This window comes from Streptomyces sp. NPDC030798, from assembly GCF_055572275.1.
Map to the genome: position 1 here is coordinate 57,672 of NZ_JBVIDR010000020.1, position 81,597 is coordinate 139,268.

Genomic DNA, 81,597 nt, shown 5'->3' on the forward strand with positions numbered 1-81,597 from the left:
GCGGCCCATTGCGGCGAGTTGATCCTCGTCGAAGCACCGCACGTGTCCGTATGCGGCGGTCGGCTCGTCCTCGTACGGCACCGCCGCCACCACCCGTTTCCGGGCCAGCCGCAGCGCCTCCCGTACGACGGCCTCGCCGTGACCGGGGTCCAGGTGCTCCAGCACGTGGATGACCGTGACGGTGTCCACCGAGCGGTCCGGCAGCGGCACCCGCGCGGCATCGCAGACCAGCGTCTCCAGCCGCAGACCGCGCACCCGGGCCACGGCGTCCAGCAGCCGCATGGTGCCCCCCGCGAGATCCGAGGCGATCACCGTGTACCCCGGCTTCTCCGCGAACAGCAGGGGCAGGAAGCCGAAGCAGGAGCCCAGGTCCAGTACCGTGCCCGCGCCGACCAGGTCCATGGCGTGGTGGTACACGGGGGCGAAGCCGGCGATCGACGAGTGGTCGGCCGGTTGCGGGGCCTGCCGGGCCGCCCGGATGCGGGCCAGCGTGTTGCCGTAGAACGTGGTCCAGGCGGGCAGCGGCTCGTCCACACACGAGCGCACCACCCCCGTGAAGACGCGCTCGAAGACGTCACTCCCGGACAGCCAGCCGGGGGCGAACAACTCCTCGGCCAGCAGCCCCGCCAGATCGTTGTCCAGGTGCTCGGGGCGCAGCGAGTGGCTCAGCTCGACGCGTCGGCCGCGGCGGCGCAGGGCGAAGTGCTCGGTGCGGACGACCGGCCGGGGCGCCGCGCCGTCGCCGCACGCGCTGCCGCGCACCACCCGAACCAGGTGATCGGCGTACACGCCCGGCGGGTTCGGCGCCAGAGGATCGATACGGCGCGCCGCGACGGCGGTGCGGAGGCTGGGGACGCTCATGACGGCGACTCCTCCTGGCGGCAGGTGGATGCGCTCATCGCCCGGTCGCCTCCGCCGCCATCCGGTGGCTCGTGCGCTGCAGTCCCGTGAGGTCGGCGACCACCCGGACGCGGTCGCAGTACTCCGCGTAGCCGGGCAGGTCGCAGGCGCCGAGGCCCCAGGAGTAGCGGGGTTCCGGGGTCAGCCAGACGGTGTGCCGCACCCGGCGCGTGATCTCGGCGAACGTCTCGGTCCGCGGATCGTTGCCGTTGCCGCGGCCGTCGCCCAGCACCAGGAGGGTCGTACGCCGCCCCAGCGCGGCGGAGTGCTCGCCCAGCAGCAGCTCGAACGTCCTGCCGTAGTCGGAGCGGGCGTCCACGTCGAGGAGTCCGCCGGCCGGCAGTCCGTCGAAGACCAGGCCGAGCGCCCGCTCCAGCGGGTGCTCGGCGAACAGCTCGGTGATCTCGGTGGGCTCGTCGACGAAGGCGTAACTGCGGACCTGGCCGAACAGCGACTGCAGACCGTGCACCAGGTGCAGGGTGAAGCGCGCCGTGGCCCGTACCGACAGCGAGACATCCGCGAGGATCACCAGGCGGGGTCGGTCCTCGGCGCGGGTGACGGTGACGGGCCGGAAGGGTACGCCGTCGTACCGCATGTTGCGGCGCATGGTGCGGCCCGGGTGCACCCGACCGCGCGGGGTGGCGCGCTTGCGGCTGGTCAGGGCGCCGTGCAGGGAGCGGCCGATGCGGCGCAGCGCCTCCTCCAGTTGGGCGCGCTCGTCCTCGTCGACCGTCTCGATCCGGGCGCGTTCGGCGATCCGGGCGGACTCCACGGCCACCGAGCGGAGTTCGGCCAGCCGGTCCAGATGGCGCTTCAGCAGTTCCGGCAGGTTCTCGATCACGCCCGCCAGTTCGGCGCGCCGGAAGCCGGGTCGCTCCTCGGCTTCGTCCTCGGGATCGTCCGTGAGGCGGCCGAGCAGGGCGTCCTGCCGGGCGACGGTCAGTGCCGTGTCGACCGGCTGACCGGTCGCCGCCGCGAGCCGGCCGGGAACGCCCGCGCCGTGCAGCCGCAGGGTCTCCAGCTGGACGGCGGCCCCCGTGTCCCGGCCGCCGGTGCCGCCGTCCTCGGAGAGGACGATCTCGTCGGTCAGCGAGGCCAGGTCGATCTTGTTGGCCTCCTGGTGGAGGTTGTATTGCTGGGCCAGGTCCTGCTGGTCGAAGAAGTCCCGGATGTCGGACGGTTTGCCGTGGCTGTGCCCCTGCTCCGGGGTCTTCGAGGGCTCGTCGGAGACGGTGAACGACTCGAGTTCGCCGGTGTCGGTCAGGTCGTCGTGCTCGTGGCCGTGGCCGTGCCCGTCGGGTTCCCCGGCCACCGGGAGGAGTGAGAAGAACGCGGTGAACAGGTCGTCGAACAGGGCGTGGTCGCGCCGGTCCTTCACCAGCGTCATGCGCAGCGCCTCCCGCAGCCCCTCCCGCTCGCCGAGGAGGCCGGGCTGGGCCGCCCCGCGCATGGCGTCCACGGCCTCCGACACGGAGATCCGCAGCCCGAACAGCCGCAGCACGCGCACGAACCGGTGCACACCCGCTTCCATGTGCGCCTCCCCCGTCAGTCGGCGCGGCGCCGCGCGACGGCGGCGAAGGCGCGGGCGCCCTGGCCGCCACCGGCCGCGGGGCGATGGGTCGGTCCGGCTCCGGGGGCGCCGTAGTAGGCCTCGTCGTGTCGGCCCTGCCGGTCCATGGCGGCCCGGACGGCGCGGCCGTCCACCTCGTCGGGCTCCTCGTGTCCCGGCCCGTGGTGGTGGTGCCCGTGGTGGTGCCCGTGGTGGTGATCGTCGCCGTCGTGCCGGTGCCCCGGCTCGGGCAGGACCCGGTTCGGGTCGATCAAGCGTGGCAGCACGTCCAGAGCACGGTGCAGGTCGCGCTCGTACTTGAGCACGACGTTGGCCGTGTCGGCGAGCACCGCCGGATCGAGTTCGTCGACGCCCAGCACGGCGAGAGTGCGGGCCCAGTCGACGGTCTCGGAGATGCTGGGACTCTTTCGCAGCTTCAGGTCACGCAGGCCCCGCACCACCTGCACCAGATGGCGGGCGGTGGCTTCCGGAAGCCCGGTGCCCTTCGACCGGACGATCTCCAACTCCCGCTCCGCGTCCGGGTAGCCGAGGAAGAGGTGCAGGCAGCGCCGCTTGAGCGCGGCGGACAGGTCGCGGGTGTTGTTGGAGGTCAGCACGACGTACGGGGCGACCTTCGCGGTGTACGTGCCGATCTCCGGCACCGACACCTGGTACTCGGCCAGGCACTCCAGCAGTACGGCCTCCAGCGCCTCGTCGGCCCGGTCGACCTCGTCGATCAGCAGGACGGCCGGCTGCTCGCCGCGTACCGCGTCCAGCAGGGGGCGCGGGGCGAGGAAGCGGTCGGAGAAGAACACGCTGTCCTGCTCCTCGATCCGCTGGACGGCCGCGGCGAGGTCGGGGGCGTCGGCCGTCAGATCGCCGATCTTGTCGCGCAGCATCTGGGTGTACAGCAGCTGCTTGCCGTAGTCCCACTCGTACAGCGCCCGGCTCTCGTCCTGGCCCTCGTAGCACTGCAGGCGCAGCAGGCGGCGCCCGGTGACGGCGGCGAGTGTCTTGGCGAGCTCGGTCTTGCCGACACCGGCCGGCCCTTCCAGCAGCGCCGGTTTGTCCAGTCGGGTCAGCAGGAAGACGGTCGTGGCGAGCCGCTGGTCGGCGATGTAGCCGTGGTCGGCGAACTGCCGGACCACGTCGTCGACCGAGGCGAAGGCGGGAGTGTCGGGGGGCTGGGGTGTGGCGGGCACGGTTCCTCCGTCCGTGGGTGCGGGGCGGGGGACGGCGGTGTTGTCGGTCCCCCGCCCCCTGTGGGAAGGCTCAGCGGGTTCGGGTCAGCCGAGCAGGTCGTCCAGGTCGCCGGTCATGCAGTGCTCCACGACGGGCCGGACGGTGTCGAACGTGCACTCCTTGGCGTTGCCCGGGGTGCAGGCGTCACCGAGGACGTGGTGCGTGATGCGGTCCACGTCGGCGGCGTCGCCCGTGATCGCCTTGGCCTGTTCGTAGAACTTGGTCGGGCCCTGGCCGAGCCGGTTCTTGGAGTACGTGTCCTGATGGACGTCCGTGAACTTCTCCGGGATGCCGACGTCGCGCAGCAGCCGGATGCCCGCGGCGAGCGCCGCCTCGGCGGCCCTGACCTTGGTCATGCCGTGCGTGTCCACGCCCATCGCCTCGGCGATGTCCGCGAACCGCTCGTAGTGGGCGGGCATGTTGAACGCCCACACGCGGGGCAGCGCGATGGCGTTGTTGAGGCCGTGGTGGGTGTCGTAGAAGGCGCTGACGGCGTGCGAGATGGAGTGGATGATGCCCAGGCCGCCGGAGTTGAACGCCTGCGCCGCGATGTACTGCGCGTACATCATCCCCTCACGCCCGGCCAGGTCCTGGCCGTTCCACACCGCTTGCCTGAGGTGCCGGGCCGTGAGGCGGATGGCGTGCAGCGCGTTGCCCAGCGACGGCTGGAAGTCGAGCCGGGAGACGTACGGCTCGGAGGCGTGCGCGAGGACGTCGAAGCCGCACTGCGCCGTGTAGTCCAGCGGGCAGTCGTAGTACAGCGTCGGGTCGTCGATGGCGAGCGAGGCCACCGAGGCGTCGTCGAACGCCACGTACTTGTGCGGGTTGTCGGGGTCGGTCGTGGTGTCGGTGATGACGTACGCCCACGAGGTCTCCGAGCCGGTGCCGGCCGTGGTGGAGACCGCGATGTGCGGCGGGTTCCTGGGGTTCTCGGACTTGTTGAAGCCTTCGAAGTCGTTGACGTTGCGGCCGTCGTGCGCCACCGAGATGCGGGCGCCCTTGCAGGCGTCGTGCGACGAGCCGCCGCCGATCGACACGAACGAGTCGCACTTGTTCTCCTGGTACAGCGCCACGGCGTCCATGACGTTGTAGTCCTTGGGGTTGGACTCGACCTTGTCGTACACCACGACCTCCAGGCCGTGGTACTTCATCGACTCGACGATCTTGTGCACGGTGTCGCTGCCGCGCAGCCCCGTGGTCATCACGAGTGTCCGCCTGAACCCGAGCTTCTTGGCCTCCGGGCCGATCAGCTCATGGGCGCCGGGGCCCATCAGCGCCCGGGGGAAGGGGTGGAACTCCTTGATCGGAAACGGCTTGAGAAGTTCTTCGACCTGCATGATCGCGACTGTCCTCTCCGCGCGGTGGGCCGCGCGTACTGCGTCGACTGCGTGGCGTGACTCACCTTCCGACGAAGGCGTGGTGGGGCGATACCGGCCGCCCGGACGGCAGCGGGACGCGAACGGACGGGAAGCACCCTGCCCGGTCGGAGGGGGTGAGCGGCGGACACCGGCATCGGCGGCGCACACCTGCCCGACCGGACAGGGTGACGGCGGCCGGAAGCAGGGCGAGACACGGCGGCGGCCTCCGTAGCGTCGGATTCCGGCCGGTCACCGCACGGCGGTACCGGATCTCCGTCGAATCCCCCACCCGTTCAGGAGGTTGGCCATGAACGACAACCAGATCAGCGCCGAGCCGGACATCGCCGTCGACGAGGTGATCGAGGAGGTCCTCGTCGAAGAGGTGTCGATCGACGGCATGTGCGGCGTCTACTAGGCCCGCCGCCATGACCACCCTCCCGGCGGCCCCGGCCGGCGCGGCGTTCGACGCGGCGCGCCCCTACCGGCTGAACCCCTCCGTCGCGCTGCGTCCCGAGCCGTTCGGAGCGCTCGCCTACCACTTCGGCAACCGTCGGCTGTCGTTCCTCAAGGCACCGGAACTCGTCGAACTGGTCCGGGGGCTCGACCGGCACCCCAGCGTCGGGGACGCCCTCGCCGGCGTTCCCGACGGCCGGCGGGGCGCCTTCCTGCGGGCGCTGGCCTCGCTGGCCGCCGCCGACATGATCGTTCCCCAGCGCAGTGGAACCGGAGCGCAGTGATGACCACCCTGCACGAGCCCCCGCACGCCGCCAGGCGGAGCGGGGCCGGAGCGAACGAGGACACCCCCGTGTCTGAAGGGGTACGGGTGAAGGTGCCCGCCCTCGTCGAGCAGTTCAAGGGAGGCCTCGCCGCCCCGATCTGCCTGACCTGGGAGTGGACCTACGCCTGCAACCTGTCCTGCGCGCACTGCCTGTCCTCGTCCGGGCGGCGCGATCCCCTGGAGCTGTCCACGGACGAGATCACGTCCGTGATCGACGAGCTTCAGCGCATGCAGGTGTTCTACGTCAACGTCGGCGGCGGCGAGCCCACGGTCCGCCCCGACTTCTGGGACCTCCTCGACTACGCGATCGCCCACCAGGTGGGTGTGAAGTTCTCCACCAACGGCGTCCGTCTGAGTCCCGAGCGGGCACGGCGGCTGGCCGCCACCGACTACGTGGACGTGCAGATCTCCCTCGACGGAGCCACCCGCGCGGTCAACGACGCCGTCCGGGGCCCCGGTTCGTACGACATGGCCGTGCGAGCCATGGAGAACCTCGCGGGCGCGGGCTTCAGGGACTTCAAGATCTCGGTGGTGATGACCCGTCACAATGTGGCGCAGCTCGACGACTTCGCCGTGCTCGCCGACCGGTACGGAGCCCAGCTGCGGATCACCCGGTTGCGGCCCTCCGGCCGGGGCGCGGACGTCTGGGACGACCTTCACCCCACCGCCGAGCAGCAGCGCCGACTCTACGACTGGCTCGTCGACCACGGCGGGAACGTGCTCACCGGGGACTCCTTCTTCCACCTCAACGCCCTCGGTTCCGAGCCGATCCCGGGGCTGAACCTGTGCGGCGCCGGGCGGGTCGTCTGCCTGATCGACCCGGTCGGGGACGTCTACGCCTGTCCGTTCGCCATCCACGACGCTTTCAAGGCGGGCAACGTCCGCTCACCGGGCGGCTTCGAAGGAGTGTGGCGGGAGTCGGACCTCTTCGCCGACCTGCGCCGGCCGTCCTCCGGCGGGGCCTGCTCCGGCTGCTCCGCGTTCGACGCCTGCCAGGGCGGATGCATGGCCGCGAAGTTCTTCACGGGCCTGCCGCTGGACGGCCCCGACCCCGAGTGCGTCAAGGGCCACGGGGCCACCGCGCTCGCGGCCGTCGACCCGGCCACGCTGCCGGGCCAGGGCAAGGACCACTCGCGCCGCACGGTGGCGCTGGGCATACCCGCCGTCCGCGCCCGCCGCTCCGACCGCTTCTGCGACGAGAGCCCGCTGGCAGGTACCGACCCGGGCGCCTTCGTACCCGACGAGAGAGGAACGTCATGAGCAAGTGGATCGAGACGGTCGCCGAGGCCCAGCGGCGAGCGAGGAAACGGCTGCCGAAATCCGTGTACAGCGCGCTGCTCGCGGGCTCCGAGAAGGGCGTCTCCTACGACGACAACACCGCCGCCTTCGCCGAACTGGGCTTCGCGCCGCACGTGGCCGGGCTGTCGGCCAAGCGCGACCAGGCCACCACCGTCATGGGACAGGACATCTCCCTGCCGGTGCTCATCTCGCCGACGGGTGTGCAGGCGGTGCACCCGGACGGTGAGGTGGCCGTGGCCCGCGCCGCCGCCGCGCGGGGCACCGCGATGGGGCTCAGCTCGTTCGCGAGCAAGCCGCTCGGGGACGTCCTGGCGGCCAATCCGCAGACGTTCCTCCAGGTGTACTGGATGGGTTCCCGGGACGCGATGGCCCGGCGCCTCCAGGACGCCCGTGAGGCGGGCGCCAAGGGCATCATCGTCACCCTCGACTGGTCCTTCTCGTACGGCCGGGACTGGGGCAGCCCCGAGATTCCCGAGCGGCTGGACCTCAGGGCCATGACACGGTTCGCCCCCGAGGCGCTGGCCCGCCCCGGCTGGCTCTGGGACTTCGTGAAGTCCCGCAGCCTCCCGGACCTGAAGGCACCCAACATCGCCGAGCCGGGGCAGGAGGCGCCCACGTTCTTCGGCGCCTACGGCGAGTGGATGACGACCCCTCCGCCCTCCTGGGACGACGTGCGCTGGCTGCGCGAGCAGTGGGACGGACCGTTCATGCTCAAGGGCATCTGCCGGGTGGACGACGCGCTCCGCGCGGTCGACGCGGGCGTCACCGCGATCTCGGTGTCCAACCACGGCGGCAACAACCTCGATGCGACCCCCGCCCCGATCCGCGTCCTGCCCGTCATCGCGGACGCGGTGGGTGACCAGGTCGAGGTGCTGCTCGACGGCGGAGTCCGCCGCGGCAGCGACGTGGTCAAGGCCCTCGCACTCGGCGCCAGGGCCGTGATGATCGGCCGCGCCTACCTGTGGGGCCTGGCGGCGGGCGGCCAGACCGGCGTGGAGAACGTGCTCGACATCCTGCGCCGCGGCATCGATTCCGCCCTGCTGGGGCTCGGGCGTGCGTCGGTCCACGAGCTCACGCCCGACGACGTGCTCGTCCCGCGGGGCTTCATCCGGGCACTCGGAGCGGTCTGACATGCCCGACGCCCGGAGTTCGCTCGCGGACCTGAGCTGGCCCGACGTGGCGGACCGCCGCCCCCTGGTGCTGCTGCCGCTCGGCTCCTGCGAACAGCACGGCCCACACCTGCCACTGGACACCGATACGGCGGTGGCCTCCGCGGTCGCCGAACGCGCCGCCGCCCGGCTGCACGACGAGGCGGACGTACTGGTCGCGCCCGCTCAGCCGTACGGGGCCAGCGGCGAGCACGAGGGGTTCCCCGGCACCGTGTCCATCGGCCACGACGCGCTGCGCCTGCTGGTCACGGAGACCGGCCGCTCGGTGCTGCGCTGGGCGTCCCGCCTGCTGGTGGTCAACGGGCACGGCGGCAACCTCGCCGGTCTGACCGAGGCGGTCACCGGTCTGCGCGGCGAGGGCCGCGACGTCGCCTGGTGGCCCTGCCTGCCGCCGGGCTCCGACGCCCACGCCGGGCGTGCCGAGACCTCGATGATGCTGCGGCTGCGACACTCGGCCGTCCGTGCCGAGCGGGCCGTCGCCGGACCGACCGAACCCGTTCACCTGCTGATGGACCGGCTGGTCGCCGAATCGGTGCGCGGGGTGAGCCCGTCGGGTGTCCTCGGCGACCCCGCCGGGGCCTGCGCGGGCGACGGCGAGCGGCTCCTGAAGCGGATGGCGGACCGCCTCGCCGAGGACGTCCGCGGATGGCGGGTGGGCGCGCGGGGCCGGCTCGGCCGGCCCCAGACGCAGCCGGTCGCCACCCCCGCCGGGGACGGGCGATGACCGGCCGTCGGGTGGCCGTCGTCACCGGCGCCGCGCGGGGCATCGGGGCCGCCACGGTACGGCGACTGGCCCGGGACGGCTGGGCGGTGGTGGCGGTGGACCGCTGCGCCGACGATCCGGACGTGCCCTACCCGCTGGCCGACCCCGGCCGACTGGATCTGCTGGCACAGGAATTCCCCCTGCTCCGTACGGTTCGCGCCGACGTACGCGACGCCGCCGCGCTGCAGCGCGCGGTGGATCTGGCCGAGACCGAGTTCGGCGGCCTCGACGCGGCCGTGGCCGCCGCCGCGGTGATGCTGGGCGGGGACCCGGTGTGGGAACAGACCGACGCCCAGTGGCGGACCCTGCTCGACGTGGACGTCATGGGCGTGGCCAACCTCGCGCGCGCCGCCGTACCCGCCCTGCTGCGCAGGCCGCACCCCCGGCACGGCCGCTTCGTCGCCCTCGCCTCGGCCGCCGCGCACCGCGGTCTGTGGCGCCTTGGCGCCTACTGCGCGGCCAAGCACGCCGTGGTCGGCCTGGTCCGCGGCCTCGCCTGCGACCTGCGTGACACGGGCGTGCACGCCGTCGCCGTCTCGCCGGGCTCGACCCGCACCGCCATGCTGCGGGCCACGGCGGACCTGTACCACCTGCCCGACGTCGACCAGCTCGCCGCCCAGCAGCTCACCGGGCGCCCACTGGAACCCGAGGAAGTGGCCGCGGCGGTGGCCTGGGCCTGCTCCCCCGAGTCCTTCGCTCTCACCGGTTCCGTACTGCACGCGGACGGAGGGTTCACCGCATGACGGCATCCGCACACCGCACCGCGGCTCCCTCGACGAGCACGCCGCTGCCCTCTCCGGCGGACACCGCACTGCCGGCCGGATTCACCGTCGAACTCGCCGCCGGCACGCACCGGTCCGAGGACGGGCGGCTGCTGCTCGGCGGATCACCGCTTCGCCTGCTCCGGCTGACCGCCCCTGCGGCACGCCTCCTGGACGGGGGCCGGCTCACGGTCACGGGCCCGGCGAGCGGCGCGCTCGCACGACGGCTGCTCGACGCCGGGATCGCCCATCCGCGCCCCGCGCCCGTGCCGGTGAGCGACACCACCGTCGTCATCCCCGTCAAGGACCGCGCCGACCAGCTGGACCGGCTGCTCGCCGCCCTGCGCGCCGACCCACCCACCTCCCCCCTGCCGGCCCTGGTCGTGGACGACGGCTCCACCGACCCCGCGGCCCTGGCCCGGGTGGCCCGCGCGCACGGCGCCGAACTGCTGACCCACCCGCGCAACCTCGGCCCGGCCGCGGCCCGCAACACCGGCCTGCGGCACGCCCGTACCCGGTACGTGGCGTTCTGCGACTCCGACGTGGTGCCCGAATCCGGGTGGCTCGCCGCCCTGCTGGCGCAGTTCGCCGACCCCGCGGTGGCGCTCGCCGCTCCCCGCGTGGTCGCGCTGCCCGTCGCCGAACCCGGGCTCCTGGACCGGTACGAGGAGAAGCGCTCGCCGCTGGACATGGGAGCCGGGGAAGGGCCGGTCGTGCCGGTGTCCGCGCTGTCCTACGTCCCCAGTGCGACCATCGTGGTCCGCCGTGATGCCGTAGGCACCGGCTTCGACGACAGCATGCGCGTCGGGGAGGACGTGGACCTGTGCATGCGGCTGCACGAGGCGGGCTGGCGGCTGCGGTACGTGCCCACCGCGCGCGTGGGCCACCGGCACCGCACCGACCTGCGCGGCTGGCTCGCCCAGCGAGCCGCGTACGGCACCGGCGCCGCCGACCTGGCGCTGCGCCACCCCGGGCAGGTGCCGCCGCTGTACGCCGCCCCCTGGTCGCTGGCCGCCTGCGCCCTGCTGCTGCGCGGCGGGCCGGGGCCGGCGGCCGTGGCGGCGGCCCTGACGGCGGCGACCGCCGTCCGCGTGGCACGGCGTATGCCCGACGCCGACCATCCCTCACGCGCGGGGGCGCTGCTGTCGCTCGCCGCGCTGCGCGGCACCGCCGAGCAGCTGCTGCGCTGCGCCACCCGGCACCACTGGCCCCTCGCGGCGGCCGCCGCCGTGGCGAGCCGGCGCGCGCGGTGCGTGCTGATCGCCGCGGCCGTCGCCGAGGGGCTGGTGGACCACCGCCGCTCCGGCACCTCGCTCGGCCCCTTCCCGCACCTGACGATCCGTCGCCTGGACGACCTCGCCTACGGCTGGGGGGTCTGGCAGGGCGCCCTGCGGCGCGGGACCACCGCACCGCTGCGGCCGCGCCTCGCCCTGCGCCTGGTGAGCCGTTGGACCGCCGGAGAGCGGCCGTAGCCGCGGCCCCCGACCCGCCGCCAACCTCCCGCCAACCCTCATCCGCCACCGTGTCCACCTGGCGACGGCCGACCGCGCCCTCGAACCGGCACCCGAGCCGTCAGCACCCGCACCCCACTGGAGGATCCCGAATGTCGCGCTCCGCCCACCCCGACGTTCCCGAGAACCCGCGCACCACCCGGGGCGCCGACGTGTCCGGACTGCTGGAGCAAGCCACCGCCGACCGCCTGGCGTTCTGGGGACGGCAGGCCGGACAGCTCCACTGGGACGCCGGCTGGGACCAGGTGCTGGACTGGACGGACGCGCCCTTCGCCCGCTGGTTCACCGGCGGAAAGCTGAACGTGGCGTACAACTGCGTCGACCGGCATGTCGAGGCCGGCCATGGTGACCAGGTCGCCTTCCACTGGGAGGGCGAGCCGGGCGACACCCGCACGATCACCTACGCGGAGCTGAGGCGCGAGGTCTGCCGGACGGCGAACGCCCTGCTCTGCCTTGGCCTGAGGCCGGGCGACCGGGTCGCCATCCAGCTGCCGATGATCCCCGAGGCGGTCTTCGCCATGCTGGCCTGCGCCCGTCTCGGCCTGCCGCACAGCGTTGTGTTCGGCGGGTTCTCCCCGGCCGCCCTGCAGTCGCGCATCGACGACGCCCAAGCCAGGCTGCTGATCACCGCGGACGGCCAGTACCGGCGGGGCAGGGCCGAGCCCATGAAGGCGAACACCGACGAGGCGACCAGGGACACCCCGAGCGTCGAGCACGTCCTGGTGGTCCGGCGCACCGGCACCGACGTGCCGTGGACCGAGGGCCGCGACCTGTGGTGGCACGACCTGGTCGACGCCCAGTCCGACGAGCACTCCCCCGAACCCTTCGACGCCGAGCACCCGCTGTTCATCCTCTACACCTCCGGGACGACGGGCAGCCCGAAAGGCATCCTGCACACCTCCGGCGGCTACCTGACCCAGGCCGCCTACACCCACCGCACCGTCTTCGACCTCGACACCGAGACCGACGTGTACTGGTGCACCGCCGACATCGGCTGGATCACCGGGCACTCCTACATCGTGTACGGGCCGCTCGCCAACCGGGCGACATCGGTCATGTACGAGGGCACACCCAACACCCCGCACGAAGGGCGGCACTTCGAGATCATCGAGAAGTACGGCGTCACGGTCTACTACACCGCGCCCACCCTCATCCGCACCTTCATGAAGTGGGGCGAGCAGATCCCCGCCCGCTACGACCTCTCCTCGATCCGCGTGCTCGGCAGCGTCGGCGAACCGATCAACCCCGAGGCGTGGCGCTGGTTCCGCACGCACATCGGGGCCGGCAAGGCACCGGTCGTGGACACCTGGTGGCAGACCGAGACCGGCGCCGTCATGATCTCGCCGCTGCCTGACGAGTCCGGCGCGAAGCCCGGCTCGGCCCAGGCCCCACTGCCGGGTCTGTCCGCCAAAGTGGTCGACGACCAGGGCCATCAGGTCGGCAAGGGTGAGAGCGGCTACCTGGTCCTCGACCAGCCCTGGCCGTCCATGCTGCGCGGGATCTGGGGCGACGAGGAGCGGTACCGGGCGACGTACTGGTCCCGTTTCGCCGACCGGGGCTACTACTTCGCCGGGGACGGCGCGCGCTACGACGAGGACGGCGACATCTGGCTGCTGGGCCGCGTGGACGACGTCATGAACGTCTCCGGGCACCGGATCTCCACCGCGGAGGTCGAGTCCGCGCTCGTCTCGCACCCCGCGGTGGCCGAGGCCGCGGTGGTGGGCGCGTCGGACGCGACGACCGGGCAGGCCATCGTCGCCTTCGTCATCCTGCGCGCCGGCGCCGACCCGGACCTCACGGCGGCGCTGAGCAAGCATGTCGCGCAGGAGATCGGACCGATCGCCAAGCCCCGCCAGATCATGGTGGTCCCCGAACTGCCCAAGACCCGATCGGGGAAGATCATGCGCAGGTTGCTGCGCGACGTCGCCGAGCACCGGGAGGTGGGAGACGTCACGACGCTCGCCGACGCCTCCGTGATGGACCTGATCAACGCCGGTCTCGGCGGCGGGCAGCAGGACAGGCCGGGCCCGGCATGAGCGGCGGCGGCCTGTCGCCCGGCCGGGTCGCGCGCCTCACCGGAGCGAGCGGCCCCGACGGCCCCGACCGGGCCGTCGACACGGTCGTCGACCGTTTCCGGCGCCTCGATCACCTCGCCCTGCGCGAGGTCCGGCCCAGGGACCTCGGGGATGCCGCCGGCCTGCGTGCGGCGAGCCGGCCGGCGCCGACGGCCGCGCACGGCGGACCGGCCGTCGACGTGGTCACGGATGCGGTCCGGGAGCGGTCGCAGGACACCGCCCCGGCAGGACTGCCCGGGCTCGCCCGGTGGCCGGCGGCCGAACCGCCGCCCCGCACCGGCGTCCACACCGTCGTGACCGGTCCGTCGGTCGGGGTGGACGCGTACCGCAGGGCGAACGCCGACGCGCTGTGCGGCCTCCCCGGCCCGCCGCGCGCACCGGGCACCCGGACCGGCCCCGGCCGAGGGGCCTCTGCGCCCGTCGCGGGCCGCCTGACCGGAGCACGCCGACAACGGCGAAGACCAGGAACGAAGACCAGGCACGACCACTGAAAGGCACGCGCGCACTGATGCGAATCGTCCTCATCGGCCCTCCCGGAGCGGGCAAGGGCACCCAAGCAGCCATACTCAGCGAGAGACTCGGAATCCCTCACATCTCCACCGGGGACCTGTTCCGCGAGCACGTCACCCGCCGGACGCCACTCGGGCAGGATGCCAAGCGGTATCTCGACACCGGCGAACTCGTACCCGACCACGTCACCGGCGGCATGGTCCGCCAGCGGCTGGAACAGTCCGACACCCGGCGCGGCTTCCTTCTCGACGGCTTCCCGCGCACCCTGGCACAGGCGCGGGAACTCGCCGCGACACTGGATTCCACCGGAGCCCGACTGGACGCCGTGGTGGAGTTCACCGCTCCCGAGGACATCGTGGTGAAGCGGCTGCTGAACCGCGGCCGGCCGGACGACACCGAGGATGTCATCCGCCATCGGCAGCGGGTGTACGAACGCCAGACCGCCCCTCTGCTCGACCACTACGCGGACATCCTGCTGACCGTCCAGGCCGTCGGACCGATCGACGAGATCGCCGGGTGGGCGCTCAGCGGACTGTCGGGAGAGCCGGCCCGGCACCCTCGCCGCGCACCGTGATCACCTCGTCCTTCACGGGAGGCAACCGGCCTCGCGGGACGCGGGGCCGGACAGTGGGGGACGTTCCCGGTGCGGGCGCTCGGGAGCGCCGGCATCGGACGTCCATCGTGTCGCGACGAGACGCGGGAGGGCACACCGCCGGGGCGTGGTCACCGTCCTCATCGCCTCCGGCGGGTTTCTGGCGGTCACATGCTCCGTTCGAAGCGGTCCAGGCCTCCGCCGAGGAAATCCGTGAGGGTGCCGGCCGGCAGTCTCTGCTCGGCCGAGACCCGGACAGGCCATTGAAGTGGTGCGCGTCGCCACGCCGTCGGGCGTGGAGGGTGCACGAGCAGGCGCTGCGTCTGCTCGGCCCGGACGACGTGTGCTCACCATGCTCCGAGGAGAGTCGCCATGGTGTTCGGTCAAGCGGGTACCGGCACGGAGCGTCTGGCGTACGCGGGCGCCAGGCCTCCGGCCGAGAGCCTGCGAAGCGTCCAGTTCTCCTGTCAGTTGCTCTCCCGCAACCAGGCGCGGTTCATGGACAGCTTCTACGAGAGCATGCTCGTTCTCGTGCCCCAGGTGCGGGAGTTGCCGCCACGGGCGGGACGGCCGCTGTGCAACAGGCTGGCTCAGTCGGTGCTGTGGGCCGCGCTGACCCAGGACGCACCGGAGGCCGTCGAGGCGACCCTGCGCCAGGTCGGCGGGGGAATCCAGCAGCAGGACTTCTTCGACGGCTGGCACTGGTCGTTCGGTGCGGCCCTCCTCGACACGGTGCGCCAGATACACCGGAGCGAGTGGGGCTCCCGGCTCAGTTCCGACTGGATTGCGTTCTACACATGGCTCAGCGGGAACCTCCGGTTGGGCGCGGATGCCGTCCGGCTGGGAAGGGATCACGCCCAGCCGTCGCGGCCGGATCACGCTCAGCGGCAGCCGCGTCGCGGTACACCGCGGGACGACGGCTTCACTCCGGTCGACGTCGCCACCGCGAACGACCGGCCGCGGGAGCAGACACTCAATGGGATCCTCGCCGTGCTGCGCTCCCGCCACTTCCCCGACGACGACCGCGGGCTCGCGGCGATCTGCACCCGGGTCGCCCTGCGCACCGGCGTCGACCTGCGCTCCCCCCGCCCGGACCAGCAGACCGACGCGGCGGCGGTCTCCAGAGTCCTGAGCATCCTGCTGGTGCTGGGCTTCTCGTTGTCGCCCTCGCCGCACGACCTGCTCCTCCACCCACCAAACCCGGAGGACAGCGGCTTGCGGCAGGCCGGTGGCGAGCCCGTCGCCACGGCAGGCCTTCGGCAACGCTTTCGGCGACTTCTGAACAAGGCAGACAGATGACGTTCTTCCCTCCCGTCGTACCCGGCACGGGCGTCGTACGCGCCCATGTCACCGGACCGGCTCCACAGGCGGTCGACCGGCTGCTGGCACAGCTCGACCACGGTCTGTCGGGACGCCGGGCGGTCGCGGTGATGTACTTCGCCTCCAGCGTGTACGACCCCGCCGATGTCGCACCCTTCATCAGCTGGCACTTTCCCGAGGCGGTGGTCATCGGCTGTTCCACCGCCGGGGAGTTCACCGACCTGCACAACGGGACCGGCGGCATCTCGGCCGTGGTGCTTCCGGACGGTCTGATCACCCAAGCGGTCGCCGTCCTCGGCGAGTTGGACGGCGACGCGGGCGACGGCACCGCGGCCGCCGTCCGGTCGCTCGAGGAAGCTCTCCAGGTTCAGCTCCGCCACCTCGACCCGGCCCACCACCTGGGTTTCGTGCTGATCGACGGCCTGCACGGATCCGAGGAGCAGGTCAACGAGATGCTGGGGAACGCCGCACCCCTGCTGGACTTCGTCGGCGGTTCCGCCGGAGACGACTTCGCCTTCCAGGGCACCTGGACCGCCGTGGGCCACGAGGTGAGCTACCACGGGGCGGCGCTCATGGTGTGCCGGACCGCCGTCCCGTTCCGGGTCGTCAAGTCATGCTCGTTCACCCCGACCGGCAGAGTCCTGCGGATCACCCGTGCGGACGCTGCCTCCCGGACCGTCCTCGAGATCGACGGGCGGCCGGCCGCGGAGGCGTACGCGGATGCCCTGGGCGTGAGCGTCGACGCACTCGACGCCGCCTGGACGGAGCACCCGGTGGGGCTCATGATCGACGGCCAGCCGTGGGTCCGCAGCCCTCAGGCGATTACGCCGGACGGGGGCCTCCGGTTCTACGCCGAGATCATGCCGGGGATGGAGGTCGAGGTCATGCAGGCGGGTGACCTCATAACGGAGACCACTGCCGCACTGCGCCGAACCCGCGCCGAACTCGGAGGGCGGGCCGGCGGCGCGGTTCTCTTCAACTGCTGCCTGCGCCGCAAGGAGATCGACGCCAAGAACCTCTCCGCGGACTTCGTCGCAGCCTTGGGCGGCGTCCCGTCGGCTGGATTTCACACCTACGGCGAGAGCTGGCTCGGCCACGTGAACCAGACCCTCACCGGTGTCGTGTTCGGGCCCCGGGCGAGGACTGAGTCCGGCACTACGTAAGGAGAGCCACGGCAGCACGCCCCAGAACCCCGCTCCCGGCCAGCGGGGGCCGGCCGTTCTCAGCGGCCTGGTCCTTCGGGGCGACGAGCCCTGAGCGGACCTGGCTGCGGTCAGGTCAAGGCAGCCCAAGCACGGCATCTTTGAGTATGGGACTTCTCCATGACAACAATGACAGCCACTCACATCGGCGGCCCGACCATCCTGACCGAGTTCGGCGGATGGCGGCTACTTACCGACCCGACATTCGACCCCCCTGGAGAAAGCTGCTCATCCGGGTGGGGCACATGCTCTACCAAGCTCCCAGGCCCTGCCATCAGCGCAAGCAAGCTCGGTCCCATTGATGCCGTGGTACTCGAGGACGTCGAATGGAAGCAACCGGGCACGACGAGGCCCAGTGAAGTCCACCGCGGCCGGGAGGCAGTCACGGAGCTCTTCGTCGACATCGCGCGGTACGGTTTGTCCGTCCGGCCAATCGAGCTCTTCGGTCAGGGCGACCGCGTCGTTGCCGTGGTCGCCGTCGAGCCGGCCGGCCAGCGGGCGAACGAAGTGGACCGAGTCACCCTTCAGGACGGGCTCATCGTGGCCGTCGAGCACATCGGTGACACCGAGATGCTGAGCAGCGTCGTGACCGGAGGGGCGGCATCATGAGCCTGGCGCAGACCACAGACGCGATCGGCTCGATCACATGGACCGAGCGCACCGGCGGCGTCCTGACCCGTCGCGAGCAGCGCGCCCTCGCACGGCCTCTGCTCCGAGGAGAACTCGCCATCGTGACCGGTCGGATCGCCATGGCGCTCCGGCTGCACTCAGGTCGTCGGCAGGCCATCGACCCGGCGCGGCTCCTCCCGCCGGACTCGGCGATGGCCAAAGACGCAGAGACCGCCGCGCGCGACCTCTTGAGCCCTGCCCTGCTCAACCACTCCCGGCGGTCCTACGCCTGGGGTTCGGCTGTCGCTGCGCTGGACGGCATCGAGTTCGACCGTGAGCTCCTCTACGTCGCCGCGATGTTTCATGACACCGGGCTCGCGACCCACGTACCCGAGGTCGACTTCACCATCCGAAGCGCCGCCCTCGCCCGCAGGTTCACTGACGACCACGGTCTCGCAGCCCCGGAGCGCGAGACCGTCGCGAACGCGATCGCTCTGCACCACACCCCCGGCGTCGGGATCGACTCCGGAGCCGAGGCGTTCCTGCTGTCGGCCGGCGCAGGTGTGGACGTGTTCGGCCTGCGCAGCGACCGCCTTCCCGACGCAACCCGCAAGCAGGTCGTCTCGGACTTCCCACGGACGGGGTTCAAGCGGGAGTTCGCCCGGGCGTGGCACGAGGAGGCGAAGCAGGTGCCGCACGGCCGGGCGTGGTACCTCCATCGCTTCGCTTTCAGCGACGTCACGATTCGGCTCGCGCCGTTCCGTGGCTGACTGCGGGCTGGTCGGAGCCCTGTCACCACGGCTGCGGGTCGTACTGGATTCCACGTCGTGCGTCGGCGGCGCGATCGGTGCCGGCGAAGCGCGACACCAGGTGCAGAGCCATGTCGATCCCGGCGCTGAGCCCGGCACTGGTCACGACGTCACCGTCGTCCACGAAGCGCATTCAACGTCGGTGCGGATGGCGGGGTCGATCTCCGAGAGGAGATCGAGCCAGGCCCAGTGGGTCGTCGCGTGCCGGTTGGTGAGCAGACCAGCGGCGGCGTACACGAGGCTTCCGGAGCACACCGAGGTCATCAGCGTGACGACCTCACGCTGCGCGCGTACCCAGGCGAGGTGATCGGTGTCGTGCAGCGGCCGCCGGGCGCCGACGCCACCAGGGTGGATGAGCACGTCAAGCGGCGGCATGTCGTCGGTGGAGTGGTGCGCGCCGAGGGAGAGACCTTTCGCGCCGGTGACGGGGTCTCCGCCGACGGAGAGGCACGAGACGCTCCAGCCGTCCTCGGGGAACTCCTGGGTCCAGTAGGCGGGGACCTCCACGGCCCGCCGGCGTCCAGTTCCTCCACTCCGTCGAAGAGCAGCAGTCCGATGTGATTCATGCTCCCAGCCTGGCAGCGCGCTTTCGCCTCACCCCGGTCAAAGCGCCGGGATTCCGCGGCCTCGGAGCCTCACGCGGGGGTACGTTCGGCGCATGGTGGTGGGCCGCGAAAGGCAGCTCGAAACCCTCGCGGAGCTGGTGGAGGCGGGCCGTGGCGGAACGGCCGGCGCCGTGCTGCTCCGCGGCGAGCCCGGCGTGGGCAAGTCGCCCCTGCTCGACGAGGTCGTGAACAGCACCCCCAGGCGACCGTGCTGCGAGCGCAGGGCGTCGAGGTGGAGACCCCGCAGGCGGCCCCGGTCCGTGAGCGGCGCTGCCGGCCGACGTACGATCCCCGCTTAGGAAGGCACGAGGACGAGGTCTCGTCTCTCCAGGCGTGCTGCCCACGGGCTGCCCTACCTCCCACTCCTAGCCGCGCGGGACCGCGATGCAAGCAGGCGCAGAATGCCTCCCAAGAGCCGGCGGGACTCGCAGGCGATCAGCAATCAGCGTGCGTCAGGCCGGGATGTTCCCTCTAGGAAGGCCGCAGTGTCGTTCTGGAAGGTCTCTATCAACTGACCGCGTCCATCGCGCAGAGTGTGACCGACTGTGGGGATTCCACGGCGGCACAGGTCTCAGGTCGAGTGCGGTGACATCCTCTCCGTACCGCAGCCATTGGTCCACGATCAGCCACGAGCTGAGGACCGACTCCCCCAACCCAGCTCGGTCGAGGCGGTCATCACTGGGACTCAGCGTCCAGGCCAGCGGGCGGAAGTAGATTTCGGAAAAGATGTTGTAGTGCTGCCGGCACAGACCTCGCAACCACATTCCCCGGGTCTTGGGCGACCAGTGGTGCGCGCCTCGTTGTACACGCGTACCGTCGCGCTGGTCACGTTGCCCGTGTCCCGGCAGCAAGCAATTGTCAAATCCTGGGGATCTGGTCCGCGCGGCCGGACGTCTGTCTCACAGGGTGGTGTTCGCCTGCCGCATGGCGGATGAGCTGCTAACTTCCGCGTCATGGCGAACCAGAGCGACGGCACAGATCTCCGAAGCCGGGTGGCCGATGCCGACAGCGGTGTCCTGTTGTTCGGCATCACGCCGCCCCGCCTGAGCAACACTCCCGAGCGGATCCGGGAGATCACCGCAGCCACCCTGGCACGGTTGGAGTCCCTCGATGTCGACGGTCTGGCGCTGTACGACATCGACGATGAGAGCGACCGTAATCCGGCGCAGCGGCCGTTTCCGTACCTGCCGACCATCGACCCTGCCGTGTACCACGCGGACTATCTCGGCAAGTGGAACCGCCCGGTGGTCGTCTACCGGTGCGTCGGCAAGTACTCCCAGACGGAGCTGCGGACCTGGCTGCAGACGGCCGACGCCGACCGGCTGCTCGGCGTCTTCGTCGGCGCGTCCTCGAAGGGGAAGGCGGTGCGGACCGGCCTGTCCGAGGCGCAGGACCTGCGCCGCGATGTCCGCCCAGACCTACTGCTCGGTGGCGTGGCCATCACCGAACGCCCCGAGGAGCATCTGCGGCTCGTCGCCAAGCAGGTGGCCGGATGCGCGTACTTCATCTCGCAGGTCATCTACAGCGCCGACGCGGCGAAAAGCATGGTCTCCGACTACTACTACGCCTGCCGCGAGAGGGACCTCGAACCGAGGCCCGTCCTGTTCACGCTCTCGGTGTGCGGCTCGGTGAAGACGCTGGAGTTTCTCCAATGGCTCGGCGTCGACGTCCCGCGCTGGCTGGAGAACTCCCTGCGCCATGCGGACGACACCCTGGCCGAGTCATACCAGCACTGCTTGGCGAACGCCCGGGACCTGATCGCCTTCTGCCGCAAGCTCGGCATGCCGTTCGGCTTCCTCGTGGAGAGCGTGTCCATCCGCAAGGTCGAGATCGACGCCTCGGTCGCCCTGGCCCACGAGCTCAGCAGGCTGCTCGGACGAGGTACACCCTCGGGGTGAAGCCGGGCAGCGAACGTGCGGAGGGCGACCAGGTGCGGCGCATTGACCGCGTGCCAGCGTTCCTGGGCGGACTCGATCAGCTTGAACGTCATGGTCAGAGCGGCCGACCGCGACCCGGCGCCGCGGGTGACCTTGGTGCCAGCCGCAGCAGGAGCGACTGACCGTGCTGGGTGTCAACCCATTAGAGCTCCCGTTGAGCGGTGACCGGACGCGCGCTCCCGGGGACTGGACATCAAAGGGGCAGAGCCGTGCAATGTGACGCGCGTGTCCCACAGGTCGCGTGCGTCTTCCGTACGGAAGACGCACGTATGCCGTACGAAAGACGCACGTAGCGTGTAAGCGGTGCTCACGCCAGCTCGAAACCGGGCAGCGGTGCCGCTCGGCCTCGTGATCAGGCTTCGTCGCCCGAGTCGTCAGCCTGCGGTTCAGCGGCTTTCGGCGCCTGCTCGCCCTCGGCAGCCGCCCTCTCGCGCTTCTCTCCGAGCCGCTGCTGCTCCTCCTCGAGATGCTTGCGAAGCTCCTCCGGCTTGTCCCCGACCTGTTCCATGGCACACTCCAACCGCCTGGGCCCGTGTCGTCCCCACCAGGGTCGGGGAAAACCCGGGGTGCCGCAAAACGGATCTGCGCAGCACTCAGCCACGTCGCCGACGACCGCACCACCGACCCCCGGCATGCGCCAAGCACTGCGTAGCAGCACAGCCGACTGAAGCGGTCGGCGTTTCGAGGAGAGCACGGGCTGCAGGCCGTTCGTCAGGTCCCGCAGGGTGCACAGCAACGTGCAGGAGACCCCCTTGTCCGCGATCTGACGGCGGCCGGACGCGGGCGTGGTCAAGACATCCCAGAGGGACAAGAAGCCAAGAGCGACCGCGAGTCTTGATCGCTACGGAAGCCACTGATTGGCTGGCCGACATGGATGACCTGGGACCCGTTGCGTGGCCGCCTGCACCGATCGAGACCGAGAGGCTCGTGCTGCGGGGGCCCGAGGCCAAAGACCGTGCGGCGTTCATCGAGCTGCACGCCTCACCGAAGGTGCACACCTACCTAGGCGGCCCCCGCCCGCGTGACGAGCTTGAGCGCGAGATGCCCGAGGTGCCCGGGGGGCGCCCCGGAAGTTTTGTCGTCGATCTCGGCGGGGCGATGATCGGCCAGATCCTGCTCAGGAGAGCAACGGAGCACCTTTGCCCCTCTGCCGTGGGGAAGGTCGATCTTGGCTACCTGTTCCTGCCGCGGGCGTGGGGCTACGGGTATGCCGCCGAAGCGTGCGCGGCGGCACTGGGCTGGGTCGAAGACGTCCTTCCGGGTGAGCCGGTGGTGCTCGCCACCCAAACCGCCAACGCCCGTTCGATGCGCCTCGCGGCAAAGCTGGGATTCACCGAAGTAGAGCGGTTCCGGGCCTGGGACGCCGAACAGTGGCTCGGTCTGAGGATCCCGGTCACGCCCGCCGCTTGAGTTCGCGCTTCGGCTGATGGATCTGTCGCAACACCGTTGTCTCGTTGACGAAGTCGGCCGAGCAATGCTCAAGATCTGTGGATCGGCCTCGGCAGGGTGCTTCGCGAAACGCGGAGGGCATACCTTCCCGAGTGATCGATTGATGGTCACCGAGTAGACCCGCGTTGCACTGCGGGTTGGAAGGTACGCCTGTGCTCAGCGTAGTCAACAACGGCGGAACCACCGAGACCGGATCCCTGATGGACGGCATCGTCCGCGAGGGTGCCCGGCGGATGCTCGCCGCGGCTCTGGAGGCCGAAGTCGACCAGTACATAGCCGAGTTGGCCGGTGAGCAGGACGAGGCCAACCGCCGTCTGGTGGTCCGTAACGGCCATCATCGTGAATGGACGGTGACCACCGCCGCCGGGCCGGTCACGGTGAAGGCGCCCCGCGTGAACGACAAACGCGCCGATGTGGAGACCGGTGAGCGCAAGCGGGTTCTCGTCGAAGATCCTCGCGCCGTGGTGCCGCAAGCCCCCGAAGATCAGCGAGGTCCTGCCCCTGCTCTACCTCCACGGGCTGTCCTCCGGGGACTTCGTGCCCGCGATGGAGCAGTTCCTGGGCTCCTCGGCCGGCCTCTCGCCGACACGGTGACCCGGCTGACGAAGCAGTGGACCGACGACCACACCGCCTTCCAGGCACGCGACCTGTCGGATTCCGACTCCGTCTACATGTGGGCCGACGGCGTCCACCCCAAGGTCCGCCTCGGCCAGGCCCACTCCTGCGTCCTGGTCCTCATAGGCATGCGCCCCGACGGTCGCAAGGAACTCATCGCGCTGGCCGAGGGGCTGCGCGAATCGACTGAGTCATGGGCGGATCTGCTGCGTGACTGCCGCCGACGCGGCATGCGCGATCCCGAACTCGTGGTCGGTGACGGCGCGATGGGCCTGTGGAGGGCCTCGCAGAGGTGTTTCCGCAGGCAAGGCACCAGAGGTGCTGGGTTCACCTGAGAACCGCGATCACGCCGAGAAGGCAACCAAGCACTACGAGCGCGCCTACGGAGTGAAGTGGCCGAAGGCGACCAAGAAGGTCACCGACGAGGCCGTCCAACTCCTTGCGTTCTACGACTTCCCCGCCGAGCACTGGGCGCACGTGCGCACGACACATCCCATCGAGAGCACTTTCAGCACCGTGAAGTTGAGGACCAAGGCCACCCCGCGGGGCAGGCAGCCCGGCCCCGGCGATGGTGTTCAGGCTCGTCGAGTCCGCCCAGACCCGTTGGCGCGCGATCACCGCACCCCACCTTGTTGCCCTCGTCCGCAACGGTGCCCGGTTCGAGAAGGGCGTCCTCGGTGAGTGCGAGGAGGCGAACGCGGCATGACCGGCCTGGGGACTTCTACCGTTCACCAGCGGGGAGCTCTGTTGTCCGCCACCCGGGGGACCCAGCTGTCCCTTGGCAGTTGAGGACGGCGAACCGCCACGACCCGTCGGCCGACTGGCGGGCGACGGCCGTCGTCGTTCCGGTCGGCGAGATCCGGGTGCCGTCCGGCAACGTCGCCTCGAGGTTCCAATCGACGATGATCAGGGCCGTGTCGCCCCCGATCTGGGTGAACTTGGGCTTGTTGGTCAGACGCGCCTGAGCCGCGATCGAGTTGACCGTCTCAGCGCGCAGCGCCTCCCGGTCGGTGAGAACTTCGCCGGCGAACGTGCGCATCGTCGCGTCCTGGTGGAACAGCGCGAGGACGGCGTCGGCGTCCCCGGCGTTGAGCGCGTCCGCGTAAGCGAAAGGGAGGCGGGCCGGGTCGACGATCCGGGAGTCGACGGGTTCCTGGCTGTTCATGGCTGACTCACTCCTCGTGTGGGTTCGATCCGGACTCCCCGGAGCCGACGCGACCACCTCTCAGCCGGCCGGGTCGACCGGGCGCACCGGCACGACCCAATCGCCGACCGAGGCCACCAGTGCTCCGGCCCGAGGTACCTCGGGCCGGACAATATCCCGCGCTCCGGATACAACCGTCGCCACCCCCTGCCCTCGCCACCGCAGGACGCCGCTGCGGCGCCAGGCCCGAACCACATCAGGAGATCCCGCATCTGTCCGACCAGCCAGCCCGGCGGTCCATGACCGAATCAGTCGACAGGTATTGACCATTGCTCAGTCGGCCGGGTCCGCGAATCATGCAGGTGCTGGAAGGAGTGGCGCGGAGGCGCGCTGCCTGTCGAACGGCTACCGGGTCAGGAGACAGTGGTGGAGCTGTCCGAGGAAGCGGTTGAGCAGGTGGCGCTGGGCAGCGTTGAGGGCTGAGAAGGCCCAGAGGAAGCCGGCATGCATGAGCCGGTTGTTCTTGACCAAGCGGCGGCCGACGCAGTGCTTCTCGCCGGAGGCGCGGGTGATGGGGCCCGAGCCAGGCGTATGGCTTCAGGGCTCTGCATTGTGCTCGATGGGCCTGCCCAGCACGATCGCCCGCCGCGCCTGCGCGGGGTCTTGCCCTCCGCCCAGAGCTCACGCTCGATCCGGTCGGCGTCCGGGGTGCCGACCTTCGCCCAGAGGCAGTGCCGCCCCGCGTCGGGCCGTCAGGCCGACCGCGGCCAGGCCCCGGCCCGTCCAGACCCCGACCGAGACACCGACTTCGTGCCGCAGCCGATGCCCGCGCCGCACTCGATACCGCCCTCAGGCGCCGCCCGCTGCGTCGACCTCGTCTCCGCGCTCATCCGTCGTATCGACCACCGCACCAATGGTTTCCCAATGGCGAAGTCAAGCTGTGTCGAGCGACGAGATTCTGTGATCAGTCGAACCAGACGACGAGTCGCACGTGTTCTGGCCCATGCAGCTCGGCAAGCGTCCGCATCACGTCCCAGACCGGTGCCCAATGGGTTCCCGGCCCGGCGACCGCGCCGCGGCTGCGCATGCCGGACCGATCGGTCTCGTCCCAGTTGGCAGCTGCCAACTCGGCCCAGTTGATCCACGTTGTTCCCTGTGCGTCCTGTGGCCCGCCCCAAGCGTGGAACGCGGCCCGCAGCGCGTCCGATGCGTCGTCCGGCAGGCCACGGTCTTCGGTCAACGGCTGGAACCCGAAGGAGTTGCGAACGCCGAAGAGACATGCGAGGGCGTCATAGGCGTTACCGGTGTTGAGGAGGAAGAGGTCGATGGCGGCGTGCCAAACCGCGTCCTCGTCATCCTCTCCCCAGATTCGAGCCAGAGGTCTGCACTCGATCATCCCGCTCACGTCGGTGGACATGTCTGCAGTCTGCCGAAAACGGACAAGGCCCGTCGCCTCGATTTCGATGCAGAACCTGCCGGTGGGCTGGGACGGGATGACTTCGGTGAGGCGCCGGTCCAGAATCAGGGCCCAGCACGTTGATTCTGCCGCGGCGAGGGCGATCACGGCCTGGGTATGGCGTTTGCCTTCAGCGCGCTTGCGGTCGTACAACGCCCGGGGGTTGGAGCCGTAGCGGACGCTCATCAAGGCGGACATGTAGAAGACTCCGGCGTCGGAGCCATGCCGGCGAATACCGCGAGCGCGTCCGGGCTGATGAAGTTCGCGAGGTCGCTGCAGACCGCAGCAAGAAACTCAGCGCCCAGCAGTCGACCGATGCCGGGCATGTGGGCCAGGACCGCGGCCAGCTCGTGGGCACGGAATCCGGCCTCGAAGAGCTCGTCGATCTCGGCGACCTTCACGTGCAGGGCTTGGACCTCCTGGGCGAGCGTCCGAACGAGCCGGGCGGTCACAGCCTCGACAAGAAGGCAGTGTGCTGCCGCAGCAGCCTCGACGACCTTCTGACGTCACTGCCACCAACTGTTCCGTGCCGTTCACCGACTGTTACCGGCCGTGCCCGTCCACCTAGCGCGTGGCGGCCTACACCGTCAGGTCATCAGCTGGTCCAGTTCGACGCCGATCGCATCCCGCAGCGCATCGTGCTGCGGGCCGAGCCTGAACCGCTCGTCACTCCACCGCTCAGGGGGATACAGCCACACCGGCTTGCCCACCAGCTCGGCCGGCTCCCATGCGAAGCGCGGCCAGACATGGGCATGCAAGAACGGGTCTGTATTGCCGAGGATCTCCAGATTGACCCTGCGGAACTCGGGATCCAGCCGCCGGCAGATCCGCTCAACCGCTTCCCCGAGTCGGTCCATGTCGGACAGAAACGACAGCCGCTTCGACTTGGACAGGTCAGAGAGCCGTTGGACACCCAGCTCGTCCGCGAGGAGAACTGAGTACCCCGGCAGGAACTGAACGTCGCCGATCACCGCGAAGCCGGACTCAAGTCGCCGCAGCACAGTCGGATTCTCGCCGAGCAGAGCGGCCCCGATCCGATCCATCCGCCACTCATCGGTCATGGCCTGAGCCTATCCGTAGGGCGATCAGGGCCTGCCTCCGCTTCCCCCCTGCCCACTCACTTGATGGACCAACCAAACGAGGCGAAGAGCGACCCCGGACAGACACATTCGATCTGCTCCGCGGCCAGGCGCAGCGACCATCAGTTGCCCGTCGGTAGAAATCCGCTGTGTGCAGCTCTTGCGGTCAGGATCACCGCCTCGCGATGGCGGCGCTGGAGGAGCTGCTCGACGAGTAGCCGCAGCAGTCCTTTCCACGGAACGGTACGTGCCCGTTTGTCATTTCGAGGAGCCAAAAATAGGATCAGAGAAGGTAGGCGGGGAGATTTGTCGTGACGGACGCCGACTACGCCGAACGCCTCGTGGCTGGGCGATATCGACTGCTCCGAAGGCTAGGAGCCGGCGGTATGGGTCGCGTCTGGCTGGCGCACGACGAAAAGCTCGACTGTCAGGTGGCCCTCAAGGAGATCGCTCTCCCGCATGGGATGCGCGAGCAGGAGATGCGCTCCCGGATCGCCCGGGCTCGGGTGGAGGCCCGGCATGCGGCTCGGCTTCGCGGCCATCCGCACGTGGCTACCGTGCACGACGTCGTTGACGAAGACGGACTTCCCTGGATCGTCATGGCGTACGTCCCCGGGGCAAGGGACCTCGCCGAGGTGGTCGGTGAGCACGGTCCCCTGCCGTCCGCCGAAGTCGCGCGCATTGGCCTGGCCGTCCTCGATGCGTTGGTGGCCGGCCATCGCGTCGGCATCCTGCACCGAGACGTCAAGCCGGCGAACATCCTGCTGACCCCGCCCGGTCAGGAAGTGACAGGCCTCGGCCGGGGCGGGCAGGTCTTGCTGGCCGACTATGGGATCTCCCTGGAACCGGACTCCGGCGAGACCCGTCTCACTGAGACGTCCGGGCTTGTCGGTACGCCCGGTTTCCTCGCGCCTGAGCGCGCCAGAGGCGTCGCTCCCAGCCCGGCTTCCGACCTCTTCTCACTCGGCGCCAGTTTGTACTTCGCGGCCGAGGGCGAGGGGCCCTTCGATCGCCCCACGCCATACGAAACACTGACAGCGCTGCTCTTCGAGGAAGCCCCCTACCCTCGACACGCCGGCGACATGGGGCCCGTTCTCGTCGGTCTCATGGCAAAGGACCCGGAGCACCGCCTGACAGCGGACGAGACCGAGCGAAAGCTCTGCGTGCTCGCCGCACCACCGGGAGTGGCATCAGGACCCAGCAAGCCGACGGACCCGGCCGCGCAGACGACACCGCTACAGGACGACCCACCGGTACCGCGCTCATGGGAGTCCCTCTCCTTCCCGACGGCCAGCGAGCCGGTCCGAACCACGGAGCCACCGACGCGGCTCTCACGCCACCCACGCCTTTCGATTGCTTCAGCACGGGTCGTGGCAGTCATCGCCGCCGCGCTACTGCTCATCATCGGCGGCATCTGGGCGGGTGTCGGCATGCTCAAGGCGCCGAACCACCCCGCCGCGACCGGCAGGAATCTGGTCTACGGAGATACCGTCGGACTGACCCGCGAGCTGAAACCCGGCGACTGCGTCAACGCTTCATGGCACGGCGAGCGCCTCGCAAGCCCACCGCGGCTGCACATTGTGGACTGCAACTCCTATCCGGACGGACAGGTTCTGGACGTGGACGCGACCACCTCGCTGGGTGATGCGAAATCCAACGGTCAGGGCATTTGCCGGGGCCTGCTGCGCGACACATTGCGCAGGATGGTCGACGTTGAGTCCTTCGCACTGATACCTGGCAAGGAGGGCTGGGCTCATGGTGTGCGGAACACCGCCTGCCTGCTCTTCGGCAGAACCGTCAGCCTTTACGGTCCTGTACGGAACTACAGGCACTACGGTGACCAGATCTTCGTCGAGAACAGCTCGATCGGCGACTGCTACAACACGAGAAAGTTGGAGGAACACAATTACGCGTTCTTGCTCACCAGCTGCGGAAAGCCGCACGAAATGCAAGGGGTCGGCTATCTCAAAGCACCTTCGACCATGCGATTCGACGCTTGGGATGCCATCGGTGACCTTTGTGTCAAGCAGTACGGTTCCTACCGGAACGCCTCCAGAGACGTGAGCGGTTGGAATCATGCAGAGGACACTTGGCGGAAGGGCTTCCGATACGTAATGTGCCTGGTGACCTCGCGTCAACAAGGAAAGAAGCTGCCTCCCGGATCATTCGTGTTCACCCACTGAAGCAGAAACCTAGGCCCCTCACGCCAAGTAACGAACGGGAATAGAAGCAAGACGGAGCAGTAATCTGCGCGGCGTAAGAAATGAGGACCTGCAATCGGCAACCAGTCGGCAGACTCGATGCTGGGGTACATCGTCGCCACCGGCATCGTTTGCACGCCGTCAATGTGCCGAACGCCAGCTCTCTGCCGCACCCCGTCCGCTCCTTCGGCCCGCCACCGCCCTCTGAAACTCGACCACACAGCGATGCCGCGCGCCGCTCGCGAGGCCGGAAGGCCGAACGCGCCCTCGGGCAGGCGACCGACGTCGCTTTGTGGAGTCAACCCACCAGGCCAAACTTCGGCCTGGTGGGTTGAGGGTGTACTGGTGCGATGGCACTCGAAGCTGTTATGGGCCTATGCAGCAGCACCTGTGGCAACGGATTGATTTCCGTCACCCGTTAGTTGCATGCCACTGATCCATCCACTTCTGGAGGGTATTGGGCAGCTGGCCAGCGGCACAGGCCGCGAACGGGAGAGCACCATTGAAACTTCCGTCGTAGGGGCAGGGATCTGCCTCCGACTGGTTGTTGCTTGCCTGGCTTTGATCACCGCCGAGCTTCATGAACGGGACCTGGCCAGCCTCGTTGCCTTGGCCGTTCCTCACCTGATCGCCGCCTCGGCCAACATCCTGGGCCGCAGCGGGCGTCTGCACGGATGCCCGAGGAGTCGCTGTAGCGGCAGTCGCTCCGACTGAAACAGCAAGCGTCGCAGCTATGCACGATGCGCCGATAAGCCTGGAAACGTTCCACCGGACGTTGGTATTCGTTTTTGTAGACATGTTGATCCCCTTTCCTGGTATTCGAGTTCTTCTACTCCTGCCACTCACCATGCCCCCTAGCAGCATGGCTGGAAATATACGACTTTCCGTGTCTTGACTTTTGCTCCGAAAGTGGGACCATTCGCGCGATGGTGTCGCGCGGGTGCGAACGGGGCAGGGGCCGATACAGTCACGGACCACGGCCGAGATCGGGCTCAAGTACCGTCGCGGAGACGGGTCCCGTGCCTGACCTTGGGTGGGAAGACTGGACAGCCGCGAGGTGAATCCGAACCGCCTGCCGACGACACGTCCTCCGGGCCACTGCTTCAGGGACCACCTGGTCGACTACGCCGCCGCTCTCCCCGACCGCGCAGCATCCCCGTCGAGGAATCGCCCGGTGTCCCGTCGCAGCGCCGCAAGCAACCGCGGCATCGGGCAGCCTCGTACGCATCATCAGCCTTGCTCCGGGTGACGACGAGGCGGCGGGGCGCGCTCCGGGAGGGGAGGCGAGGCCGGCGGATGACAAGACCGCCGGCCGGGCCCTCAGCGAGCCGCACGACCGTTACATCGACAGCGAGGTGGAAGAGCCTCCGTCCGAGCGCATCGCGGCCTACGTGGCCGCGCTGCTTCAGCGGTGGTGCGACCTCACCGAGGACGAGGACACCTCGCCCTGGTCAACCGGCCCGTTGATCGGCGAGGCCAGGGGGCCGCTGATCTACTTGCCCATGCGGTGAACCATGGCTGAGGAGGCGTCGGCCTACGCGGCGGCCGTCGCGGAGTCCATGGGTCTGATCTGCTTCGACGTGCAGCAGAACCGGCTCAGGCCGTGAGAAGGCTGCCCAAGCGGCGGTAGCCGATGAGGGCTGCTGCTATGCCGACGAAGGCGAGAAAGTGCTCGGCCTTCCGTTCATGGCGGCGATGGAGCCTTCGGCAGCCGGCCAACCAGGACACGGTTTTCTCGACTACTCACCGATGTCGTCCCAGCCGCTGCGAGGACTCGACACCCTTGCGGGCAATGCAATGGCGGATGCCCCGTCGGCGGAGCCATCGGCGCAGGTGGTCGTAGTCGTAGCCTTCGTCGGCGTGCCGCTTCGCTGGCCGTCGGCGCCGGGGACCGCGGCGGGAGCGGATGTGCGGGATGCCGCGCACGAGCGGCTTCAGGCCCTGACTGTCGTGCATGTTCGCGCCGGAGATGCGCGGCGACAGTGGCAACCCGTTCCGGTCGGTGATCAGGTGGATCTTCGATCCCAGTTTGCCGCGGTCAGTCGGATTCGGTCCGGTCAGTGGCCCCTTTTTTGCGGCCCGCAGGCTGACGGAGTCATTCGCGCACCGCGACCAGTCCAACTCGCCTCGCGCTCCGAGTTCGTCGAGGATCACGCGGTAGAGCCGGGCCCAGACCCGGCCCCGGCTCCATTGAGCGAACCGAGCGGTAGACCGTCTGCCAGCTCGGGCCGAACACCGGTGGCAGCTGCCGCCAGGTGCAGCCCGACGTCGCCACGCAGATGATCGCGGCCAGCGACTCCCGATCACCTGCTCGACGTCGGCCACCGCCCTGCGGACGTATCACTTTCGTCGCGGTACCACTCGCCGGAACACCACCCACAACTCGTCCGGCACCAGACGCTCAACCCAATCCGTTATGCACGGCTCAACGAACGATCAGGCCATGAGAAACGACGTCTAAGGAAGGCCTCCTGAAGACCGCACCTTATTGACGTGACGTACTTGAAGTGCGGTCTGGAGGACGTCATGTGGCACGGCGAAGTGGGATGACGACGTTTTAGCCCATGCGCTTGCGGTCGAGCCGGTAGTCCCTGATGTGGCGGAGCCTCTCATTGTCCTCGAGCCAGCCGGCTTCGGGACCTGCTTCCGGGTGCGGGAAAAGACGGGAGGGGCCATGCCTACGAGCTTGGCCAAGTTGGCAGCGGTCTAGAGGACGGCGCCGGAACGGTCGGTAGGGTGGAGGGCTGCTCGGTGAGCGCACCTCGGGGAAGCGTTGGCGCGCGCCGTGGATTTCCTACCGTTCCGTCGCCGGGTCCTGGTCTGCGAACACCAGGGATCTCCAAATCCTTCGGCAAGCGCCTGCGGAACACCCTCGGCCGGGAGGCCGCCGGTCATGACCGCATGGCTGCTGGAAAAATCCCGACGTCTACGAGGTCCGGTCACAGTCACCGATGCCCATGCACGAGCCTGACACACGCTCATCGCCGGCCATGCGGTCACGGGCACGCCTTCGATGACCGGTTTCTCCCCCAAGCGGTCGTAGCGTTCCGTCGGGGCATGTGCGACACGCTTCAGTGTGTCGCACCCTCGCTCAGCCGAAGGTCGGTGACGGTGTCGGCGGCGGCGCGCAGCAGTGCGCGCACACCGTGCGCAACGGTGGCCACCGGCAGTGAGGGTTCTCTGCGGTCGGTCACCTGATCCGGTGCCCAGGGCACATGGACGAACCCGCCCCGCACAGCGGGGCGTTCGGTGGCGATGAGATGGGCGAGCCCGTAGGCGGTGTAGTTGCAGACAAAGGTGCCCGCGGTGTGGGAGACGGATGCCGGGACGCCTGCTGCACGTATCGCTGCCGTGCAGGCCTTCACGGGCAGAGTGGAGAAGTATGCGGCGGGTCCGCCCTCGACGACGGGTTCGTCGACGGGCTGATGGCCGATGTTGTCGGGGATGCGTGCGTCGGCGAGGTTGATCGCAAGCCGTTCCACGGTGATGTCCGGGCGGCCCCCGGCCTGGCCCAGGCAGACCACCAGGTCGGGCTCGGTCCTCTCGATCGCACTGCGCAGCGCGGTGAGTACCGTCCCGAAGGCGCAGGGGAGTTGGACGGTGCTCACCGCGAGCCCGTCGGGTGGGGCGGCCGCCACGGCGGCGGCTACCTCCCAGGAGGGGTTCACATGGCTGCCGCCGAAGGGCTCAAAGCCGGTGAGAAGCACGTGCGAGGTCATCCAAGCCCTTCCAGGTGCGTTGCGGGTGAGGCGGGCGCTGTACGGCCGGGGCAGAGATCAGAACGCGAAGAGCGCCATGATCAGGATGTTGCAGACGAGGAGTGCGCCGGCGGTGGGCAGTTGCGCCTTGATGGGGCCGTACTGGTCCCGCAGTTCCAGTAGTGAGGCGGGGACGAGGTTGAAGTTCGCCGCCATGGGGGTGACCAGGGTGCCGCAGAATCCCGCGAGCATACCGACGGCAAGGACGGCGGCCTCGTTGCCGTGCATCTGCTGGATGAGGACCGGCCAGCCGACGGCGGCTGTCATGACGGGGAACGCCGCGAAGGCGTTGCCCATGACGATCGTGAACAGAGCCATGCCCACGCAGTAAGCGATGACGGCGAGGTACTTCTGGCCGTCCGGCAGGATGGTATGGGTGATCCGCCCGACCTGTTCGCCGACTCCGGCCGTCTGGAAGATCGAGCCGAGTACGGCGAGCAGTTGGGGCAGCAGTAGTGCGTAGCCCATGGCTTCCAGCAGGGAGCGTCCGGAGTGCAGCGGGCGGGAGATCGACTTTTCGCGGGTGATGAGCAGTCCGACACCGAGGGCGACGACACACCCGATACCGAGGCCGAGCAGGGTCTCTTTGCCTGTCTCAAGCAGGCCCGTGTTCTTCAGGACGGTGGAGCACAGCAGGGCGACGGCAGAAATGGTGAGGGCGGGGACGAAGAGCCGGTTGCCGAGACGGGCGGCTGACGCCGTGCGTTGCGAAGCGGAGGCGGTCTGTGCGGTGCCCTTGCCGATGAGGTTGAAGCCCGCCAGCACGATGAGGGCCAGCACGGCGACGCCGAGCGGCTCGGCCGGCAGGGTCCAGCTCGCCGACCCGGGAGCCGCGGCGTTGAGCTGGGCGTTGGCGACGCCGGTGCCGTAGGGGAAGCACAGGCCCAGTAGTCCCCAGAACGCAGCCGAGGTCCATCTGCGCGGGTTGCTGCGGTCCGCAGCCATCTGGCAGGCCATGACGACGAAGACGAGACCGATCAGCCAGAACAACCATTCGACCTTGATCACTTGGCGGTCTCCTTCGGTGCGGTGGTGCGGTGCTTGTCGGCGGCGAGCGCCGTCTCGCGCTCCAGTTGGCCGTCCAGCCGCAGCAGGCGGAAGCCGTGTACGAAGAAGGCGCAGACAGCGGTGGGTATCGCCCACAGGGCGAGGTCGGTGGGTTCCAGGCTCTGGTGGTAGGTGGTGTTCACGAAGCCGGTGATCAGCAGGATGGAGCCGATGGCGATGAAGCAGTCCTCTCCGAAGAACAGACCGACGGTGTCCGCGCTGGCGGCGTAGGAGCGCACCTTCTCCCGCATGCGCTCGCGTAGTTCTGCGCGGTCCTGGGCGCCGAGGGTGGCGGGCAGTGCCCGCTGCGCCGAGCGTTCCGCTGCGGCCTCGGCCATCGGGGCGACGAGCGGCCGCACCGTCTGGGCGGGGCCCCCGACCGCCGTGAGTCCGGTGGCCGCAGTGAGCTGGCGTATCAGCAGGTAGACAGCAAGGAACCGCCCGGCGCTGAGCTTGGCGAGCCTGCCGATGAGGGCAGCGGCCTGCTCACGCAGTCCATGACGCTCCAGCAGACCGATCACGGGCAGCACGATGACGAAGACGGTGACGGAACGGCTGGAGGCAAAGCCGTTGCCGAAGGCGGCGAGCAGTTGTTGCGGGCTGAGGCCGCCGAGCAGGGCGGTGAGCACTCCTGCGGCGCCCACGACGAGGACAGGGTTGCGCCGGGTGGCGAAGCCGAGGACGACCACGAGCACGCCAAGGAGAACGATCATGCATGGACCTTCTTCCGAGTACGGGCCACCAGGCCCGTCCGGGGGGTGGGTTGGCGAGACACTAGAGGATCGTTCAACGATCCAACAAGACGTCGTCGTCACTCTTTACAGAGGCCGCACGTGGGCGGAGGGCTTGGCTCCGAACTGGAGCAGAGTTTCAAGGCCGGCACGCATACGGCGCGGCTTGTGAACGAGCGGGTGCCGGCGTGCACGTGAACGTGCCCGCTCATGTACGGGTGAACGTGCCCAGTTGCCGACGTAGCCGGGATCGTTCGGGGCAGTCAGCCGCGGGCCCGACCGGGCTGAATGACGGCGGCCGACCGTGGTGCTGGATCCGCAACGGTGGATGCAGCTTCGACGCTTTTGCGGGCTGTCCGAGTCCGGAGCTATCAGCCTGTAGGAGATCGCAGGCGAAACAGGACTCAACCGCCGCACGGTTCGCACGTACCTGTCCCCGGGGGCTCCACCGCACCGCCCCAGCGGGCTGCGGCTCGCCGCGGCCGCCGGTGCGCGGCTCCACCGGCACCTACCAGCGGATGAAGCTCTGCATACAGCAGGCCGCCCCCGTATCGATCAGGAACCGGGCATCAGCCGGACGACCAGATCCTCCCCCACGCCGGCATGTCGAAGGTCTACTCGTCCACACGACGCCGTCCTCCGCACGGGATCCGTCATGCCGCTTCACCACACACCAGGACCCGGCCGCCTTCTTCGACTGCCACCGGCAGGCCTTCGCCCACTTCGCCGGGGCCCCGATGACGATCGTCCACGACCGCACCAAGACCGTCGTTCGCCGCCACGTCGCACCAGGCGAGGCGGCACCCCTGCACCCGCAGACGGTTCGGATTCGCCGGACACCACGACTCCCACATCGACGTGCCGGCCGCCTATCGGCCCTCCGGGAAAGGCCGGGTCGAACCTCAGGTCCTGATCATTCACCACCGCGCCCTGCCCGGACGGTCCTCCGTCGCGGTCGAGGAACCCGACGCCGCCCTCAACATGTGGGCGCCTCTGTGCCGGTGCGCGCCTCCTGCGCGGTCAGCGTCCTTGTCCGGACCGCCGACGGCGGGGTCGTTGCGGGATGCGGCGCGAGCGCCGTACGGGGGTCGGATCACCCCCGGCCGGGGCCCACGTTCTCGCCCACTGCGCTTCCCAGGAGCCGTCGTCAGCGGGCATCACGCACTGCGTGGCGCCATTGAACACGGCGTAGCCGTAGGGGTCCCCGCTCTTGCCGGGGGAGCACTCCAAGCGCCCGCGAGCGGCTCCCTGGATGTCTCCGCTGAACCGCAAGTCGGTTCTGACAGGCGGTACGCTCGCGGACTTGCTCGCCTTCGGTCTCGCCTGGCCGGCCGCGTGGTCAGAGTAATTGTCAATTCCGGTGGATTGAGGGAAACGGGTTGGCGCCTTGGATGACCTGCCATCCGGAGGCCGGCGTGCCCGTCATGAGGCGCTGGACGCATTCTCCTCGGAGCGTCACGAAGGCGGTGAGGCCTGTGTCGAGTTTTCTCTCACCGCCCCCATCCGACGTGCCACAAGCCGCGCTGTTTCACCCGGCGGTGCAGGGAGGGGGTTCTGACGTCATTTCTCGTGAACATCCACGGCCTGGCTTTGTCGATGACAAGCGACAGCGCCTGCCGGTGAGTTTCGGCAGCGGTTCCTGCTCCGCGGGCCCGAGTATCTCGGTGGGTTTTGACACCACCTCGGGGCGCGGGAACGGCCGTGGGGGAGCTCGTTGGACGGGCACGGGCCGATGGGTCGTATCGCGCTCGGCGAAAGCCGTCGAACAGGAGCAGTGACACCAGTACGTTCGAACGTCCCAGGTCATCTTTTCACCGGCGCGGAGGACCAGTGCTCAAAGACATGACTGCCGTCGTCACGGGTGGATCCCGAGGGATCGGCCGGGCGATTGTTGAACGCTTGTGCCGCGACGGAGCGGACGTGGTCTTCAACTACGCCACCAGCGAGGAAGCCGCAGCCGACGTCGTCCGCGCCGTTGAGGCGGACGGCGGCAAGGTCCGGGCAATACGCCTGGACCTGAAGGAGCCGGATGCGCCAGAGCGGCTGATGGAAGCCGCCGAGGCGCATCTTGGCAGCCTGAACATCCTGGTGAACAACGCCGCAATGTCCTTCAGCCCGGCCCCGATCGCCAAAACCGAAGCGGAGGTGTTCGACAGCGTGATGGCAGTCAACACCAGGTCCGTCTTCTTGACGATGCGTTATGCAGCCCGGCAGATGCGCGACGGCGGGCGGATCGTGAACATCTCCACCATGAACACAGTGCGGCCCGCACCAGGCATCGGGCCATACGCTGCCAGCAAGGGCGCGATCGAGCAGCTGACCGCAGTCGCTGCCCGGGAGCTCGGGCAACGCGGCATCACGGTCAACACCGTCTCTCCCGGCGCGACCGACACGGAGCTGCTCCGTGGAACCAATCCCCCACAAGCCCTCCAAGCGGTCATCGGCATGACACCGCTTGGCCGACTGGGTCAACCGTCCGACGTGGCCGATGTCGTCGCATTCCTCGTGGGTCCGGACGGCGGGTGGATCACAGGCCAGAACCTGCGAGTGACGGGCGGACTGGCTTGAGCCCAACCTGCGACCCCGGTGTCGGCATGAAGCGACTTCATGCCACCGGGACCTGCGGAAAGAGGCGTAACACAGCTTCCGTTCAGCGACTTCGACCCTGCCCCGGGTCTGGGCAAGGCGGTAGGAGTCGGTGCCGGTCTCGATGACTTTCCCGCCGAAGGTGAGACGGTCGACGATCGCCACACAAAGCCGTGGTGTCCTTGCCCGGACCACCGGTGGCGGGGTCCTGGTGGGATGCGACGCGAGCGCCGTACGGGGGCCGGATCACCTCCGGCGGGGCTCCCCGAGAAGCCGCCCGCAATGCCCGGCCGGCCGGGGGCCGGCACCTGCTCGCCAGTCGCAGCGAGCAGATTCGTGGGGCCGGGCGGTCCGGCCGCGCGGCGCCCCGCACACACCAGGACGGTGGCATTCGGGAGAAGCGCAGGGCACAGCTCGCAGACCTCTTCCACACTCCACACACGCCGCACCACCGGGTCGTGCCGCAGGATCATCACCACCCCGCCCGTACACGTCCGGGCATCGGGAAAGGCACCGCACCACCGGGAGCCGTAGTGCAAGGAGGCATGGGGATCGAGAATGTGCACTTTCGCGTGCGCAGCGGCATGCGCAGCGGCCGAGGCACGCAGCGCGGTGATGTTCTCGCAGCGGGCCGGCATCCGGCAGGCCTCGACGGCGCAGGTGACCGAGGCAACACGGCCGCCGCGACCGTAGGACAGCGGGACGACGCGGACCCGATCACGCACAGACGGGTGGACGGGCAAGGACCCGCCAGACGGCGGCACATCGAGGTGTCCCAGCGCCGCGGCCATCATGACGGAGCCGGGGGCGTCGAGCAGCGGAGAGTGCGCAGCGGGCGGCGCCGTCTGATCAAGGCGTACACCCGTGCGTCCAGGTCGTCCCACACTGCTGCATCGCCCGGGTCGGCGGGGCACGGACTCAGCCCGCGCACACCGCTGATGCCGCAGCGGTCGCCCGGACGCGCGGCGGCACCCAGGGGCGCTGGAAGGCCGCGGACTCCTGAGCGGACGGGTACAAGCGGCCGCGGCGGCGGCCAGGGTGTGGCCACGCTCGACGAGCGAACAGGCCAGGATGCAGTGACGCTCAGCAAGGCAGCCGGCCCAGTGCTCAGGGGTGCCGAGTCCATGAGGGCGTGGGAGCCGGCAACCCAGTCGCCGACCCCGCCGCCGTGGCGGAGCCGACGGGACAGACGGTCGGGCAGGCACTCACGGAAGCGGCGTTCGGCGTAGGTCTTGGCATATACCTTTCGCAGACGGCGTCGGCGCGGGCCAGCGCGGCACGCGTCCACTGCCGGCGATCGGCCCTCGCGGAACGCCGAGCGGCCAGGGCGCGGCCAATCGCGCCGGCAAGGTGGCGCCGTCCCAGCCGTGGCCGGGTCCGACCTGCGGCTAGGCGGCCAGCAGAAGACTGTCGCCAAGTCTGATCTCGAAGGTGGTCGTGGGACGTCGACACGGATCAGGAAGGCGCAAGGGGCAGCAGATTATGGCCCTCGCAGTGCGGACGGGGCGCACTACCGCAGCGTGCTTCCGGCATCAGCGGGAGGCACCAGTGGGCGTCGGTTGAAGCTCGCGCGATAGGCCGTAGGAGTGAGTCCGACCCGGCCGACCATGTGCTTGCGGAGGGAGTCCGCGCTGCCCAGACCGCTTTTCCTGGCTACCTGATCCATGGGTAGCTCGGTGGTCTCCAGGAGCTCTCTGGCCCGGTCGAGGCGCCGGTGCAGCAGCCATTGGAGCGGGCTCAGTCCAGTCTCTGCGTGGAAGCGCCGGGTGAGGGTGCGCACGCTCGTCTTGGCGTGATTGGCCAAGTCGGTCAGGGTGAGCGGGCGATCAAGATGTTCGAGCGCCCAGACGCGAGTGGAGGCGAGTGAAGTGCCGCGCTCGGGCGGCAGTGGGGTCTCGATGAACTGGGACTGGCCGCCCGGCCGTACGGGAGGGACGACCGCGAGCCGCGCGGCTGCGTTGGCGGCCGACGCGCCGTAGTCGAGCCTGACCAGATGCAGGCACAGGTCGATGGCGGCCGCGGCGCCCGCCGAGGTGAAGATGCCACCGTCCTCTACGAAGAGGAGGTCGGGCTGTACATCGATGGACGGAAACCGGGTGGCGAGGTCGTCGGCCAGTCCCCAGTGGGTGGTGGCGCGGAGCCCGTCGAGCAGGCCGGCCTGGGCCAATACGAACGCACCCGTACACAGGGAGGCGATTCGTGCGCCGGTGGCTGCGGCTTTCCGTAGACCGTCAAGGACCTCCGCGGGAGCCTGCTCGCCGCCGCTGCCGACGGCGATCACCGTGTCGGCACCCTCCATCGCGTCCAGGCCGTCCGGCACCACGATGTCGGGGCCGCCGACGGTCGGCGTCGGGCCGGGCCGCGCCGTACAGACATGCACGTCGTAGTGCTCGACGTTGTTGAACACCATGAGCGGGATCGAGACGTCGAAGCTCAGTACGGGCGGCACGATGACTGCGGCGACGCGATGCATGGCCAGATCCTCCGGATGGTTGGCATTGTGGCCACTATTCCACGGAGCCGTGGAGCGGCACCGTTGTCGGCATGAAATCTCATGTGATCGTGGGTCGTGGGGCCGCTGCGTCGAAGACCGCTCTTCTTCTTGCCGAAGACGGCGAGCGGGTGCGAATGATCAGCCGGACGGGCGGCGGGCCTGACCACCCGCTCATCGACAAGGTCGCAGCGGATGCGACCGACACCGATCGGCTCACCGTGCTGACAGAGGGGGCGGACACACTGTTCACCACCGCCGCGCCGCCGTACCACCTCTGGCCCGAACAGTTCCCGACCTTGTCCGCGTCGCTCCTCAGCACGGCGAGGCGGACCGGGGTCGCCTACGTCATGCTCGGCAACCTTTACGGCTATGGGCCGGTGAGCGGGCCGATCACGCCGGACTTCCCTCTGACGGCGACCGGTCCCAAGGGGCGGACCAGGGCGCGGGTTTGGGAGGAGGCCGCCGCCTCGGGGGTGAAGGTCACCGAGGTGCGGGCCGCCCAGTTCTACGGCGCCGGCGCTGTCTCGGTGTTCAGCCTCATGGTGCAGCGGCAGGTCATGGAAGGCAGGCTGGTCCTGGTGCCGCAAGAACTCGACGTGCCACACAGTTACTCGGCGATCGGCGACACCGCACGCACGCTGGTTGCCGCAAGCCGCAACGAGGAGGCGTACGGCCGTGCCTGGCACGTACCCACCTCGACCCTGTCGGTGCGGGAACTGGCCGGGCGACTCGCCGATCTCGCGGGCGCACCGGAACCCCGGATGGAAGAGATGACCGAACGCGACGTGACCATGCTGGCGTTCACCGAGCCGTTCTGGGCGGAAATGCACGAAGTACTCACCAAGCCCGGCCACCCGTTTGTCATCGACTACTCCGAGACCGAGAAGATCCTCGGCGTGAGCGTCACCCCGGTGAACGACGTGCTCGGGGAAGTGATCTAGGGCGTGCATCGAAGGTGGATCAAGGTACTCGTTCTGGCTCTGGCATGTGTCGTGCGATGCTCGCGTCATGACTGATCAACGCGAGGTTGCCATCGTCCGCTGGCCAAGTCAGGCGCCTTCTGCCCGGGATGGGCTGGCAGATCTGCTGGCGGCCTACCATCTGCAGACGCAGGCCGAGAAGGGTGAGGCCGTCGCCGGTGTGGGTGGGTTGCCGGACCGCTACCGGGTAGAGATCGCGGATCCGCAGGCCGTGTTCGAAGACGATGTCGTGCTGCTGGCGTTGAGCGGGGAAACTGCGGTGGGCTGCCTGGTGGTGACCGCCTCTGTCGACGGACGGTCCGAGGTCAAGAGGCTCTGGACGGACCCGGCGTTCCGGGGGCGGGGCATCGCGTCCCGCCTGGTCAACGCCGCGCTCGTGCATGCTGCGGAAAACGGCGTCAGCGCGGTGCGGCTGTCGGTGTGGAAGTGGCGGGCAGGCGCGATCGCCCTGTACGAGCGCCTCGGATTCACCGCCACCGAGTCGTGGGACGAGCGGGACCAACTGGTCTGCATGGAACGAGCCGTCTGAGTGGCACGGCCATTCATTGATGGCCGCGGACGAGGACGGTCGCCTCGTAGCGGACCGCGAGCTTGTCCTAGCGCGTCGCAACGGCGCGGTGCCCTTTTGAGGCGGTTGATGCCGCACTCCCCTGCATGCCGCGCCTTGTAGTCCTCCGGGTCGAACTTCGGCGGCCGGCCGCCGCGGGAGCCGCGTTTCTTGCGGTTGCGGGCATGGTCGGCCTTGTCTGGGATGGTGCAGCGGATACCGCGCTGTCGCAGGTAGGGGCGGTTATTGCGGGAGGCGTATGCCTGTCGGCGCGGACCCGATCGGGGCGACAGCATGTGCATCACACCGTGGTGGCGGTTGTAAGTGGCCCGCAGCCTGCGCGGACGCCTCACGGACGCCTCACCGGACCCCACGCCTTGACCGTGTCTTTCCCGATCCGGCTGATCCGCTGCAGCTTCCGGCCTTCCTCCATGCTGACCGGACGGACGAACACATTGGGTCGACGTCCCACGACCACCTCCGAGATCAGTTCTCGGAGACAGTGTGCTGCCCAACGACCAGCAGGCAGATTACCCGGCCAAGGCTGCGTGACGAGCCACTGGGTGCACGGCACGGCCAGTTGAGGCGGCGAGGTCGCGGCGGGCCAGCCCGCCCATGGGGCGTCGGTCCAGGGCAGGCAGGGCGATGAAGACGGCGTCTGTAGCCTGGGCGCCAGGCCCGCAGGGACGCTGCCACCGATTCCACAGGCGGCCTTCTCGCGGCCTAGCAACGCCACCCAGGCGCCCCCACAGGAAGATCTCCCAGGCCAGCGCCGCAAGCAGGCTGCGGGCGGGGTGACGATGACCCTCCGGTCGGCGAGCGGAGGTGCCCTCCTTCCCGGCTCGGACGGGCGTCGCGCCAGCCGCACCTCACGGCAGCCGCTTGCTCACCCCGACCCGTGCTCTCCCGCGCGTCGGGTCCTCCATGTCGGCGGGCGCGCGGTGTGGTCGGGGTGGCCGGGCGTACGGCGGTCCTCTTTCATCTGCGCCTCGTACAGGTGGTCGCGGCCCTGTGCCAGCTCCTGGACCGCGCTTGTCTCCAGTTGCTGGAACGGCCGGTAGTAGGTGGCGTTGTATGCCTCGACGATCTGGAACGTCCAGTGTCCGGGGATGACGTTGCGCCCAAGGATCTCCGAGCGGACCTTCTCCGCCCACTCGGGGTGACCGGCCTCGCGCAGCAGCCGGACGGCGTCGTCCAGTTGCAGGTCGGCCGTTCCGGTCAGCTGGTGGAAGTCATACAGGCGGCCTCTGGCCCGCTCGGTCGTCTCCAGTGCCTTGGACAGCGCTCCGAGGGCTTCAACGGTTGCGTCGTCGAGACCATCGGGGCGCCGGTGGCCGAGGTCGGGGCCGCCGGGGGCTCGGTCGTACTCGTTCATGACTGCTCCTTCCCGGGATGGGCCCGCCCCGGCGGGGCGGGAAGTCAGTGCCTGGCGCCCGTGCGGTCGCGGTGAGCCCTCCGCGCCTCGCTCTCGCACAGCCAGGTGAGCCGGGCAAGCATCGCGCTGACGCAACTGGACCGGCCCATCGAAGCCGACGTTGTGCAGCCGGCCACCCGCCCCTGCAGGGGGTACTCGTCCACGAGCACCAAGCAACGCCCGCACCACCGCCGCAGCTCGATCCCGATACGGGCCGTGCCCAGCACCCGGCAAGGGCCTCCAACTCCAGACAGACGCCTCCCGCGCTGGCGGACGACCGTCTCGTTTGGAACAGGTACGCAGCCCAGCCGCACCCCATAACAGATCACAGCATTCGTCTGCGGCCACTGACCACGAACCAAGAGGATCCGGACCGACTCGGATCAGACGTCGAACGGCCACTGTCAGACCTCCAGAATGCCTGGACGAGTTGCCCGTCGACACAGCCGAGTGCCCCCTCACCAGGGATACAACCGGCACTTGCCGCAAAACCACCAGGACCAACACAGTCACACGGGAAGTCCAGGCGCATACCCACGTCAGGACGTCACGCGCCTGCTCCTACGGCGAAGACCCCACAGTTCCAGCCCGTCCCACGCCCGCCCCACGGTTCAGACCACCCGAACCGATCAGCCCAGCCAAGCCATCCCCCACCCACTGATCAAACCGCAGCCATTCAAACTGGATGACCAATACGCCGTCGAAGAGCGGTATGTCGCTGGCCTGCCAGTCCCAAGCACCCACCTCATGGCGTGCGCCTGGACCAGCAGCCCGTGCGGCTTCCCGGACGCATCGCGTTCGATCTGCTGAGGCTCACAGGGACGCACGCGACCAGCCGGCCGTACCAGCGGCGCAGGGCCGCCCTCGAGTCGCCGCCCGCCGGCTGTCCGTCCCGTGGGCACTGTGCCCGTCGACCACCGATGACCGACAACACCGACGACCTCACCACCGTCCAGCGCTGGCCCTCCAGAGCGCTGCACTGGCTGCACACCGCCTACCAGGAGGGCCATGGACAGCCCCCGCGGACGCCGCGATCGACCTCGCCGACCCGAACAGCGGCTACAAGCCGCTCGGGGAAGCCGCGCTCGCCGACATCCAGGGGGCACGCGGCCTGATCGACTCCTGCTGGCAGCAGCTGCGCCAGAGGGCGGCCATCATGGGGAGAAAGGCCGCGTCGTTCGCGGCTTGCTAGGAGGTTGCGGTGGACGCCCCGGACCCTCCCAGCCGACACCACGTGTTGCCCGCCCGGAAGCCGGCGGGCAACGCTTTCCTCGCGTGGCGCCGTCGCCCGGGTCATGGTGGCGCGGAGGCGTCACGGTGGCCTGGGCCTGCCGGACCGGTGCCGGTCCGGTGCCGCGCCCCTGACCCGGACGTACGAACGTCCGTCCCGGCGGGGCGGGAGCTCAGGGGGTGAATTCCTCCTCCAGCTTGTCGATCGCCCCGTCCGCACCGAGGTGGTACTTGAAGACCAGCCCGCTGTTCGGGTGCGCCTCGAGCCAGTCGAGGAACTCCTGCACGCCGATGTGCTGGTTCTCCGTGCTTGCGACGACGGGATTCGTGACGGTGACGTAGGCGGCCTGGTTCATGGGCACAGGGATCTCCTTGCCGACCGTCTCGAACGGGGCGCCGTCGGAGTCCGCGGACGCGCAGCCCCAGGCGCCGTACTTGACGATCAGGTGCAGAGCGCCACCCTCGGGCGTGTAGCGGTAGACCGCCAGCTCGTCCGGCGAGATGGGCATCTTGTGGTCGCATCCGCTGCCACTGCCCGCGGCCCCGGAGGCGGCGGGCTTCGCCGGTGCCGGCGCCTTCGGGGCCGCAGTCTTGGCCGGGGAGGCCGCGGCGCCCCCGGGGGTGGACTTGCCGGCGGGCTCGGCGGCCGCCGTGGGTGAACCCGTCGCCGAGCTGCTGACGGAGGGCTGCGCCGTGGCTGTCTTCGTGCCGGCTGCGGAGCCCGTGGAGTCGCCGTCGCCGTTGCACGCCGCGAGCGTCAGGGCCAGCAGGGCAGCGGCCACACTCGTCGCGGTCGTACGGACAACGGCGCCGGGTCTGCAGTGGTCCTCGGTCGTCCTGGTCATCGTCACGGCTGATCGTCCCTTGTCTGTCAGGCGCACCCTGTGTGCGGGCTGTGTGTCAGTCGCCGGGACGGACGGTTTTCCGGCGGCCGGTGGTTGCACCGGGCGCATTTCGTCGCCTGCTCGTGACCCGAGCTGCGCGCCCGGGCGGCTGTCCCTGCCGACGCAGGGTATCCGCAGGGTCACATGACACGATCAACGGGAAAGGAATCGGCTCGTGACCCTGTCCGAGAGCGAGCGAGTGCAGAACACCGGTCGTGCCGGCCGGGCACGCAAGGGCGAGCGCGTCGGCCGTTTCCTGGGCCGGCACTTATGGCTGCAGGTGATCCTGTCCCTGCTGGCCGCCAGCGCGTTGATCATGTTGTTGTTCCCGGGGCGCTCGTTCGCGTCCGTCCTCGTTCGCACGGCCGCCACCTCCGTGGGGGCGATCGCCGTGCTGGTCGCCCGGCGGCGCAAGGAGAGGCGTGCCGCGGGCGGCTCCGCGGACGATCTGGTGTCCCTGGACCTCAGGCTCCGCCACGGTGAGGTGCCCGAGGCCCCCCAGGAACGCCGAGCCATGCGTGACCTCGTGGCGCAGCGCCTGCACCGCACGCGCCATCGCCGGGCTGCCCTGGTGCTTCTCGGGGTGCTGTTCGGCGGGCTCACCGCGCTCCTGGCGCTGACCGGGGACGCCCGGCAGTCCATCGGCTTCGGGGTGCTCACCGTGGTCTTCGTGGGGTGGATGGCGTACCAGGGACACGTGCAGAACGGGAGGCTGCGGGCGATGTGGGCCGCCCTGGCCGACGACACCCCCGCAGGGCGGGACGGGTAACACCCGGCACGGACGCGGCCAGGGGCGGGTGCGGCCGGGGAGCTCACTGCGTGATCTTCGTTCCTGTCAGGGGGCTGGTCAGGAGAGGGGAACGTCACCGTGACCATGCCCGTGCGCCGCACAGGGGACCGCCGTAGACGGGAGCCGACGTTCGCCACCGCACTGGGCTGCGGATCCACCGGCCCTGGCCGTGTGCATCCTCGGGTTCGCCCTCCGGACAGCGGCCGCCGCGGCCGGGCGGCGCCCCGTCTGCCCGCTCGGTGTGGCCTGGGCGCCGGCGCTTCGTCCCGCGCCAAGGCGGCCCGCGCGAGGACGGCCTGGCCGGCGTCGTCGCGCGGACCAAGAGGCCACGCTCGTCCAGCCCGTCGACTACGACGCACTGGAGGCCGGCCAGCCATCCGAAATCAGTAACCGGCCCGGCCCAGGAACGTTCGATCCAAGGCCGGGCCCACGCAATGCCGGGGTGAGGTGATGGCGCCCCTGAACGCTTTGCTGACGCCGGCAGCCTGATGGCCGGGCAATAGCCCGCGTCAGAGCCTCGAGGTCACCCGTTGGCCCCATCGCCGCAGCCCGGAAACCGTGTGGGCTCCCTGGCAGGCGGCCGTGGAAGCCCGCCTTGCAAAGAGGCCAACCAGTGCGGGATCTCAGGACTCGCTGGTGATCAGACGGACGGCCGGAGCTGAGACCAACTGGGTACGGGACGCGCCGGGGATTCGGACGTTGACGAAGCCGCCCTCGATCGCGAAGTCGACGCCCTCGGCGCGGTCGACGCAGCGGCCGTCGGCGTCGGTGATGGTGTAGCCGGACACGAGCTCGATCGAGCCCTTGCGCCACTCGCGATTCATGCGGACACCTCCGGGAAGTCCAGGTCCGGCTGGGCAAGGTGGTTGAAGTAGTTGGACAGCGTGTTGAGCGCGATGTGGGCGACGATCTCGGCCAGCTCGGCATCGGTCACCCCGGCTCGGCGGGCGTCGGCCAGCGCCGTGTCCTCGACGCGGCCGCCGGTACGCATGACCTCGCGGGCGATCCGCAGCACGGCGTCGGCGTGCGGGTCGGTGTCGTCGGCAGCCTCGCGGGTGCGGACCAGTTCCTCGTCGCTCAGGCCCAGCTTCCGGCCCCGCAGCGTGTGGGCGCTGACGCAGTACGTGCAGTGGTTCTCCTGTGCGGCCAGCAGCGCAAGCTGCTCGCGCAGCCGCGTGGACAGAACGCCGCGGCCGAGATGATCGCGCATGGCCAGGTACCCGGCGAGTGCCGCCGGGCCGTTGGCCAGCGCCGCATACAGGTTGGGTAGCCGGCCGAGCTGGCGGCGGGTGCGGTCGAGAAGCCCCAAGGGGTCGTCGGTGAGCTGTGGCATGCGTGGCATGAGCCCCTCCAGATGGTACCGATCGGTTCCGTCTTCTTGCGGCAAGACGGTACTGATCGGTTCCGTACGCGTCAAGATCGGGATAGCCTGGTCACATGGCCACCCACGCACGCGAACGCCTCCTCGACGCAGCCGAGGATCTCTTCTACGCCGAGGGCATCCGGGCCGTCGGCGTCGAACGCATCCTGGCTGAGTCCGGAGTCGGCCGAGCCTCCTTCTACAGGCATTTCGCCAGCAAGGACGACCTCGTCGTGGCCGTCCTGCAACGACGGGACCAGGCCTGGCGCGCCTGGCTGGCCGAACGCGTGGACGCCTTCGGCGGAGAGCCCCTGGACGTCTTCCGTGCGCTGGCCGAGCGTTTCACCAACGCCGACTTCCGCGGCTGCGCCTTCATCAACACCATGGCCGAGACCGCCGACACCGGCAGCGCGGCGTACCGAGTCGCTGCCGAGCACAAGGAGCGCGTCACCGCGTACGTCGCGGGCCTGCTCGCCAAGAGTGGCCACGAGGATGCCGAGGCACTCGCGCGACGGTTCGTTCTGCTGATGGACGGCGCGATCGTCACCGCGCTGCGGGAACGCACGTCGGCTCCCGCAGCGGAGGCACGCGAGGTTGCGTCAGCCCTGCTCTGCACTGCGGCGTGACCTTGCTCAGGAGGTGACACTCCCACGATGCCGCGGGCCGAGTCCGCAGCATGCAGACGATCGCATGCTCTGACGCGCCATGATGCACCAGTGCTACGTTCCGATCGGGGATCGAACGCAGGTTGCTGGGCACGGGGGCTGGGGTGGCTTTGCTGGAGGCGTTGATCACGACCGTTGCTGGAGCGGCCTCGGCGACCGTAGGAGTGCTGGTGGGGGGGATCGTCACCAGACGGGGCCAGGACCATCAGTGGTCGCGGGATCAGCAGTTGGTGGCTTACCAAGAACTCCTGAGCCACTACGCCAAGTTCACCATGGTGATCAAGCGAGCACACACCGACCATCGCGGCTGGGACTACGACTGGGCCGAGTGGAGCGCCGTCCTGACGCGGGTCAGCTTGATCGCGCCCGCAGAGGTTGCGGGAGAGGTCGACAGCTTTGGGCAGGCGGTCGACCGCTTCCTGGACCGCGTCGCGCGAGACGTCGATCCAGTCCATACGCCACTCGGCGAAGAGGAGTTCCGGGAGGCCGGAGCGGAGGTGGCTCAGGCGCAGGTGCGACTGGTCAATGCGATGCGGCGGTCACTGGGCGGTGGACGGAAGGGGCTGACCTTCTGGATCGGAGGGTCGCACTCCGACCCAGCAAGTGGCGGATCGTTGTAGCGATCACAGCCACTCGTCGATGACGGCGTTGGCGACCGTGGCCTCGTAGCGGACGGCCGGCTTGTCGTACCTCGTGGCCACCGCCCGGTGGCGCTCAAGGCGGTTGATCCCGCACTCGACTGCGTGCCGCCCGCGGTGGTCGGCCTTGTCGAACCTCGGCCGGCGACCGCCGCGAGCGCCCAGCTTCTTGCGGTTGCGGATCTGGTCGGACTTCTCCGGAATCGTGCAGCGGATGCCGCGTCTGCGCAGGTAGCCGCGGTTGGCTCGACCCGTTGGCCGCGTCGGCCCGGACCCGGTGCGGTCGACAGCGCCGCCTGCCGACACCCATGCGTGGTACCCGGATGCCCTCCATGACCGGCTGGAACTGGGGACTGTCATGCCGCCGGCCGGCCGTGACCACGTAGGACAGCGGCTTCTGTCCGTGCTCGGCCGCCAAGTGCGTGCCGTCGCGCTGCCAGCGGCGAAAGCGGCCGTAGACGGTTTCCCACTCGCCGTAGCGTGCAGGGACGTCACGTTAGGGCGCGCCGGTCCGCGTCCGCCAGCGTATGCACGGAAGAGTGATCAGTGCTGCGCGGAGAGGCGGGGCGGTGGTGAGCGGTGGCGGGTTCCGTGCAGGTGCTGATCTCGGAAGTCGTGCTCGTACGGACCCGTGAACGGCGGGGTGCCTTGCATGGAAGCTTCACCGACTTCGACACATGCTGGAAGCCCTGGCATGGCGCTCGCCGGGGATGGTCATGCCAGGGGCCTTCTACCTGCGCATAGCGACGGTCGAAGATCGTGAAGTCTCTCGCGGCAGCAGCCACGGAGCGTCATGGAGTCCCGTAGGTTTCCGCTTCCGCAGCTCGATCGCCGGTTGCCGATAGGTCATGTTCGGTGCGATACGGCTCTGCCCTGCCAGCGGTAGAGACCGCGCAGCAAGGATATCTCGGCGCCGTGATGGATCAGTTCCCTGTTGACGTGCAGGACCCTGTTCTCCATGGGAAACGGCTCGGGACCCACCGCGGGCGGATTCTCCAGGTCGGCGTCCGAGAGCTCGCGGACCCCCGCGTTCCATCTCCCGTACATCTCATCGAGCTGTTTCAGCGCCTCGTCAGCGGTCCCCGCGTAGGCGAATGTCGCGGAGTCGACGTCCTGGCCGCCGAAGTACCATCCGACCCGATAGCCCAGGCAGGAGACGATGATGTGCGCCAGCCGCCAGGCAATCGTGGTCACCGGCGCCGGCACCGGGGCACAGGATGCGGAGTCCATCGTCCACTCCCCCGAACCTGCCGACATCGGCGCGGCAGACGTGCCACGTGGGCGGATGCTCCAGCAGCCGGGCACCGGCTCCCAGAAGTACTCCTCGTCGGTCAGACCCTCCAGCCGCGGCCGCAGGTTCTTGCTCCAGTACCAGTCCAACTGCTCCGCGAGCCGTTCACTTCTTGTCATTTCCGCACACTACAGACAGCGCACTCCTGGCTGCGCCCTCGGTCGGCGAGACGCACCTAGCGGTCGTCAAACTTGCCTGACGATGCCAGCTTTGGATGAGGCAGGACACGCAGCGCGGGGCCCTACCCCCCATCAGTCGCCGTCCGCGGGAACGACCTGGACCGGCTCCTCGTCCCAAAACCTGGTTAGTGGGCGGCTTCAGCACAGGTCACCGGGGCTTGTACTTCACCAGGTTCTTGACTGGGCGGTCCCATACCCAGACCCGCATCGGCCCGCGCGCCACCCCGGCCGTCATGCCGCACGGGGTAGTCGCGGCACGCCCCACAGCCGCAGCACGCCAACAATCCCTCACCCGGAGCGGGCCGTCGCTCATCCGTCGCCGAAGCCGGTGATGCCTTGGTGCCGCGGTACGGTCCGGAACCTTGACGCCGATCGCTGACCGGGCGGATGTTCTTGCTGGAGGGGACGACGTGATATGCGGGCGACCGCGCGGGCGGGAGGGGCCACGTCACTTCACCCTCGCGCCCTTGGCGGCTTGGGATGGGGTGATGTCCCGGCTCGCGCGGAGCATCTCCTGGTACAGCGCGGCGTCCTCCGGCGCCACAGGCGGAACAGCCGCACCGAGCTGACGATACGACACCCTGCGGCCCGAGGATCCATCGTCGGCGGCTAACGGCGGCGCTGTACGTCCTGACCGAGCGGATCGTCTGTCAGCGCCAGGCGAGCGGTGATGCGCTTGCCGACCGGTTCCCGCTTCGCTTCGAAGCCCTGGCAGACAGCCATCACGATCTCCAGGCCATGCTGCCCCACCCGGCCCGCCTCCGCGGCGCGGGCCATCGGCAGCACAGGATCACAGTCCCACACCTGGATCTCCACCAGCTCACCGGCGATACGCAAATCCAGCAGGATGGGGCCGGCGGCGTACTTACAGGCGTTGGTGACCAGTTCGCTCACCACCAGCTGCGTCAGTTCCAGGGCTCGCTGGGAGACGGCGGCGCCGTGCTCGGTGCGCATCCGGGTCAAGAAGTCGGCGGCCATGTCACGTGCCTCGGCGATGCAGGAACCCTGCCCCTCGAAAGCTGCCGAGGCATGCAGGGGGCCATCCACGAGGTGGGATCCCATGAATGTCGTGTTGTCGTCGCCTGACAGGGCCCGCTTCATTCGCGTCACCTTCACTCGTCGTTCATCCAGGACCGCGTACCCGTGATCGGCTCGGACATCCCCATGGACGTACCGGGAATCTGTGGTCTGCGCCACACCTCGTGTCGCTCATGCGATGCCGGGCAGTGTTTCGAAGGGACACGTCGGGACCGTCAAGGATTCCGGCGGCCCCCAGCATGCTTCTCGCCGCCTACTGCCAGGTCAGACCTGCCCGGCGTCCGTCCGGCCGACGTGTAGGCCGGACGCCCTTCGCCCTGTCTCCCCGTACCGGCGGAAGCCGCGTCGGACCCGTGTAGTGGTGGCGTGTGGACCGTGGGGCGATTTCGATGCCGTACCGGAGCAGTGGCCAGAGCTTGAGAGACTGACGAGATGGATATCGTTCGCAGGAACAACGTCACCGCCACCGGCAACCCGCAGGGGCGCACGGTGGTGCTGGCCCATGGCTTCGGATGTGACCAGAACATGTGGCGGCTGACGGTCCCTGCGCTGGACGAGGACTATCGGGTCGTGTTGTTCGACTACGTGGGTTCGGGCCGCTCGGAACCGTCCGCGTTCTCGAAGGACCGTTACTCCTCCCTGGACGGCTACGCCCGCGATGTGGTGGAGGTGTGCGAAGCACTCGACCTGCGCGATGCGGTGTTCGTGGGGCATTCCGTCAGCGCGATGATCGGGGTGCTCGCCGCCGGCATGGCTCCCGAGCGGCTCGGTGCCCTGGTGATGGTTGCCCCGTCTCCCCGCTACATCGACGACGACGGCTACCGGGGCGGCTTCAGCGCCGAAGACATCGATGAACTGCTGGCCTCCCTGGAGTCCAACTATCTCGGCTGGTCGGCGGCGATGGCTCCGCTCATCATGGGCAACGCCGAGCGTCCGGAGCTCGGTGAGGAACTGAAGAACAGCTTCTGCGCCACCGACCCCGAGATGGCGCAGGTCTTCGCCCGCACCACGTTTCTGTCGGACTCCAGGGACGACCTGAGGAAGGTGGCGATGCCGACGCTGGTGCTGGAATGCACCCAGGACGTCATCGCGCCGCGGGAGGTCGGCGCCTTCGTCCACCGGGCGATCCCCGGCTCGCAGCTGGTCACCCTGGATGCGACCGGACACTGCCCCCACCTGTCCGCGCCCAAAGCCACCAATGAGGCAATCCTGAAGTTCTTGGCGACTTTGCCGTGATGTGCCGCATCGGGCAGCAGCCCGACCCACACGAGGCCGGCGACGAGAAGGCGTCGAATGCGACGTTCGCCGCGCTCCTGGAGGACAGTGCCGAGGAACTGTACGAGTCCGCGCCGTGCGGATATCTGTCCACACTGATGGACGGCACCATCGCCAAGGTCAACACGACGCTGCTGGGCTGGCTCGGCCTGCAACGCGAGACGGTGGTGGGCCGGATGAGGTTCACCGACCTGCTGACCGTGGGCGGCAAGCTGTACCACGAGACCCACTTCGCGCCGCTGCTGCGGATGCAGGGCGAGATCAGCGGAATCGCCCTGGACCTCAAGCAGACAAGCGGCGGCCGGCTACCCGCGCTGGTCTCCTCGGTGGTCAAGCACGGAAGCGTGGGCGAGCCGCTGCTGATACGCACGACCGTCTTCGACGCCCGCGACCGCCGCGCCTACGAAGAGGAGCTCCTGCGCGGCCGGAAGGCGGCCGAGGAGGCGCGTAAGCAAGCGGAGAGCGACCGCGCCCGACTGCAGGACGCCCTCGCCGTGCTCCAGCAGTCGCTGCTGCCCGACACCTTGCCGCAGGTTCCGGGACTGGAGACGTCCGTCTACTACCACACTGCTTCTCCCGACCGGCTCGGCGGCGACTTCTACGACGTCTTCCCCGTCGACGGCAAACGCTTCGCGTTCTTCCTCGGCGACGTGTGCGGCAAGGGTCCCCAGGCCGCCGCGCTGACCTCACTGACCCGCTACACCCTGCGCGCCGCCGCCCTGCACGACCCCGATCCGGTCGCCGCTCTGACCACACTCAACAAGGTGCTCCACGAGCGCTATTCGGGCAGCGGCGACCCGCGCTACTGCACCACGATCTTCGGCACCCTCGAGGCCGACCCCGCAACGGGACAGACAACCGTCCACCTCGCCTCGGGCGGCCACCCGCCGGCCTTGGTCCTGCGCGCCGACGGCACGGCCGACTACCTGCCCACACCCGGCGGCCTCCTCGTCGGAATCCTGCCCGAGGCCCGCTTCACCGCGGCCACCACCGTCCTCACCCAGGGGGACACCCTCCTGCTCTACACCGACGGCCTCACCGAAGCACGCACCGGGAAGGACCGCACCAGCCTCTACGGGGACGACGGCCTGCTCGCCTTTGCCACCAGCCACGCCGGCAAACCACCACACGCCGTCGTCCAGGCCCTGACCAGCCTGCTCGACAGCTTCGGCAACGGCCTCGACGACGACACCGCCCTGCTCGCCCTCGGCGTCCCCGCCTCCAACCCTGAGACCAGAAACGACGAATGAGCCCACTGACGATCACCACCCGAGACGCCAAGACCGGTCCCGTTTGGGAGATCAGCGGCGAACTCGACTACACCACCGCACCCGAGCTGTGCGAACAACTCACCACCCTGGCGCTGCGACCGGGCCAGCGCCTCGTCCTGGACCTGACCGGCATGGACTTCTGCGACTCCAGCGGCATCAGCGCCCTGATCGCCGCCCGCAACCACGCCCACGCCAAACAAGCCGACGTCGCACTCGCCGCAGTCCCCGCTCACACGCTGCGCGTTCTCCGCATCGTCGGCCTCGATCAGATATTCCCGCTCTACCCCGACAGCGCCACCGCCATCAGCTGACGAGTCGGCCGCAGGAACAGCGAATCATCCTCGAACTGCGACTCGTGACTCTCCCAGGCTGATCTCTCACAGGGCGGAGCGCCTCCGGCTACGGGGGCTGGTGCGGGTGTGCTGGTGTGGAGGGGGCTGTCTGTGCGACGCTCGAAGGGCAACCAGCCTGGTCTGGTGGGAGGCCCCGCGCCGTTCTTGAAGGTCATTTCGCGGTGACCGGGACGCGGTGCGGGTTGTCTCGCTCGGCTGTATGCGGCCCCATGCCGCGTGCTTGATGCCCTCCATCTCGGAGGGCATGATGGGCTCGACCCCGGATTCGAGGGGCGAACCGTGAACGCTTTGACCGTGGTGACACGGCAGCAACCCGACCGCACTGTGATCATCGTGAACGGGGAGATGGACCTGCAGAGCTGCCCGGCCGTGGCCGAAGCGACCTCCATCATCCCGCTGGCCGGCAAGATGCTGTATCTGGATCTGTCGGCAGTTCCCTTCATGGACTCCAGCGGCCTGAACCTGCTGATCCAGTTGCGCCGCCGTCTTCACGCCGAAGGCGGCCGCCTTGCCGTCGCCGGGCTGCAGACCCAACCGGCACGCCTGCTGCAGCTGACCCAGGCCGACGAGCTGTTCATCGTGATACCCGCCGGTGCGGACGGCTCCGACGCAGCACTGACCGCTTGACCGGCCAAGGAATGCCATGTGGCCCGGTGCCCGTCCACCCTGCCGTAGCGGAGTTGAAGCCCGGCGAACGGTGCGGGTCGCGCCTCCAGCAGCGTGCTCGTTCACGTCTCGGTCTTCTGGCAAGCCGCGCGGTGACAGGGCGCAGCCCGCTGCATGACGCAGGGGGCTGCGCCGGACGGTGACGTGCTCAGTCTGTGGTGAGCAGGCCTTGGCGCAGCCGCGTCAGGCAGCGCGAGAGCAGTCGGGAGACGTGCATCTGGGGGACAAATCCACCAGCTCCAGCCCAGTGTCCTCGGTGCCGATGAAGTCCTGCAGCGCGGCTTCTTCGCCGTCCTCGCTGCCGCCGGTCGTGGCATTCAGGGAGGAAGAGTTGTAGCCGTTGGCGACCAGGCGCGCCTCCCGGACCTCGTCCTCGGGCAGGCTCATCAGCTCCGTTGGCTACCCCTAATCCGTCGATGATTCCGGTCTGACCGTCGGCGCCCAGGTGCTCGATGACCTAGGTGAGGTTGCGTAGCCGAACGCCCGGCGCGACGGTGCAGCCGCACTTCGCCGATGGCGCGGGTGATGGTGGGACGGTCCACCCCGAACCAACAGGACAGCACGTCATGTGTGGTGCCGTGGCGCGAATCCGCCGGCGCAGCCAGTCGGTTGACGAAGACGAGCAGCATCGTGCTCCAGCGGTGCTCTCGTCCAGGCTCAAGGCGCCGGCAGCCGAAGGAAACGGTAAGGGCCCGGCTGCTGCCGGGCCCTTAGTTGGTAGCGGGGGCGGGATTTGAACCACGCGACCTCTGGGTTATGAGCCCAGCGAGCTACCGACCTGCTCCACCCCGCGTCGGTGACATCACCGTACGCCACATGCGCGACGCCTGCAGGGATTTACCGCACCGCTCGCACCATCTGGCCTTTGCACGATCGGCGCCCTTGCTATCGCCGATCACATCGCCAGGCACTGCCCCTGAGCGCACCCGGCAAACGGCGTACGACATACGAAAATTCGACCGCACCGGGCGAAAAGGTCCTGGGCGTTGCAACAATCGGCGTGCCGAGCACGGAGCCCAAGGAAGGTGACCGATGGTTCAGCGTAGCGCGCTCATCCTGGCAACCAGCGAGTATCAAGATCCAGGACTGCGACGGCTGTCAACGCCCACCTCGGATGCCAGCGGTGTTTCCGACGTGCTCGCCGACCCGACGATCGGCGCCTTCGACGTTCAAGCCGTCGTGGATCCGTCAGCAGCCGTGGCACGTCGTGCACTTGACCGCTTCTTCGCTGACCGCGGCCGGGACGATGTGCTGCTGCTCTACATCACCGGCCATGGCCTGAAGGACGAAGGGGGGCAGCTTCACTTCGCCGTCGTCGACACGGAACTCGGCCTTCTTCCCTCCACCTCGATCTCGGCGCAGTTCGTCAGTGACCTCATGAGGCGGTGTCGGTCCCGGGCCATCGTGCTCATCCTCGACTGCTGTTACAGCGGCGCCTTCCCTCGGGGCATGACGCCACGATCCACCGACACCGTAGGTATCGGCCATCACTTGAGTGGGCGCGGGCGGGTCATCATCACCTCCAGCAGCGCGATGGAGTACGCCTTCGAGGGCACAGAGCTGACCGACGACCATGCAGCACCGCTGTCGGTCTTCTCCAACGCCTTCGTCACTGGTTTGCGAACCGGCGAAGCCGACCTTGATCAGGACGGCTGGGTCACCGAAGACGACCTCTTCAACTACGTCCGTGCCCAGGTGCGCGCAGTCACCTCCCACCAGTCACCGTCCAAGTGGGCGGAGACGACGGGCCCCATTGTCATCGCGCGGAACCCCAGGCCCATCTCCCCGCTTCCTCCCCAGCTCACCACGGCCATCATTGATCCGAGCCCCGTCACGCGGCTCGATGCCATCCAAGAACTCTCGCGCCTGCTGACCGGGGCCCCGGCGCAAGCCGGCGCGGCACGGCATGCGCTGCACGAGCTGACGAACGACCCCAGCGTCCAGGTTGCGACGGCAGCGACCGGCGCGCTCGCAGACGCGCCCGCACGCTCACCACAGGACCCCGAACCTGCCGTTCCGGAGACCGTCGTCCCAGACGCCCTCGGCGAGCCGGACGACGCGTACACCCCGGAAGCGACCGCAAGCAACGACTACTGGACGACTGGAGACGACCTGGGCTACGGGCCATACGCAATCGCGATCTCCGAATTCATCCAGCACGAGGACACCACGCCGCCACTGACCATCGGCGTCAAGGGCCCTTGGGGCGCCGGGAAGACGTCCCTGATGAGGATGGTCCAGGACCGACTGGATCCACCTGTGGAGGGCGGCGCCCCGGTCGGCGGGACACCGCGCCGATGGGTACGGCTCAGCCCGCCCTCCCGGCGGAAGCTGGCCCGCGTACGGTTAAGTCGGCACCGTGCCACTCGAGACCAGGCCACGGTCACCAATCGCAACGTCCTACGCATGCTGCGCACGGCGGCGTCGGCGCCACGCGAGCAGACAGCCGAAAGCCTGCGGATCGATGACGCGGAGTTGCATGCCGACTGGCGGCCCACGGTGTGGTTCAACCCGTGGATGCATCAGAATGGTGAGCAGATTTGGGCCGGTCTCGCCCACGAGATCATCTCGCAGGTCACCGCTCGGATGCGTCCGGCAGACCGGGAGTCGTTCTGGCTCGAGCTGAACCTGCGCCGCGTCGATGCCGACCTTCTGCGGCGCCGGATCCACCGAGCGTTGCTGGACCGGCTGGTCCCGCTGGCGATCGGGCTGGTGATCGCGGGCCTCGCCGCTGCCGTCGCATTCCTCGCTCATTCCTTCGTTCCCGGCGCCTCTGACGGACTCAACCAGGCGGGCAAGGCACTTCTTGGCGGCGGCGCCGCAGTGGCCGCGCTCGCGGGCATGGCGCGGACCGCGGCGTTCTGGCGCGAACGTGTTGCCGGCTCGTTGACCAAGCTTGTCCATCAGCCGGACTACACACAGACATGGAAGCAACTCACCGCCGGTCTGGTCCGCGACCCCGGCCATCGAGACCGCCTCGGGCTGCTCTACCTGACGCAGACCGACATGCGGCAGGTCCTGGATCTGGTGGCCAGCAAGGACCGACCCGTCGTGGTCTTCGTCGACGACCTTGACCGATGCGCGCCGAGTGCTGTCGCCCAGGTCATCGAGGCGATCAACCTGTTCCTGGCCGGGCAGTTCCCCAACTGCATCTTCGTCGTGGCAATGGAACCGGAGATGGTCGCAGCCCACATCGAGGTGGCCTACGGATCACTCGTGGAGGCATTGACCGGCGAGGACTACTGGGGAGAGGCGGGCAAACTCGGCTGGCGATTCCTCGACAAGATCATTCAACTGCCCGTCAGCCTCCCGTCTCTGCACCCCGATCAAGCAAGCCAGTTCCTCGGCACGGCACTGGTGGGCAACTCTTCCTGGACATCGCGCGCGGCCGTCGACCGAGAGGCAGACAGCGACACGGCAGCCTGGATCGAAGAGGCGATCCGGCAAAGACAGCCCTCTCTGCAGGACATCTCGCAGGCGGCCGCCTCCGCCCAACAACAGGCAGGTGGAGACGATCCCGCGGCGACGGGCTTCAGCCCCGAGACCCAGCAGGCCATGCGGCGAGAACTGAGGCGACGACTACGCCCCGACAACCCCGAGGTGCAGCGCATCGTGGCGACGGTCGCCGGGCGGCTGACCGGAAACCCCCGAGAGATCAAGCGCTTCGTCAACGTCTTCCGTTTCTACGCCGTCATCCGGCAGGAGCGTGTGGCAGCCGGGCTTCCGGCCCCTGACACCCTGACAGCGATCGCGAAACTCGCCGTGCTCGCCGTACGATGGCCACATCTACGCGCCGCCCTCGGCCGGCAGATCGGCCCGACCGAACGCGACACCGTCCTCGCCCTGCTGGAAGCACCGATCGCCGAATTGCCCGAGGAAGCAGGTTGGTCCGCTCGGCGTGAGGCGCTGCAAACCGTACTCTCCGACGCGCAGATCCCAGACAGATTGCGCGAGTGCCTCCTGGCCTCAGAGGATCTTTGCCAGCTACTCGCAACGCCTCCGTCGATCGGCACGGCGGCTGCAGGCTATCTCTGACGCAGCAATGTGTCGGTACTGGACAGCAGCCGGGCCATCGGTGTCACAGGACCGACAGTTGGGCAACAGTGGGGGGATGTCGTCGACCGACCAGGGACAGCGTCCGTGCGACGTCGTTGATGATCGTCGTCGGCCGCCGGCTGAGCCTCCTGGCGCTCCGGACCCTGAGGCACCAGAACAGCGTGTTTCAGCACGAGCGAAGCCCTCCCGGCGATTGAGGCCGGCTAGATCTTGTGGCCTTTCACCAGGACCGACAAGGAGCCGTCGGGTCTCACCCAGCGCAGCTTCCTGATGCCGTCGTAACCGCCTCCGGTCAGGAAGAGCGCCAGCCCGGCCACGAACGAAACGAAGACGGCGGCGAAAAGACCGCCAACCAGCAGCACGCTCGGTGACTGCTCCGGTTTTCCCTCGTCGACCGGCTTGGCGCCGTAGTGGAACAGCATCGGCAGCCACACGACCAGCGACCACAGCAGCAGCGCGCCCACGCGCCGGTATGCGCGCTGCTTCGTTCGCGCCTTGCGCACACTCTCCACTGTCACGGACAGGACGCGTCTGCACCGCGGACACTCGACCTTGATCGAGGTCTGGCCCGTCTCAGGACGTACGAAGCCGGGCGACGCGATGGTGTGGAGCTGCCATTTCGACGTGACGAGGTTTCCGCGAACCTTGGCGTCGATGAGGCAACCGAGCCCCAGCCGGTACTGTCGCTCGATCTCCGGCGCGTTCTTCACGCTCTCCCCCTTCTCAGCAGGCACGCGGGAGCTGACGCGCCCCTCGTACGGATCAGGAGTGTGACGCACATGATCCGATCGTCACCACCCTTACGGAACAATGAGCCGTTTTCATCCTCTGCAGCGGTCGGTCTCGAGGTGGCCGCCGATGTGCCAGCGTCCGCCCGCAGGGGGCCCCTTGAACGGCATGCATCGCCGGCCCCTCCAGTGCTGTGACCGCATGAGGTCACCGGGTTCGGCCTTGTCCTAGGATCCGTTGGCTATGGGGGGATCTTTTCGTGACCGGTGGCGCCTGACTCGTGCCGTTGCCGTGGCGCTGGCCGCACTGGCCGTGATCGTGTTACTGGGCGTCGTGCTCCTGGTTCTTCCCGGGCTGATGGTCGACCACGACCTCGCAGGTGGCCACCTCGCTGCAGCGGACCGGCTGAACGCGGTGAACAACGTGCGCACCACGCTTCTGCAGACGGTCGGCGGTGCGGTCGTCCTGTTCGGCGCCTATGCCACGTGGCGGCAGCTGCGCGTCAGCCAGGACGGGCTGAACGCAACCCGAGAGGGGAACATCACCGATCGCTTCAGCCGGGCCGTGGATCAGCTCGGCAGTGACAGGCTGGACGTGCGGATCGGAGGCATCTACGCACTGTGGCGGATCGCGGATCATTCCGACCGCGACCGCGAGGCGGTCGTCTCCATCATGGCGGCGTATCTGCGGACGCACCTGCCCTGGCCGCCGCAGGAACCCGCAGTTCCGGCGGCGGACTTGTCCATCAACTCGGTGCCCCCGTTGGAGACCCGCGCCGCGGACGCTCAGACGGCGCTGACCTGCCTCGGGGTCCTGTACCAGGAACGCCGCCCGGAGTGGCTCAACGTCAGCCTGATCGCACCTCGATTCTCCACCGGGTTCGGTGTCTGCAGGCGGACTTGCGCGGCGCACGCCTGGTCAAAGCCGACTTGAGGTCGGCGGACTTCTCCCGTGCGGACCTGCGGGAGGCGAACCTGCGCAAGGCCCGTGCCCTCGGCGCCGTGTTCGCCGGCGCGGACCTGCGCTTGGCCGACCTACGGGGCTGCGACCTCACCGACGCAGATCTGCGAGAGGCGAGGCTGGAAGGCGCGCTGGCGAGCGACCTTACGATCTGGCCGGCCGGCTTCGACGCTCACACAGCAGGCGTCGTTGTCACCGCGGACCCTGGCGTCGAACCGGACATTCTGCTTCCGGCTGCCGCGCTCGCGAGGCCAGTCCCGCTGCTGCAATCAGAGCCGAGGCGTGGTCCGTCAGCGTCGGCGAATTGAGCGATCAGGCTGCGCAGTCGATGGGCCGTCCGCCCGAGCGGATGCCCTTCTCGCCGCCGATGCGGGCGCGTTCCCTGCGCTGGGCGGTGAACACGTCGGGGTGACGGCGCTGGCGTAGCGCCGACGCAGGTAGTGGTGCAGGGCCTGGGACTGCGCGGGATGGCTGGGGCGGTTCGAGCTCGCCAGGGTGAGCTGCCGCAGCCGACCGCAGTGCGCCTCGATCGGGTTGGCTCAGAGGCGTAGGTCGGGGTGAAGCACGGTTCGACCGGCGCGGTGCCGCGGCGCAGGCGCCGGCCCGTCGGCGCGGACCTGTCCGGCGAGCGCAGCCGGTCGGCTCACACCGCGCCAGTGGGTCAGCAGGACCACCAGCATCAGATCAACAAGATCACCGACGGACACTCGATTCCTGGCCTGACTCGGCGCCCGGGAATCGTTGCGCGCCAGACGGTCCGGATATGAAATACCTGCGGTGATACCCGCCTGTTCGCACCCGCTTGTTCGTACCCACCTGTTCCTGCCCGTCAGTTCTCACGGGAGCGTCGCGGATCACCACGGCAGCCGGCTGAAAACGCTGGCCAATGATTACATCTTCGACAGTTGAATCTTTTGTCGATTTTCTCTCACGACGGCGGGTGCCGGCCCACGGACGCTCAGGCCGTCGAGAGGCACCCGTGATGACCGGGAAGCCGCTGACCTGCGCAAACCGGTCGGCGAGGGCGCGGCTACGGATCTCTTACGCTTCCCGAAAGGCCTCCAGGCAGCGGGAAAACCCTCACTGGTACCCGCAAACCTGCTTTCCATGGCACACGTTCCGTCACTTTCGGCTGCATCCACCCGGGAAAAGGTGCAGAGTTCACTTCCCCCGCGCTACGTCACCCCCTCCATGCACTGTTGTGATGATCTGATGGCTGCCCCTAGGGTGACTTACCGAATTGGTCGTCCGCGGATCCGGAACCGCGGTGAGAAACGGGCCGATTCGAACAGGTGCCTGTGCCAACGTTTCCTTCACCCGACTGACACGGCGGCAGTTGACGTCGTCGTGAACGAAAGGATGTGTGGCCATGACGTACGAGCGTCCGACCCTCAGCAAGGCCGGCGGTTTCCGCAAGACGACGGGCCTGGCCGGCGGTACCGCCAAGGACCTCCTCGGCGGTCACCAGCTCATCTGACCACGAGGCGACCGGGCCCTGCCCTCCTCCCTCCGGAGTGAGTGAGCGGGGCCCGTCCATGGCGGCGGAGGGCGGTCACCGACTGCCCTCCGCCGCTCCGCCCGGCCCGGCCCGTCCTTCCGCCGCGTCCGCGGGCACGCCCATCGACCGGAGGTACGTGAATCCATGAACAGCTCCGCGCTGCCCGCCGTGGTGCCCGCCTGGTTCGTGGTGCTGCCCGATACCGACGAAGCAGCAGCCGTGGCGTCCAGGGCTCTGCCGCACGCCACCGAGACCCACACGCACGTCTCGGGCCGGCCGTGGCTGATGGGGCGCTGGGATCCTCGGGAGCTGACGGTCGGCGAGTGCGGCGGGGTGCGCCTGGCGGTGCTGGGTGAGCACGCCGTCACCGCCGAGGAAGCCGCCCGCGCGGCGGCCGCGGCCAGCGATCCGGCTTCCCTCGACCGCTACGCCCGTTCCTGGCACGGCAGTTACCATCTCCTGGCCAGTCTGCACGGCCGAGTACGTGCCCAGGGCACGGTGACCGGTGTCCGCTCCGTGTTCCATGGCGGGGCGCACCGTGTCCACCTGGCGGCCGACCGGGCCGACGTCCTGGCCGACCTGATCGGGGCACCCCTCGACGAGGGCCGGCTCGCGCTCCAGATGCTCAGTCTGGGCGTGCTCCACCCGCTGTCGGCGCGACCCGTGTGGCGCGGAGTGGAAGCCCTGCCCGGCCACGACTACCTGGTTCTGGAACGCGACGGTCGGGCGCACCGGAAGCGCTGGTGGTGGCTGCCGCGTCGCGACGTGCCGTTGGCCGAGGGCGCGGCGATGCTGCGGGACGAGCTGCGCCGGGCCGTCGAGGTCCGTGTCCGGGACCGGGACGTGGTCACGGCCGATCTGGGCGGCCTGGACTCCACCGCCGTGGTGTGCACCGCGGTGGCTGCCGGAGCCAAGGTCGTCGCCTACACCGCGGCCACCCACGACCCGCGCGGCGATGACGTCCACTGGGCCCGCCGCACGGTCGAGGAGCTGTCGTCGGCAGACGGCGCCGGGCGGATCGAGCACCACATCGTTCCCGCCGACGATTTCCCGCTCACCTTCGACGGTGTGGACGCGCTGACCGACGTACTGGACGCCCCGTCGCTGTACGCCGTGGACCGCAACCGACGGATGAGCCTGCTCCACCTGGCCGCGGATCGGGGATCCACCGTCCACCTGAACGGCTTCGGCGGTGACGAGCTGCTGGCGGGCGCCTCCGCCCGCGTCCACGACCTGCTGCTGCGCCACCCGCGCACCGCCGTCCGCCACGCCCGCGGATACCTGGCCAAGTACCGCTGGTCGCGGCGGCGAGCCGTACGCCAGTTGCTGGACCGGCGGCCGTACGGGGCATGGCTGGAGCAGATCGCGACCGACCTGACCGACCCGCTGCCCTCGCTGGAGGAGCCGTTGTTCCAGTGGTGCTCGCCCGCCAGGATGCCGCCGTGGGCCACCGCGGACGCCGTCGATGCGGTGCGCGCGCTCATCCGGCAGGAGGCCGCAGTGGCGAGGCCACTGGGCCCCGGGCACGGAGAGCACCGCGAACTGGCCACGATGCAGGCAGTGTCACGGTTCGCCAGGCACCTCAACCAGATGACACGTCAGCGTGGCCTCCTCTTCGCCTCCCCCTTCTACGACGACCGTGTGGTGGAAGCCGGCCTGGCGGTGCGCCCGGAGGAACGGGTGACTCCGTGGCGGTACAAGCCGCTCGTGGTGGAGGCCATGCGCGGCGTCGTCCCCGAGGCCAGCCGCACCCGGGCCACCAAGGCCAACGCCACGCTGGAGGAGGAGGTCGGGCTGCGGCGGCACCGGGAAGCCTTGCTGGCGCTGTGCGAGGACTCGCGGCTGGCCGGGCTGGGACTGATCGACGCGGACGTGTGGCGGGCCTGGTGCTCCGGTCCGGTGTCGGCGGAGCTGGAGAACGTCCTCCTCCACCCGACCGTCGGCTGCGAGGCGTGGCTGCGTACCCGGGAGACTCTGCACCGCCCCGCGGACGGCTGACGCCCGCGCCGCTACGCGCCACTGTTCACGTGCCCCGGCGGCGCGGACGCGACCGCGCCGATACCGCTGCGGCACGCCCGTCAACCCCTGCCCACTGGCAGACACCCCTCGCTACGGAGGTTGTCCGATGAAACTGCAACTGCGCGGCGGCATCCTGATGGCCGAGACCGAGTACGGCCTTGCCCTGCTGGACGAGAAGAGCGGCGAGTACTGGACCCTCAATCCCAGCGCCGCCGTCGTCCTGGAGACGATGCTGGCGGGCCGGGACGCACAAGACGCGGTGCACGCCCTCACCGAGCGGTACGACGTCAGCAACAGCCTCGCCGAGCAGGACGTGGACCGCATCCTCACGGAACTCCGGTCGGCCGGGCTCGTCAACGAGAACTGACGGGCGAAGCGGCCGGCGCCCGAGGAGCCGGAGCGCCCCCTCACCACGCCCGTACGTGCAGAGAGGAAAGCCCCATGTCGACACCCGAAGCGGTGCCCTACCGGCCTCGTTCCGTACCCCTGCCCACCCGGTTGGCGGCCCGCCTCGCCGTGGGGTGCGCCCACCTGCTGGCGACCTTGCCGCCCGCCCGGATACGCACCCTGTTGCGCCAGGTGCGCCGTGGCGCACGGCCGGCCTCGGTGGCGCAGACCGCGGCCGCCCTGGACACCGTCCTGGCCGTGAGCCTGACCGCCGGTGGCCGCAAGGGGTGCCTGCCCAGGTCGTTGGCGACCGTTCTGCTGTGCCGGATGCGCGGCCAGTGGCCCACCTGGTGCGTGGGGGTGCGCAGGCAGCCTCCGTTCACCGCCCACGCCTGGGTGGAGGCGGATTCCCAGCTGGTCGGCGAGGACTGCCCCGCCGACTACTTCCAGCGCTTCTTCGCGGTCGACTGACCCATGGCCGGACTGCCGCCCACCACTGCGCGTCCCGGCACCGCGACGACCGTCCACACCACCTCGACGGACCCGGGAGGCGCGGCACGGTCCGGCGCGCCGGCCGCCGTCGCCGGAGCCGGACGCGCCGCTTCCCGGACGCGCGCCCTGAGGGAACCGTCCGGCTACCGGGCGCTGGCGGCCTCGCTCCGGCCCCACCGTCGTACCGGCCTCGCCGGGACGCTGCTGGGACTGGTCGGCAGCACCCTCGGCCTGGCCCAGCCACTGGCCGCCAAGCGGTTGATCGACGACCTGGGCTCGGGGCGCACAGCCGCCGGTCCGGTCCTGCTCCTGGCCGCGCTCCTGCTCGGGGCTGCTGTGTTCTCCGCCCTGGGCCAGTACGTCCTGAACCGCACCGCCGAGTCCGTCGTGTGTTCCGCCCGGCGGCGGATCACCGGGCGCCTGCTCCGGCTGACGGTGCCCGAGCTGGACCGGCACGAACCGGGTGAGCTGATCAGCCGCGCCACCTCCGACACCATGCTGCTGCGGCAAGCCGCCACCCAGTCAGCGGCGCCCGCCGTCACCGGCGTCGTCATGCTGGTCGTGACACTGGTGTTGATGGGCCTCGTCGACCCGGTCCTGCTCTGCGTCACGCTCGCCGTCGTGGCGGTGCTGGGAACGGTCGTGGGGGTGGCGGCACCGGCCATCGGGCGTGCCACCCGGCAGGCGCAGGAATCGGTCGGCGAGATCGGCGCGGCTCTGGAGCGGACCCTGGGGGCGGTGCGCGCGGTCAAGGCTGCCGGGGCCGAGCAGCGGGAGGCGGCTGCACTGGACCGCATGGCGCAGGACGCCCGTCGCACCGGAGTACGCGCCGCCGGGTGGCAGGCCGTGTCGGCGGCCGCGTCCGCCGTCGCCGGGCAGGCATCCTTCCTCGCGGTACTCGGCGTGGGCGGTGCCCGGGTCGCCTCCGGAACGATCAGCGTGTCCACCCTGGTCGCCTTCCTGCTGTACCTGTTCGCGCTGGCCCCGAGGATCAGCCAGCTCGTCGAGGCCGTGGGGCAGCTCCAGGTCGGCGCGGCCGCCGCACTGCGCATCGAGGCGATCGGGCAGATGGACACGGAGACGGCCGCTCCCACCGTCCCCGGCACACCGCCCGCAAACGCCGCGGAGGCCGCCGAGCGGTCTGCGCGGCCGGCGGCCACGGTGCGCTTCGAACGGGTGGGCTTCCGTTACCAGCCCGGGCTGCCCGCCGTGCATCGCAGCGTCTCCTTCACCGTGCCCGCCCGGGGGATGACCGCCCTGGTGGGCCCCTCCGGCGCGGGAAAGACCACCACCTTCTCCCTCCTCGAGCGTTTCTACGACCCGGACACCGGCCGCATCCTCCTGGACGGGCGCGACCTGCGGCAGTGGCCCCTGGCCGAACTGCGCGCGGCCATCGGGTACGTCGAGCAGGACGCGCCCGTCCTGTCCGGCACCCTGCGCCAGAACCTGACCCTGGGCGCACCGCACACCACGGAGGAGGAGCTTCAGGAGACACTGCGCCGCACCCGGCTGAGCTCTGTGGTCGCCCGTCTTCCGCAGGGACTGGACACCCTGGTCGGCCACCGGGGCAGCCGGCTCTCCGGGGGCGAGCGCCAGCGCGTGGCCATCGCCCGGGCCCTGCTGCGCCGCCCTCGGCTGCTCCTTCTGGACGAGGCCACGTCGCAGTTGGACGCCGACAACGAGGCGGCACTGCGGGAGACCGTGGCGGAGGCGGCGCGGGACATCACCGTGCTGGTGGTGGCGCACCGGCTGTCCACCGTCACCACGGCCGACCGCATCGTCGTCATGGAGGCGGGCCGGGTCCGGGCCGTGGGCACCCACGCGGAACTCCTCGAGACCGACTCCCTCTACCGCGGCCTGGCCACGACCCAGATGCTCACCCCTGGAGCGACGCCCGCAGACCCGGATGCCTAGGGACTGTTGCCCCGTGGGACGGCGACGCGGAGTCTGTATTGCGCAGGACATCCTCGAGCAGGTCTACGCCCACACGCCCAAGCTCCGAGGGCACATCGACTACCACGAACTCGCCACCCCGCTGTCCGCCGAACCGTTCAGCGCCTGGAGCGGCGGCTCGTTGTACGGCATCAATGTCGACAGCAACTTCGTGCTGCGTCACCAGGACTGGCTGCGGCGAAAGGAGCCGTGCCCCCTCACGGCGGGCATGCGCGCAGGACCTCCGGGCCGCCGCCGGGCGCCACAGACCGAGGAGAGTCGAAACCGGTCCGCTCCGACGGAACGTCGGCCGGATGGCGTGCCGGTCCCCCGTACATCCTCGTGTTCGTTCCGGGCGCACTGTCATTTCGCGCTGGGCAGCACGCTGATCGCGCGGGTCTCCTCCACGAGGCCGCGGGAGCCCCCGCCATGGCCTGGCCATCGAGGTACAGCGAAGCACTGACGGCCCGGACAGTGGAAAGTCCCGCGCTGCCCTTCCGGGAAATCGTGGAATGCCCGCAAACCCCTCCGTCCTCATTCACCCCGCGCGACCCGCGGTGCACGCACCTGCTGTTACGATCCGGCTCCGTGTCCTAGCATGCCTGACATGACGTCATCTCCGGTCACTCACTCGATCGACGGTATCGTCTTCGACTGGTCCGGCGTGTTGGCCGATGAGATCGAGGCTGTGGCCAGAGCCCACGCAAGTGCGATCGCCGCTTTGGGAGGACGTCCGCTCACAGCCGAACAGTGGAAGTCCGGAATTCTTGACGACTGGCGGCAGCTGTACCTGGATCAGGGGGTCCCGGCGCATTCCATGCGGCAGGCACCCGACGCATTCGCCGCGTACTTCGAAAAGAACCTGCTCAGCGTCCGCCCTGTCGAGGGAGCGGCCGAGGTGTTGCGGGACGTGAGAAAAGCCGGTCTGAAAGTCGCCATTCTCAGCAATCAGCTCGAGCCCTGTCTCCGTTCCTGTATCCGCCACTTCGGGTGGGAGCAGTACTTCGACATTGTCGTGGCCGCCCGGGGTGCCAAGGTTCCCAAGTCCGATCCGGAGGCGCTGTGGGGGATCCTGCGCGACCTGCATCTGGAGCCGGTGCGCACCATGCTGGTAGAGGACATGACACAGGGCATCACCCTGGGCAAAGCCGCCGGACTGGTGACGGTGGGCAAGCCGTCCGTCCTGCGTCAGGACCTCTCGGCCGCGGATTTCCTGGTCGACGACCTCAGGGACGTACTCAAGGTCGTCGAAGGCACCACGGCCGGCCGGCGCCCGAGCGGCGGCACCAACCGCGAGTACCGGGAGGTGTACGAGCGTCGAGAGCGCGAGAAGTCGGCGGGCCGGATAACCAGACTCCCGGACTGGTACCACTCGGAGAACCTCTCCTTCGTCCGCTATCTGCAGCGCGCCGTCGCCGTTGCCGTACCCGCTCCGGCACTCGCCGTCGACGTCGGCTGCGGGAGTTCGTTCCACGCGAGGGCCATGACACGGCTGTTCCACTGCCCCGTGCTGCGCATCGACCTCACCCAGGCGGCGTTGAGGCGGGGGTCCGCGCTGTCCGGCGGGCTTCCCGGGCCGGCCTCGGTCCAGGCGGACGCCGCACGTCTGCCCTTGAGGGACGCCACCAGTGGCCTCACCCTCTGCGCGGAACTCCTGGAGCACGTCCCCGATCCCAACGCCGTGCTCGCCGAACTGGCCCGGATCACCCGCCCCGGAGGCCTGCTCGTGCTCACTGTCCCCAACAGCGTCGAGGCGACCTGGCCGCCGTTCCGCGGCATCCAGCGCAAGAGCTTCTCGGCCGGACACATCCGGGAATACACCGTAGACGCTCTGACCGAGGAGGCCGAGCGGGCCGGCTTCCACCGGGTCTACGCGGGCAGCCGCTGGTTCCTTTTCTACTGGCTGGCCTTCGGCGTCGAGCGCAGCCGTCTCGCGGCCCCGGCCGCCCGGGCCCTGCTGCGCCTGCGATGGCTCTCCCGGCTGACCTGCCGGATCGTCGAAGAGCTGACACTTCTGGAGACACGGGTGCTGGGGGGCCGCAGTCGTCGCGGGATAGGCATATTCCTGATCGCAAGAAAGGAAGCCTGTTCCGTCTGCGGGTGACCACAACGGGGGGAAACATGTCGCTGGAAGTCGTCGTGCCGGTGATCGTGGGGGTTCTCGGCTTCGTCTATCTGGTGCTCTTCGGGCAGCGATCGGTCGTGGAATGGTATGTGGAAAGGCGCCGGCGCCGCGTAGAACGATCGGAACGCGAGGAAGCGTCCGAACGGCAGATCGATAATCTACCTTCGCCGGACTACGCCGAACTCCTCGGGCGCGAGAGGGAAATGGACCGGATCATCTCCGTTCTCCGTCCCTACCCCCATTCTCAGCACGCTGTGGTGGCCCTGGACGGCATCGGGGGAAGCGGGAAATCCGCTCTTGCCCTGGAGGCTGCGCGATACTACGTGGTGAACCATCTCAAGCTCGATCGGAGCGAGAGATTCGACGCTGTCATCTGGGTTTCCGCCAAGGAGAACCTGCTCACGGCGCGGGGCACCCAGAGTCGCCCGTGGCGGCACCGCACGCTGGACGACATCTTCGAGACCATCGCCATCTGCCTGGGCCGCGAGGACATCACACGCGCTCCCGCGGAGCATCGTGTGGAAATCGTCCGCAACGCGCTCAAGCGCCAGCGGACGCTGCTGATCGTGGACAACATGGAGACGATCAACGACGTGAGCGTGGAGTCCTTCCTGAGGGAGCTGCCCGCGCCCACCAAGGCGATCGTCACCACGCGCTACCGCATCGACGTGGCCGTCTCCGTGAGCCTCGGCAACCTTCCGGCGGGAGAGTCCCGCAACCTGCTGCGCCGACTCGTGTCCCCGCCGGTCGACTCCGGCACCGACACGGGCACCGCCGTCGACCGTCTGATCGGTCTGACGGGCGGTCTTCCGCTCGCCATCGTCTGGTCCGCGGCGCGCATCCGGCTGGGCATGACCCTCGACGAGGTGGTCGAGGAACTGTCCTCCGGCCACGACGACCTGACCCGGTACTCGTTCAGCGGCATCCTGGAGCGCGTGGCGGTGCGGCCCGGCCGGGCGGAGGTCATGCACGCCGTCGCCGCTCTGCCCGCCCCGGTCACCCTGGGGCTGACCGCCGGGGCGACGGGCATAGCCGACCAGGAATCCGTCCGTGCGGCGCTCCACGACCTCGTGCGTCTCTCACTTCTGCAACGCCAGGACGCCACCTGGGACATGCATCCGCTGGTGCGCCGGCATCTGACGCCGTCCGACCCGGGTCAGCGCGACGCCATACTCGGGCGTGCGACGCGATACCAGGTGCGGTACCTGAGCCGACTGATCGGTGACGAGCGGACCCAGCACGTGCGAGCCACGCAGTACGCCTCCATCGACCCGGAGTGGCCCAACATCCGTTACCTGATCGCACGGGGCAGTCAGGAAGGCGCCCACGAAGACGTAAGGAGCCTGGTGGGCGGCCTCGGCTACTACCTGCACGCGCGCGGCCTCTGGACCGACGCGGTGTGGGCGTGGGAGACGGGCGCCTCGTCGGCGGAGGAGTGCGGCGACGTGGTGGCCCAGGCCCGGTTCCTCACCTACCTCGGCTACATGGCCTTCTTCATGGGACGGCCGACCCGGGCCACCTATTACCGGCGCCAGGCGGAACGCCTTGTCACCACGGACCCACCCTCCTACCAACTGGGCAGCCTGCTACGGCTGTCCGGCTACCTGGCCCGCGAATCGGGCCACACCGACCAAGCGCTGCGGTATTTCGGCCGGGGGCTGGAGGTCATGAGGGCCTGCGGCAACGTCCACGGCATCTGCCGGCTCCTCAACGACATCGCTGAGACCCGGGCACTGTCGAGCCACACCCAGGAGGCGGAGGCTCTCGCCCAAGAAGCTCTTTCGCGCGCCGACGCCGAGGGCGAGGTGATCGAAAAGGTGCGCTCCATGGGCGTTCTCGCCAACATCGCCCTGGCCGCCGACGACCTGGGTCTGGCCCGCGCCTACGCGACGGAGAGCCGTGACCAGGCACTGGAGTGCGGATGGTGGGAGGACGCCGGGAAGGCGTTCCGCACCCTCGCCCGGACGGAAGCGGCCGCCGGGAACCCTGCCCGGGCCCGCAGCCTGGCCGTCGAAGCCGAGACCTACTTCGACCGCATCGGCAGCGAGCGAGGCATCGCCGAATGCCGCGCCTTCCTGGCCGGCCTGCCCGAGCGCGGCCGACGCCGCATCCTGGGGCTTCGTGTCTGAAGTCCTTCGGTCACGCCGGTTGTCCGGCCGCGTGATCGGCCGGGACGGCAGGCAAGGGCGGGCGGCCGGGGTCTCGGACCGGGTGGTGGTTCTCTGCCGGTGTCAGGCGCCCTTCCCGGCTGTGGGATGCCCGTGGCGTCAGTGATCAGATGATGCTTGCTGCCCGTCCCGTCCCGGTCAACAAGGCCGGTCTTGGCTCCCCCTTCCACGCCCAGATATGGGAGCCGTCAACCCTCGCCCGGGAGATGTCCAGGACGTCCGCGCTGCGGAGCTCGGCGAGGAGGACCTCGTGCAATCGGGGCCACACGCCGGCCTTGGTCCACTCGGACCGGCGGCGCCAGCAGGTCATGTCCGAGCCGAAGCCGAGTTCCTGCGGCAGGTGTTCCCAGGCGATCCTCGTGTGCAGGACGAACAGGATGCCCTGGCACACCAGCCGATCCGGAGTGATCCAACCACCTCGAAAATCATCTCGTTAGGAGTTCTCAGCCCTGGCAGGTCTGTGCGGGTATGGAGAAGACCTGCGAACCGTCACGCGTGATCCGGTAGCACTGCCGGGTAGTCTCTTCCGACACCACGACCGACACTCTCACCGTGCTGCCGGTGCTCGTGACGGCGCTGACCGTGAGGAACCGCCGGTAGGGCGCGAGAGCCCTGCGCACTCCGGCACGGTTCAGCTCCGACGCTTCCAGAGCAGCGACACGCTGGCCGGCTATCCGGGCGCCGCTGCCGATGGAGACAGACGGGCCGCAGGTGTCATACTTCAAGACGGACACCGTCGACGTCCAACTGTGGCCTTTCGCCGGGGTGTAGGTGTATGCGAGGCATCTTTTGACCACGCCCTGGCTCATGCCGAAGAGTGTTCTGGAGCTGTACTCGACCTGTTTGACCACGCTGGCCCTGAACGCGTGACGGGGTGCATCGTAGGAGATCACGGGAGCGCCGGTGTGCTGGTGGATCACAGCTGTGAGAGCGTCCGGATCAGCTGAGTCTGCATCGCCGAGGGCATGTATGGTCTCGTTCTTCGTTCGGCGGAGCTCGTCGTCGAGTGCCGACAAAGCCTGCTGCCGGTGCTCGGCATTGACTTTGTCGGTGTGCCACGACCAGTACCACAACGTGCCGAGTACGGTGCTGAGCACGACGATCAGCACGACCAGGAGGGTCAGACAGCCGGTGGTCATGGCACGCTCCAGCCGTGCCCTGACCATCCGACCGCGCGCGGGAAGGGACTGCACTAGCTGCCCTTATATCCGATGTCGACCAGAGCCTGGCCCATGACCTGTGCGTAGCCTGTCGTTCCCGCATTCTTCGGGTGGAACGACTCGAGGCTCAGGCAGGTGTTCTGTCCCGGCTTGGGGATACAGGGGGGCTGATTGGCGGGGTCTCCGTCGTGGAAGTCGCCGTCCCCATGGGGACCTGCCACTATTCCGTTGATCCATTCGTCGCCGTCACACAACCCATGGCCCTTGAACGCGGGGATTGGATCGGCGAACGCCACCTTGGTGCCGCTCCTCTTCAGCTCGTCGACCTTGGCCTTCTGCTTGTCGTGCGTGTAGTCAGCCAGATAGTTCAGAGTATCGAAGTCGCCTGCCCAGCACTGACTTTCGCCGACGATGTGGGGGTAGCCCATGAGAACGATCTGCGCGTTCGGTGCCGCATTGGCGATCTCGTCGATCACGGTTCCGGTATCGGCGACCGCTTGGTCGATCTTTCCCGTGTAGTCGTTCCTGTCGCATACGCCGCCCACGTAGCAGTTCTTGACGGCGTTGGTGAAGTTACCGCCGTCGTTTCCGCCGATGGTCAGCATGACCAGTGTCGTGTCCGAGCTGAGGACACCTGAGTCGATCTGCGTCTTCTCGTGGTAGTTCCCCATCGCCCCCCACGAGTTGGGGTCTCCCGTCGTGAGCTGCGACGTTGTTGCGCCGGAGCAGGTGACGTTCTGGAAGTCGACCGAGGTCGTGTGGCTGTCCGAGAGACTGCCGAGAGGGGTGGTGTAACCGGGTAGGAGCAGCTTGCGGCCCCACGAGTTGGCGCTGCGCCGGCACGCGTTCCAGGTCCGCTTGCCGTGGTCTCTGTCGGACTCGGGCGAGTAGTTGCCCGCGCCTTCGCCGGAGCTGTAGGAGTCACCCATGGCGACCACCATGTGCTTCGGCTTGCCCGGTAGCTTCTGGAAGGCGACCGCGGTGAAGGCCACGTCGTCATCGGCGGTGCCGTCATTGGTCGTGTTGGTCAGCTCTACCCGTGGAGTGCCGGTGAACGGGTAGACGCCGAGCTCGACCCATGCGTTCTTGCCATAGTGAGTGTTGAGGTAGCGGTCACGGTCACCGCCGGCGGTGCCCTTGATCACGTAGTGGGCTTGCTGGGTGTGTGCGCCGGTGTCGGGGAGGTGCACGAAGACGCGGGCCCATCCGTCCAGGTTCTGCCCCAGGGTCCACGTTCCCTTCACGGTCATCCGCCCGCCGTCACCGCCCAGGTGAGAGGTGTCGCGGGTGTGGGCGTACCAGAAGTGGCCGTCGTATCCGCCGCCGATCTGGTACAGATCACCTTTTGCGTCGTATTGCCCCAGGCCAGGACCGGTAGCGGCAGGGTCGGGGTAGAACGTGAACTGGAAACTGCCGTTGTCGGTACCCGAGGATCCGCAGTCGCTGAACGTGTCGGCGTTGTCCTCGATCGGCTTGACCACCAGAGCCCCCGGGGGGAGACCGTCGCTGGTGCAGACCGGGGTGCCGTACTGCAATCGGTAACCGCGTCCCGGCTCGGCGACCAGCGTCTCGTATTTGATGTTCTCGTGACCGCATTCGCTGTCGCAGTACTTCTTCCACGTCACGTTACTGCCGTTCCACCAGTACTGCTCGTAGCACTTGGCGTCCGGGCACTTGGGTGGATTCGAGGTGTTGCAGTTGTTCGTGGAGTTACAGAAGGCGTCCAGCGGTGGTTTCACCGCGTCACGCTGGGCCGGGTTGGTCCACCAGGCGGGACGGAAACCAGCAGTGGAGTATCCGGACTCACCCGGCCAGTCCTGCCGGCCGGAGGTGGCGTAGGAGTAGCCGGTGTCGATGGACCAGGCGGACCAGCCCATCACCTTCTCCTCGTACGGCCACTGTTGCGGCTTCGCCGCGTCCCGCGGATCGGTCATGAACGCGTGACGGGAGGCGGGGTACACGGGGTTGGCCGGGTTGTTGTACCACCCCAGACCCCAGTGGCCGCCGTGCTGTGATGCCTGTGACTTCGGGTTGAAGCCGAGGTTGTAGTTCCACAGCGCGGCGAACCAGTTCTCCGGCTTGGACGGGTCGTCGTTGTTGACTGTGATCGTCTGCCCGCCGGCGTGCAGCTCGTTCCACTTGTCCGCCAGGATGTACATCGACGCGGCGATGTTGACCGCGTAGTCCAGCGCCACGGCCCGCTGCTTGGTCGGCGACAGGGACGTCTCCCCCGGTTTCTCGTGCCCGGCCAGTCGCATACCGTCGGTGACCTGGCCGACACCGTAGCCGCAGTCCGAGTTCGCCCAGTTGATGGTCCAATAGGCGTCGGACGTGTCACCCTTGTGCCCGTAGAACCCGGCGGTCGCCGCGAGCGGGCTGCCCATCTGGCCCGGGATGGCGCCGGATTCCGCCTGCCACAGGTTCGACTCCTGCGCGAGCACGCCCAGCATCACTTGGGCGGGGATCCGCGCACCCGCTTTGCCGTTCAAAGTCGGGGGTGGGAACAGGCCCTGCGGGTCGATCGTGCCCAGACCGGTCTGGGCACGCCACCCGCCTTGCTTGATCCACTTGGCGCGTAGTTCCCCGCGGACCGCCATGTCCACGGCCCACTCCACCTGGTTCGGAGTCGGCTGCAGGGCCAGGGACTTGACGTCGTTGCGGGGAACGGAGCACCAGCGGTCGGTATCGACCGGATCGTGCGCCCTGGCGTCGTCCTTCACGCCGACCCGCGTGCTCTTGCTACCGCTGCTGGTGCGGAGGGCGGGAGAGAACGAGCCGTTGCCTGAGCCGCCGACCGTGGCCGCGACGGACTGGGTGATCTTCGCGCCGGTAGTGGTCGCCTGGCTGGTGATGACCGGCGTGGCACCCGAGGAGGCGTCGGTGGGGTCCTGCGGGGTGCGCGGCGCGGTCGAGGGCTCACTGTTGGTGAAGCCTTTCCCCGCGCTCTTGATGTGATCCAGGCCGGCACGTACACCGGGCATCAGCACTGGGTCGACGGCGAGCCGGCCCGAGCTGGATATGTCGGTGTCCGCGGGTACGTTCAGGCGCGTCACGGGGGTACCGGAGAGCCTTACGTCGCGCGGTTTTCCGGTGAGGTACACGCCACCGGCCTCGCCCTGCTTGAGAGCGACGTCACCGAGCGGGCCCGACGCCAGCGCAGCTGTCTTGTTCTCGTTCCACAGCTTGGCGCGAGCAGTGTCCCCGTGACGGTCGACGAATGCCACCCCGCTTGGAGTCGCCCGGATATCGAACGGAACGCCGTCGGTGGCGGCCAGCGTCCGGACCTTCTTCCCGGTGTTGTCGACGTGGACGAGCCGGCGGCCGCTTGCGGCGACGACACCGTCCCCGACGGGTACGGCGGAGGTCATCTGACCGGTCACCGTGATGTCACTGCTGGTTTTGCCGCTGGTGTCGACCGTGACGAGCCGGGTCTTGTCGTCCCGGAAGGCGGTGAACGCGGCCGTGCGCATCTGGGGGTTGCAGGTCGGGGTGAAGTAGGCCAATGAGCTGGTGAACGCTAGTTTCCTCACCCGCCCGGACTTCACATCGACGATGGCGGTGAACGCGCCTCCCTGCATCAGATCCGGCTTGTTCGTGAACGTGCGCGGTGCGTAGACGGCAGCCACGTGATCACGGTCCATGGCGCACGCATTTCCGACCCACGCATCCGCCAGCATGCCCGGCTCGGCCAGCTCGGCGGCGGTCCGCCACTGGTAGGCGGTCTTGCTGTCCGCGACGAGGATCTTGAAGCCGGATGCGTCGGCCGCAGTGATCATGGCACGGTCGGAAGACGTCCTCCAGTCCTTGCCAAGTCTCTTGCCGGGATCAGGGACACGCAGCGGCGCGGTCTGCTGCTCACTCCTGTCTGGCGGCGCCGGCGGCGGGTCGGACGCCATCGCCGGGGCCGCCTGAAGCAGGCCACCGGTGAGAGCGGCGGCCGCTGTGAAAGCAGCCAAGGGTATGTGTCGTCTTTTGCGTCTCAAGACGGAGTTCCCCGTTTCCAGGTGATGGGATGTCCAGGGCCCCGGTCGCAGGGCAGGACGTGACACTCGGGAGGAAGAAAGGGACGAGACCGGTCAGTCCCGCTGAACTGCGAGGACACGCGCCCCGTCGAGGGCCTCCAGCCGGTCCCATGGGATGGTGACGCTGCCTGTGTAGCTGTCGTGGGCGGCAACCCGCTTGACGACGGTCTTGGTGAAGGCAGTGTCGCCCCCGAAGCCGAACGTCACGGTGTAGGTGACCGGTCCGGGAGATGTGTCGTTGTGGATGACGTACTCGGCGACCGCCACCCGCCGCCCGTGACTCTGGTCGACGCCGTACTGCGTCACCTCGACGGCCGACCTCTCACGGACAGTCTTCGGAGCGGCATTTACCTGGGTCTCGATGTACCAGGCGGCCGTGCCGAAGACGACTGCGAACGTTGCCAGCAAGCCGACGATGGTTCTTCTACTGAGCATGGAGAGGCCTCCCCCACCGGCGCACCCCACCCCGCAGGAGAGGCAGGCGGGGGGCGCGCCGGTCATCTGATGGGGCGCGGGGCGCCCTTACTGGATGTGTGTCCTGGCGAGGACGGCACGGGCCCTGGCGAGCAGTTTGGTGTTGCGGTCCTTCTGCTGCTGGAGTTGCCTCCTGTGGGCAGCGATCTGCTTCGTCTGGTAGGCGACCTCCGCCTTGAACCAGGTGTTTACGAGGTGGCTGTCCTTCTTGCAGGTGACGTCCGTTGTGGCGGTCTGCACCTCGGCCTGTGAGGGCTTGGAAACGGTACGGCTGGCGGCAGCGGACGGGAAGGCAGCGGCCGCGTCGAGTGGGGTGCGCAGCCTGTGTCCCGCCCGGTTCATGCAGGACGACCACGCGGCGAGCGCTTTCGTCACCGGCACCTGCGTCTTCGTCGCTTCGAAGGACTGGGCGGACAGCTCACCGGCCGGGTCGGTAGGGTTGATGATGCCGATCTTCTGGTTCGCCTCGGGGATGCACTCTTCGTCGAGGGCCTTGTCCCACGCGTCGGTTCGGTTTTCCGCCTTCTCCTCAGCGTCTGATTCGTCCTGCTCCTGGGACGGGTCTGCTGTGCCAGGGAGTTGGTAGCCGTGTGTGCGGGCGGCCGTGGCGTCGGTGAGGCCGTAGCGGCGGTCCATGTTGGCCTCGTCGTAACCGGCCGGGACGGTGCCACGGGCGGAGGGCGGATGGAACGTGAAACCGTGACGCTGCATGCATCCGGACTCGATCGCTGAGCGCGCATCCTCGATCTGGGCGGTGTCCGCGTTGGAGAGCATGTAGTCCTCGACCGGTAATCTCATGCCCTTCACAAGGCCCTGCCGGGGGACCCGCTGAAGCTGCGGGAGATGGTGAGCGGCATCGGTCTGTGCGCGATGCGGCGCTGCCTGTGCTGTGGTGCGATCGCTTCCCTGACTGTTGTGAGTGGTGGCGACATAGGCGGCGGTGGCGATGGTGGCACACGCGGCGGCGGCGGTCGCCACCCGTACGGACTTGGCTAACACGTCAGTTCCTCCGCTGGGACTCGTTCTTGTTCTTGACGGTAGTGGCGAGGTTGTGAGCGATGCCGTCTTTGCGGGGGATGTATGTGGTGGACCCGGAGTAATTGGTGCTGGAGAACACGTTGTACGAGTGCGACGGATCGTCGTTGGAGCCGGACGCCGCGTCGTGGTAGATGGCCTTGCCGTACCCCTTGTCGTCGTCGTAGCACGCGTTCGAGTGGAAGTCGAAGATGTAACGCACCACCGTGGACTGGTTCGGTGAGTAGCCCCACGCGTTCGGGACCGACACGTTGGACAGGAAGCACGAACCGTGCGACACCCACGTCTGCGAGGACCGCGAGTTGTAGTGAAGACGGAAACAGTACTTATTGCCGGACGACGAGCAGATGTCGCTGTCGTACGAGGTTGCGGCGTAGGCAGACGACGCCCCCGCAAGAAGGGCAGTGCAGGCGGCAGTGGCGGTCAGGGCGGCGGCGGAAGCGCGTATGCGGCCCAAAGGATTCCCCCTCGTGAAGGTCGAGCCACACGGGGAGGCGCCTGTTGATGCTGTGTGGTATCCCCCCGTGCATGGTCGCGTGCAGCCATAAGGCTTGGTCTGGACCTTCAGCTGGCACAGCAGAACTCTACGCACACAGTCACCAGCGATAGCAAGAGCCTGTCAGGGACAGGCCGAAAAGGTACCGGCACGGAATCCGAAGCTTGTGCACGAGCCCTGTATGTTCATGAGGAAATGGGGAGCGGGGCAGGAGCGCTTACCGCGCGCTCGGACGGCTGAAAGGTCGAAACCGGTACGGCGCGAGCGGCGCACGAGGCGGGGGCGTGCGACCGTGCAAGGCGCGCGACGGGCGACGGACCGTGTGGGACGAGCGGACAGCGCCGATGGCCCGGAGACGGCGGCCGGCAGGGACAGCGGCGCACAAGGAGCCGGGCAGCACGGCCGAGCCGGGGAGAGGCACCGACCGTGGACAGCCGGCGTGTCCCGACGATGTCGCCGGCGGACGCCCGCGTCTCCGGAACCGCTCACACCGCGGACGGAACCGTGCGCACGCCGGTGTCGCCGAAGGTGCGGCAGCAAGTGAGCAACAGCACGCCATAACCGAGATCAATTTGCATCCGAGTCAGCTACGTCACAGCAGGGGAGCGCGAGCACCGCAGCGATGGTGGAGCGGAGTTCCTGGTCGCCGAGGACGGCCCGGTAGTCCCGGTAGTTGGAAAGCCGCAGATCGCGGGCCCCGACGAAACGCAGTGCCCGCCGTGCGGTCGGCGTGACCGTGCCGATGCGCAGGAACCCACGGAGTGCCTCGGCTAGGTCGCCGTAGCGGTCGTCGTCCCCGGTGAAGCGCACGACGACCTGCTCCAGCACCGCCAGGGTGGCACTCGGATCGCCGGTGATCGCCCACAGGGCGACCGCCGCCGTCGTCCTCCCGTACTCGGCGTTCTCCATGACCTCACGCACCCGTCCGGCATGCGCTGCGGCGGCGGGGCCGAAGTCGGACAGGAGGTGGACCGGTCCGTACGGCGACGCCTGCTCGTCGTGCACCGCCTCGCCCAGGAGCCGCAGGGCGGTGCCGTCGTCACCCCCCGCGATGCGCCACGCGGCCCACGCAGTCCTGTGGTGGTTGCCCGGGTGATCAAGGACGACCGCGTCGCGCACGGCGGACGCCGTCGAGGCGGCACCGGGACCCATCGCAAGCAGCACTTCGACCGCGCGCAGCGAGTACCGCGTGTCCTTCAGGAGCGGAAGGACGACCGGGAGCACGGGCAGCCCATCCGGCCCCCATGCCTCGGCGACGTGTAGCAAGGTGTCCATGATCTCGCCGTGGTCGCCGTGCCGCTCGTGGTCCTGCTGCACCTCCTCGAGCAGCGCGGGCAGCAGGACGTCCGCGTGCTCGCGCAGCGGCGCGAGGACCTCGTGCATCTCCGGCCGGCGCGGATCGCCCTCCGTCCAGCTGCGTCCGAACTGCTCCCGGTAGGGCGCCCAGAGCGATTCGACCAGGCCGGGGAGGCCGCGCGGGTCGCCCAGCCGGACCAGGGCCCAGCGTGCGAAGTCGCCGACGGTCCCCTCGATCCAGGAGATTTCGTCGGTCCCGGGATCGTCGACCAATGCCGCCAGGCGGTCGGCGTGCGGGCCGGAGTCAGGGGCGAGCATCGCGAGGAGGTGCGCGGCCTTGAGCCGCGCGCAGTCGTCGGCACAGTCCAGCAGCCGTGCCGCGAGGGGCAGCACCGTCGGTGCTGCGGAACGCCGCAGCACCAGGTGCCGCCACGCCTCGTCCAGGACGACCCGGCGCAGCCCGTCGTCCGCGGTGCGTTCCGCCGCCTCAGCCAGCCGGGTCACGAACGACAGGGCGGCCGGGGGTACGTGGTCGAGGAGACCGGACACCCATGCGGCGACGTCGTCACGGGTGAAGGGGCTCTCGACGTCTGGCAGCCACCAGATCCGCTCGAACCGGGGCCGTACGGCAGGATCGGCGAGGACGCCAATCAGCAGGTCGGCATGCCGGAGGGGGACGTCGCGATCGAGGGACGCCTGGGCGATCACGGCTGCCACCTTCATCACCGGCTCGTCGTCGCGCAGCACCCGGCTCAGCACCGCCTCCACCGCGCCGACGAACCGGTGCCTACCGCCGGGAGACCCGGTCTCGGGCGCGCTGGCGGTCGTCGCGGCGCGGGGGCCCAGCGCCAGCAGGAGGGGCAGGCGTACGGCCGGGTCCGTCTCGGCGTGCCACCGTTCCAGCAGCGCGTCGTCGTCCGCTAGGAGGAGGGCGACCCGCCGGACGCTCGGCGCAGGGTCCGCGAGGAGCGTCGTGATTTTGTCGCCCTGACGCCGCCACTCCTCCCGCCACGCTCCGTGCGTGTCCTGTTCACCGGCCTCGCGCGCCGCACCGTTCAGGGCGCCGAGCAGTTCGACCAGAGCGACTCGTGCGCCGTTGGCGGGGTCGGAGGCGAGCGCCGTGAGAAACGGCAGGGCCGCGGCCGCGGCCGACGGTAGCTCACCTCCCGGGGCGAACAGGCAGGAGTACAGCGGGTAGCAGTCCTCGTCCGTCGCCGCCGGGCCCCGCCTGACTAGGCGGCGCAGCGCCCGCGGGACCTCCTTGACCGGATGGTGCTCCGGCACGCCCGTCCGGAACCGGCTCCAGTCCACCGCGTCCACCGCCTCGACCGAAAGCCCCGCCACTGCCACCCCGTAAGTCCGCCGTACGTCGACCGACTGACATCCTGGCATCGACCCGACGGGTGATCACCCCGGAATACTGAAGGCCCCCCGGGATCCGCGTCGCTCCGTCGGGCATGCAGCCAGGACGCCGCTGCCGGAGGACTTCCAGACCCTGGAGTGCCCCGGTCCTGGTCCTCGCGCAGGGCGACCCGTTGATCAGCTGCCGCTTGGTGTGCACCGGCGAGCGTCAGGACTTGACGCGCTTCTGCAACGACGGCTACAGCACAGCCGACTGATGTGCTGCCAGTTCTCTCCGAGCCACGAAACGTGATCGTTGTAGATCCCACCGAGACGCATGGGAACAGAGTTTCGGGGCAGAAGATTACGTCTCGCATAGGGCAACGCGGCCCAGCGGCAGCTGCCGCTTCCGCTTATAGCGCGTGAGGCCCGCGCCCCGACGAACTCGCCCCCGCCGTACGGCCGAGCCGAGCTGCCGACAACCGGTGCCCAGCCACTCATCCTCGACCAGGATCCGGCCCGGCGTCTGCGTCACTGACCCAAGCGGTCGGTCGGGAGCAACGACCCCGACGGCTCGATCGTCAGATGAGTCTGGCGCGCCAGGAACCGGTCACCGCACCGCCACGCGGCCTACCTCTTCTCATGCAGTCCGGTCGGCCCATGATCGACAGCAACCACCTCGCCTTCGCCCAGGACGGCACCCTGCCTCCCGGCAGCACACGCGTACTGACCCGCACGGCCCCCTACGACCACTGCGTCCTCGCCGCAGGGCCTTCACTCGACGGCGAGCTCCAGGAGCGGCTGACTTCGCTGCTGCTGTCGATGTCGTATGCCGACCCGGACATACGCCACCTGCTGGACCTCGAAGGACTCACCCGCTGGGTCCCGGCGCGGGAGTCGGGCTTCGAGCAGCTGGAGGCGCCGTGGACGCAGCGGGCTTCTACGACGAAGAGGGGCGGATCACGGCCGCCGGCTACCAGCCGTGACTTCCGATGCTGCGCGGCCCGCCGCCTTGTCGCTCGACCTCGCCGGACTCGGCTTCGCACACGGGGCGCACCTGCTGCTGCGCCGGGCGCTCAGCCAGGTGGCGCCGAGTGAGGGGGTCGCGGTCTCGGGCACGGACCCCGCTCTGGTGTCCCACCTGACCGTCTGGTGCCGCCGCGAAGGGCACACGGTGACGCCTGGGGGGGGGGGGGGGGGGGGGGGGGGGGGGGGGGGGGGGGGGGGGGGGGGGGGGGGGGGGGGGGGGGGGGGGGGGGGGGGGGGGGGGGGGGGGG

Annotated in this window: 70 protein-coding genes, 1 tRNA gene and 8 pseudogenes (1 of these 79 cut by a window edge); 41 read left to right on the forward strand and 38 right to left on the reverse strand. The window is 69.1% G+C overall.

The window, feature by feature from the left end:
• The 4 genes from mftM to mdo form a co-directional block, all read right to left on the reverse strand.
• Positions 1–861, reverse strand: partial view of a mycofactocin oligosaccharide methyltransferase MftM gene (mftM, locus tag ACZ404_RS33925; protein WP_468446712.1) — the 5' portion only. Its footprint begins 66 nt before the window's first position; 861 of the gene's 927 nt are visible here — the first part of the coding sequence; the start codon lies at positions 859–861; the stop codon falls past the left edge of the window.
• 34 nt (positions 862–895) lie between these two features.
• Entirely contained in the window at positions 896–2,431 is a 1,536-nt protein-coding gene (locus ACZ404_RS33930; RefSeq protein ID WP_468446714.1) for a VWA domain-containing protein, read from the reverse strand.
• Positions 2,432–2,445: 14 nt separating this feature from the next.
• Positions 2,446–3,651, reverse strand: a complete 1,206-nt coding sequence (locus ACZ404_RS33935; RefSeq protein ID WP_468446716.1) for an AAA family ATPase — start codon at positions 3,649–3,651, stop codon at positions 2,446–2,448.
• Positions 3,652–3,735: 84 nt separating this feature from the next.
• Positions 3,736–5,028 carry an NDMA-dependent methanol dehydrogenase gene (gene mdo / locus ACZ404_RS33940; RefSeq protein ID WP_468446717.1) on the reverse strand — a complete coding sequence of 431 codons (1,293 nt, stop codon included), beginning with the start codon at positions 5,026–5,028 and terminating at the stop codon, positions 3,736–3,738.
• 328 nt (positions 5,029–5,356) lie between these two features.
• Here mdo and mftA point away from each other — a divergent pair, with 328 nt between their 5' ends.
• From mftA to ACZ404_RS34010, 14 genes are all read left to right on the forward strand, one after another.
• Positions 5,357–5,464, forward strand: a complete 108-nt coding sequence (mftA, locus tag ACZ404_RS33945; RefSeq protein ID WP_351579461.1) for a mycofactocin precursor MftA — start codon at positions 5,357–5,359, stop codon at positions 5,462–5,464.
• 10 nt (positions 5,465–5,474) lie between these two features.
• Entirely contained in the window at positions 5,475–5,786 is a 312-nt protein-coding gene (mftB, locus tag ACZ404_RS33950; RefSeq protein WP_468446720.1) for a mycofactocin biosynthesis chaperone MftB, read from the forward strand.
• 68 nt (positions 5,787–5,854) lie between these two features.
• On the forward strand, positions 5,855–7,087 hold the full coding sequence (gene mftC, locus ACZ404_RS33955) for a mycofactocin radical SAM maturase (protein ID WP_468446722.1): 1,233 nt from the start codon (positions 5,855–5,857) through the stop codon (positions 7,085–7,087).
• Positions 7,084–8,256 carry a pre-mycofactocin synthase MftD gene (gene mftD / locus ACZ404_RS33960; RefSeq protein WP_468446724.1) on the forward strand — a complete coding sequence of 391 codons (1,173 nt, stop codon included), beginning with the start codon at positions 7,084–7,086 and terminating at the stop codon, positions 8,254–8,256. Before mftC ends, mftD begins: the two co-directional genes overlap by 4 nt.
• Before the next feature lies 1 nt (position 8,257).
• On the forward strand, positions 8,258–9,019 hold the full coding sequence (gene mftE, locus ACZ404_RS33965; RefSeq protein WP_468446726.1) for a mycofactocin biosynthesis peptidyl-dipeptidase MftE: 762 nt from the start codon (positions 8,258–8,260) through the stop codon (positions 9,017–9,019).
• The gene (locus ACZ404_RS33970; RefSeq protein ID WP_468446728.1) at positions 9,016–9,801 is read left to right on the forward strand and encodes a mycofactocin-coupled SDR family oxidoreductase; all 786 of its coding nucleotides are present in this window, start codon (positions 9,016–9,018) and stop codon (positions 9,799–9,801) included. Before mftE ends, ACZ404_RS33970 begins: the two co-directional genes overlap by 4 nt.
• Positions 9,798–11,291 carry a mycofactocin biosynthesis glycosyltransferase MftF gene (gene mftF, locus ACZ404_RS33975; protein ID WP_468446730.1) on the forward strand — a complete coding sequence of 498 codons (1,494 nt, stop codon included), beginning with the start codon at positions 9,798–9,800 and terminating at the stop codon, positions 11,289–11,291. The genes ACZ404_RS33970 and mftF overlap by 4 nt, the downstream gene beginning before the upstream one ends.
• A gap of 131 nt (positions 11,292–11,422) precedes the next feature.
• A complete protein-coding gene (gene acs, locus ACZ404_RS33980; protein WP_468446732.1) occupies positions 11,423–13,366 on the forward strand; it encodes an acetate--CoA ligase in 1,944 nt (647 codons plus the stop codon).
• Complete coding sequence (locus ACZ404_RS33985; RefSeq protein WP_468446734.1) at positions 13,363–13,896, forward strand: hypothetical protein; 534 nt, start codon at positions 13,363–13,365, stop codon at positions 13,894–13,896. Before acs ends, ACZ404_RS33985 begins: the two co-directional genes overlap by 4 nt.
• Before the next feature lie 17 nt (positions 13,897–13,913).
• On the forward strand, positions 13,914–14,489 hold the full coding sequence (locus ACZ404_RS33990; protein ID WP_468446736.1) for an adenylate kinase: 576 nt from the start codon (positions 13,914–13,916) through the stop codon (positions 14,487–14,489).
• Positions 14,490–14,879: 390 nt separating this feature from the next.
• Complete coding sequence (locus ACZ404_RS33995) at positions 14,880–15,806, forward strand: globin family protein (protein WP_468446738.1); 927 nt, start codon at positions 14,880–14,882, stop codon at positions 15,804–15,806.
• Positions 15,803–16,990 (forward strand): FIST signal transduction protein, encoded by a 1,188-nt coding sequence (locus tag ACZ404_RS34000; RefSeq protein WP_468446740.1) that lies wholly within the window; start codon positions 15,803–15,805, stop codon positions 16,988–16,990. Before ACZ404_RS33995 ends, ACZ404_RS34000 begins: the two co-directional genes overlap by 4 nt.
• 168 nt (positions 16,991–17,158) lie before the next feature.
• Positions 17,159–17,638 (forward strand): nuclear transport factor 2 family protein, encoded by a 480-nt coding sequence (locus tag ACZ404_RS34005; protein WP_468446742.1) that lies wholly within the window; start codon positions 17,159–17,161, stop codon positions 17,636–17,638.
• Entirely contained in the window at positions 17,635–18,408 is a 774-nt protein-coding gene (locus ACZ404_RS34010) for an HD domain-containing protein (RefSeq protein ID WP_468446743.1), read from the forward strand. Before ACZ404_RS34005 ends, ACZ404_RS34010 begins: the two co-directional genes overlap by 4 nt.
• Positions 18,409–18,430: 22 nt before the next feature.
• Here ACZ404_RS34010 and ACZ404_RS34015 read toward each other — a convergent pair whose 3' ends face one another.
• Positions 18,431–18,553, reverse strand: coding sequence for a hypothetical protein (locus tag ACZ404_RS34015; protein WP_468446745.1), 123 nt, complete (start codon positions 18,551–18,553; stop codon positions 18,431–18,433).
• Positions 18,550–18,954: a DJ-1/PfpI family protein gene (locus ACZ404_RS34020; RefSeq protein WP_468446747.1), complete on the reverse strand. Its 405-nt coding sequence runs from the start codon at positions 18,952–18,954 to the stop codon at positions 18,550–18,552. Before ACZ404_RS34020 ends, ACZ404_RS34015 begins: the two co-directional genes overlap by 4 nt.
• A gap of 151 nt (positions 18,955–19,105) precedes the next feature.
• On the opposite strand from ACZ404_RS34020, the gene ACZ404_RS34025 reads away from it, so the two are divergent.
• On the forward strand, positions 19,106–19,351 hold the full coding sequence (locus tag ACZ404_RS34025; RefSeq protein WP_468446749.1) for an ATP-binding protein: 246 nt from the start codon (positions 19,106–19,108) through the stop codon (positions 19,349–19,351).
• Positions 19,352–20,005: 654 nt separating this feature from the next.
• The gene (locus ACZ404_RS34030; protein ID WP_468446751.1) at positions 20,006–20,950 is read left to right on the forward strand and encodes a methylenetetrahydrofolate reductase; all 945 of its coding nucleotides are present in this window, start codon (positions 20,006–20,008) and stop codon (positions 20,948–20,950) included.
• Here ACZ404_RS34030 and ACZ404_RS34035 read toward each other — a convergent pair.
• Together ACZ404_RS34035 and ACZ404_RS34040 are read right to left on the reverse strand one after the other, a co-directional pair.
• A pseudogene (locus ACZ404_RS34035) lies at positions 20,947–21,087 on the reverse strand (IS256 family transposase); the annotation flags it as partial. The gene ACZ404_RS34030 and the pseudogene ACZ404_RS34035 sit on opposite strands and share 4 nt — an antisense overlap.
• 254 nt (positions 21,088–21,341) lie before the next feature.
• Complete coding sequence (locus ACZ404_RS34040) at positions 21,342–21,497, reverse strand: hypothetical protein (protein WP_468446753.1); 156 nt, start codon at positions 21,495–21,497, stop codon at positions 21,342–21,344.
• A 362-nt stretch (positions 21,498–21,859) separates the two neighbouring features.
• Between ACZ404_RS34040 and ACZ404_RS34045 the strand changes: the two genes are divergently transcribed.
• Both ACZ404_RS34045 and ACZ404_RS34050 read left to right on the forward strand, forming a co-directional pair.
• Positions 21,860–22,399, forward strand: a complete 540-nt coding sequence (locus ACZ404_RS34045) for a GNAT family N-acetyltransferase (RefSeq protein WP_468446755.1) — start codon at positions 21,860–21,862, stop codon at positions 22,397–22,399.
• Between the two features lie 191 nt (positions 22,400–22,590).
• A pseudogene (locus ACZ404_RS34050) lies at positions 22,591–23,759 on the forward strand (IS256 family transposase).
• Between the two features lie 15 nt (positions 23,760–23,774).
• Here ACZ404_RS34050 and ACZ404_RS34055 read toward each other — a convergent pair.
• From ACZ404_RS34055 to ACZ404_RS34075, 5 genes and pseudogenes are all read right to left on the reverse strand, one after another.
• Positions 23,775–24,218 carry a YybH family protein gene (locus ACZ404_RS34055; protein ID WP_468446757.1) on the reverse strand — a complete coding sequence of 148 codons (444 nt, stop codon included), beginning with the start codon at positions 24,216–24,218 and terminating at the stop codon, positions 23,775–23,777.
• Between the two features lie 384 nt (positions 24,219–24,602).
• A pseudogene (locus ACZ404_RS34060) lies at positions 24,603–24,804 on the reverse strand (IS110 family transposase); the annotation flags it as partial.
• Positions 24,805–25,161: 357 nt separating this feature from the next.
• Complete coding sequence (locus tag ACZ404_RS34065; RefSeq protein WP_468446759.1) at positions 25,162–25,851, reverse strand: hypothetical protein; 690 nt, start codon at positions 25,849–25,851, stop codon at positions 25,162–25,164.
• The gene (locus ACZ404_RS34070; RefSeq protein ID WP_468446761.1) at positions 25,839–26,105 is read right to left on the reverse strand and encodes a transposase; all 267 of its coding nucleotides are present in this window, start codon (positions 26,103–26,105) and stop codon (positions 25,839–25,841) included. The genes ACZ404_RS34065 and ACZ404_RS34070 overlap by 13 nt, the downstream gene beginning before the upstream one ends.
• 135 nt (positions 26,106–26,240) lie before the next feature.
• Positions 26,241–26,714: a diadenosine tetraphosphate hydrolase gene (locus ACZ404_RS34075; protein WP_468446763.1), complete on the reverse strand. Its 474-nt coding sequence runs from the start codon at positions 26,712–26,714 to the stop codon at positions 26,241–26,243.
• Positions 26,715–27,043: 329 nt separating this feature from the next.
• Between ACZ404_RS34075 and ACZ404_RS34080 the strand changes: the two genes are divergently transcribed.
• Positions 27,044–28,915 carry a serine/threonine-protein kinase gene (locus ACZ404_RS34080; RefSeq protein WP_468446765.1) on the forward strand — a complete coding sequence of 624 codons (1,872 nt, stop codon included), beginning with the start codon at positions 27,044–27,046 and terminating at the stop codon, positions 28,913–28,915.
• A gap of 1,373 nt (positions 28,916–30,288) precedes the next feature.
• Positions 30,289–30,444, forward strand: coding sequence for a hypothetical protein (locus tag ACZ404_RS34085; protein ID WP_468446767.1), 156 nt, complete (start codon positions 30,289–30,291; stop codon positions 30,442–30,444).
• 85 nt (positions 30,445–30,529) lie between these two features.
• Here the strand turns inward: ACZ404_RS34085 and ACZ404_RS34090 are convergent.
• The 4 genes and pseudogenes from ACZ404_RS34090 to ACZ404_RS34105 all read right to left on the reverse strand — a co-directional run bounded on the left by ACZ404_RS34090 (position 30,530) and on the right by ACZ404_RS34105 (position 34,451).
• A pseudogene (locus tag ACZ404_RS34090) lies at positions 30,530–31,351 on the reverse strand (IS5 family transposase).
• Positions 31,352–32,004: 653 nt separating this feature from the next.
• Positions 32,005–32,652 (reverse strand): pyroglutamyl-peptidase I, encoded by a 648-nt coding sequence (gene pcp / locus ACZ404_RS34095; RefSeq protein ID WP_468446769.1) that lies wholly within the window; start codon positions 32,650–32,652, stop codon positions 32,005–32,007.
• Positions 32,653–32,709: 57 nt separating this feature from the next.
• Positions 32,710–33,699: a DUF979 domain-containing protein gene (locus ACZ404_RS34100; protein WP_468446771.1), complete on the reverse strand. Its 990-nt coding sequence runs from the start codon at positions 33,697–33,699 to the stop codon at positions 32,710–32,712.
• Positions 33,696–34,451 carry a DUF969 domain-containing protein gene (locus ACZ404_RS34105; RefSeq protein ID WP_468446773.1) on the reverse strand — a complete coding sequence of 252 codons (756 nt, stop codon included), beginning with the start codon at positions 34,449–34,451 and terminating at the stop codon, positions 33,696–33,698. The genes ACZ404_RS34100 and ACZ404_RS34105 overlap by 4 nt, the downstream gene beginning before the upstream one ends.
• A 1,860-nt stretch (positions 34,452–36,311) precedes the next feature.
• On the opposite strand from ACZ404_RS34105, the gene ACZ404_RS34110 reads away from it, so the two are divergent.
• A complete protein-coding gene (locus ACZ404_RS34110) occupies positions 36,312–37,037 on the forward strand; it encodes an SDR family NAD(P)-dependent oxidoreductase (protein WP_468446775.1) in 726 nt (241 codons plus the stop codon).
• 90 nt (positions 37,038–37,127) lie between these two features.
• On the opposite strand, the pseudogene ACZ404_RS34115 reads toward ACZ404_RS34110, so the two are convergent.
• Together ACZ404_RS34115 and ACZ404_RS34120 are read right to left on the reverse strand one after the other, a co-directional pair.
• Positions 37,128–37,232, reverse strand: a pseudogene (locus ACZ404_RS34115) (IS21-like element helper ATPase IstB); the annotation flags it as partial.
• 1,333 nt (positions 37,233–38,565) lie between these two features.
• Positions 38,566–39,528: a GlxA family transcriptional regulator gene (locus ACZ404_RS34120; RefSeq protein WP_468446777.1), complete on the reverse strand. Its 963-nt coding sequence runs from the start codon at positions 39,526–39,528 to the stop codon at positions 38,566–38,568.
• 71 nt (positions 39,529–39,599) lie between these two features.
• Between ACZ404_RS34120 and ACZ404_RS34125 the strand changes: the two genes are divergently transcribed.
• Both ACZ404_RS34125 and ACZ404_RS34130 read left to right on the forward strand, forming a co-directional pair.
• On the forward strand, positions 39,600–40,490 hold the full coding sequence (locus tag ACZ404_RS34125; RefSeq protein ID WP_468446779.1) for a Rossmann-fold NAD(P)-binding domain-containing protein: 891 nt from the start codon (positions 39,600–39,602) through the stop codon (positions 40,488–40,490).
• Positions 40,491–40,557: 67 nt separating this feature from the next.
• On the forward strand, positions 40,558–41,058 hold the full coding sequence (locus ACZ404_RS34130) for a GNAT family N-acetyltransferase (RefSeq protein ID WP_468446781.1): 501 nt from the start codon (positions 40,558–40,560) through the stop codon (positions 41,056–41,058).
• 70 nt (positions 41,059–41,128) lie between these two features.
• Here ACZ404_RS34130 and ACZ404_RS34135 read toward each other — a convergent pair.
• From ACZ404_RS34135 to ACZ404_RS34145, 3 genes and pseudogenes are all read right to left on the reverse strand, one after another.
• Positions 41,129–41,365, reverse strand: a pseudogene (locus ACZ404_RS34135) (IS5 family transposase); the annotation flags it as partial.
• A 597-nt stretch (positions 41,366–41,962) separates the two neighbouring features.
• Positions 41,963–42,451 carry a hypothetical protein gene (locus ACZ404_RS34140; RefSeq protein WP_468446783.1) on the reverse strand — a complete coding sequence of 163 codons (489 nt, stop codon included), beginning with the start codon at positions 42,449–42,451 and terminating at the stop codon, positions 41,963–41,965.
• 1,442 nt (positions 42,452–43,893) lie between these two features.
• Positions 43,894–44,565: a hypothetical protein gene (locus ACZ404_RS34145; RefSeq protein ID WP_468446844.1), complete on the reverse strand. Its 672-nt coding sequence runs from the start codon at positions 44,563–44,565 to the stop codon at positions 43,894–43,896.
• Positions 44,566–44,779: 214 nt separating this feature from the next.
• Between ACZ404_RS34145 and ACZ404_RS34150 the strand changes: the two genes are divergently transcribed.
• Positions 44,780–45,373: a hypothetical protein gene (locus ACZ404_RS34150; protein ID WP_468446784.1), complete on the forward strand. Its 594-nt coding sequence runs from the start codon at positions 44,780–44,782 to the stop codon at positions 45,371–45,373.
• A gap of 644 nt (positions 45,374–46,017) precedes the next feature.
• Here the strand turns inward: ACZ404_RS34150 and ACZ404_RS34155 are convergent.
• Both ACZ404_RS34155 and ACZ404_RS34160 read right to left on the reverse strand, forming a co-directional pair.
• Positions 46,018–46,218, reverse strand: a complete 201-nt coding sequence (locus tag ACZ404_RS34155) for a hypothetical protein (RefSeq protein WP_468446786.1) — start codon at positions 46,216–46,218, stop codon at positions 46,018–46,020.
• Positions 46,215–46,736, reverse strand: coding sequence for a carboxymuconolactone decarboxylase family protein (locus tag ACZ404_RS34160; RefSeq protein WP_468446788.1), 522 nt, complete (start codon positions 46,734–46,736; stop codon positions 46,215–46,217). Before ACZ404_RS34160 ends, ACZ404_RS34155 begins: the two co-directional genes overlap by 4 nt.
• A gap of 95 nt (positions 46,737–46,831) precedes the next feature.
• Here ACZ404_RS34160 and ACZ404_RS34165 point away from each other — a divergent pair, with 95 nt between their 5' ends.
• Together ACZ404_RS34165 and ACZ404_RS34170 are read left to right on the forward strand one after the other, a co-directional pair.
• A complete protein-coding gene (locus ACZ404_RS34165) occupies positions 46,832–47,380 on the forward strand; it encodes a TetR/AcrR family transcriptional regulator (protein WP_468446790.1) in 549 nt (182 codons plus the stop codon).
• A gap of 143 nt (positions 47,381–47,523) precedes the next feature.
• Positions 47,524–48,039, forward strand: coding sequence for a hypothetical protein (locus ACZ404_RS34170; RefSeq protein ID WP_468446792.1), 516 nt, complete (start codon positions 47,524–47,526; stop codon positions 48,037–48,039).
• A 3-nt stretch (positions 48,040–48,042) separates the two neighbouring features.
• Here the strand turns inward: ACZ404_RS34170 and ACZ404_RS34175 are convergent, their stop codons facing one another.
• The 3 genes from ACZ404_RS34175 to ACZ404_RS34185 form a co-directional block, all read right to left on the reverse strand.
• Positions 48,043–48,363, reverse strand: coding sequence for a hypothetical protein (locus ACZ404_RS34175; protein ID WP_468446794.1), 321 nt, complete (start codon positions 48,361–48,363; stop codon positions 48,043–48,045).
• 540 nt (positions 48,364–48,903) lie between these two features.
• On the reverse strand, positions 48,904–49,467 hold the full coding sequence (locus ACZ404_RS34180) for a DinB family protein (RefSeq protein ID WP_468446796.1): 564 nt from the start codon (positions 49,465–49,467) through the stop codon (positions 48,904–48,906).
• Positions 49,468–50,136: 669 nt separating this feature from the next.
• Positions 50,137–50,589: an ATP-binding protein gene (locus tag ACZ404_RS34185; protein ID WP_468446846.1), complete on the reverse strand. Its 453-nt coding sequence runs from the start codon at positions 50,587–50,589 to the stop codon at positions 50,137–50,139.
• A gap of 408 nt (positions 50,590–50,997) precedes the next feature.
• Here ACZ404_RS34185 and ACZ404_RS34190 point away from each other — a divergent pair, with 408 nt between their 5' ends.
• The 4 genes from ACZ404_RS34190 (at position 50,998) to ACZ404_RS34205 (ending at position 54,091) form a co-directional block, all read left to right on the forward strand.
• On the forward strand, positions 50,998–51,801 hold the full coding sequence (locus ACZ404_RS34190) for an alpha/beta fold hydrolase (RefSeq protein ID WP_468446798.1): 804 nt from the start codon (positions 50,998–51,000) through the stop codon (positions 51,799–51,801).
• Complete coding sequence (locus ACZ404_RS34195) at positions 51,801–53,090, forward strand: PP2C family protein-serine/threonine phosphatase (protein WP_468446800.1); 1,290 nt, start codon at positions 51,801–51,803, stop codon at positions 53,088–53,090. The genes ACZ404_RS34190 and ACZ404_RS34195 overlap by 1 nt, the downstream gene beginning before the upstream one ends.
• On the forward strand, positions 53,087–53,422 hold the full coding sequence (locus ACZ404_RS34200) for an STAS domain-containing protein (RefSeq protein ID WP_468446802.1): 336 nt from the start codon (positions 53,087–53,089) through the stop codon (positions 53,420–53,422). The genes ACZ404_RS34195 and ACZ404_RS34200 overlap by 4 nt, the downstream gene beginning before the upstream one ends.
• A gap of 321 nt (positions 53,423–53,743) precedes the next feature.
• Positions 53,744–54,091: an STAS domain-containing protein gene (locus ACZ404_RS34205; RefSeq protein WP_468446804.1), complete on the forward strand. Its 348-nt coding sequence runs from the start codon at positions 53,744–53,746 to the stop codon at positions 54,089–54,091.
• A gap of 187 nt (positions 54,092–54,278) precedes the next feature.
• Here the strand turns inward: ACZ404_RS34205 and ACZ404_RS34210 are convergent.
• Together ACZ404_RS34210 and ACZ404_RS34215 are read right to left on the reverse strand one after the other, a co-directional pair.
• A pseudogene (locus ACZ404_RS34210) lies at positions 54,279–54,526 on the reverse strand (RNA polymerase sigma factor SigF); the annotation flags it as partial.
• A gap of 319 nt (positions 54,527–54,845) precedes the next feature.
• Positions 54,846–54,923 (reverse strand) — tRNA-Met (locus tag ACZ404_RS34215).
• 239 nt (positions 54,924–55,162) lie between these two features.
• Between ACZ404_RS34215 and ACZ404_RS34220 the strand changes: the two genes are divergently transcribed.
• The gene (locus tag ACZ404_RS34220; RefSeq protein WP_468446806.1) at positions 55,163–58,165 is read left to right on the forward strand and encodes a caspase, EACC1-associated type; all 3,003 of its coding nucleotides are present in this window, start codon (positions 55,163–55,165) and stop codon (positions 58,163–58,165) included.
• A 224-nt stretch (positions 58,166–58,389) separates the two neighbouring features.
• Here the strand turns inward: ACZ404_RS34220 and ACZ404_RS34225 are convergent, their stop codons facing one another.
• Positions 58,390–58,896 carry a hypothetical protein gene (locus ACZ404_RS34225; RefSeq protein ID WP_468446808.1) on the reverse strand — a complete coding sequence of 169 codons (507 nt, stop codon included), beginning with the start codon at positions 58,894–58,896 and terminating at the stop codon, positions 58,390–58,392.
• Positions 58,897–59,206: 310 nt separating this feature from the next.
• Between ACZ404_RS34225 and ACZ404_RS34230 the strand changes: the two genes are divergently transcribed.
• Together ACZ404_RS34230 and ACZ404_RS34235 are read left to right on the forward strand one after the other, a co-directional pair.
• Entirely contained in the window at positions 59,207–59,848 is a 642-nt protein-coding gene (locus ACZ404_RS34230) for a hypothetical protein (RefSeq protein WP_468446810.1), read from the forward strand.
• The gene (locus ACZ404_RS34235) at positions 59,752–60,183 is read left to right on the forward strand and encodes a pentapeptide repeat-containing protein (RefSeq protein WP_468446812.1); all 432 of its coding nucleotides are present in this window, start codon (positions 59,752–59,754) and stop codon (positions 60,181–60,183) included. The genes ACZ404_RS34230 and ACZ404_RS34235 overlap by 97 nt, the downstream gene beginning before the upstream one ends.
• Positions 60,184–60,187: 4 nt before the next feature.
• On the opposite strand, the pseudogene ACZ404_RS34240 reads toward ACZ404_RS34235, so the two are convergent.
• A pseudogene (locus tag ACZ404_RS34240) lies at positions 60,188–60,491 on the reverse strand (IS630 family transposase); the annotation flags it as partial.
• A gap of 753 nt (positions 60,492–61,244) precedes the next feature.
• Between ACZ404_RS34240 and ACZ404_RS34245 the strand changes: the two are divergent.
• The 7 genes from ACZ404_RS34245 to ACZ404_RS34275 all read left to right on the forward strand — a co-directional run bounded on the left by ACZ404_RS34245 (position 61,245) and on the right by ACZ404_RS34275 (position 70,457).
• On the forward strand, positions 61,245–61,352 hold the full coding sequence (locus tag ACZ404_RS34245; protein ID WP_358938496.1) for a keywimysin-related RiPP: 108 nt from the start codon (positions 61,245–61,247) through the stop codon (positions 61,350–61,352).
• Between the two features lie 165 nt (positions 61,353–61,517).
• Entirely contained in the window at positions 61,518–63,371 is a 1,854-nt protein-coding gene (locus ACZ404_RS34250; protein ID WP_468446814.1) for an asparagine synthase-related protein, read from the forward strand.
• A gap of 127 nt (positions 63,372–63,498) precedes the next feature.
• A complete protein-coding gene (locus ACZ404_RS34255) occupies positions 63,499–63,759 on the forward strand; it encodes a lasso peptide biosynthesis PqqD family chaperone (RefSeq protein ID WP_468446816.1) in 261 nt (86 codons plus the stop codon).
• Between the two features lie 74 nt (positions 63,760–63,833).
• Positions 63,834–64,250 carry a lasso peptide biosynthesis B2 protein gene (locus tag ACZ404_RS34260; protein ID WP_468446818.1) on the forward strand — a complete coding sequence of 139 codons (417 nt, stop codon included), beginning with the start codon at positions 63,834–63,836 and terminating at the stop codon, positions 64,248–64,250.
• Positions 64,251–64,253: 3 nt separating this feature from the next.
• On the forward strand, positions 64,254–66,185 hold the full coding sequence (locus tag ACZ404_RS34265; RefSeq protein WP_468446820.1) for an ABC transporter ATP-binding protein: 1,932 nt from the start codon (positions 64,254–64,256) through the stop codon (positions 66,183–66,185).
• Positions 66,186–66,810: 625 nt separating this feature from the next.
• Entirely contained in the window at positions 66,811–68,307 is a 1,497-nt protein-coding gene (locus ACZ404_RS34270; RefSeq protein ID WP_468446822.1) for an HAD hydrolase-like protein, read from the forward strand.
• Positions 68,308–68,324: 17 nt separating this feature from the next.
• Positions 68,325–70,457: an NB-ARC domain-containing protein gene (locus ACZ404_RS34275; RefSeq protein ID WP_468446824.1), complete on the forward strand. Its 2,133-nt coding sequence runs from the start codon at positions 68,325–68,327 to the stop codon at positions 70,455–70,457.
• Positions 70,458–70,602: 145 nt separating this feature from the next.
• Here the strand turns inward: ACZ404_RS34275 and ACZ404_RS34280 are convergent, their stop codons facing one another.
• The 7 genes from ACZ404_RS34280 to ACZ404_RS34310 all read right to left on the reverse strand — a co-directional run bounded on the left by ACZ404_RS34280 (position 70,603) and on the right by ACZ404_RS34310 (position 80,323).
• Positions 70,603–70,905 (reverse strand): transposase, encoded by a 303-nt coding sequence (locus ACZ404_RS34280; protein ID WP_468446848.1) that lies wholly within the window; start codon positions 70,903–70,905, stop codon positions 70,603–70,605.
• A gap of 34 nt (positions 70,906–70,939) precedes the next feature.
• Positions 70,940–71,635 (reverse strand): hypothetical protein, encoded by a 696-nt coding sequence (locus tag ACZ404_RS34285; protein WP_468446826.1) that lies wholly within the window; start codon positions 71,633–71,635, stop codon positions 70,940–70,942.
• Positions 71,636–71,688: 53 nt separating this feature from the next.
• Positions 71,689–75,612 carry an SGNH/GDSL hydrolase family protein gene (locus ACZ404_RS34290; protein ID WP_468446828.1) on the reverse strand — a complete coding sequence of 1,308 codons (3,924 nt, stop codon included), beginning with the start codon at positions 75,610–75,612 and terminating at the stop codon, positions 71,689–71,691.
• Between the two features lie 120 nt (positions 75,613–75,732).
• Positions 75,733–76,113, reverse strand: a complete 381-nt coding sequence (locus ACZ404_RS34295; protein WP_468446830.1) for a hypothetical protein — start codon at positions 76,111–76,113, stop codon at positions 75,733–75,735.
• A gap of 87 nt (positions 76,114–76,200) precedes the next feature.
• Positions 76,201–77,151 (reverse strand): hypothetical protein, encoded by a 951-nt coding sequence (locus tag ACZ404_RS34300; RefSeq protein WP_468446832.1) that lies wholly within the window; start codon positions 77,149–77,151, stop codon positions 76,201–76,203.
• Position 77,152: 1 nt separating this feature from the next.
• The gene (locus tag ACZ404_RS34305; protein ID WP_468446834.1) at positions 77,153–77,437 is read right to left on the reverse strand and encodes a hypothetical protein; all 285 of its coding nucleotides are present in this window, start codon (positions 77,435–77,437) and stop codon (positions 77,153–77,155) included.
• Positions 77,438–78,250: 813 nt separating this feature from the next.
• Positions 78,251–80,323 (reverse strand): hypothetical protein, encoded by a 2,073-nt coding sequence (locus tag ACZ404_RS34310; RefSeq protein WP_468446836.1) that lies wholly within the window; start codon positions 80,321–80,323, stop codon positions 78,251–78,253.
• Positions 80,324–80,980: 657 nt separating this feature from the next.
• On the opposite strand from ACZ404_RS34310, the gene ACZ404_RS34315 reads away from it, so the two are divergent.
• Positions 80,981–81,418 carry a PhnD/SsuA/transferrin family substrate-binding protein gene (locus tag ACZ404_RS34315; RefSeq protein WP_468446838.1) on the forward strand — a complete coding sequence of 146 codons (438 nt, stop codon included), beginning with the start codon at positions 80,981–80,983 and terminating at the stop codon, positions 81,416–81,418.
• Positions 81,419–81,597 lie beyond the last annotated feature (179 nt).

Excerpts from the sequence above, each read along its gene's own strand:
- ACZ404_RS34270 (WP_468446822.1), top strand. The coding sequence starts at position 66,811 with ATGACGTCATCTCCGGTCACTCACTCGATCGACGGTATCGTCTTCGAC.
- ACZ404_RS34055 (WP_468446757.1), bottom strand. The coding sequence starts at position 24,218 with ATGAACAGCCAGGAACCCGTCGACTCCCGGATCGTCGACCCGGCCCGC.
- ACZ404_RS33930 (WP_468446714.1), bottom strand. The coding sequence starts at position 2,431 with ATGGAAGCGGGTGTGCACCGGTTCGTGCGCGTGCTGCGGCTGTTCGGG.
- ACZ404_RS34125 (WP_468446779.1), top strand. The coding sequence starts at position 39,600 with ATGAAATCTCATGTGATCGTGGGTCGTGGGGCCGCTGCGTCGAAGACC.
- ACZ404_RS34045 (WP_468446755.1), top strand. The coding sequence starts at position 21,860 with ATGGATGACCTGGGACCCGTTGCGTGGCCGCCTGCACCGATCGAGACC.
- ACZ404_RS34250 (WP_468446814.1), top strand. The coding sequence starts at position 61,518 with ATGAACAGCTCCGCGCTGCCCGCCGTGGTGCCCGCCTGGTTCGTGGTG.
- ACZ404_RS34200 (WP_468446802.1), top strand. The coding sequence starts at position 53,087 with ATGAGCCCACTGACGATCACCACCCGAGACGCCAAGACCGGTCCCGTT.
- ACZ404_RS34120 (WP_468446777.1), bottom strand. The coding sequence starts at position 39,528 with ATGCATCGCGTCGCCGCAGTCATCGTGCCGCCCGTACTGAGCTTCGAC.
- ACZ404_RS34155 (WP_468446786.1), bottom strand. The coding sequence starts at position 46,218 with ATGAATCGCGAGTGGCGCAAGGGCTCGATCGAGCTCGTGTCCGGCTAC.
- ACZ404_RS34255 (WP_468446816.1), top strand. The coding sequence starts at position 63,499 with ATGAAACTGCAACTGCGCGGCGGCATCCTGATGGCCGAGACCGAGTAC.
- ACZ404_RS34030 (WP_468446751.1), top strand. The coding sequence starts at position 20,006 with ATGGCGAACCAGAGCGACGGCACAGATCTCCGAAGCCGGGTGGCCGAT.
- ACZ404_RS33970 (WP_468446728.1), top strand. The coding sequence starts at position 9,016 with ATGACCGGCCGTCGGGTGGCCGTCGTCACCGGCGCCGCGCGGGGCATC.
- ACZ404_RS34130 (WP_468446781.1), top strand. The coding sequence starts at position 40,558 with ATGACTGATCAACGCGAGGTTGCCATCGTCCGCTGGCCAAGTCAGGCG.
- ACZ404_RS34075 (WP_468446763.1), bottom strand. The coding sequence starts at position 26,714 with ATGACCGATGAGTGGCGGATGGATCGGATCGGGGCCGCTCTGCTCGGC.
- ACZ404_RS34195 (WP_468446800.1), top strand. The coding sequence starts at position 51,801 with ATGTGCCGCATCGGGCAGCAGCCCGACCCACACGAGGCCGGCGACGAG.
- ACZ404_RS34040 (WP_468446753.1), bottom strand. The coding sequence starts at position 21,497 with ATGGAACAGGTCGGGGACAAGCCGGAGGAGCTTCGCAAGCATCTCGAG.
- mftB (WP_468446720.1), top strand. The coding sequence starts at position 5,475 with ATGACCACCCTCCCGGCGGCCCCGGCCGGCGCGGCGTTCGACGCGGCG.
- ACZ404_RS34010 (WP_468446743.1), top strand. The coding sequence starts at position 17,635 with ATGAGCCTGGCGCAGACCACAGACGCGATCGGCTCGATCACATGGACC.
- ACZ404_RS34245 (WP_358938496.1), top strand. The coding sequence starts at position 61,245 with ATGACGTACGAGCGTCCGACCCTCAGCAAGGCCGGCGGTTTCCGCAAG.
- ACZ404_RS34285 (WP_468446826.1), bottom strand. The coding sequence starts at position 71,635 with ATGACCACCGGCTGTCTGACCCTCCTGGTCGTGCTGATCGTCGTGCTC.
- ACZ404_RS34165 (WP_468446790.1), top strand. The coding sequence starts at position 46,832 with ATGGCCACCCACGCACGCGAACGCCTCCTCGACGCAGCCGAGGATCTC.
- mftF (WP_468446730.1), top strand. The coding sequence starts at position 9,798 with ATGACGGCATCCGCACACCGCACCGCGGCTCCCTCGACGAGCACGCCG.
- acs (WP_468446732.1), top strand. The coding sequence starts at position 11,423 with ATGTCGCGCTCCGCCCACCCCGACGTTCCCGAGAACCCGCGCACCACC.
- ACZ404_RS33995 (WP_468446738.1), top strand. The coding sequence starts at position 14,880 with ATGGTGTTCGGTCAAGCGGGTACCGGCACGGAGCGTCTGGCGTACGCG.
- mftE (WP_468446726.1), top strand. The coding sequence starts at position 8,258 with ATGCCCGACGCCCGGAGTTCGCTCGCGGACCTGAGCTGGCCCGACGTG.
- ACZ404_RS34260 (WP_468446818.1), top strand. The coding sequence starts at position 63,834 with ATGTCGACACCCGAAGCGGTGCCCTACCGGCCTCGTTCCGTACCCCTG.
- ACZ404_RS34180 (WP_468446796.1), bottom strand. The coding sequence starts at position 49,467 with ATGACAAGAAGTGAACGGCTCGCGGAGCAGTTGGACTGGTACTGGAGC.
- ACZ404_RS34275 (WP_468446824.1), top strand. The coding sequence starts at position 68,325 with ATGTCGCTGGAAGTCGTCGTGCCGGTGATCGTGGGGGTTCTCGGCTTC.
- ACZ404_RS34265 (WP_468446820.1), top strand. The coding sequence starts at position 64,254 with ATGGCCGGACTGCCGCCCACCACTGCGCGTCCCGGCACCGCGACGACC.
- mftD (WP_468446724.1), top strand. The coding sequence starts at position 7,084 with ATGAGCAAGTGGATCGAGACGGTCGCCGAGGCCCAGCGGCGAGCGAGG.
- ACZ404_RS34295 (WP_468446830.1), bottom strand. The coding sequence starts at position 76,113 with ATGCTCAGTAGAAGAACCATCGTCGGCTTGCTGGCAACGTTCGCAGTC.
- ACZ404_RS34025 (WP_468446749.1), top strand. The coding sequence starts at position 19,106 with ATGGTGGTGGGCCGCGAAAGGCAGCTCGAAACCCTCGCGGAGCTGGTG.
- ACZ404_RS34185 (WP_468446846.1), bottom strand. The coding sequence starts at position 50,589 with ATGGGATCCCACCTCGTGGATGGCCCCCTGCATGCCTCGGCAGCTTTC.
- ACZ404_RS33990 (WP_468446736.1), top strand. The coding sequence starts at position 13,914 with ATGCGAATCGTCCTCATCGGCCCTCCCGGAGCGGGCAAGGGCACCCAA.
- ACZ404_RS34105 (WP_468446773.1), bottom strand. The coding sequence starts at position 34,451 with ATGATCGTTCTCCTTGGCGTGCTCGTGGTCGTCCTCGGCTTCGCCACC.
- mftA (WP_351579461.1), top strand. The coding sequence starts at position 5,357 with ATGAACGACAACCAGATCAGCGCCGAGCCGGACATCGCCGTCGACGAG.
- ACZ404_RS34190 (WP_468446798.1), top strand. The coding sequence starts at position 50,998 with ATGGATATCGTTCGCAGGAACAACGTCACCGCCACCGGCAACCCGCAG.
- ACZ404_RS34160 (WP_468446788.1), bottom strand. The coding sequence starts at position 46,736 with ATGCCACGCATGCCACAGCTCACCGACGACCCCTTGGGGCTTCTCGAC.
- pcp (WP_468446769.1), bottom strand. The coding sequence starts at position 32,652 with ATGACCTCGCACGTGCTTCTCACCGGCTTTGAGCCCTTCGGCGGCAGC.
- mdo (WP_468446717.1), bottom strand. The coding sequence starts at position 5,028 with ATGCAGGTCGAAGAACTTCTCAAGCCGTTTCCGATCAAGGAGTTCCAC.
- ACZ404_RS33985 (WP_468446734.1), top strand. The coding sequence starts at position 13,363 with ATGAGCGGCGGCGGCCTGTCGCCCGGCCGGGTCGCGCGCCTCACCGGA.
- ACZ404_RS34065 (WP_468446759.1), bottom strand. The coding sequence starts at position 25,851 with ATGTCCGCCTTGATGAGCGTCCGCTACGGCTCCAACCCCCGGGCGTTG.
- ACZ404_RS34140 (WP_468446783.1), bottom strand. The coding sequence starts at position 42,451 with ATGAACGAGTACGACCGAGCCCCCGGCGGCCCCGACCTCGGCCACCGG.
- ACZ404_RS34315 (WP_468446838.1), top strand. The coding sequence starts at position 80,981 with ATGATCGACAGCAACCACCTCGCCTTCGCCCAGGACGGCACCCTGCCT.
- ACZ404_RS34145 (WP_468446844.1), bottom strand. The coding sequence starts at position 44,565 with ATGACCAGGACGACCGAGGACCACTGCAGACCCGGCGCCGTTGTCCGT.
- ACZ404_RS34110 (WP_468446775.1), top strand. The coding sequence starts at position 36,312 with ATGACTGCCGTCGTCACGGGTGGATCCCGAGGGATCGGCCGGGCGATT.
- ACZ404_RS34005 (WP_468446742.1), top strand. The coding sequence starts at position 17,159 with ATGACAGCCACTCACATCGGCGGCCCGACCATCCTGACCGAGTTCGGC.
- ACZ404_RS34000 (WP_468446740.1), top strand. The coding sequence starts at position 15,803 with ATGACGTTCTTCCCTCCCGTCGTACCCGGCACGGGCGTCGTACGCGCC.
- ACZ404_RS34220 (WP_468446806.1), top strand. The coding sequence starts at position 55,163 with ATGGTTCAGCGTAGCGCGCTCATCCTGGCAACCAGCGAGTATCAAGAT.